Source organism: Pseudomonas sp. B3G-3 (assembly GCF_028640915.1).
Lineage (GTDB): Bacteria > Pseudomonadota > Gammaproteobacteria > Pseudomonadales > Pseudomonadaceae > Aquipseudomonas > Aquipseudomonas chlororaphis_I.
Genome location: NZ_JAQZAB010000104.1, coordinates 44,617 through 159,959, shown reverse-complemented (window position 1 = coordinate 159,959; position 115,343 = coordinate 44,617). Strand labels below are relative to the sequence as shown.

95 protein-coding genes and 1 pseudogene (1 of these 96 running past the window's edge) are annotated in these 115,343 nt (G+C 64.5%); 44 read left to right on the top strand and 52 right to left on the bottom strand.

What is annotated here, in order from left to right; genetic code table 11:
* The 6 genes from PVZ80_RS14845 to PVZ80_RS14820 all read right to left on the bottom strand — a co-directional run.
* Window positions 1-1,028: the 5' portion of a DUF2341 domain-containing protein gene (locus tag PVZ80_RS14845; protein ID WP_273864117.1), read on the bottom strand. Its footprint begins 802 nt before the window's first position; the window shows 1,028 of its 1,830 coding nt (coding positions 1-1,028); its start codon is at window positions 1,026-1,028; its stop codon lies off the left edge, out of view.
* 20 nt (window positions 1,029-1,048) lie between these two features.
* Entirely contained in the window at window positions 1,049-2,710 is a 1,662-nt protein-coding gene (locus PVZ80_RS14840; protein ID WP_273864116.1) for a ShlB/FhaC/HecB family hemolysin secretion/activation protein, read from the bottom strand.
* 74 nt (window positions 2,711-2,784) lie between these two features.
* Window positions 2,785-3,396, bottom strand: a complete 612-nt coding sequence (locus tag PVZ80_RS14835; protein WP_169897782.1) for a transposase — start codon at window positions 3,394-3,396, stop codon at window positions 2,785-2,787.
* Between the two features lie 392 nt (window positions 3,397-3,788).
* The gene (locus PVZ80_RS14830; protein WP_028682432.1) at window positions 3,789-4,391 is read right to left on the bottom strand and encodes a GNAT family N-acetyltransferase; all 603 of its coding nucleotides are present in this window, start codon (window positions 4,389-4,391) and stop codon (window positions 3,789-3,791) included.
* A gap of 80 nt (window positions 4,392-4,471) precedes the next feature.
* Window positions 4,472-4,858: a hypothetical protein gene (locus PVZ80_RS14825; protein ID WP_028682433.1), complete on the bottom strand. Its 387-nt coding sequence runs from the start codon at window positions 4,856-4,858 to the stop codon at window positions 4,472-4,474.
* Window positions 4,855-6,321, bottom strand: a complete 1,467-nt coding sequence (locus PVZ80_RS14820; protein ID WP_273864115.1) for a PAAR domain-containing protein — start codon at window positions 6,319-6,321, stop codon at window positions 4,855-4,857. The genes PVZ80_RS14825 and PVZ80_RS14820 overlap by 4 nt, the downstream gene beginning before the upstream one ends.
* Before the next feature lie 422 nt (window positions 6,322-6,743).
* Here PVZ80_RS14820 and PVZ80_RS14815 point away from each other — a divergent pair, with 422 nt between their 5' ends.
* Window positions 6,744-7,007, top strand: coding sequence for a hypothetical protein (locus tag PVZ80_RS14815; protein ID WP_016704711.1), 264 nt, complete (start codon window positions 6,744-6,746; stop codon window positions 7,005-7,007).
* 186 nt (window positions 7,008-7,193) lie between these two features.
* On the opposite strand, the gene PVZ80_RS14810 is transcribed toward PVZ80_RS14815, so the two are convergent.
* The 10 genes from PVZ80_RS14810 to gspG form a co-directional block, all read right to left on the bottom strand.
* On the bottom strand, window positions 7,194-7,829 hold the full coding sequence (locus tag PVZ80_RS14810; RefSeq protein ID WP_235184584.1) for a flagellar biosynthesis protein: 636 nt from the start codon (window positions 7,827-7,829) through the stop codon (window positions 7,194-7,196).
* Window positions 7,830-8,036: 207 nt separating this feature from the next.
* The gene (locus PVZ80_RS14805; RefSeq protein ID WP_273864114.1) at window positions 8,037-20,732 is read right to left on the bottom strand and encodes a filamentous haemagglutinin family protein; all 12,696 of its coding nucleotides are present in this window, start codon (window positions 20,730-20,732) and stop codon (window positions 8,037-8,039) included.
* 213 nt (window positions 20,733-20,945) lie between these two features.
* A complete protein-coding gene (locus PVZ80_RS14800) occupies window positions 20,946-22,112 on the bottom strand; it encodes a substrate-binding domain-containing protein (RefSeq protein ID WP_257373887.1) in 1,167 nt (388 codons plus the stop codon).
* A gap of 595 nt (window positions 22,113-22,707) precedes the next feature.
* Window positions 22,708-23,919 carry a type II secretion system inner membrane protein GspF gene (gene gspF, locus PVZ80_RS14795; RefSeq protein ID WP_038579400.1) on the bottom strand — a complete coding sequence of 404 codons (1,212 nt, stop codon included), beginning with the start codon at window positions 23,917-23,919 and terminating at the stop codon, window positions 22,708-22,710.
* On the bottom strand, window positions 23,919-25,340 hold the full coding sequence (gene gspE / locus PVZ80_RS14790; RefSeq protein ID WP_009048770.1) for a type II secretion system ATPase GspE: 1,422 nt from the start codon (window positions 25,338-25,340) through the stop codon (window positions 23,919-23,921). Before gspE ends, gspF begins: the two co-directional genes overlap by 1 nt.
* 1,153 nt (window positions 25,341-26,493) lie before the next feature.
* Window positions 26,494-28,917 (bottom strand): type II secretion system secretin GspD, encoded by a 2,424-nt coding sequence (gene gspD, locus PVZ80_RS14785; protein WP_273864113.1) that lies wholly within the window; start codon window positions 28,915-28,917, stop codon window positions 26,494-26,496.
* Window positions 28,914-29,480 (bottom strand): type II secretion system protein GspM, encoded by a 567-nt coding sequence (gene gspM, locus PVZ80_RS14780; RefSeq protein ID WP_273864112.1) that lies wholly within the window; start codon window positions 29,478-29,480, stop codon window positions 28,914-28,916. The genes gspD and gspM overlap by 4 nt, the downstream gene beginning before the upstream one ends.
* Window positions 29,473-30,666 carry a type II secretion system protein GspL gene (gene gspL / locus PVZ80_RS14775; protein ID WP_273864111.1) on the bottom strand — a complete coding sequence of 398 codons (1,194 nt, stop codon included), beginning with the start codon at window positions 30,664-30,666 and terminating at the stop codon, window positions 29,473-29,475. Before gspL ends, gspM begins: the two co-directional genes overlap by 8 nt.
* Window positions 30,663-31,646, bottom strand: coding sequence for a type II secretion system minor pseudopilin GspK (gene gspK, locus PVZ80_RS14770; protein ID WP_273864110.1), 984 nt, complete (start codon window positions 31,644-31,646; stop codon window positions 30,663-30,665). The genes gspL and gspK overlap by 4 nt, the downstream gene beginning before the upstream one ends.
* A gap of 8 nt (window positions 31,647-31,654) precedes the next feature.
* A complete protein-coding gene (gspG, locus tag PVZ80_RS14765; protein ID WP_009048764.1) occupies window positions 31,655-32,134 on the bottom strand; it encodes a type II secretion system major pseudopilin GspG in 480 nt (159 codons plus the stop codon).
* Between the two features lie 148 nt (window positions 32,135-32,282).
* Between gspG and gspI the strand changes: the two genes are divergently transcribed.
* A complete protein-coding gene (gene gspI, locus PVZ80_RS14760; RefSeq protein WP_037005849.1) occupies window positions 32,283-32,711 on the top strand; it encodes a type II secretion system minor pseudopilin GspI in 429 nt (142 codons plus the stop codon).
* 177 nt (window positions 32,712-32,888) lie between these two features.
* On the opposite strand, the gene PVZ80_RS14755 is transcribed toward gspI, so the two are convergent.
* Window positions 32,889-33,320, bottom strand: coding sequence for a type II secretion system protein N (locus PVZ80_RS14755; protein ID WP_009048762.1), 432 nt, complete (start codon window positions 33,318-33,320; stop codon window positions 32,889-32,891).
* 108 nt (window positions 33,321-33,428) lie between these two features.
* On the opposite strand from PVZ80_RS14755, the gene gspH reads away from it, so the two are divergent.
* Together gspH and PVZ80_RS14745 are read left to right on the top strand one after the other, a co-directional pair.
* A complete protein-coding gene (gene gspH, locus PVZ80_RS14750; protein WP_009048761.1) occupies window positions 33,429-33,890 on the top strand; it encodes a type II secretion system minor pseudopilin GspH in 462 nt (153 codons plus the stop codon).
* On the top strand, window positions 33,887-34,510 hold the full coding sequence (locus PVZ80_RS14745) for a PulJ/GspJ family protein (RefSeq protein ID WP_009048760.1): 624 nt from the start codon (window positions 33,887-33,889) through the stop codon (window positions 34,508-34,510). Before gspH ends, PVZ80_RS14745 begins: the two co-directional genes overlap by 4 nt.
* A gap of 317 nt (window positions 34,511-34,827) precedes the next feature.
* Here the strand turns inward: PVZ80_RS14745 and PVZ80_RS14740 are convergent, their stop codons facing one another.
* Genes PVZ80_RS14740 through PVZ80_RS14730 form a run of 3 tightly spaced genes read right to left on the bottom strand, consistent with a single transcriptional unit; the run spans window position 34,828 to window position 36,974 of the window.
* Window positions 34,828-35,778, bottom strand: coding sequence for a FecR family protein (locus PVZ80_RS14740; RefSeq protein ID WP_038632115.1), 951 nt, complete (start codon window positions 35,776-35,778; stop codon window positions 34,828-34,830).
* 39 nt (window positions 35,779-35,817) lie between these two features.
* Complete coding sequence (locus PVZ80_RS14735; protein WP_009048758.1) at window positions 35,818-36,363, bottom strand: RNA polymerase sigma factor; 546 nt, start codon at window positions 36,361-36,363, stop codon at window positions 35,818-35,820.
* The gene (locus PVZ80_RS14730) at window positions 36,360-36,974 is read right to left on the bottom strand and encodes an STN domain-containing protein (protein WP_009048757.1); all 615 of its coding nucleotides are present in this window, start codon (window positions 36,972-36,974) and stop codon (window positions 36,360-36,362) included. The genes PVZ80_RS14735 and PVZ80_RS14730 overlap by 4 nt, the downstream gene beginning before the upstream one ends.
* A 281-nt stretch (window positions 36,975-37,255) precedes the next feature.
* Here PVZ80_RS14730 and PVZ80_RS14725 point away from each other — a divergent pair, with 281 nt between their 5' ends.
* Window positions 37,256-37,603, top strand: a complete 348-nt coding sequence (locus PVZ80_RS14725) for a hypothetical protein (protein WP_016704689.1) — start codon at window positions 37,256-37,258, stop codon at window positions 37,601-37,603.
* A 119-nt stretch (window positions 37,604-37,722) separates the two neighbouring features.
* On the opposite strand, the gene PVZ80_RS14720 is transcribed toward PVZ80_RS14725, so the two are convergent.
* Window positions 37,723-38,352: an FMN-dependent NADH-azoreductase gene (locus PVZ80_RS14720; RefSeq protein ID WP_273864109.1), complete on the bottom strand. Its 630-nt coding sequence runs from the start codon at window positions 38,350-38,352 to the stop codon at window positions 37,723-37,725.
* Between the two features lie 36 nt (window positions 38,353-38,388).
* Window positions 38,389-38,829 (bottom strand): carboxymuconolactone decarboxylase family protein, encoded by a 441-nt coding sequence (locus PVZ80_RS14715; protein WP_273864108.1) that lies wholly within the window; start codon window positions 38,827-38,829, stop codon window positions 38,389-38,391.
* 329 nt (window positions 38,830-39,158) lie between these two features.
* On the opposite strand from PVZ80_RS14715, the gene pdxR reads away from it, so the two are divergent.
* The 3 genes from pdxR (at window position 39,159) to PVZ80_RS14700 (ending at window position 41,575) form a co-directional block, all read left to right on the top strand.
* Window positions 39,159-40,592, top strand: coding sequence for a MocR-like pyridoxine biosynthesis transcription factor PdxR (gene pdxR / locus PVZ80_RS14710; protein ID WP_273864107.1), 1,434 nt, complete (start codon window positions 39,159-39,161; stop codon window positions 40,590-40,592).
* Between the two features lie 181 nt (window positions 40,593-40,773).
* Entirely contained in the window at window positions 40,774-41,055 is a 282-nt protein-coding gene (locus tag PVZ80_RS14705) for a putative quinol monooxygenase (RefSeq protein WP_124299285.1), read from the top strand.
* A 97-nt stretch (window positions 41,056-41,152) separates the two neighbouring features.
* Window positions 41,153-41,575, top strand: a complete 423-nt coding sequence (locus tag PVZ80_RS14700) for a cupin domain-containing protein (RefSeq protein WP_273864106.1) — start codon at window positions 41,153-41,155, stop codon at window positions 41,573-41,575.
* 296 nt (window positions 41,576-41,871) lie between these two features.
* Here PVZ80_RS14700 and PVZ80_RS14695 read toward each other — a convergent pair whose 3' ends face one another.
* Entirely contained in the window at window positions 41,872-46,743 is a 4,872-nt protein-coding gene (locus PVZ80_RS14695) for an NAD-glutamate dehydrogenase (RefSeq protein WP_273864105.1), read from the bottom strand.
* 507 nt (window positions 46,744-47,250) lie between these two features.
* On the opposite strand from PVZ80_RS14695, the gene PVZ80_RS14690 reads away from it, so the two are divergent.
* The 12 genes from PVZ80_RS14690 (at window position 47,251) to PVZ80_RS14635 (ending at window position 60,014) form a co-directional block, all read left to right on the top strand.
* The gene (locus tag PVZ80_RS14690) at window positions 47,251-47,604 is read left to right on the top strand and encodes a hypothetical protein (protein WP_016704682.1); all 354 of its coding nucleotides are present in this window, start codon (window positions 47,251-47,253) and stop codon (window positions 47,602-47,604) included.
* Between the two features lie 119 nt (window positions 47,605-47,723).
* Window positions 47,724-48,434 carry a FadR/GntR family transcriptional regulator gene (locus PVZ80_RS14685; RefSeq protein ID WP_016704681.1) on the top strand — a complete coding sequence of 237 codons (711 nt, stop codon included), beginning with the start codon at window positions 47,724-47,726 and terminating at the stop codon, window positions 48,432-48,434.
* Window positions 48,435-48,548: 114 nt separating this feature from the next.
* Complete coding sequence (gene lhgO / locus PVZ80_RS14680; protein WP_101282353.1) at window positions 48,549-49,742, top strand: L-2-hydroxyglutarate oxidase; 1,194 nt, start codon at window positions 48,549-48,551, stop codon at window positions 49,740-49,742.
* A 63-nt stretch (window positions 49,743-49,805) separates the two neighbouring features.
* Window positions 49,806-51,146: an MFS transporter gene (locus PVZ80_RS14675; protein ID WP_028682262.1), complete on the top strand. Its 1,341-nt coding sequence runs from the start codon at window positions 49,806-49,808 to the stop codon at window positions 51,144-51,146.
* Between the two features lie 534 nt (window positions 51,147-51,680).
* Window positions 51,681-52,373, top strand: coding sequence for a formyl transferase (locus PVZ80_RS14670; RefSeq protein ID WP_273864104.1), 693 nt, complete (start codon window positions 51,681-51,683; stop codon window positions 52,371-52,373).
* A 222-nt stretch (window positions 52,374-52,595) separates the two neighbouring features.
* Window positions 52,596-53,555 (top strand): AAA family ATPase, encoded by a 960-nt coding sequence (locus PVZ80_RS14665; protein ID WP_009048745.1) that lies wholly within the window; start codon window positions 52,596-52,598, stop codon window positions 53,553-53,555.
* 5 nt (window positions 53,556-53,560) lie between these two features.
* A complete protein-coding gene (locus tag PVZ80_RS14660; protein ID WP_009048744.1) occupies window positions 53,561-54,505 on the top strand; it encodes a DUF58 domain-containing protein in 945 nt (314 codons plus the stop codon).
* Window positions 54,502-54,996: a DUF4381 domain-containing protein gene (locus tag PVZ80_RS14655; RefSeq protein WP_009048743.1), complete on the top strand. Its 495-nt coding sequence runs from the start codon at window positions 54,502-54,504 to the stop codon at window positions 54,994-54,996. The genes PVZ80_RS14660 and PVZ80_RS14655 overlap by 4 nt, the downstream gene beginning before the upstream one ends.
* Window positions 54,989-56,065, top strand: coding sequence for a vWA domain-containing protein (locus tag PVZ80_RS14650; protein WP_101282351.1), 1,077 nt, complete (start codon window positions 54,989-54,991; stop codon window positions 56,063-56,065). Before PVZ80_RS14655 ends, PVZ80_RS14650 begins: the two co-directional genes overlap by 8 nt.
* Complete coding sequence (locus PVZ80_RS14645; RefSeq protein WP_028682264.1) at window positions 56,062-57,822, top strand: vWA domain-containing protein; 1,761 nt, start codon at window positions 56,062-56,064, stop codon at window positions 57,820-57,822. The genes PVZ80_RS14650 and PVZ80_RS14645 overlap by 4 nt, the downstream gene beginning before the upstream one ends.
* Window positions 57,819-59,468 (top strand): BatD family protein, encoded by a 1,650-nt coding sequence (locus PVZ80_RS14640; protein ID WP_101282350.1) that lies wholly within the window; start codon window positions 57,819-57,821, stop codon window positions 59,466-59,468. The genes PVZ80_RS14645 and PVZ80_RS14640 overlap by 4 nt, the downstream gene beginning before the upstream one ends.
* Window positions 59,469-59,591: 123 nt before the next feature.
* The gene (locus tag PVZ80_RS14635) at window positions 59,592-60,014 is read left to right on the top strand and encodes a hypothetical protein (protein ID WP_053268915.1); all 423 of its coding nucleotides are present in this window, start codon (window positions 59,592-59,594) and stop codon (window positions 60,012-60,014) included.
* A gap of 111 nt (window positions 60,015-60,125) precedes the next feature.
* Here the strand turns inward: PVZ80_RS14635 and PVZ80_RS14630 are convergent, their stop codons facing one another.
* The gene (locus tag PVZ80_RS14630) at window positions 60,126-60,860 is read right to left on the bottom strand and encodes an SDR family oxidoreductase (protein ID WP_038632082.1); all 735 of its coding nucleotides are present in this window, start codon (window positions 60,858-60,860) and stop codon (window positions 60,126-60,128) included.
* A 182-nt stretch (window positions 60,861-61,042) separates the two neighbouring features.
* Window positions 61,043-61,987 carry an AraC family transcriptional regulator gene (locus PVZ80_RS14625; protein WP_038636564.1) on the bottom strand — a complete coding sequence of 315 codons (945 nt, stop codon included), beginning with the start codon at window positions 61,985-61,987 and terminating at the stop codon, window positions 61,043-61,045.
* Between the two features lie 297 nt (window positions 61,988-62,284).
* On the opposite strand from PVZ80_RS14625, the gene PVZ80_RS14620 reads away from it, so the two are divergent.
* The 7 genes from PVZ80_RS14620 (at window position 62,285) to PVZ80_RS14590 (ending at window position 70,595) form a co-directional block, all read left to right on the top strand.
* A complete protein-coding gene (locus tag PVZ80_RS14620; protein WP_038632080.1) occupies window positions 62,285-63,049 on the top strand; it encodes an SDR family NAD(P)-dependent oxidoreductase in 765 nt (254 codons plus the stop codon).
* 177 nt (window positions 63,050-63,226) lie between these two features.
* A complete protein-coding gene (locus PVZ80_RS14615; protein ID WP_080710531.1) occupies window positions 63,227-63,517 on the top strand; it encodes a hypothetical protein in 291 nt (96 codons plus the stop codon).
* A 23-nt stretch (window positions 63,518-63,540) separates the two neighbouring features.
* On the top strand, window positions 63,541-63,798 hold the full coding sequence (locus tag PVZ80_RS14610; RefSeq protein WP_031286649.1) for an Atu4866 domain-containing protein: 258 nt from the start codon (window positions 63,541-63,543) through the stop codon (window positions 63,796-63,798).
* Between the two features lie 82 nt (window positions 63,799-63,880).
* A complete protein-coding gene (locus PVZ80_RS14605) occupies window positions 63,881-64,798 on the top strand; it encodes an AraC family transcriptional regulator (protein WP_038636559.1) in 918 nt (305 codons plus the stop codon).
* 318 nt (window positions 64,799-65,116) lie between these two features.
* On the top strand, window positions 65,117-66,361 hold the full coding sequence (locus tag PVZ80_RS14600) for an exonuclease SbcCD subunit D C-terminal domain-containing protein (RefSeq protein WP_038632077.1): 1,245 nt from the start codon (window positions 65,117-65,119) through the stop codon (window positions 66,359-66,361).
* Window positions 66,358-69,999 (top strand): AAA family ATPase, encoded by a 3,642-nt coding sequence (locus PVZ80_RS14595; RefSeq protein ID WP_124303879.1) that lies wholly within the window; start codon window positions 66,358-66,360, stop codon window positions 69,997-69,999. Before PVZ80_RS14600 ends, PVZ80_RS14595 begins: the two co-directional genes overlap by 4 nt.
* Window positions 69,996-70,595, top strand: coding sequence for a glutathione S-transferase (locus tag PVZ80_RS14590; protein WP_038632073.1), 600 nt, complete (start codon window positions 69,996-69,998; stop codon window positions 70,593-70,595). Before PVZ80_RS14595 ends, PVZ80_RS14590 begins: the two co-directional genes overlap by 4 nt.
* A gap of 143 nt (window positions 70,596-70,738) precedes the next feature.
* On the opposite strand, the gene PVZ80_RS14585 is transcribed toward PVZ80_RS14590, so the two are convergent.
* From PVZ80_RS14585 to PVZ80_RS14550, 8 genes are all read right to left on the bottom strand, one after another.
* Entirely contained in the window at window positions 70,739-70,996 is a 258-nt protein-coding gene (locus PVZ80_RS14585) for a hypothetical protein (RefSeq protein WP_038632071.1), read from the bottom strand.
* Window positions 70,993-71,199, bottom strand: coding sequence for a hypothetical protein (locus PVZ80_RS14580; RefSeq protein ID WP_009048729.1), 207 nt, complete (start codon window positions 71,197-71,199; stop codon window positions 70,993-70,995). The genes PVZ80_RS14585 and PVZ80_RS14580 overlap by 4 nt, the downstream gene beginning before the upstream one ends.
* A 115-nt stretch (window positions 71,200-71,314) precedes the next feature.
* A complete protein-coding gene (locus tag PVZ80_RS14575; protein WP_256587583.1) occupies window positions 71,315-71,440 on the bottom strand; it encodes a hypothetical protein in 126 nt (41 codons plus the stop codon).
* 212 nt (window positions 71,441-71,652) lie between these two features.
* Window positions 71,653-71,832, bottom strand: coding sequence for a hypothetical protein (locus PVZ80_RS14570; protein WP_007923220.1), 180 nt, complete (start codon window positions 71,830-71,832; stop codon window positions 71,653-71,655).
* Window positions 71,833-71,999: 167 nt separating this feature from the next.
* Window positions 72,000-73,172, bottom strand: coding sequence for a lactonase family protein (locus PVZ80_RS14565; protein WP_009048726.1), 1,173 nt, complete (start codon window positions 73,170-73,172; stop codon window positions 72,000-72,002).
* The gene (locus tag PVZ80_RS14560; protein ID WP_016704661.1) at window positions 73,159-73,452 is read right to left on the bottom strand and encodes a DUF5629 family protein; all 294 of its coding nucleotides are present in this window, start codon (window positions 73,450-73,452) and stop codon (window positions 73,159-73,161) included. The genes PVZ80_RS14565 and PVZ80_RS14560 overlap by 14 nt, the downstream gene beginning before the upstream one ends.
* A gap of 278 nt (window positions 73,453-73,730) precedes the next feature.
* Window positions 73,731-76,106 carry an efflux RND transporter permease subunit gene (locus PVZ80_RS14555; protein WP_028682268.1) on the bottom strand — a complete coding sequence of 792 codons (2,376 nt, stop codon included), beginning with the start codon at window positions 76,104-76,106 and terminating at the stop codon, window positions 73,731-73,733.
* A gap of 47 nt (window positions 76,107-76,153) precedes the next feature.
* Complete coding sequence (locus PVZ80_RS14550; protein WP_124354953.1) at window positions 76,154-77,203, bottom strand: WD40/YVTN/BNR-like repeat-containing protein; 1,050 nt, start codon at window positions 77,201-77,203, stop codon at window positions 76,154-76,156.
* Between the two features lie 387 nt (window positions 77,204-77,590).
* Here PVZ80_RS14550 and PVZ80_RS14545 point away from each other — a divergent pair, with 387 nt between their 5' ends.
* Window positions 77,591-79,249 carry a SulP family inorganic anion transporter gene (locus PVZ80_RS14545; protein WP_273864103.1) on the top strand — a complete coding sequence of 553 codons (1,659 nt, stop codon included), beginning with the start codon at window positions 77,591-77,593 and terminating at the stop codon, window positions 79,247-79,249.
* A gap of 126 nt (window positions 79,250-79,375) precedes the next feature.
* Here PVZ80_RS14545 and pepN read toward each other — a convergent pair whose 3' ends face one another.
* Genes pepN through PVZ80_RS14515 form a run of 6 tightly spaced genes read right to left on the bottom strand, consistent with a single transcriptional unit; the run spans window position 79,376 to window position 85,880 of the window.
* Window positions 79,376-82,033, bottom strand: a complete 2,658-nt coding sequence (pepN, locus tag PVZ80_RS14540; protein WP_124311072.1) for an aminopeptidase N — start codon at window positions 82,031-82,033, stop codon at window positions 79,376-79,378.
* A gap of 13 nt (window positions 82,034-82,046) precedes the next feature.
* Window positions 82,047-82,877, bottom strand: coding sequence for a DUF2797 domain-containing protein (locus PVZ80_RS14535; RefSeq protein WP_009048721.1), 831 nt, complete (start codon window positions 82,875-82,877; stop codon window positions 82,047-82,049).
* Window positions 82,874-83,134, bottom strand: a complete 261-nt coding sequence (locus tag PVZ80_RS14530) for a YeaC family protein (RefSeq protein WP_007920905.1) — start codon at window positions 83,132-83,134, stop codon at window positions 82,874-82,876. Before PVZ80_RS14530 ends, PVZ80_RS14535 begins: the two co-directional genes overlap by 4 nt.
* Before the next feature lie 15 nt (window positions 83,135-83,149).
* Complete coding sequence (locus tag PVZ80_RS14525) at window positions 83,150-84,022, bottom strand: rhomboid family intramembrane serine protease (protein ID WP_016704656.1); 873 nt, start codon at window positions 84,020-84,022, stop codon at window positions 83,150-83,152.
* Window positions 84,019-84,993 (bottom strand): metallophosphoesterase, encoded by a 975-nt coding sequence (locus PVZ80_RS14520; RefSeq protein ID WP_371920928.1) that lies wholly within the window; start codon window positions 84,991-84,993, stop codon window positions 84,019-84,021. Before PVZ80_RS14520 ends, PVZ80_RS14525 begins: the two co-directional genes overlap by 4 nt.
* On the bottom strand, window positions 84,990-85,880 hold the full coding sequence (locus tag PVZ80_RS14515) for an NAD(+) kinase (protein ID WP_007920913.1): 891 nt from the start codon (window positions 85,878-85,880) through the stop codon (window positions 84,990-84,992). Before PVZ80_RS14515 ends, PVZ80_RS14520 begins: the two co-directional genes overlap by 4 nt.
* Before the next feature lie 105 nt (window positions 85,881-85,985).
* Here PVZ80_RS14515 and PVZ80_RS14510 point away from each other — a divergent pair, with 105 nt between their 5' ends.
* Window positions 85,986-86,936 carry a DUF1853 family protein gene (locus PVZ80_RS14510; RefSeq protein ID WP_273864102.1) on the top strand — a complete coding sequence of 317 codons (951 nt, stop codon included), beginning with the start codon at window positions 85,986-85,988 and terminating at the stop codon, window positions 86,934-86,936.
* 161 nt (window positions 86,937-87,097) lie between these two features.
* Here the strand turns inward: PVZ80_RS14510 and PVZ80_RS14505 are convergent, their stop codons facing one another.
* From PVZ80_RS14505 to PVZ80_RS14495, 3 genes are all read right to left on the bottom strand, one after another.
* Window positions 87,098-88,384, bottom strand: a complete 1,287-nt coding sequence (locus PVZ80_RS14505) for an arsenic transporter (protein WP_009048717.1) — start codon at window positions 88,382-88,384, stop codon at window positions 87,098-87,100.
* A 41-nt stretch (window positions 88,385-88,425) separates the two neighbouring features.
* Window positions 88,426-88,782: a metalloregulator ArsR/SmtB family transcription factor gene (locus PVZ80_RS14500; protein WP_041988997.1), complete on the bottom strand. Its 357-nt coding sequence runs from the start codon at window positions 88,780-88,782 to the stop codon at window positions 88,426-88,428.
* A 131-nt stretch (window positions 88,783-88,913) separates the two neighbouring features.
* On the bottom strand, window positions 88,914-89,471 hold the full coding sequence (locus PVZ80_RS14495; protein ID WP_009048715.1) for an NADPH-dependent FMN reductase: 558 nt from the start codon (window positions 89,469-89,471) through the stop codon (window positions 88,914-88,916).
* Between the two features lie 226 nt (window positions 89,472-89,697).
* Here PVZ80_RS14495 and PVZ80_RS14490 point away from each other — a divergent pair, with 226 nt between their 5' ends.
* A complete protein-coding gene (locus PVZ80_RS14490; RefSeq protein WP_009048714.1) occupies window positions 89,698-89,934 on the top strand; it encodes a hypothetical protein in 237 nt (78 codons plus the stop codon).
* An 86-nt stretch (window positions 89,935-90,020) separates the two neighbouring features.
* Entirely contained in the window at window positions 90,021-90,914 is an 894-nt protein-coding gene (locus PVZ80_RS14485) for a LysR substrate-binding domain-containing protein (RefSeq protein WP_016704653.1), read from the top strand.
* Here PVZ80_RS14485 and PVZ80_RS14480 read toward each other — a convergent pair.
* From PVZ80_RS14480 to dnaQ, 3 genes are all read right to left on the bottom strand, one after another.
* On the bottom strand, window positions 90,911-91,501 hold the full coding sequence (locus tag PVZ80_RS14480) for a GNAT family N-acetyltransferase (RefSeq protein ID WP_041988995.1): 591 nt from the start codon (window positions 91,499-91,501) through the stop codon (window positions 90,911-90,913). The two genes, PVZ80_RS14485 and PVZ80_RS14480, sit on opposite strands and share 4 nt — an antisense overlap.
* Window positions 91,502-91,515: 14 nt before the next feature.
* Window positions 91,516-93,771, bottom strand: a complete 2,256-nt coding sequence (locus PVZ80_RS14475; RefSeq protein WP_124344989.1) for an Orn/Lys/Arg decarboxylase N-terminal domain-containing protein — start codon at window positions 93,769-93,771, stop codon at window positions 91,516-91,518.
* Window positions 93,772-93,890: 119 nt separating this feature from the next.
* Window positions 93,891-94,649, bottom strand: coding sequence for a DNA polymerase III subunit epsilon (gene dnaQ, locus PVZ80_RS14470; protein WP_009048710.1), 759 nt, complete (start codon window positions 94,647-94,649; stop codon window positions 93,891-93,893).
* A 195-nt stretch (window positions 94,650-94,844) separates the two neighbouring features.
* Between dnaQ and PVZ80_RS14465 the strand changes: the two genes are divergently transcribed.
* From PVZ80_RS14465 to PVZ80_RS14460, 3 genes and pseudogenes are all read left to right on the top strand, one after another.
* Window positions 94,845-95,168: a DUF2388 domain-containing protein gene (locus PVZ80_RS14465; RefSeq protein WP_038579500.1), complete on the top strand. Its 324-nt coding sequence runs from the start codon at window positions 94,845-94,847 to the stop codon at window positions 95,166-95,168.
* Window positions 95,134-95,220, top strand: a pseudogene (locus PVZ80_RS33990) (hypothetical protein); the annotation flags it as partial. The gene PVZ80_RS14465 and the pseudogene PVZ80_RS33990, both read left to right, overlap by 35 nt.
* Before the next feature lie 91 nt (window positions 95,221-95,311).
* Complete coding sequence (locus PVZ80_RS14460; protein ID WP_124303868.1) at window positions 95,312-96,262, top strand: glycerophosphodiester phosphodiesterase family protein; 951 nt, start codon at window positions 95,312-95,314, stop codon at window positions 96,260-96,262.
* Between the two features lie 16 nt (window positions 96,263-96,278).
* Here PVZ80_RS14460 and rnhA read toward each other — a convergent pair whose 3' ends face one another.
* Both rnhA and PVZ80_RS14450 read right to left on the bottom strand, forming a co-directional pair.
* On the bottom strand, window positions 96,279-96,731 hold the full coding sequence (gene rnhA / locus PVZ80_RS14455; protein WP_009048707.1) for a ribonuclease HI: 453 nt from the start codon (window positions 96,729-96,731) through the stop codon (window positions 96,279-96,281).
* Window positions 96,732-96,814: 83 nt separating this feature from the next.
* The gene (locus tag PVZ80_RS14450) at window positions 96,815-97,579 is read right to left on the bottom strand and encodes a class I SAM-dependent methyltransferase (RefSeq protein WP_009048706.1); all 765 of its coding nucleotides are present in this window, start codon (window positions 97,577-97,579) and stop codon (window positions 96,815-96,817) included.
* A gap of 65 nt (window positions 97,580-97,644) precedes the next feature.
* On the opposite strand from PVZ80_RS14450, the gene gloB reads away from it, so the two are divergent.
* The 7 genes from gloB to PVZ80_RS14415 all read left to right on the top strand — a co-directional run bounded on the left by gloB (window position 97,645) and on the right by PVZ80_RS14415 (window position 107,729).
* On the top strand, window positions 97,645-98,412 hold the full coding sequence (gene gloB, locus PVZ80_RS14445) for a hydroxyacylglutathione hydrolase (protein ID WP_016704649.1): 768 nt from the start codon (window positions 97,645-97,647) through the stop codon (window positions 98,410-98,412).
* 99 nt (window positions 98,413-98,511) lie between these two features.
* Complete coding sequence (locus PVZ80_RS14440) at window positions 98,512-99,969, top strand: transglycosylase SLT domain-containing protein (protein WP_028682275.1); 1,458 nt, start codon at window positions 98,512-98,514, stop codon at window positions 99,967-99,969.
* A gap of 375 nt (window positions 99,970-100,344) precedes the next feature.
* On the top strand, window positions 100,345-102,174 hold the full coding sequence (locus tag PVZ80_RS14435; RefSeq protein ID WP_038632054.1) for an extracellular solute-binding protein: 1,830 nt from the start codon (window positions 100,345-100,347) through the stop codon (window positions 102,172-102,174).
* Window positions 102,171-104,024 (top strand): extracellular solute-binding protein, encoded by a 1,854-nt coding sequence (locus PVZ80_RS14430; protein ID WP_038632052.1) that lies wholly within the window; start codon window positions 102,171-102,173, stop codon window positions 104,022-104,024. Before PVZ80_RS14435 ends, PVZ80_RS14430 begins: the two co-directional genes overlap by 4 nt.
* Before the next feature lies 1 nt (window position 104,025).
* Complete coding sequence (locus tag PVZ80_RS14425; protein WP_009048701.1) at window positions 104,026-105,099, top strand: microcin C ABC transporter permease YejB; 1,074 nt, start codon at window positions 104,026-104,028, stop codon at window positions 105,097-105,099.
* A gap of 1 nt (window position 105,100) precedes the next feature.
* Window positions 105,101-106,120 carry an ABC transporter permease gene (locus PVZ80_RS14420; protein WP_009048700.1) on the top strand — a complete coding sequence of 340 codons (1,020 nt, stop codon included), beginning with the start codon at window positions 105,101-105,103 and terminating at the stop codon, window positions 106,118-106,120.
* 1 nt (window position 106,121) lies between these two features.
* Window positions 106,122-107,729, top strand: a complete 1,608-nt coding sequence (locus PVZ80_RS14415) for an ABC transporter ATP-binding protein (protein ID WP_028682278.1) — start codon at window positions 106,122-106,124, stop codon at window positions 107,727-107,729.
* Window positions 107,730-107,819: 90 nt separating this feature from the next.
* Here the strand turns inward: PVZ80_RS14415 and PVZ80_RS14410 are convergent, their stop codons facing one another.
* The 5 genes from PVZ80_RS14410 to PVZ80_RS14390 all read right to left on the bottom strand — a co-directional run bounded on the left by PVZ80_RS14410 (window position 107,820) and on the right by PVZ80_RS14390 (window position 112,759).
* A complete protein-coding gene (locus tag PVZ80_RS14410) occupies window positions 107,820-108,428 on the bottom strand; it encodes a GGDEF domain-containing protein (RefSeq protein ID WP_041988985.1) in 609 nt (202 codons plus the stop codon).
* A gap of 90 nt (window positions 108,429-108,518) precedes the next feature.
* Window positions 108,519-109,097 (bottom strand): hypothetical protein, encoded by a 579-nt coding sequence (locus PVZ80_RS14405; RefSeq protein ID WP_124303866.1) that lies wholly within the window; start codon window positions 109,095-109,097, stop codon window positions 108,519-108,521.
* Window position 109,098: 1 nt separating this feature from the next.
* Window positions 109,099-111,246: a xanthine dehydrogenase family protein molybdopterin-binding subunit gene (locus PVZ80_RS14400; RefSeq protein ID WP_124303864.1), complete on the bottom strand. Its 2,148-nt coding sequence runs from the start codon at window positions 111,244-111,246 to the stop codon at window positions 109,099-109,101.
* Between the two features lie 23 nt (window positions 111,247-111,269).
* Window positions 111,270-111,725, bottom strand: a complete 456-nt coding sequence (locus tag PVZ80_RS14395; protein ID WP_009048695.1) for a (2Fe-2S)-binding protein — start codon at window positions 111,723-111,725, stop codon at window positions 111,270-111,272.
* 188 nt (window positions 111,726-111,913) lie between these two features.
* Complete coding sequence (locus PVZ80_RS14390; protein WP_124303862.1) at window positions 111,914-112,759, bottom strand: oxidoreductase; 846 nt, start codon at window positions 112,757-112,759, stop codon at window positions 111,914-111,916.
* 110 nt (window positions 112,760-112,869) lie between these two features.
* Between PVZ80_RS14390 and PVZ80_RS14385 the strand changes: the two genes are divergently transcribed.
* From PVZ80_RS14385 to PVZ80_RS14375, 3 genes are all read left to right on the top strand, one after another.
* On the top strand, window positions 112,870-113,784 hold the full coding sequence (locus PVZ80_RS14385) for a LysR family transcriptional regulator (RefSeq protein WP_273864101.1): 915 nt from the start codon (window positions 112,870-112,872) through the stop codon (window positions 113,782-113,784).
* 124 nt (window positions 113,785-113,908) lie between these two features.
* Window positions 113,909-114,412, top strand: a complete 504-nt coding sequence (locus PVZ80_RS14380) for a VOC family protein (protein ID WP_023966168.1) — start codon at window positions 113,909-113,911, stop codon at window positions 114,410-114,412.
* Between the two features lie 39 nt (window positions 114,413-114,451).
* The gene (locus PVZ80_RS14375; RefSeq protein WP_124315004.1) at window positions 114,452-115,285 is read left to right on the top strand and encodes an AraC family transcriptional regulator; all 834 of its coding nucleotides are present in this window, start codon (window positions 114,452-114,454) and stop codon (window positions 115,283-115,285) included.
* Window positions 115,286-115,343: the final 58 nt, after the last annotated feature.

Genomic DNA, 115,343 nt, shown 5'->3' with positions numbered 1-115,343 from the left:
GCCGCGGCATCGGCCAACAGCAGGCCGGCGGGACGGGCCACCTTGGATAGGCGCAGCTCGTCGATGGCGCCGTTGAACGGCAGGAACGCACTGGCCTCGGTAGCGGCCTCGGCCCCCGCTACCGGCGGCAGGTCGGCGCCGATGGCCAGCGGCGAATTGAACGCCGGCAGCGCCACCGCCAGGCGGGCGCTTTCGCGGCCATTGACCCACAGCGCCAGCTGGCTGCCCTGAGCGGTCAGGGCCAGGTGCTGCCACTGCCCGGGATTGAGCGGCTGGGTCGACACCGCGCGCTGGCCGTCGACCTCGACAAAAGGCACCCCCTGGTTGACCCCGATCAGCAGGCTGTTGGCCCCTTCACGCCGGGCCAGCAGCAGTTGCTCGCCGCTGGCCTGGTCCAGGCGCAGCCAGGCGCTGAAGGTAAAGGCGCCCTCGGCGCTGTGTTGCAGCGACGGGCTGGCCGGCAGCAGCAGCGGCTGGCCGTTGAACTGCAAGGCCCGGCCGATGACCCCGTCGATGCTCGCACCGGTGGTGTTCTGCGCGTGGTTGCCATAGGCCGTGGTGTCCTTGGCCGGGGTGCCGTTGGCGCCGTCGAAGTGATAGAGGGCGATGTAGTTCGGATCGAAGGTCAGCTGGCCATTGGCGCTGGCCGGGGCTTTCTGGTTGCCGTAGTACATCCAGATGTCCTGGCGCTGGCCGCCCTCCACGTTCGGCACATCGACCCAGACCAGGGCCATGCCCATCAGCGGGTCGAAGCTTTCGATCTGGTGGTTGAACACGGTCTTGTCATCGGCGCTGACGAAGCGCAGGTCGGAGCCGTCTTCCTTGACCCCGTCAAAGCTGAAGTTGCCGGTGTGCAGGCGCACCAGCAGCGCGGTGCGGCCCAGGGCCTGGTTGATGGCCGCGCCCTGCGGCGTGGTGTCGATGGAGATCTGCTTGCGGTAGTGCCAGTCGTCCTGCCACCACGCCTGGGCGGTCGCCGGGAGCACGAAGCCCAGGCAGATCAACAGGGAAATCAGTAAGCGCTGCATGAAAGTTACTCCGTGAAAGATCAAAACGTCGCCTGCACACTGAAGTGCACGCGCGAGTCCTGTTTCTGGGTGTTCGGTCCATCAAGCAGCGGGTAACCCCAGTCCAGGCTGCCGGAAAGCCATTTGCTCAAGCTGGCGCGGGTGCCCAGGCCGACGCTGGCCAGGCTGTAGTCGGCCTCCTGGTCGGGAAGCTCATCGCGCAGGTACATCCGGGCCCCTTCGGCGAAGGCGTAAAAACGCCATTCGTTGACATAACCGCCCAGGTACTTGGCCAGGGACGGCGTGCGCAGCTCCTGGGAAAACAGGTAGCCGTCGTCGCTGGTGCGCTCGGCCGCCAGGTAGCCGCGCACCGAGGTGGCGCCGCCGGCGGAGAACTGCTCGTTGGACACCAGCGGCCCCGAGGCCAGCTGGAACGCGGCCTTGGATGCGCTCTGCCAGTCATTGGCGAAGGTGTAGGTGTAATTCAGATCGCCCTTGAGCACGGCGAAGCTGGGGTTGGCGCGGTAGCGCTTGTAGTCGAAGTCTTCGTCCGAACTGCTGTAGCCGAACAGGCTGCGGGTGCCGGCCACCAGGCTCAGGCCCAGGCCTAGCTGGGAGGTCTCGGTGTAGCGGAAGCCGTTGTAGGCGAAGGTGAACGGCGCGTACTTGAGCGGCACCTTGTCGCTTTCGCCGCCCAGGCTCAGCTCTTCCTCGAAGTCCTTGAAATCCACCCCGACCGAGAACGAGTTGGCCCAGGCGCCGCTGGCCGGCAGGCTGTAGATCAGCGACAGGCCGTAGGAATGGCCCTTGCCCAGCACATTGCTGCCGCCGATGGTGGCGACGTTGCTGTCAGACTTGTAGCCGGCGAACTGCAGGCTCCAGCGCTCATTGAGCGGCGCGGTGTAGGAACCGGACCAGACCTTGGCGTTGTCCTGGTCCTCGGGCGCGGTGAAATAGGTCAGGGAAATGCTGTGGCCCAGCTGCCAGAGGTTGTTGTAGCCCAGGCTAGTGACCGCCCGCAGGTGCTTGGTGTCGGCGCTGTAGTCGTTGTTCAGGCCGATGCTGGCCTGCCAGGGGTTCTGGTCCTCCACCTGCAAGTCGACGTCCATGGTGCCGGGGCGCTGGCCTTCGCGGACCAGCGGCATGACCTGACGCCCGGGAGTCTTGTTCAGGCTCGCCAGCTGGCCCTGGACCTTGGCGAAATCCGGTACCTGGCCTTCCTGCAGCGCCGGCACCTCGTCGCGGATTTCCACCGGCGAATAATGCTTGGCCCCCACCACCCGCACCCGCCCGACCTTGGTCTCGCTGACCTGCAGGTAGACGATGCCGTCCTCGACCTTCTGCTCCGGCAACTCGACGAACACCGACTGGTAACCGCGGGCCTGGTAGACCTTCTGCAACGCGTCGCGGGCGCCCTCGATATCGCCCAGGGCCTTCTGCGGGCCGAGGAAGGGATACACCGCCTCTTCGATGGCCCGGGCATCGAGCACGGTGTTGCCGCGCACGAAGTACTCATTCACATCCACCAGCCGCGCAGGCGCGGCCTCGCCTTGCGATGCGCTGCCTGGCACCGGTTCGCTTTCCACCGGGCCGCCCTCCTCGGCCAACAACGGCGGGCTCAGCGCAACCAGCGCCAGCCAGCCGCACACCGGCAGCCAGCGCCTGGTCGGCCCCGGCCGCCCCCTATCGAACAGATGCTCCACACCGCCCCCTAGATTTCCAAGAATGTCGAACCGCGTCGAAACCGCCGTCGCCGTCTGTACGGCGTTTGGCCGCCTCAATTGCTCAAGGTCGATGTCGTGGCGTGCTTGGCCAGCCAGCTGTGCAGCAGCGCGAAGTTCAACGAGAACTCGGGCATTTGCAGCAAGGCGCCACAGAACACTTCACCGATGATTTTCTGGATCAGCAGCACCGCCCGCGCATCGTTCAACAGCGTGGCGATGTCGCGGCTCAGCACGCCGAGGCTCCAGACCTTCTGGTTCAGGTCCAGGCCGACGAACCAGCGAAACAGCAGGTTGTAATTGAGTTGCTCGTACAACTGCTGCTCGCCGGGCACCGAATACAGCAGCTGCAACAGCAGGATGTGCATCACCGTGCGTGGGGCGATGAGCATGCCGGGCTCGGCATCCAGGCCCTGGAGAATGTCGCGGTGCTGGTCGAGCAAGGCGTCGATCTGCGGGCGCAGCAACACCAGCGAATGGCCCGGTGGGATATAGCTCGACACCTCCTTCAAGGCGCCCTGCCAGTCATCCTGGGAAACGATCCAGACCCACGGCGCACCGTAGCGATAGACCGATACCGGCTTCTTGCGCGCGGCTTCGACGATCTTCGACAGCCGCTGATCCAGCTCCTGCATGCCCACTTTCGCGTAGCGTTCCATAGTCCCCATAACCTCACTCCCGGCGTCCCGCCTCGGCTCAGAACAGTGGCCAGAAGGCCCCCTCAAGCGCGTCACATATCCATGACGGGACTGGCTAAGTGCTACCGAACTTTTGTCACAAAAGCTTCATTCACCAGAGGGTGGGGGTTGTTCGCGATGACAACGCTGAGAACACCAGGTACTCGAATCGGATAGGGGATATCCAAGAAAGACGGGGGCCCCGTGAGGCCGGCCCAGATAGCACCGACCCGCCAGCAGACGAGCCGAAAAAGGCTAGAGCCCCGCGTTCATCGGGGCTCAGAGAACGGGTAGGAGCGAGGCTTGCCCGCGATGGCGTCGGCACTGTCGCTGATACGCTGGATGGAGTACACGAGACTCCCAGCCCACCACCATCGCCGCCGCTATAAAAACTGCCCGTCTGGCAGGCCCAGGTCGATGACCCCGCTGGCAAAATCCGACGCCGCCGCCCTGGCCTTCGCGGAAAACAGCCGCAACAGCACGACTTTACCCAGCGTGTCGCTGCGCAACGCCCCGTCGTGCCGGTTGCCGGTCAGGACCACATCCGGCGCAATCGTCCAACCACCGGCCCGAGCATAGAAACGCGCCAAGGGTGGGTCACAGGTGAAGACGCCAATATCGAGATGGCTGTGCTCCATGCAGCGGGTGGCCGCGGCGACTGTCCTCAACCCCAGGCCTTGCCCCTGATAGTCGGGATCAGTCATGACGCAGCTGAGCCCGCCAATGTCGAAGGTGTCGCCAGCATGCTCGATGGTCTTCATGGCAACGGCGGCATAGCTGACCACCCTGTCGTGCGTGCCGATATAGAACGAGAATGCGTCGAACACAGGATCGTGCAGCGGTGCGACCTGCGCTTCTTCAGGCGCATCCGGCTCGGGATAGACGCGCTGCTGCAACAAGGTAAATGCTCGCTGCACGGCCGAAGAGGCCCGGTTGTAGGCAATAGCGTCGACAGCCCCCGGTTGCGAGGGTTTGAGGTCTGTCATGGGGTTGTCCTTGTCTGAAGTGAATGTCGCTGCTTGTTATTTTCGTGTTGACTCAAATACTTGTTCAGCGCTGGCTTTTGCTACGTAATCAACTCCATCACTGCATATTCTATGAAGAACTTTGTCAGCAGCCCTCCCAGAATATAATGCGAGGCGATCAATTTTTTCTTGAGTGGTTCAGGAAAACTATCGACCTCATCAGCATCTAGCAGCCCCCTTTTAATAAAGTAACCGGAGTGCGCCAGAAAGCCTGCTATGCCCCCAATCACCGCCATCTTTCCCCAGGTTCCGAAATACAGAAACCCCCTTTGTTGATTGACGATGGGGCTGTTCTTGAAGTGCTCAAGTGCCTCATTCAAATGGTTGCGAATCCAATAGAGGTGCACACCAATCATAATGAAGGCCCCGAGAATAGTTCCCGCCATAAAAAAGCCAAGTACGATATGTGCAGTCGTTATTTCGTTCATTTTTCTGTTCCATAAAGCAGTTCTCCAAGAAACTTCCCGCCGCCTTCCCCCGCCTTTCCGGCTGCATAGGTACCTCCGCCGATCAGTACCAGGCCACATGCAAGCCCCCCGATACCACCGGTGGACGCTGCAACCGCAGCACAGATAGTTGCCGCGCCGGAGTTTATAAAGGGAGTAGCGATTGCCCCGATAGCTACCCCGCCTGTAAAACTCCCCGTCTCGGTAAACTTCACCTTCTCACACGCCTCCTTGCTTCCCGCCAAACAAACATCCTGCACCTTCACATAAGAGGCCCCACCACCAAGAGCCGTCCCAATCCAACCACCCCACTTTAGAATCCTGGACGCCCGGGAAACACCCTCAATATGCGTGGCGTACCCCGGTATCTGCCCCACTGCGCCCGCCTGAGTCCAGCGATGCACCAAGCTGCGACTGGAAATCCCCAGGGCACTCTTAAGGCTGGAGTGGTCAGGAAAGGCAATGCTCATTTTTGTAATGGACAGCAGGCTAGCGTCCAACTGCACGAACAGCTTTTTTCTTTCACTGAAGAACTCGACGCTGCGCAAATGCCCATCCCGCAGAAAGAACTTCTGATGAAGCGCTTCGATATCCAGCAGTGTCCTTTTCAAACCATCCATGTGGTTACCCGCGGCCGCCGTGCCGACGTTTAGTGTCGTCGAACCATAGGACAGCATCGACTCAACCTGCGCCCGATACTTGAGCATAAAAGCGGCTTCCTCATCACTCATGGACGCCAATGCCGCACTGACCTTCTCCGCCGCTTCCATCAGCAAGGCTTCTTCACGGGTGCATTGATAGTTGTCGGGATGACTGAGCACAACAAGTTGCCCAGGTTTGGCAGAACTCGATAGCTGGGGATTGAGCCGGCGGAATTTCTCCAGCACAGCCTCATCGGCCTGGCCGAACAGCACCGTCTCCAGCGCGGCGCGGGTCATCGGCGTTTGCACGATATGAAACCCCGGCTCCACCAAATGCTGTGTGTCCTGCACGGACAGCGGCGGAGAAACGATATTGCCGTGAGCAACGCTCAAGCCGCGTACCTGATCCCGCGGCACCGCATCGGCAAACTCATTCTGCGGATACCCCTTATGAATCGCGTCGGCCCAGCGCTGGGTATTGATCACCGCGGGCCCGATGTAATCGCTGTCGAGCGGGATAGTCGGTTGATTCCCGGAGCAGACCGTCCGCTGAGTAGCGATCAGGCGGTTGGCCCCGGTCGGGCAGCCGCACTGCACAAGGCCACCCTCCACCGCCGTGGCTTGGTGGTTATCCGCCCAGGTGTGATGGCCTTCGGCGATATAGCCCACCGTCTGGCACACCGGGCACCACACCGGGTCGGCAATGCGGGCGACCCGTTGATCCACGACAAAGGTGGTGGCCGATCCGGCAATGACCTTGCCGCCGGTTGTGGTGGGGTCGCCTTCCCTGATGACAAAGGCCATGAGCTACGTTCTCCATGAGGAATTTGCCTCGAACGTAACGACGAAAATCAGGCGGCTGAATCAGGCGATCCTGAAAAGCTTGCCCCTCTGAAACCCGCGTAAAACAACGGGCAACGGACAGCGATTGGCCCTACACAACTTGCAGAAAGTGCTGACTTGTTTGCTGCGCAAACCACGCCCTATAGTCCTGGCTCGCCCATAAGGCGACCGGGTTTGGCGACCTGGCCATTCATCTACAAGCAGTCACGCTTGCAATCTTTGCCGTCGGGCCTTTATGTTCGCGGCGATCTTTTATGGCGGCTGTGCGCGGGAGATCTTCGGATCTGCCGATTTGTGGATGGTCGGTTCGCCAACCTGCGTGCAGCTGCCACCCTTTCGTTTGGCGACGACGGCAGCTCCTCTCATCCGCGAAGGAGTACCCCATGAACAAGCAATACATTCCCCTCACGGGCATCGACAGCCTCATCCCCTGCCTGCTGATCGACAAGAACACCCCACTGGACGTCCTTCACGCCAACAGCGCAGCGCGCCTGCTGGCCGTCACCCAAGTGCTGGAAAGCCTCGCCCGCCTCGACCTGAAAGACGCCGACAGCGCCGACCTGCAACACCTGGCCAACGCCAGCGCCATCCTGCTGCGCGACAGCTGCGACCTGCTCGACGTCATGGGCTGGCGCCTGCAGGCCTGACACCGCACACCTGTAGCCGCTGCCGCAGGCTGCGATCGGCCGAATGGCCGTGACGGTTTCAAGACCGCTGAAGGTCCTTCGGACCTTATCGCAGCCTTCGGCAGCGGCTACAGAGCAAACGTCAGGGAAGTAAGCGCTCGGGGCCCCATCAGCATGCGGGCGCCCGGCAGTTGAACAACCCTGGATTCAGAGTTGCTTGGCCATGGACTCGCTGATGGCCTGCAAGCCAGCCTCGGTGATCAGTTTCCAGTCGTCCTCGGTAATCATTTGCATGCCTTCGCGTTTCAAGGTCTTGACCTCGACAGGCGAGGACGCGCTACCGGTGTCCACCTTCAGATGCGATTTGTTGTTCACCGCAACGGAGAAGGCACCGGGCGACATCCATGACCAGAACTCGACCACATGCACGGTGATGGTCCTGGCATCCGACGCCTGCTCGGTGCTCGGCACCACTTGATAACCGGCTTTGCCGTAGGCTGCGCCGATGCTCTTGGCAATCAGCGTGCTGACCTTGACGCCCTCCGGCAACAGCACATCGCCCAGCCCCATGCCATAGCCATTGCGCTTGCGCGCAATCGCGCGCTCGGTGATCGCCTTGTCGTTGATCTCGCCATTCTTCAGCGAAGGAATGTCGGCACTGCGCGGATCGGCTTCAAAACGACGCTCGTCGAGCACGTTGATCATCACCTTCTGGCCGTTGCCGCTGGCCACTTCAGGCCCGTCGATATCTACCACCGAACGGCTGGTGGCGCAGCCGAACAAGGTCGTGGTCGCCAGCAGCAAACCAGCGAGTTTCAGGTATTTCATGACGACTTCAGTCATTGGCATCCATCCAGTTCTGATTCAGAAAATAAGGCCGCCCGACGCCCACAGGCGTATTCGGGTGGCGCAGAATAATGCGCAATGACATTAAAATGCCACCACCTAAACCATGAATCGTCGCAAAGGCGGTGACCAGCCGCTCCTACAGGTGCAGGCAAAAAAAGGGGTGATCAACGATCACCCCGAGGCTTGGTACCACGAGAGAACCTACAAGGTCAGTTGCCGCCGCTCCTCCTCGGTCAACTGCTGCCGCGCCTGATCGCTCAGCGGCCCGGCGCCCAGCACCTGCACCGGGCTGTTGGGGTTGTAACCGGGGTTGGCCCGGCTGGCGCCATCCTGGGTCGGCGCCAGGCGTTCCTGGCCGAAACTCAGCACCTGCACACTAAACACCGACGGCATATTCTGCCGCGCCGCCGCCTGCTGCTGGCGCGCCACATCCTCGGCGGCCTGGCTCGCCGACGACGCCGCCGAACTGGCCGACGTCAAGGCCCCGGTATTGACCGACGCCACCACCGGAATCCCCGAGGACTCGCCCTGGGTCTGGATATTTGCCGCGTTGACTACCTGCAAGGCGAAGATGTTGACGTTGCCCGAGACCCTGATCCCGGCCTCGCCGGCATCGATGGTGCCCAGCGGCGCCAGCAGGTCGATATCCCCGGCAGGCACTTCGGCAATCGGTGCGAGGGTGGCGATCCCCGCCCCCGAGCTTGGCACGTTCGACGACAGCGTGACGTTGCCCCAGTTGTCGTAGACCCGCTTGGGCGGCGTATAGATCACGGTGGTCTTGGAACCACGCCCGGCGTTGATGTCGCCAGCGTTCGACCAGCCGAGGATCGACCCGCCAAAGGTGGTCATGACCCGGCTCTGGCCCAACAGGATGCTGCCTTGGGAGTACAACTGGATATCGCCGGCGCCCTGGGTGATGACCCCGGCACTGGCCGGCGGCGCTTCGCCTTCGATGCCGAATACCTGTTGCCCGCCCGGGGTCAGCATCTGGATGTCACCACCAAACAGCGTGCGTACACCCGCGCCGCCGTACAGGGTTATGTCGCCGTCGTAAACGATCGGATTGCCCGCCACATCCTTGGTTGGCAGCAAGGAGGCGATCGCATTGCGACTGCGCAGGAAGCTGCCGAAACGCGGGCCGCTTGCATCGTTGTACTCGCGGCCGCCCTCACGCAGTTCCTCGAAGTAGACGCGACGGGCGAAGACCCGCTGCTGCTCCGCCGGCAAGCTGGCAAAGTAGCCCCGCGCCTCGTCGCCGGAACCCTCGAAAGCAAAGCGCTCCTTGAGCCACTTCAACAGTTCGGCTTCATAGGTCTTGGCGACTTTGTCCCGTTGCTCGGCCAGCGGCACACCAGCCTGAGCCTGATTGATCGGGTCCAGGTACGGCGTGACGAACTTCAGGTAATCCAGGCCCGCGGCCCCGACACCGGCCTGCATCACGATACTCGCGCCAGGCCGCGAGTCGCCGGCCACCACCGGCCCGAGACTGTTCACCGAGGCCTTGTCCTGCATCAGGATATTGCGTCCGGCGCTGATCTCCAGAGTGCCGGGGCCGGCGACGTTGAAGGAGCTGAACAGCAGGTCGCGTCCGGCGGAAACAATGGAGATATCGTTGGGATTGTTATGGACAAACAGGTTGCCGCTGCTGGTGCCGCCACCGAGCATATTCCCCAGGGAACTGGCAATGATGCCGGGGACCCCTGTCGGCTCGCCCAAAGCAGTTCCCGAGTTGACAATATCGCGACCCGCCTTCATCCACACCGGCCCTGCTGCTTCGTACCAGGTTTGTCCAAGCCGTGGGCCAAAGGTGAAGTTCAATATTTCACCACTGCGCAACCCGACTATGTCCCCGCCAACTGCATAAAAGCGCGCCGCCTCACTGCTAGTGAACTGACTGTTGGCGGTGTTGGCACCAAAGGTGAACAAAGAAAACTCGGCCTTGGTGTTCGGGATCGTAATGCCGTCGCTGCTCAGATTAGTCACTATGGGGGCGATGTCCGTACCCCAGCCTGCAAATGCCGGTGTGAACGGCGTGGGCATCGCGCTCAGAGAAGCTCCAGACTGGTTGATGGCATACCCGCCGGCATAAATCGAATCCCCGGCCAGAACGTCCAGACGACCATGGGGCGACGGCGCCAACAGCAACGAGTACTGCTGGTTGTTACTCGCGCCACCCAGCGCCGAGCCACCGATGAACACATCACCACTGGCGGCAATTGCGCTCAATTGCGAAGGGAAGATAAATCGGCCATCGGTCGGCGAGCTGTTGCGGTTGCCAATAGGTTGAGGTTGACCACTACTGCCTACATCACCGGCCTGCACACTCGGGGTCAGGCTGCCTCCCGCCGAAAACAGATCGATGGCAGTGCGCTCGGTCCATAACGAAAACCAGCCATAGCCCCCCGTTCCATAAGAAGTACCGTCATAGGTGAATGCCGAGGCGTTTTCAGTAGAAGTCCGCCCTGGGTCGCCCGTACCGGCCAGCACCAGGTCGCCACGGGTGGCCAGACTGGCCGTGGCATCGCCGAGCATCAACACCATACCCCCTGTCGCGGTGCCCAGGGACGCGTTGAACGGATCGTAGGCGCGGGTCTCCTTGCTGTCGTTAAGCTGCACGAGACTGCCATAGTTCAAGGCAATCCCCCCCAGGCTCGAGGCTTGCAGGTCGAGCGCGCCACGCAGGTTGCTCAAGACCCCGTTCAGACGCAGATCCTGCCGGGTATAGTCGGTGGAGACCGGATTGGCAATCGATGTAGTGGTGGCGGCCCGAGCCGATAATCCGGGGTTCAGATCACCACCCACGCGCACATCCAGATCACCACCACCGGTCAGCAGCAATTCACCTGTCGGGGTCACCCGACCGCTGCTGCCCACCGCCAGCACCAAGCCCTGACTGCGTGGCGAGGAAACCGCGTCCGGAGCGCCACGTCGGCTGAGCAAACCGGCATCACGGCCCACGTCCAGGGTCAGATTGCCGCCGCCCAAGGTGCCGATACCGGTAAAGCCCACCAGCATTGGCAGTTGCGCAATCAGGCTGCTATCGGGATTGCTGGGGTTCACTGATCCGCGACCCGTCACATAGGTGCCGAAGTTGATCCACCAACTGGCAGGAATCGGCGTAACCCCGACCGTATCGCCGGTCCCCTGACGCCAGAGCCAATTGCCCAGGTTGGAACTGGCCAATTGAGCACGGGCGTTTTCGTTACGCGGGAGGGTGGAGCTGCTGAACACATCGCCGGTCAGACTGCCACCACTACGCAACAGCAGGTTGCCACCCTGATCCGGGTACCAGGCCGCATACAGACTACTCGGTCCCTCGTTGACCAGGGTTTCGTAAGCGGCCGCCGCACTGCCCAGCACACTGTCATCGCTGCCACGACTGCGCGGCTGATCGAAAGCGCCCTGCAGATCACCGGCTCGTGCGGCCGTCGAAGCCCCGGCGGTATACACCCCATACGACGACTGCATGGCCACATTACCCGCCGCCAGCAGGTCCAGATCCCCAGTACCAGTGCGCAGTACGCTGAAGTTCTGGGTGACCGGCACCACCTTGTTCACCGGACCGACGATGACTTGCTCCGGCGTACCGGGGATGGCCTCGCCCAACGAGACACACAATCCGTCTGAACACCAGGACTCATACTCCGCCGTCACCGGCGCACCCTCGATAAAGCTAGGGTCGATCAACACCCCAAGATCGCTCCAAACGTAGTTGAAGCGATTGCACACGCCGTCGACACACCAGCTTTCATCGGCAGGAGAAACCCGCGTGCCTTCAACGAAGCTCGGGTCGATCAACACCCCCAGGTCGCTCCAGAACCACGCGCCGCCCGGACGCTCCGGAGTCCCCGGAATAATGATGGTCTCGTGCCCCTCAAAGACCGCGTAATGCGTGTCGGCCAGGGTCAGGTCACCGGCCATCACCGGTTTGATCGCCCGGGTGTCGGCGGCCTGGGTATCGGCCCCCGAAACCAGGCGCATCGACCAGGACAACGAACCCTCCGGCAACAACGAGGCGACGGCCCAGTTGCGACCCTGACGCCCGCCAGTCACCGTACGCAGCGGCACCGAAATCACCCCGGACGGCAACTTGATATCGGTTTCCGACGGGATCAAGGCACCCACCTTGAGCGCCAGCGAACCGGCCAGCTGCACGCCGTCCGGGTTGTTCGGGCCAACGCTGTCGCGACTCGGCAAGGGCACCCCGGCCGGCCAGGTCATGGCGCCCAGCGAAGCCGCCGCGGGCAGCCGTGTGCCAGCGTCCAGAGTCATGCCGCTGGCCAGGGTCACGGCTTCGCGGATCAGGGTACCGGCGGCATACACCTGATTGCCGGTACTGTCGCGCACGGCCGCTTGCAGTACCGTACCGGCCGGCAGTTCCAGCGGTGCCTGCAGGGTCGCCTCGACCGGCAGCAAGGTGCCCTGCGCCAGGCGCGCCGGTTTGATCGGCAATGCATAGTTGAGGGTCTTGCCGGCCGGGAACAGGCTACCATCGGCCAGCGTCACTCCCGGCCCCGGCACCACCACGTCGCCGCCAAAGGCCTGACGACCGGGGGTCAACACCCAGCCGGCATCGTCCGGGGTCGGCGGTGGTGGCGCAAAACCGTCGTTGATGCTGCCGTAGAGGTCCAGGTTGCCACCGGCGCGAATCACCAGGTTGCCCGGCTCGCCCGAGCCATACACCGAGGTTTTCTGCGCATGAGGATTGACACTGGTATAGCGATAACCAGAGAGATCCAGGTCGCCGCTGATCACCAGATCGCCCTGGGTGACGATCTCCAGCCCCGGGCGCAGGTGAAAGGCGTCGGCATAGGTGGCGTTGTTCAAACCGGCCAGCTTGCCGCTCATCAAGCCGGCATTGCTCAAGGCATTGTCGATAAAGCGCTGGCTGTCCTGATGCTTGGCGTCCAGGTAGGCCTGATCGATCACCTGGTACGGCCGACCGCTGGCGGCCAGCGCCGTGCCCTCGGGGGCATCGGTGTAGCGGGCGGTGCCGTTTACCGCGATGGAGCGAGCACCCAGGATGTTCAGCCGGCCACTGGCGTCGATAGCAATATCGCCCAGGGTCGGGTCGCTGGCATCCAGGCGCGGGGCATTGAGCTCCAGCGTCCCGCGGGCCTGGCCGTCGTACTGGCCAGGCGCCGTACCGGCAGCGACCGAGGTGCCGTGGCGCAGGTCGATGCGTGCGCCGTCGGCCAGGGTCAGTTGACCAAGACCGGAGTTGAGTTCGACCACCGCACGGTTAGGCGAATCGATGATCTTGCCGTAGCTGTCGACCCGCAGGGCCGTGCCATGGGTATCGAGCAAGGCACTGCCGGCCAGGGTCAGGCCCTGGCTGGCAGCCAGGCGAATGCTGCCGACCCGCTCGCCACTGGCATCGATGGTGCCCAGCACCGTCAACTGGCCGTTATCCACGGAAACGTTGACTTCGCCGGCCTTGAGTTCGTTGCCGATCGTCAGGTCGCCGCGTTTGATCTGGAAGCTGCGGGCGCCGAACACCTGGCCCTGGTTGAGACGCTGGTTGAGCGTAGCGAAATCCCCCAGGGTCTGCGCGCGGATATCGACGCTGCCAGCCTTGTAAGGCACCAGGGTGCCGCCGGCGTCGTAATGCCCCGAGCTGGCACCGAGCAGCTGGCCTTGCAGGTCCACCTGACCGCCACCCTCGCCCACGGCTACCACCTTCAGGCTCCCACCATGGTTGTTCTGCGCCGACAGATCGATCAGCGAACCAGCCGCCTGGCGGATATCGCCCTCGCGGCTTTGCAGGATCACATCGCCGCCCCAACTGTATTGGCTGACTTCGTTGAACATGACCTGGCGCCCGGCCAGGTCGAGATGGACGCGGTCGGTCAGGTTCAACCCATGCTCGGCATTGACCGTCAGCTTGCCGCTGGGCAGGACCACCGCGCTGTCCAGTTCGACGTTGTTGCCAGCCAGCAACACTTCAGCGCCAAGGCTGTCGATGGCCGGCAAGGCCGCCTGCTGGCCCGGTGCGCGACTCAACCGCAGGTCGCCCCCCGCCGTGATGCGGTTGACCGACCCCGCCTCGCCGGTCAGCAACGGCGTGCTGATATTCAGGTTGCCGCCGCTGTAGACGAAGCCCTTGCCAGCTTCATAGGCCCCCTGGGACTGATAGACCGCCAGGCTGCCCTTATGGTTGGCGGTCAGGCGCTCGCTGGCGCTGAGATTGACATTGGCAAAACCCAGGGCCAGGCGCGCGTAGTCGGCCAAAGGATCGGGCTGAGTGTTGGGGCCATAGCCGAATTCGATGCGCCGGGCCTGGATCTCCAGGGTGCCGCTGCCGGTGCCGGCACCGTTGGCGATCACCGCAGCGGGCGTACCGGCTATCCCGTTCCAGATCAGGTTACCGGTCTGGATCAACGCCACATCGCCGGCCGCGCCATCGCCGTAGATCGCCGGGGTACTGAGCATCAGATTGTCGAGCATCGACTGGCCGTTGCTGTCCAGGGTGCTCAAGGTGGTGCTGCCGTAGAAATTCAATGACTGGCCGGCGGTCAACGACAGGGTTTCCAGGGCCGGCGCCCCACTCGCGATATCGCCGCGCAGCAAACGGTTCATGACATCCTGGTTGAGGGTCAACCCCGACGGCAGGGCATTGCGCGCCTGGGCGGCGGCCAGGGCCTCCGGACTGCCGACATTGATCCCACCGACCGCCAGGGCCAGATGGCGGGTGCCATAACGCACCGCATCACCCAGCCTGAAGGTGTTGGTGGTGGCAAAGGCAATGGTGCCTTGGGAGTACAGCGTGGTTTCGCCCTGGCAGGCAGCCTGGGCACAATCGCCGATCAAGATACTGCCAGGCCCCCTCCTGCTAGTACTGCCCTCGGTTGGCGCGAGCATTTGCAACACGCCATTGGAAACGGCCAGCACGCTGCGAGTTCCGGGTTGGTAGATAAAACCATCGGTGGAATCATAGGCCGCGTTGCCACGGCCCAGGGTGTTGATCGATGCGCCCTGCTCGATTTGAATCGCGCCACTGGGCAGGCCGGAAACGAGGAACACTTCAGAGGCCGACAAGGTCACGCCCTGGCGCAACGTCACCGAGTCCGCGGCACCGTTCGCATCGAAGCCAACAAAATTGCCGCCCTGGCCATACACCACGGTCGGCGCTCCGCCAATGCTCATGCGGGCCGTGCCAATGGCGTTCAGATCATCGGCATGGAACGACACCCCACTGCCGCTGGCAGTGGCCCCGGCAGGCAGAATATCGATCGCGCTGCCGCTCGCCCCGGACATCACCTCCAGGCTCGCGCCAAAACCACCTTCGGCCACCGCCGAACGTGCCACCCCGGCGAACTCGAAGCCGCTGGGAGAACCGCTCTGGCCGGCGATCAGGCTGACCCGCAAGGTTTTGCCATCGGCCTCCAACGCTGCGCGAGGCACGCCCTGGCGCGCGGCATCGCTACGGACAAAATCGGCATACGGGGTTTCGTTGTATTGCGAGTAACTGCGCAGCACCGCGGCCGGGGTCAGGATCACCTGGCGGCTCAAGGCATCCTGAATCCCGGTCTGGGCAATGGACAGCCGGCCCGCGCTGGACCAGGAACCGTTGCTCATGACCGTGCCACGGGTCAGCGCGGTCGCGCCGAATGGCGCGGCCAAGCCATTGATCTCGACCCGGAACGCCCCCGGCAGCAAGGCATAGGTCGAAGGCAGCAAGGTGTAGGTACCCGCCGGCAAGCCGGGGACGCCCGCGTCGATGCTGATCTGCTGGCCCACCAAGGGTGTTGTCGCCCCCGCCTCGCCACCGCTGGGCGCGACATTCGCCTGGACCCCGGGCACGATGGCGTATACCGGGTTGGTGTCCAGCCCCGGCAAGGTGAAGCGACCATTGGCGCCGAACTGCACCAACGGGTTGTAGCGCGCATCGGTCGACCCCCCGCGCCCGGAAACGAATGCCGCGCCCAGCAGCTGGCCACCGCCGGAAAGGTCCAGTACCGCACCCTGTTGCACGTCGATCGACTGCCCCAGCAACTGCGCGCCCACCACCAGGTTGGCGTTGGAACTGGTGCCACCCACACCCAGCAAGTCCACTTGTTTACCGTCGAAGCGCCAGGTCACACCGTCCACCGTGCCGCCATAGGGCAAGGTCAGGCCCGCGGCGCTGACCGACGTCAGGCTGCCCGGCAGCAGGTTGAGTTGTTTGGTGTAGAGCAATATCCCCACCTGGGTGCCCAGGGAAATATTGCCCAGGGGCGCCCGCAGCACGCCGCCCTGCTCGATGACCGCCGCCCCAAGAGTCAGCTTGCCGAACACCGAATAGGGTTGTGCCGGATCGACGCTGCCGGTGCGCCCGATACTCAGGGTCCGGTCTGGATCGTAGTCCAGGCCATTGCCCCGATAACCCGCGAGCACCTGCGCCACCGCGCCGGTGGCCGGGTAGATCTGCGCAGCGGCCAGCCGCAGGTCGGCCTGGGTGCTCAGGTTGGTGTTGCGCGAATCGACGGTACTGGCCAGGAAGCGCATATCGCCCTGACTGATCAGTTGCGTGTCGTCGAAGGCACGGCGGTCGATGGCCTGGCTCAAGCCACCGGCGGTGGTGCCATGGGCACCGATACTCACACCGTCGCGGACATCCAGTACGTTACCCGCCGTGACCAACAGGCTGCCCGTTGAAGCCTGCGTCGAAACCCCACCCTGCACCGTAGGGCGCATCCATTGGTCAGGTGCAACCACCGCGCCGACACCCGCCAGGCGTACATAAGGCGCGGTCAGTTGCACCCGTGAGCCGGCCGCGGCGCCATCGCTCAATGCCAGGGCACCGGCATACAACTGCAGGCTCTGCCCCAGGGACAGCGACAGCGCGCCGTCGAAACTGATCAGGCCATTACTGAGCAGCGACAGGTTATCGAAGCCCCCGGCCTGAACCTTCTCCAGCCCCAGCCGGGCATGGCCATAGGCAAGGGTGTCTTGCACGGCTTCGGGACCGGCGCCGCTGGGTAGCAGGCTGTCGGCGCTGACCTGGCCAATCACCATTTCCCGCGCCTGGCGCACCCGCTGCGACACACTGGTACGGTAGATCGGCGCCTCCAGTGCCACATTCAGTGAGCCGCCTGCGGCGCCGCTGCCACCGGCTCGGGCGTTGAAACTGCCGTCCAGGTACAGGCCGTGGTTCGACGCCAGGGAAATACTGCCGCCGCTGCTGGCAACCGCCACAGGCCCTTGCCCCGCCACATCGACCATGGCTTGGGCGCCGGAAGCCTCCAGGCGCGCGCCTTCACGCACCACCACAAATTGATTGGCCGCGCTGGCGATGCCGGTCTGCGGGTCGATTTGCCCGCCGATGACGATGGTGCCACCTGCGTCCACCTTCCCGTAGCGACGCCGCAGGGCATCGGTCGCGGTGACCGCCCTCGCGGCGACATCGAGCACCGCCTGTTCCCCCACCCAGATCGAGCGGCCATGACCGACGCCCTCGACGGCTTCGGCCACATCCGGCGCAACCGAGATGCCGCTCAAGGTGATGGCGCCGCCCCAGGCATTCAATGCACCGTCCAGGGTCAACTGGCCAATGCTGCCCAGGGCGATCGACTGGCCGGGGTCGACGCTGATGGCGGCACCCTTGCCCACCACCAGCTGGGTACTGGCCATGTCCGCCGCGCTCGAGCGCGCGGTGCCGGCCCGCAGGCTGATACTCGCGCCCTGGCGCTGGCTGAGTACGGCCTTGATCGGGTCTTCCTGGTAAAGCCCGGGCAACCAGCGTTCCAACGCAGAGGCCGGGTCCGCTCCAGTCGCTGTGCTCCAGGCCTGATCGCCCAACAGATAGACCGGTTGGGTCACCTCGACCTGTGCACCATCGGCCACCCGCAGGCCCTGGTTGCTGGTGATGTCATACGCGGCGAAACCTTTATCGAAAAACTGCGGGGCCAGCACCAGGGTGTCGGCGGCAGTGTCGGCGGCGCGCTCACCGATCAGCACCTTGCCGCTCTGGAGGCTCAAGGTGCCGCCACCGTTCACGCCATGGCCGCGCAGCTCGCCGTCCAGGGTGAGCGTGCCGATGGCCGCCGCGCTGTTGGCATTGGCCACCAGGGTGAGATTACCGCCCTTGCCAGCGCGGGTCTTGCCGTCGCTCATAAGTGCCGCGCCCGATGACACGTCGATCAGGCTGCCGCTCTCCAGCGCGACATCGGCGCTGCTGCGCAGCGAGACGCTGCCGCCATTGAGGTAAGGCAAGCGACTGCCATCGGCAGGGTCCAACAACAGGTTGCTCCACAGGCCGCTGGTGTCCAGCCGGGCGCCACTGCCAACCGTCAGCGTCGCGCGCTTGCCTCCCGTCGCCGCCAGGGTGGTGTCGAGCTTGCCGTTGCTGGTGATCTGCTGCAGCACATTGCCCAGGGCGAGATTGCCGCCATGAGCCGTCAGGTCGGCTTCAACCTGCACCTGCGGTCCATACAGGGTGATATCGCCGCCGGAACTGACCTCCAGCGCACCGTCAACCAGGATGCTGCCGGTGGCGGCGACCTTGACGCTGCTGAGTTTGAAACCGTTGAGCTGCTCGGTGTCGAGCCACAAAGTGCCCTTGCGCTCGTCGGGCAGAACAGTGTCCAGGTCCAGCCCACTGGCTATCGCCGCGGCCTGCCCCAGCACCACTTGCTTGACGGTATTGGCATCGGCACTCAGGGCGTACTGCAGGCTGGCGCTGTCCTTGACGTAGTAAGGCACATAAGCCCCCACCACCAACTGCCCGCCCCGGGCCACGGCGTTCTGCCCCTGCTGGTAGCCGTCAAGCCCCGGACGCGGGGCCTGAGTCTGACGGTCGCCCTGGAAGGTGTCACCAACGATCTGCCCTTCGAGTACCGCATTGCGGGTGCTGACTTCCAGACGGCCGGCATCTCGACCTACGCTGTAGCCTTGCTCCAAGCGCTCGCGGGGAGCAATCAACGAGTTGTAGTGGTACTCGGTCTGGCCCCAGCGCACGCTGTGCTCTTCGAAGCCTTTGTAGAGCCCGCTGTAGAGAATGTCACCCGGGGCCCTGGACAGCTCGATCAGCCGGCCATCGGCGGCCCGCAGCCAGGTCTGCTGGATCATCCCGTCCTGCACGTCCAGGGTGCCGCCGGAGAGGTTGATCTGCGAACCCTGCTGAGTCACCACCTCATTACCACTCAGACGTACGCTGCCGCCCTGGGCCATCCATTCGCCGACGTTGTGCGGCTGGGTGCCCAGATAACCACCCACCTCCAGCAAGCCGCCAGCGGTGTACCAGCGATCCGTGGCGTAGCCGTTGGTCCCTGCCGGGACCAGCACCAGCTCGCGGGCATCGACCCAGACATCGTTGTTGTTGAGGTTCTTGCTGTCGCGGTTGACCGAGGCATCACGCTGCTCGTTGCCCTGGATATTGACCTTGACGCTGTTGGACTCCATCGCCACCTTGACGCCCACCGCCCCCGACACATCGATCACCGCACCGTCGCGCACCAGGCTGCGCTGCCCGGCATTCACCGCGACCTGGCCGCCGGTGGCCAGGGTGATCGATCCGCTCTGGAAGTCCACGGTGCCGCCACTGACGATCTCCACCAGTGACTGGTCGCGACGATAAGTATCGGCCGGCGTAGAATTTCCAGCCAGGTTCAAGGCTGGCGTCAATAGCCCATCCCGCTGGCTGTCCAGGGCGGTGCTGCTGTCGATCAGGATGGCGCTGGTACTGCCCTCGCCCAGGGTGACCTTGGCGTCGCTGCCCCGGGCATTCAGATGCAGGGTGCCGCGGGCGTCCACCGAGGTGCTGCTCAGGGCCAGGCCTTTTTGCAGCACCTCCTGGGCACTCAGGGTGATGTCGCCGGTAGCCGCCTGGATCGAGCCGTGGTTGCTGACCTTGCCGATGCCCGAAGCGACGACTTCGTTGCCGCGGGTGGTCGAGGTCGGGTTACCGTCGGTGCTGTAGCCTTTCTTGATCACAAAACTGTCGCCGGCGACCAGAGCGGTCTGGCCTCGCGGGGTGTTGATGCTACCTGCGTTATCCACTTCCTTGCCGAGCAACAGCACATAACCGCCGCTGGAGGTGGAAGATCCTGGCACATGGGTCTGCAGTTGCGCGCCCTGCTCCACCAGAACCTTGCCGGCGGCGTCGCTGAACGTCGGCGCGCTGTCGCTGGCGCTGAACAGCCCACGGTTGTTGAACTGTTCATCGCTGATGGTGGTGGCTGCCGCCACCAGGTTGCGCACATTGATCTGGCTGCTGCCGCTGAATACCACGCCGTTGCGGTTGAGGATCATCACCGTACCGTCGGCCTTGAGTGCCCCCTGGATCTGGCTCGGCGAGGTGCTGTTGTTGACGCGGTTGAGCGCGGCCCAATCGGCGTTCTGCTGGAACTCGACGGTGGTGTCACGGCCGATATTGAAGGTTTCCCAGTTGAGAATCGCCTTGTCGGCGGTCTGTTTGATCGACACCAGCGCCTTGCCGTTGGTATCGGTCTGCACTGGCCCTTCGGCATTGACGAACAGCGGCTTGCCGTCGGCCCCGACCAGCACATTCAGGCCATTGCCCCCCAAGCCGTTATGCAGGGTCTGCGGGGCGGTCAGCGCCGCCGCGCGCCCAGCCGCTTGCGCGGCCTGCTGGGCAGCGATGGCGGCAACAGTGTTGTTGAGGTTGCTCATCGAGCGTTGCAGCTGACTGTTGACCCGCTGCTGTTGCGCCAGGGGCGGCGGCGTACCGACCGGCAGCCCCCCACCGACAGATCCATGCGCCCCCCCGTTCTGGCCGCCCCCCATGGCCCCGAACCAGCCCGAACTGAAGGCCAGAGGCTGCGCGGCCTGGGCCGTGCCGGCGAGCATCAACAGGGCAATGGCCTGCGCCAGCGGCTTGAGTCGCAGCACCGGCTGTCCATTGGCAGCAGAGGCGTTGATGAGTCGGGAAACAGGCAGATTCGGCTCAGAGCGCATCACTTGCGGATCCTTTTTACTGTTCGGGCGAATGGCGGGTACGACGGTTGCCGCCAAAACATTCGCGGGATTACTGCTAAGGCGGTTATGGGCAGGCGCGACCGAACTCTTGTCATGCAAAGTTCATCTGCGCGACAACAACCGGAAACGAGAAAGCCGGCAATGGCTTGAGCCATTGCCGGCGGTTACACGAACCCTGCCGATGGCGGGGTATCAGGCCGGACGACCAATGCCGTTGCAGACGTTGGTGTTGCCGACGCGCAGGGCGCTGGTGGTGTTATAGAAAGTGTTGTGTACAGCGGCCTGCCAGGTAGGCGACAGCGGGATGAAGGAGTGGCCCGACACCGTATTGTTGTTAGCGCCGGTGTAGTGGGCATTGAGGAAGTTACGGATGCGCAGGTTATCGCCGGCATCCTTGTAGCACTGGCTGAAGACCAGGTTGGTGTAACCAACGATTGGATAGCCGGTGCTTGGGTTAGGGAAGGTCGGTACCCAGTCCAGCGGATTGGTGACGTCCTTGCCGCTGAGCGGGTCGGTCGGTGGACGTTCGGTATCCAGAGTGATCTGCACATTGACTTCGGTCGGCAGGAAACCGTTGACGGTTGCCACCTTGGCCGCATTGTTGAACTCGGCAAAGTCAGGGCTGACATAACCGATGGCGCCATTGGTGTTGGCCACGGTGGAAGCGATCGCGCCGCTACCGGAAACACCGGCGTAGGTGGAGCCGGCTGGAGCGTTGGTGGCCGGATTGAAGCCTACGGCAGTGGCGAAGCTGTTGCTGGCGGCAGGTACCGACGCAGGTTTCACAGCTTTCAGATGGGTAGTGAAGATTTCGGTGGTACCGCTGCCGTCGGTGCGATAGACGACCGTGATAGGCAGGCTTGGACCGGCAACTCCGTCGAAGTCGATTTCATTCCAGTTTTGGATCTTGCCCGAGAAGATATCAGCCAGTTGAGTGCTGGTAAGTTTCAGCGAAGTCTTGCCAGCGACGTTGTAAGGCACGGTCACCGAAGTGGCTTCGGCCGGGATCTGAATCAAAGGACCGAAAGTGGCACGGCCCTTGTCGGTGCTGGCATTGTAGGCGTTACGCTCAGCCAAACTAACAATCGAGTCGCTACCGGCATAGTCGACGTTGATGCCAGCAGCAAGGTTGAACTTGGTGGAGTCGTTGTTGAAGAAGGCCTGCTTGCCTGCACCGCTGCCCACACCAATGTAAGCATTGAAGCCTGGAACCGACGAAGCCAGGATACCGGTACCGGCAGTGGTGCCGTACAGGTTCTGTGGCAGAGTGGCACCGCCACCCACAACAGCCGCCATCGATTGGGCCGAAGCCAGAGCCGCTACGGCCAGGGAAGCTGCGATCATAGTGCGCTTAAACATGAAGAATCTCCTTTCGTCGTGTGTATACGGAGGTCAATGGTTCTTGCATGACGCCATGGCGCTCAGATCCTCTGCCCTGCTCTAAGAGCGTTGTGCGGGGTGAGGCCATGGGTAAGAAGTTCGCAGTTTCCGGTGACAGATAAAGGAAAAAACCTCGGGAGAAAGACCTTGATTTTCAAAAACTTTCTCGGGTGTTCGGGGGCCCTGGCACGGGCTTTTCAGCGCAGGTGACAGCGAGGTTTCGCGGGGCCTTTTGCCAGCTCACGGGCCGACGCGGCGTGGGTCTTGGGCTGGGGGCGATGGGGGTGGTTGTGCATGACAGAACGAGGAACCCGAGTTCGGCGGGATTGCCGCTCGGGTGGCAGGCCTCGGAGCAGAAAAAAATTGAGACAATCCCTGCTGTTGTTCCTGGCGAACCGCGTGTTCAGGTTTGGCGACGCAGCCTCGCTGCGCTCGGCAGCGGCTACAGGCATTCGCGTCGACAGCAGTTCGGCGCCATGACCGTAGGAGCGAGGCTTGCCCGCGATCCAGGCGACGCGAGTCGTCTGGACGGACGTCATCGCGAGCAAGCTTCGCTCCTACAGAAGCCCCCCTTTTATTGCACCAACTGGTTGATCTCGATGATCGGCAGCAGCACCGCCATGACGATCACCAGCACCACCCCGCCCATGACCACGATCATCAGCGGTTCGAGCAAGGCGGTCATGCCCATGGCGCGGCGTTCGATGTCGCGGGACAGGGTTTGCGCGGCGCGTTCGAGCATGGGTGGCAGGGCGCCGGTTTTTTCGCCGCTGGCGATCAGGTGGATCAGCACCGGCGGGAAGACTTTTTCCACCCGCAGCGCGGCGGCCAGGTTGACGCCTTCGCGGACCTTGGCGGTGGCGTCGCTGACGCTCTGGCTCAGGCGGTCGTTGGACAGGGTCTGGCGCGCCGCTTCCAGGGCGCGCAGCAGCGGCACCCCTGCTCCGCCGAGGATCGCCAGGGTCGAGGCGAAACGCGCGGTGTTCAGGCCCAGCACGAAACGCCCGATCAGTGGCAGGCGCAGCACTCGACTGTGCCAGTTCAAACGGGCCTGGGGGTTGCGCAGGTACAGGCGCCAGCTCCAGAAGCCGCCCGCCAGCACGCCGAAACACAACCAGCCCCAGGCGCGAATGAAATCGCTGGCGTTGAGCATCGCCAGGGTCAGCCCCGGCAGGTCCTGGCGCGCCTGGGAGAAGGCGCTGACCACCTGGGGCACCACGTAGCTGAGCAGGAAGATCACGATGCCCACCGAGACCAGCCCGACCACGCCGGGATAGATAAAGGCGGTGAGGATCTTGCCGCGCAGGGTATTGCGTTCCTCGATGTAGTCGGCCAGGCGCTCCATGACCTGGGCCAGGTCGCCCGACTCTTCGCCGGCGGCGATCAGCGCCCGGTAAATGTCGGGGAAATCCCGTGGCCGCGCCGCCAGGGCTTCGGCCAGGCGCATGCCGCTGCGCACATCGGCGCGCACCGCGCTGAGGGTGTGGGCGATGTGCTTGCGTTCGGCCTGCTCCACCGTGGCGCTCAGCGCCGCTTCCAGCGGAAGGCTGGCGCCCAGCAGGCTGGCCAGCTGGCGCGTGGCCCAGGCCAGGTCGTTGTCCGACAGCTTGGCGCTGAACAGGCCACCGCCACCGGCCTTGGGCGTGTTGCTCTCCACCTGCACCATCAGGGCCGTCAGCCCACGGCTGCGCAGCACGCCGAAAGCGGCGCTCTGGCTGTCGGCTTCCAGGTGCCCGGACTCGATCTTGCCGAGGGCGTCGGCGGCTTCGTAGCGATAACGGTTCATCAGGCGTCCCGGGTTACGCGAAGGATTTCTTCAGGGGCGGTGGCGCCGCTGCGCACCCAGCGCTCGCCGTCCTCGCGCATGCTGAACATCCCGGCGCGGCGCGCGGCGGCGCGCAACGCCTGTTCGTCGGCGCCCTGGTGAATCAGGCTGCGAATGTCGTCGTCGATGCAGAACAGCTCGTGGATGCCGGTGCGCCCGCTGTAGCCGACCTGGTTACAGGCCGGGCAGCCCACCGGGCGCCAGGTGCCGGGGGCGGTCGGGTCTTCTTCCTTGCAGTGCGGGCACAACCGGCGCACCAGGCGCTGGGCCAGCACGCCGAGCATCGACGAGGCCAGCAGGAACGGCTCGACGCCCATGTCGATCAGGCGGTTGACCGCCGACACCGCGTCGTTGGTGTGCAGGGTCGCCAGCACCAGGTGGCCGGTAAGCGAAGCCTGCACGGCGATCTGCGCGGTTTCCAGGTCGCGGATCTCGCCGATCATGATGATGTCCGGGTCCTGGCGCAGGATCGCACGCAGGGCCAGGGCGAAGGTCATGTCGATCTTGGCGTTGACCTGGATCTGGCTGATGCCCGGCAGGTCGTACTCCACCGGGTCCTCGACGGTGAGGATGTTGCTGGTGCTGGCGTCCAGCCGCGCCAGGGCGGCGTAGAGGCTGGTGGTCTTGCCGCTGCCGGTGGGGCCGGTGACCAGCACGATGCCGTGGGGCTGGCGGATCAGGTTATCGAGCTTGCCCAGCACCTGCGGGTCCATCCCTAAGGTTTCCAGTTGCAGGCGCCCGGCCTGTTTATCCAGCAGACGCATCACCACCCGTTCGCCATGCCCGGTGGGCACCGTGGACACCCGGATATCGATGGGCCGCCCGGCCACGCGCAAGGCGATGCGGCCGTCCTGGGGCAGGCGTTTTTCGGCGATGTCGAGCTGGGCCATGATCTTGATCCGCGACACCAGCGCGCCATGCAGGGCCTTGCGCGGCGAGACCACGTCGCGCAGCGTGCCGTCGACCCGGTAGCGCACCACCGAATGGCTTTCATAGGGCTCGATATGGATATCGCTGGCCTCGTCCCGCGCGGCCTGGGTCAGCAAGGCGTTGATCATGCGGATCACCGGCGCGCCGTCCTGGGTGTCCAGCAGGTCGGTGATTTCCGGGATGTCCTGCATCAGGCGGTCGAGGTCGACTTCGTTCTCGGCGGCGCCGACTACTGCGGCGGCGCTGCCGGTGTCGGAATAGGCGCTGGCCAGCAGGCCGTCGAGTTCTTCGTCGCGCACCCGCTCCAGGCGCGCCGGGCCGAACTGGCGGCGTGCTTCGCTGATCGACCAGCCGGGGGTCGAGGGGCAGACCAGGAGTACGGCGCCCTCCTCGCTGTGACGCAGGAGGATGCGTTGGGATTTGGCCCAGGCATAAGGGAGTTGTGGGTTCATGGGAGTGCCTCCGGGCCTTGGACGTGGACATATCCGTTGCTGCGGTAACGGCCACTTAGGGTTTCGCCCTTACGGCGAGTCACTTTGAAGCCCGGAATGCCGGCCAACCCAAAGTAACCAAAGGCTCTTGCCCCCAGCGTCCGGTCCTCGCTAGGGCTCGGATTCCCTCGCTCCGGTCCTGCTCCGTGGGCCGCCGCCACAGGCCATCCATGGCCTGGGGCGGCTAACTCGGCATCCCTGCCGAGTTGCCCACTGCGCAGAACCTCCACTCGGCCTCCCGACGGGGCAAGAAAATCAAAAGCAATGCGAGGCGACCTGCCGGTCGGCCTGTCTGAGAACACGTTCCCTGTAGCCGCCGTAGGCCATCCGCGGCCTGGGGTGACTAACTCGGCATCCCTGCCGAGTTGCCCACTGCGTAGAACCTCCACTCGGCCTCCCGACGGGGCAAGAAAACCAAAAGCAATGCGAGGCGGCCTACCGGCCGGCCTGGATTTGGCGCTGATCCCTGTAACTGCTGCAGGCCATCCACGGCCTGGGGTGGCTAATTCGGCATCCTTGTCGAGTTGCCCATTGCGCAGAACCTCTACTCCACCTTCCGACGGGGCAAGAAAATCAAAAGCAATGCGAGGTGGTCTACCGGCCGGCCTGAATTTGGCGCTGATCCCTGTAGCCGCTGCCGCAGGCTGCGATCGGCTGCGAAGCAGACGCAAAACCATGCGCCTCGATCTGCCTGATACACCGCGCCGTCTGGTTTGGCGTGCGCTGCGCGCCCGATCGCAGCCTTCGGCAGCGGCTACAAGAAGCGCGTAAAACGCGCTTGGCTCTTGCTTTTGCTTTTGCTGTGGCTCTTGATCTACCCGCCCCTTTCCCAGAGGCCGAACGCAGGCGTTGCGCAGGGGGTAGCGCGGCAGGGATGCCGCGCTAGCCGCCCCAGGCCATGGATGGCCTGTGGCGGCGTGCCCCCGGAGCAATGCCGGAGTGAGGGCATGCCGAGCCCTAGCGAGGCACCGAATGGAGGGGCAAGCCTTTTTGCTTACTTTTTTGGCGTTTGAAAAAAGTGAGTCGCCGTAAGGGCGAAACCCTAAGTGGCCGTTACCGCAGCAACGGATATGTACCCCGTCAAACACCCGGCGCGTAAACGCAACAAACGAACTCATTGCACCGGCACCGCCCTGATCCTCGCCCTCGGCACCTGCCCCGAGCCCGCCCCCGGCACTGGCGACGACACCGGCACAACACCCGGCCCACCCGGCACCCCCTGCTCCGCCGTCGGCAATTGCGGCGCCTGCATGTCCGGCATCGCCCAGCTGCGGTCCGGCTGCAGGCCGCCCTGGGCGCGGCGCATGAAGTCGTAGCGGTTGAGGGTAATGCTGCGCCCGGCGGCGCTGTCGCGAATGATGTAGGGCCGCAGGAACACCATCAGGTTGGTCTTGTTGGTCGAACGGCTTTCGTTGCGAAACAGCGCGCCGATCCCGGGAAGGGTCGACAGCCACGGCACCGCGTTGTTGCTCTGGCTATAGCCATCCTGCAGCAGGCCGCCGAGGACCATGATCTGGCCGTCGTCGAGCAGGATGCTGGTGTCGATCGCGCGTTTGTTGGTCACGGTGCCGGCCTGCACCGAGGCGCGCTGGTCGACGCTGCTGACCTCCTGGTAGATGTCGAGCTTGACCGTGCCACCTTCGGAAATCTGTGGCCGCACATTCAGCTTCAGGCCCACCTCTTCGCGCTGTACGGTCTGGAACGGGTTATTGCTGTTGCCGCCACCGCCGGTAACGTAGCTGCCGGTGACGAAGGGAATGGTCTGGCCGACGAAGATGCTCGCCGCTTCGTTGTCCAGGGTCAGCAGGTTCGGGGTCGACAGCACGTTGTTCCCGCCCTTGCTCCTCAGGGCCCGGGCCAGCACCTTGAGGTCGAGGATCTTGCCGATTCCGGGGATGTCCACGGTGCCGTTGACCAGGCCGACGTTGAGGCCCTGGGGCAGCACGTCGACGCTGGTCTTGCCGTTGAGGTTGAGGCCGCTGCCGCCCAGGTTGGCGCCGCCGATGACGCCGCTGCCCCCCAGGTTGCCGGTCTGCCACTGCACGCCGAATTCGGCGGCGTCGTCTTCGTTGACCTCGACGATCAGGCTTTCGATCACCACCTGGGCCCGGCGCTGGTCGAGCATGTCGATGACTTCCCGCAGGTTGCGGTACAGCGGTTCCGGCGCGGAAATCAGCAAGGTGTTGGTGGTGGCATCGGCCTGGATGGTCACGCCGCCGGCGCTGAAGGCGGTGTTCTGGTCGGACGCCTGGGTGCCGCCCTGGCTACTGCTGGAACTGCCGCCCTGGGCATAACCGCTGCCGGAGCTGCCGCCGCTGAGGCTGGAGCTGCCACTGGTGGAGCTGGTGCTGCCGCTCTGGCCGCTGCTGGAACTGCCGCCCTGGCTCATGCCGCCCATGCTGCCGAGCATGGCCCGTGCGTTGTCGCCGGTGCCGCTGTCGCTCTCGCCGGTGAGCAGGCCGCGCAGGGCCTGGGCCAGCTTGCCGGCCTGGGCGTTGCGCAGGTACACCACGTGCAGGTTGCTCGGGTTGCTCTGGGCATTGTCCAGCTTGTAGATCAGGTTGCGCGCCAGCTCGGTGCGCTCGGGGCTGCCGGTACGGATGATGATCGAGTTGGAACGCGGGTCGCCGACCACGCTGACCTTCTGGGTCGGGTCGGCGCCCTGGGTTTCCAGCAGTTCGGAGACCATGCCGGCGATGTCCACGGCGATGCCGTTCTGCACCGGCACCACGTCGGTGTCCAGGGCACTGGGGATGTCGATGCCTTCGATGATCTGCGCCACCCGGGTGAGGTTCTCGGCGTAGTCGGTGATGACGATGCTGTTGTTGCCCGGGTAGGCGTTGATCGGGTTGTTCGGCGACACGATCGGGCGCAGCACCGGGATCAGGTTCACCGCGTTTTCGTACTGCAGCCGGAAGGTGCGGGTCAGCATGCCGTTGGCCGACGGCTTGCCGGCGTTGTAGATCGGCCCGCCGAGCAGCTTGGCGTCGGCTTCCGGCACCACCTGGGCCACGCCGCCGACGTCCACCACGCTGAAGCCCTGCATGCGCAGGGCCGCCAGCAGCATGTCGTAGGCCTGGTGGGCCGGCACTTCGCCTTCGCTGACCAGGGTCAGGTTGCCCTTTACCCGCGGGTCCACCAGGAACTGCTGGCCGGTGGAACGTGCCAGGGCCCGGACCACGGCCTGGATATCGACGTCGACGAAGTTCAGGCGCACCGGCTGGTCGCCCAGGGGATTGCGCACCACCGTGCTGCTGGCCGCGGGAGCACCGGGCGCGCGTCCCGCACGGCTGATCGGATGCTGGTATTTGGGACGCTGGGTCTGTTGCGCCTGGGCCCTCTCCCGCTCGGCCACCACGTCGCCGCCACTGCGATTGGTCTCGCCCAGGGGCCGCCCCAGTTCGCTGTCCACCAGCAACGGTGGCTGTGGCTCCTTGTTGTTACTGCACGCCGCCAGCGCCAGGGCCAGCGGCCCCAGCAGGAGCAAGGGCAGCGCCTTGCGCGATTGGCGGGCGTAAAAAGAACCTGACCACTTCATGAAGCTTCCTTAGCGCCAAGCGCCTGATCCATGCGAACGGTTCCGGACAGTTTGCCTGCCGTGCCATCGATGTCGGCCGCCCCTGCGCGTTGCAGGCGGGCCTCTACCACTTCCAGGGAAAACTGCCGGGGATTGCCCAGCAGCCAACCGACCACGGCATCCGCCGGGGCCTCTTGAAAACTCAAGTGCCAGGCCTGGGACTCGCCCTCGCCCGCCAGCTGCAACTGGTACAGCCCCTGCAGGCCGGCGGCATCCAGGGTCTGGCGCAAGGACTGCTCCAGGCTCTGCCCCGCCTCGCCGCCACGGGGCCCGCCGGCCTGGTGCAGCACCAGCTCCAGGGCTTCGGACTGGGAGCGCAGCTTGGGGATCTCGGCCTGCCAGTAATCGATCTTTTTCAGCGCCGGCTCGATCAGCACCAGCCACACCAGCAGGCCGCCCAGTACCGCCGCCGCGCCGGCCAGCAGGCGTTTCTCGCGCAGGGCCAGGCCGTTCCAGTACAGCTGTGCCTGGGCGGCCTGGCGCTGCCAGCGCTGGCAGTAATGGCTGAGGTTCAGCTTATTCATCCTCGTCTTCCTCGCTGTCGTCGGCTTCCATCGGCACCGCGCCGGTCGCCATGCCTGTGGCCGCACGCAGGGTCCAGCCCTGGTCGCCGGGGCTGGCTTCGAGCCCGGCCTGGGTCAGCAGGCCCTGCCAGCCGCTGTCGGGTGCGGGGACGCGGGTGTCGCTGAGCAGGCTCAGTTGCAATTCGCCGTTCTGGTAATTCAGTTGCTCGACCCCGCCAATCACGAAAGGCATGGCGTTGCTGGCCTGCTGCACCAGGCTGTTGAAGCTTTGCGGGGCGTCGCCGCTGGCCCCGCTCTGGCGCGCCGCCAGTTGCTGACGCGCCTGTTGCAGGGGGTTGAGGATCACCGGCAATTCCGGGAACACCTGCTGCACCCGTTGGCTCATCTGCGCCTTGAGCTGCTGGCCCTGGGCCGCCTGGCGCGCGGCGTAGAGGTTCAGGCCCAGGGTCCAGACCACCAGCGCCGTCGCGCACAGCGCCGCGGCACGGCCCCAGCCCTGTTGGCGAGCGCTGTTGTTCTGCACCCCGCCGTGCAGGCCCCAGGCGGGTGCCTGGCCGGTCCAGCGACAGCTGTCCGGCAGTTGCTCCAGCGCCCCTTGCGGGGCCGCCTCGCCCACCCATTGCAACCCGGCGCCATTGGCCAGCAGGGCCTGCAAGGCGTCTTCCGGCAGCGGTTGCACGCTGCCCTGCTGCGGGCTGTGGCGCAGCAACAGGTGCTGGTCCTGCAGGCAGGCGGTCAACTGGCCCGCCGCCGGCACCGGCAAGGCATAGGGCGCCGGGTACAGGCCGCGCAGTTTCAGGCCGGCCTGCTCCAGCACCTGGCCCAGCCGCGCCAGCGCTTCGCGTGGCAACCAGCTGATGTGCACCTGGCCGTCGCTGTCGCGCGGGCTGTGGGCCACGTACAGGCTGTCGCTGTGGCCGAGAATCAGCGCCTGGGCGGCGCAGGCCACCGCCGCGCTGACCTTGGCCGGCGCCAGGGCCGGCAGCTCGATGCTCGCCAGCAGGCTGTCCTCGGGGTGCAGGAAACACTCCACGGCCGGCGCCTTGGGCACCTGCCCCAACTGCATCAGGCTGGCTTCGCCGGCTTCCTGGACCTGGCCTTCTTTAGCCTGGAGCCGGGCAAAGCTCACCCGGCTCTCGGCCGTCAGTGTGTGCAAGGGCGGCAGGCTGACGCGCAAGCGGCTCATACGCCCACCCGCGACCAGATCACCCGCGGCATGTTGTCTTCGCTGCGGTGCAGCAAGGCCAGCAGCTTGACCCGGCGCCGCTCGCCGCGGGCCTGGCCTTGCAGGCGGAACCACTCGCTGGTGATGCCGACCCGCACCGCGTCCGCCGGTACCTGCGGCATGCGCAGGCGGTTGATAAAGTCGCCCTGATTGATGAACCACTGGCCGCTGTCGCGCTCGGCGATCAGCGCCTTGGCCCGCGGCAGCGCCAGCCCTGGCACAGTCGCGGCGAGCACTTCGGCGCTGGCGGTATTGCCGTTGACCCAGGTATTGGCCGGCAGGATGGTGACAAAGGGTTCCAGGCGCGCCAGCAGCTTTTCATCGACGCCGTTCACCCCCAGCAGGTCGTCGAGGCTGCGCAGCATCGGCTGCTTGGCCAGCAGCGGCTTGCGCGCGGCCTCCGGCGAAGTGTCGCGACCGCTGTGGAAACCGCTATTGACCGGCGACGCCGTGCCTTCCGTGCTCAACAGTCGTGGGTAGGACGCGATCACCCGCTGGCTGATGCGCTGGCCCAGGGTCGCGTTGACCCCGAGCAGCTCGCACAGGCGCTGGAAATTCTCGATCTGCAAGGGGTCGAGGCGGTCGTTGGCCAGCAGGTTGCGCAGGTTGAACTTGCTCTGCTCGTCCTCCAGCCGGCCTTCGAACGGCCCGGCGCCCGGGCCCAGGGCCGCGAGCTGGATCGGCCGCGCCCAGTTCTGGTCGAGGCGGGTCAGCACATCGCGCTGACGGTCTTCCCACAGGCGCTGGCGGCTGACTTCCATGCCGCCCTGCAGCTGCCAGCTGCCCTGGACCCGCAGTTGCTCGCTTTCCAGCCCGCGGGTGAACAGGGTCTGGCGGGTCAGCATGCCGCCGGCGATCACCGCCACCACGGCGGCGATCAACAAGGCGCTGATAATGGCCATGCCACGCTGTTTCGCCGCTGTCGGCGAACGGGCTGTCATGGCGGCGCTTACAACTGCCAGGAGCCGATATCGGCATTCACGCCGTCACCGTCTGGCTGGCCGTCGGCCCCCAGGGAGAACACATCCACTTCGCCGTTGGCCCCCGGGTTCAGGTAATGGTAAGGACGGCCCCAGGGGTCGTTGGGCAGGCGTTCCAGGTAGGAGCGCCAGTTGCTGTTCTTGGCATCCGCCGGGCGCTCCACCAGCACTTTCAGGCCCTGGTTCATGCTCGGGTAGGTGCCGTGGTCGAGGCGATAGAGCTTGAGGGCCTGCATCAGCCCACCGATATCCTGCTTGGCCGCAGTGGCCCGGGCCTGGTCCGGACGGTCGAGCACCTTGGGCACCACCATCGCGGCCAGGATCCCGAGAATGACCACCACCACCATGATCTCGATCAGGGTGAAACCGCCCTGGCCGCGCGGGCGACGGGGCTGGCGGCGGGGCTGAAGATGAGGCTGGGGGTGTGACGTGAAGCGCACGACATCCATCTCGACGTTCCTTGGCTTGATTTCGATTCGTCGCGCAGTGTTGCAAGAAAATATGTCAGTGATATTGACGTTGCTCGGGAGTGACCGTAGCCAATCGGTCAAATTTGCCGGTTAGGCTGCAAGCCTTCCTTTGCGCCACGAGACGTCCATGCCGCGGCCACGCCAGCCACTCCCCCAACGACCCGCCAGACGGCCAGCCACCCGACAACGGGGTTTCACCCTGATCGAGGTGCTGGTGGCGCTGGCGATCATTGCCGTGGCCATGTCGGCGGCGATCCGCGTGGCCGGGTTGATGACCCAGAGCAACGGTTTGCTGCGGGATAGATCCATCGCCCTGCTGGCGGCCCAGTCGCGCCTGGCGGAACTGCGCCTGGAAGGCCGCCTGCCGCCCGGGACCAAGAACATCGAGTGCGACCAGGGCCGGCTCAAGCTGCGCTGCGAGCAGAACATCGCCCCCAGCCCCGATCCGCGGCTGTCCCGGGTCAGCGTGCTGGTCCTCGACCGCAGCCGCGAGGCCCCGCCCCTGGCGCGCCTGGACACCCTGGTCGCGCGGGCGCCGAAGAACCCCAATCGTTAAGGATTAACCCTGTAGGAGCAGCCGGTCGACGCTCGATTGCTCGCGATGGACCTGAGAGCGCCGCGTTCATCCAATCCACACGCGTTATCGTTAACGTCCATCGCGAGCAAGCTCGCTCCTACAAGGGCCCCGCTACTATCAGGAATCTGTTTAACCAGGCACTTTTCGACAGGGTCGTCACTGGCGGATCAGCACCGGCAACGCCGGGCTCTCCGGCAACTTGCTGACATCCAGCCGCGAGCGCTCGCCACCGCGTTCGATCACCACCCCGTCGCCCTCGATGGCCACCAGCTGCACGCCCTGGGCCAGGCGCTCGCCCACCAGGAAGCTGCGCGGCGGCGCGTCGTTGAGGCTGAGAATCGCCACCGCGCCGCGAGGGCTGGCCATCAACCCGGTGACCTTGATGTCCAGCGCCAGCGGCTGGTTGGAAAACCACTGCTGCGCCGGGCTCTGGGCCTGGGCGGCCAGGGCTTGCGGCGGCGCCTGCGGGGTGCGCGACTCGGCGGGGGTCAGCAGCAGCGACGACCAGGTCGCCACCCCGGCCACGATCGCCAGCAGGGCCACGGACTGCACCAGCTGCGGCGGGGAAAATCGATGGACGAATGCCATGGCAAGGACCTCCTGTTTGTCCGTCTTCGCAGCCTAGCGCGCAATGGTCACGTTTTTATTTCACATTCACCGGGCAGGATGAAAACCGACGCACAGGAGGCGTGCCCCATGACCCCATCCCGACAACAGGGCTTCACCCTGATCGAGCTGATGGTGGTGCTGGTGATCATCGGGATCGCCAGCGCCGCCATCAGCCTGAGCATCCGCCCCGACCCGCTGCAGGGCCTGCGCAAGGACGCCGAGCGCCTGGCCCAGTTGCTCCAGGTGGCCCAGGCCGAGGCGCGCGTGGATGGCCGCCCCATCAGCTGGCGGGCGGATGCCAAGGGCTTCGCCTTCAGCCGGCCCAGCGACGACGGCCGCGGCCTCGACCAGTTCAAGGACGACCCGCAGCTGCGCCCGCGGCCCTGGGAAAGTTCGTCGATCAAAGTGCGCATCGAGCCCGGCCCGCGGCTGGTGCTCAACGCCGAATGGATAGACACACCGCTGCAGGTGCAACTGTCCGACGGCCGGCACAGCCTGACGGTGCAACGCACCGCCACCGGCGTGGTGCGGGTGGTGGCGCTGCCATGAGGACCCGGATCAACCAGCGGCAAGGCGGCTTTACCCTGATCGAGGTGATGGTGGCGATCCTGCTGATGGCGGTGGTCAGCGTGATCGCCTGGCGCGGGCTGGACAGCGTCAGCCGGGCCGACAGCCATTTGCAGGCCAGCAGCGAGCAGACCGAGGAGCTGCTGCGCACCCTGCACCAGCTGGAACGGGACGTGGCGCTGCGGGCCAGCGTGGAATTGATGGAGCCGGTGCCGGCGGGAAGCGATGCCGAAGCCAGCGATGTGCCGGCGGCCCTGACCGTGCGCAGCGCCGACAGCGGCACCTTCCGCCTGGATGTGATCCGCACTGCGGCGACGCCCGGCGAGGGCCTGCAACGGGTGCGCTGGTGGCTCAAGGGCGACACCCTGTACCGCGCAGCGGCGCCGGCCCGCGACCGTTACCCGCTGCCCGCGCCGAAAAACGCCGTGGCGGTGCTGGAGCATGTCAGCGACTTGCAGCTGCGGGTCTGGGATCGGGACAAGGGCTGGCGCCAGCTCAGCGGCAACCGCAAGGAAAACCCACCGGGCCTGGAAATCCGCCTGGTGCGGCAAACACCCCAAGGCGAAGAACGTTATCGCCAGGTGCTGGGGCCGTTGGAGTGATTGCCGCATCAGGCTGGATGCCGTTGTAGCCGCTGCGGAGCGTAGCGAGGCTGCGATCGGCAGCGCAGCGGCCGTAAACCAGGCAACCCATTCTTCCCGATAAACCGCGTACACAGGTTTTGCGAGGACTTCGTCCTCGATCGCAGCCTCGCTACGCTCCGCAGCGGCTACAGCGGCTACAACGGCAACGCAGTTAATGCAGCGGCTACAGGTCGAAGGCGATTCTGTAGGAGCGAGGCTTGCCCGCGATCCAGGCAACGCGGTTGGCCGGAACGGACGCTATCGCGAGCCAGCGTCGCGCCTACCGGTTTTGTGCTTCAGCTCAACAACACCACGCCACCCGGCAACTCAGTGCATTTGGCGCCGTAGGCGTCGCGGATCAGCAGGGCCACGCCAGCCAGCTGGTTGAGGTTGAAACGCGCCTGCACCTTGCGCTTGCCCAGCTCGGCGTTGAGCAGCACCAGCATGCCCGGGCGGTAGCGGTTGATCTCGTCGATCACGGTGTTGAGGGTGGCGTTGTCGAACACCAGCACCTGCTCGCGCCAGGCGATCACCGCCGTCGGGTCCACGGCCGTCGGCTCGCCGACCTGGCGGCTGTCGTAGGTCAGCTGGCGGCCGCTGTCCAGACGGATCAACCGGCCCGCGACCTCGACCTGCAGCGCGCCATCGATGCAGGTCACGCAGACACTGTGATTGATATTGCGCACGTTGAAACGCGCCTGGGAAGCGCTCAGCCAGCCGTTGCCGGCCTGGACCCGCACCGGCAGCGCGCCCTGGCTCGACACCTCGACCTCGCCTTCGAGCAGTTCGATGCCCTGCCCGCCTTGCGCCAGTTCGCGTCGGCTGATGCGGGTCTGGGTGTTGAGCTCCAGGCTCAGCCCGTCTTCCAGCTCGACCCGGCGCTGCTCGCCGACTTCGGTGCGGTAGTCGGCGCTCAGGCCGGCAAAACCGCCGGGCACCGAGACCCGCACCGCCACCAGCGCCACCGAGGCCGCCAGCGCCCCGCCGAGAAAGGCCCGGCGCCCGAAGCGCCGCGGCTGGGTCTGCTGCTGGCATTGTTCGGCGGCCGGCTTGAGGCTGTGCCACAGCAACTTGGCCTGCTCGAAGGCCTCGGCATGCTGCGGGCTCTGCGCGCACCACTGCTGCAAGGCCCGGGCATCGGCGGCGGTGGCCCGCCCCGAGGTCAGCAGGAGCAACCAGTCCTGGGCCTCGTTGCGCAGCCGGTGGTCCGGTGTCGCCCGAGAAGTGGAGATGCTAAAGATGTTCAAGCGTGCGGGTACTCACGGATTAATCGGGACCTTTAGTGACTAGGACGGTTTTCCGGCGCCGGGACCGAACCGCTGAATCACTTTTCTTTCAAGGCGCGAGGCGCAATGGCCCAGGGCCGCCTTGATTTCCTTCTCGACCATCCGTGTCGAAATGCCGAAGCGCTGGGAGATTTCCAGGTGCGGCGCCTCTTCCAGGCGCGCGGCGATAAAGATCTTGCGCCGGCGCGCCGGCAGTTCGTAGAGCGCCTTGAGCAGCGACTGGATTTCCTTCTGCCCACCCACCACCCGCGACGGGTCCAGGGCCTCGTCGCTGATCTGCAGCAGCTCCTCGACCTCGCTGCCGGTGAGCAGCCGGGCATCGGCCTGGCGGCGGTCGGCGGCGATGTTCAGGGCCATGCGATAGAGGTAGGCATTGGGCTGGGCCAGGTTCGGCGGCTCTTCCATGCGGTCGACCCGCAGGTAGGTTTCGTGCAGCACATCGTTGGCCAGGTCTTCCGAGCCCAGGCGCCGGCGCAGACGCACCTTGAAGTCGTCGTAGGAGGTCAGGAACAGCCTGACCATCGCACTGTGCCCGGTATTCTTCATCCCCCGGAGGCTCCTTGGCGTTGTCTGCAATCCATGCGTTTTCCTGCGCTGTCGGGTATCAGGAGCAAGGTCACCGGCTGGCGCAGCGAACTCGGTGCGGGCCGTTCGACCCAGGTTTCGCTCAGGCTCTGCACCAGCGCCTCGTCGCGCCGCAGATCGCCGGTGGTGGTGACCAGGCGGCTGTGCTCGATATGCCCGCTGCGGTCGATCCACAGTTGCAGCACCGCGCGATAGCGACCCGGCCGGGTCAGTTCCGAACGGCACAGGCCGGCCTCCACCGCGCGTTGCAGGGCACTGGCGAAACTGTCGCTGGCCCAGGTCCCGGCGTTGCCGCCCGCGCCCTTGGGGGCAGGCGCATCGCTGAGCTGGGCGACTTGCAGGGTAAAGGCATCGGAACGGGCGTAACGGGCCATCAAACCACTTCCTGTCAGCAGGCGACTCAGGGCATCCCGGGCGCTGTAGCGCCCCTGGACCCGTACCGAGCGGCGCCCTCGGGTCAGCTCGCGATCCACCAGCACCGCCATCCCGGTCGAGCGGCTGAACAGTTCCAGCGCTTCGGCCAGGTCTTGCGCGGCGATGTTCAGGTCCAGCAGCCGGTGCGAATCCACCATCGGCGGCGCAGATGGCGCCGCCCACAACCCGCCGCAGGCAGCCAGCGCCAACAGCAGCGCAAGCCCCCTGCGCGCGAACCCCGCGTGAAAGAAAGACCGATACCCGACCTTTGCTCGGCGTCGCTGCACGGCTGACCTGTCCCTGAAAACCGTCATCCTGAGGCCAGTTTATGAATCTGGTGTTACGGCGCCCGCAAAAAAACCATCACTTTTTCGCCACCCGCCTTGCTCTACACTCAAGGACCGCAACGGCCCCTCCCGGGCCCGCCAGGAGGCTCCCGATGAAACAGCTCTGCACCCTTGTCGCCAGCCTGATGCTCGGCGCCCTGCCGCTGGCCGGCCACGCCGCCACGCCGGTCGAGGCGCCCGCCACGGCTCCTGGCAAAGCACCCACAGAGGGTTGCATCGACGTCAGCGTGGGTGGCTACAAGGCCCCGGACTACGGCTGCCTGAGCAAGCAGATGGGCAACAACCCCGACGGCGCCAGGGCCGAGCAGAAGAACCAGGAAGCCATGCAGGTGCCGATCCACAAGCGCCCGCCAAACCAGATGGGCCTGTCCACCCCGGCCGCCACCAGCACGCGGATGGGCAATACCTTCGGCACCTCGGTGAAGCCGCAGCGGCCTTGAGGTTGCGTGTTGTCTGTTCGGGCCCTATCGCGGGCAAGCCTCGCTCCTACGGGGGCACCATCAGCCTCTGTAGGAGCGAAGCTTGCTCGCGATAGACGGCGCAGCCGTCGTTGCTGCGGTTACACCCCCGCCCACTGCCGCGCCACCATCTCCAGCTCCGCTCTTGCCCGTTCGAGGGCTTGCTCGCGGGCTTCGGGGTTGGCGAATTGCAGCGGCTGGGCATCGACGAACAGCGGGTTCTGCACACCGATAAAGGCAAAGGCGGCCTTCAGCGCCGGGGTCAACGCGTCCATCCAGGCCATGGGATTGCCCGGGCGCAGGTCGGCGCCACGGCTGGTGAGGAACAGCACCTTCTGCCGGGTCAGCTGGCCGACGATGCCGTCCGGGGTATTGAGGTAGGTCAGCTCGGTGCGGGTGATGCTGTCGATAAAAGCCTTGAAGGTCGAAGGCATCGACCAGTTGTACATCGGCATGGCGAACAGGCAGGCATCGGCGTCCATCACCCGCTGGCACAAGGCATCCGAGGCCGCCAGGGTCTGGCGCATCTGCGGCGTGCGGGCCTCGGCAGCGGTGTAAGTGGCGATGGCGAAGGCCTCGCTGACGTGGGGCGGCGTATCCACCGTCAGGTCCAGGTAGTCGATCTTAAGGTCGACGCCCTGGCCTTGCAGCCGCTCGATGAAGTAGCGGCCCAGGGCCCGGGAGTTGGAGCGTTCGCCTTTGGAGCTGGCATCGACGTGCAGCAGTTTCATTGAGCATTACCTTGCTGGGATGGAAAGAGATCTGGGCTAAAAGCTGGGCTGTTGGCGGAACGCCACGGCGAGGCGGTTCCAGCAGTTGATGGCGGCCACCGCGACGGTCAGGTCGACCAGCTCGCGCTCGCTGAACTGGCCACGCACCGCCTGGAACAACTCATCCGGCACCGCGGCGTCGGCCAACAGGGTCACCGACTCGCTCCAGGCCAGGGCCGAGCGCTCCCGCGGGCTGAACAACCCCGAGTCGCGCCATACGCTCAGGGCGTACAGGCGCCGCTCGCTCTCGCCGTTCTGGCGCGCCTGCACCGCGTGCATGTCGGTGCAGAACGCGCAGTGGTTGAGTTGCGAGACGCGGATCTTGATCAGCTCCAGCAGCGGCTTCTCGATGGACAGGCCGAAGGTTTCTGCCTCGAGCATCAACAGGCCCTTGAGGGCTTCCGGCGAGGCGCTGTAGTAGTCCAGGCGGGGTTCCATCGGGGTCACCGTAAGCGTGCGTTTGTGTTCTTCCTAGCCTAAGGGCCGTGCTGGGCTGTCCCTATAGCCAATCCGCGGGTTTATCGGCAGTCCACCGGACCTGTGTCGGACTTGATCCCGCCGAAGCCCTGCGGGCTTATCGCAGCCTGCGGCAGCGGCTACACCGCCCGGTCCGAAGGCAGCGTCGCATCCTGTAGCCGCTGCCGAAGGCTGCGATCGCGTACGCAGTACGCGCCAGGATCTCAGGCCAATCCCGATACCAGGCCCGCTACACCAAACCCGGCCGGGCGGGTAATCTGGCGGGCACTGATCGTTTTGGAATCTCATCGATGGAACTGCATGTCGTCATCAACGGGCGCAAGGACCTGGCCGACCAGCTGTATCGGCAACTGCGCGCCGCCATCGAATCCGGACGGCTGGCGGCGGGCGCCCAGTTACCGCCGAGCCGCCTGCTGGCCGAGCAACTGGGGATCTCGCGCAAGACGGTGTCGGACACCTACAGCCTGCTGACCTACGAGAACTTCCTGATCGGCAGGATCGGCCGCGGCACCTTCGTCAATGCCCGCCCGGTGAAGGTCGAAGCCAAGCAGAGCGCCGCCGACCTGGCCTGCGCGCAGAGCCTGGAAAAATGGCGCGAGCTGCCCTCGCCCCTGCGCCACCCGACCCTGGAAGGCACCTCGCGCTACGAGTTCATCGGCGGCGCCATCAGCCGCAATCAGTTCCCCCAGGAAGAATGGCGGCGCTGCACCCAGGACGCTTTGCGGCGGATCGCCCAGAGCGGCGGCTTCTACAGCCAGCCGGAAGGTCTGCCGGCGCTGCGCAGCGCGATTGCCGGACATGTGTCGTTCTCCCGCGGCGTGGTCTGCAGCGACGCCGACATCGTGGTCTGCAACGGTGCGCAACAGGCCCTGGACCTGATCGCCCGGGTGGTGCTGGAACCCGGCAGCCTGGTGGCCATGGAAGACCCCGGCTACACCCCGGCGCGCCTGCTGTTCAGCGCCCAGGGCGCGACGGTGATCGGCGTGCCGGTGGATGATGAAGGCATCCAGGTCGAGCGGATTCCCGACGGCGTGCGGCTGATCTACGTCACCCCGTCCCACCAGTTCCCGCTGGGCATGCCCATGAGCCAGGCCCGCCGCGAGGCCCTGCTGGAGCGGGCGCGGCAGCTGGGGGCGATCGTCATCGAGGACGATTACGACAGCGAGTTCCGCTACGAGGGGCGGCCCACCGACTCCCTGCAAAGCCTGGATAAACGTGGCGTGGTGGCCTATGTCGGGACCTTCTCCAAGACCATGCTGCCGCAGCTGCGCCTGGGCTATGCGGTACTGCCGCCGGCGATTCTCGGCGCGGTGATCAAGGCCAAGCGCCTCACCGACTGCCACACCTCGACCCTGCCGCAATGGGCGCTGGCCAAGTTCATCGCCGAGGGTTACCTGCTCAAGCACATCCGCCGCTGCCACACCGTGTACGCCGGGCGCCGCGAGCGCATCCTGCGGCGCCTGAACGGCGACCTCTCGCCCTGGCTGCAAGCGGTGCCGTCCACCGCCGGCTTCCACATGGCGGCACTGTGCAAGGTGCCGGTGAACATCCCGCTGCTGCTGGAGCTGGCGAAGAAGGTCGAGGTCGGGCTCTACCCGCTGCACGGCTTCTATGATCAGGAGCCGGCCAGGGACGGGCTGTTCATCGGCTTTGGCGCCATCGAGACCCTGGACATCGACCCGGCCCTGGACAAGGTCCGTGACATCCTGCAACAGATCGCCTGATTGGCCCCGGGCTTTTCCCGGGGATTGGTTATTTTCGTTGCAATCTCCTGGCCTTATTCTGAGCCTCCAGCAAACGCCGTGACCGCAACTGCGATCTTGAGACCCTGCACCTGCTACGTCGCAGTGCCGCCCAAGCCGATCGCAGCCTGCGGCAGCGGCTACAGGTCGTGGAGGGTTCGAGATGTCCAGTCCAGCCATCAATATCGTGCAGATCCGAGCCGCCCAAGGCCGTTCGGATGAACTTGACCAGCATTTGACAACACTCCTCGCCGCCCTGCGCGAGGCCCCGGGTTGCCTGGAGTACACCGCTCGCCGCAGCGTCGAAGATCCCCGGCATTGGACCGTGCGCGGCCAGTGGCGCTCGGCGGCCGAAATGCAGGCGCATTTCCATCTGCCGGCGGCCCAGGGCTTCATCGACCTGCTGGCCAGCCGCCTGGCCTGCACCCTCGACTTCGAACACTGAGGCATTGGTCTGCGCTTCTTTGCCGGGATTGGTTATAGGCCGGTCGCGCCAGCGGGCTTACCTTGGGCCGGCCCCTTTCGCACCGGAGAAACCGACCATGAAGAAGCCCCTCGCTGCCCTGACCTGCGCCCTCGCCGGCCTGACCCTGCTCACCTCCCTGGGCGCCGCCGCCCATGACCCGGAGTACGGCCAGGAGAAACTCAAGATCCTCCAGGAACATGCCCTGAGCAACCTGCCGGGCAAGACCGCGCTGATGCTCACCGTCGACTACGCGCCGGGCCAGGCCACGGTGCCGCACATGCACAAGGGCGCGGCCCTGGCCTATGTGCTCGAAGGCGAGATCACCTCGCGGGTCAACGACGAGCCGGCCATCACCTACAAGGCGGGCGAATCCTGGTACGAACCGGCCGGCTCGCAGCACCCGGTGTCGGCCAACGCCAGCACCAGCAAACCAGCCAGGCTGCTGGTGTTCGTGCTCAAGGACACCAAGGATGAGGTGCTGACGCCGTTGCAGCAGTAAGCGCCTGGCCGCTGCGCGGAGTACATTTTTTCTGTAGGAGCGAGGCTTGCCCGCGATGACGTCAGTACAAACAGCACAAGGCCAAGCCGATAAAAAGGCGTCTGGCCGCTGCGCGGATCGCGAGCAAGCTTCGCTCCTACAGAAGCCGCGTTTTTTTGTAGCCGCTGCTGCAGGACCTTGAGCCCCTTGCGAGCGCTCCGCTCGATCCTAGCCTGCGGCAGCGGCTACAACATTTCGCGAGACCATAAAAAAAGCCCCGTATCTCGCGATACGGGGCTTTTTCATTTAGCACTCGATCAGGCCGCCGCTACAAGGCCCGATTGACCGCTCATGGCCAGGTCCAGCAATTCGCGGTTGGCCACTGCGTACATGGCGTAGTCGGTGCCGCTGGCGGCACGGATTTCCACCAGCATCGCGCGCCAGCGCTCGACCATGCTCTGGTTCTGCTCCAGCCACAGGGCCACGCGGGCTTCCATGTCTTCTGGCGCGTCGGCCATTTGCAGGACCGAGATGGTGATCGCCCGCTGCTGCCAGTCCACGTCGTCGCGGAAGGCTTCGCGTGCCTGGGCCTGCCAGTTGTTGGCCACCGGCAGATCGCTGATCTGCTGCAGGTACCACGGCAGGTCCAGGGCGCTGCCCACGGCGAAGTAGGCCTTGGCCACATCGGCGGCGTCGTGCCCGGTGACATCCGCGGCCTCGATGATCGGCAACAGGGTGTACAGGTGGGTGGTACCTGCCACCATGCGCGCCAACAGCTCGGGCACGCCGGCTTCGACGTAAGCGGTGTAGCGGGTCTGCCAGCCTTCGCGGGTCGGGCCTTCCAGCAGTTCGTCGAGCTTGAGGCCCAACGCTGCCAGGTGCGGACCGAAGTGCGCGACGTCACGCGCGGCATCCTGCTCGTTGCGGCGGCTGCGCAGGAACCAGCGGGTGGCGCGACGGCCAAGGCGCATCAGCTCGTCCATCAGCTCCAGCTGCACCTGGGCCGAGACCTGGTGGTCCAGGGCTTCGATCTGGCGGAACCAGTGCGGGAGATGGAAGATGTCACGCACGATCACATAGGCGCCCGCCACGTTGGCCGGGCTCATGCCAGTGGACTCCTTCAGGCGCTGCACGAAGGTGATGCCCATGTGGTTGACCAGGTCGTTGGCGATCTGGGTGCTGACGATCTCGCGCTTGAGGCGGTGACGGCGCATGGCTTCGGCGAACTTGCTGACCAGGGTCGGCGGGAACGCGGTTTCCATGTCGCGGGTCAGGTAGTCGTCGTCCGGTACCAGGGAATTGAGCAACTGCTCCTTGAGGTCGATCTTGCTGTAGGAGATCAGCACCGACAGTTCCGGACGGGTCAGCCCGTGGCCGGCGGCGACGCGTTCGTTGAGCTGATCTTCCGACGGCAGGAACTCGATGGCGCGATCCAGCTTGCCACGGCCTTCCAGGTCGCTCATCAGGCGCTTGTACTCGGCGATCCGCGCAAAGGCGCGACGGGCCGCCAGGGACAGGGCCTGGGTCTGCTTGTAGTTGTTGCCCAACACCAGGCCGCCGACTTCGTCGGTCATGCTCGCCAGCAACTGGTTGCGTTGCTTGTCGGTCATGTCGCCGGCATGCACCACTTCGTTGAGCAGGATCTTGATGTTCACTTCGTGGTCGGAGCAGTCCACGCCACCGGCGTTGTCGATGAAGTCGGTGTTGGAACCGCCGCCATTGAGGCCGAACTCCACACGACCCAGCTGGGTCATGCCGAGGTTGCCGCCCTCGCCCACCACCTTGCAGCGCAGCTCGTTGCCGTTGACCCGCAGTGCATCGTTGGCCTTGTCGCCGACATCGGCGTGGCTTTCGCTGCTGGCTTTCACATAAGTACCGATACCGCCGTTCCACAACAGGTCCACCGGCGCCTTGAGCAAGGCGTTGAGCAGCTCGGTCGGGGTCAGCTTGTCGGCCTGGATGTCGAAGCGTTCTTTCATCTGCGGCGAGATGGCGATGCTCTTCGCGCTGCGCGAGAAGATGCCGCCGCCTTCGGACATGATGCTGGTGTCGTAGTCGCTCCAGGCCGAGCGCGGCAGGTCGAACAGGCGCTGGCGTTCAGCGAAGCTGGTGGCCGGATCCGGGTTCGGGTCGATGAAGATGTGCAGGTGGTTGAAGGCCGCGACCAGTTGCAGCTTGTCGGACATCAGCAAGCCGTTGCCGAACACGTCGCCGGCCATGTCGCCGACGCCCACCACGGTGATGCTGTCTTGCTGGACATTGATGCCGCGCTCGCGGAAGTGGCGCTGCACGCCGACCCACGCGCCCTTGGCGGTGATACCCATCTTCTTGTGGTCGTAGCCGGCGGAACCGCCGGAAGCGAACGCATCACCCAGCCAGAAGCCGTAGTCGATGGCGATGCCGTTGGCGATGTCGGAGAAGGTCGCGGTGCCCTTGTCCGCCGCCACCACCAGGTACGGGTCATCGTCGTCGTGACGCACCACGTTGGCCGGTGGCACCAGGGCGCCGTCCTTGAGGTTGTCGGTGATGTCCAGCAGGCCGGAGATGAAGATGCGGTAGCAGGCGATGCCCTCGGCCGCGATCTCGTCCCGGCTGCCGCCCAGCGGCAGGCGACGCGGCAGGAAGCCGCCCTTGGCGCCCACCGGCACGATCACCGAGTTCTTCACTTGCTGGGCTTTTACCAGGCCCAGGACTTCGGTACGGAAGTCTTCTTCACGGTCGGACCAGCGCAGGCCGCCGCGAGCGACGTTGCCGAAACGCAGGTGCACGCCTTCGACGCGCGGCGAGTAGACGAAGATCTCGAACTTCGGCACCGGCTTGGGCAGCTCGGGAATCAGGTGCGGGTTGAACTTGAAGCTGAAGTACGACTTGTTATGGCCGTTGGCGTCGGTCTGGTAGAAGTTGGTCCGCAGGGTGGCCTTGATCAGGTCCAGGTAGCGACGCAGGATGCGGTCTTCGTTGAGCACCTGGACATCGTCCAGGGCGGTGAGGATCGCGTGCTCCAGGCGTTGCTGCTTGTCTTCCAGGTCATCACCGGTGAGCTTGCGCGCCAGGTAGAAGCGGGTCTTGAACAACCGGGTCAGCTCGCGGGCGATATCGGTGTGGTTGTTCAGGGTGCTGGCGATGTAACCCAGGTCGAAGCCCAGGCGGATCTGCTTCAGGTAACGGGCGTAGGCACGCAGCAGCGCGACGTCGCGCCATGGCAGGCCGGCGGTCAGCACCAGACGGTTGAACGCATCGTTCTCGGCATCGCCACGGACGATGTGGACGAAGGCGTCCTGCAGCGTGTCGTTGAGCTGCTGGATATCCAGGTTCAGGCCTTCGGCCGCGGTGAAGGCGAAGTCGTGGATCCAGAACTCACGGCCGCTGGCGTGACGCAGGCGATACGGGAACTCGCCGAGCACGCGCAGGCCGAGGTTTTCCAGGATCGGCAGCACGTCGGACAGCGCCAGAGGGGTGTCGGCGTGGTACAGCTTGCAGTGCAGCAGCGGCTGGCTGGTGGACTGGGTCAGCGGCTGGTAGAAGCTCATCACCAGCGGGTTGGCCTCGGACAGGCTCAACAGGTGCTGCATGTCGACCACCGCCGAATGCGCGGCGAAGCGCTCGCGGTAGCCGGCCGGGAAACCCTTCGGGAAGTCGGCCAGGACGTTGGTGCCGTGGGCTTCGCCGAAGCTTTCGACGGTCAGGGCAGCGTAATCGTCCTGCCAGCTGCGGCAGGCCTGCACCACTTCTTTTTCCAGCAGCAGCGGGTCGATGTCGATGCGGTTCTTCGGGTCGACCCGCAGGATCAGTTGCACGCGCGCCAGCACGGACTCGGAGAAGAAGGTCCAGAACTCGCAGTCGGTGGCCTTCAGGCGATCCATCAGCACCTGCTGGATCTTCTGCCGCACTTCGGTGGAATAGATGTCGCGCGGCACATAGGCCAGGCAGTAGCAGAAACGACCGTACGGGTCCTTGCGCAGGAACACGCGGATCTTGTTGCGTTCCTGGATCTGCACGATCGACATCACGGTGTTGAACAGCTCGTCGACCGGGGTCTGGAACAGGTCGTCGCGGGGCAGCACTTCGAGGACCTGGGCCAGTTCCTTGCCCAGGTGCGCCTTGGCCTGGAAGCCGGAACGCTGTTCGATGATTTCCACCTTGCGGCGGATATAAGGAATCACCCGCACGCTTTCGCCGTACACCGACGAGGTGTACAGGCCCATGAAGCGGCATTCCTTGATCACATTGCCGTCGGCATCAATCTGGCGGATCGACACGTAGTCCGGGTAGGCCGGACGGTGCACGCGGCTTGGGTGCGCGGCCTTGGCGAACGACAGCGGCGTCGGTTCGCGCAGGTAGTTCACGGCGTAGTCTTCGATGCGCAGGTCGTCGACGGTGAGGCCGGCGCGCAGCAGCTTGGTCAGGCCGAGGAAGGAGTCCTGGTCGTACTCGATATGGCCGCCGTGCTGGTCTTCGCGCACCACGAACTCTTCGTAGCCGAGGAAGGTGAAGTGGTTGCCCACCAGCCATTCCAGGAAGCTCTTGATCTCGCCCTTCTCATCGGCGTCGATCTCGAACTGGCTGTTGCCGATGCCATCGATCAGTTCCTGGACCTTGGCTTTCATCGGCTCGAAATCGGCGACAGCGACGCGGACTTCGCCGAGCACCTGCTCCAGTTCCTTGCTCAGCACATTGAGCTCGGCGGTGTTGGCGCAGCGGTCGATCTCCAGGTACATCAGCGATTCTTGCAGGATGCCTTCGCCCTGGGTGCCTTTGGGCAGGATTTCCAGCAGCTCGTTCTTGCTCCCGCGACGCACGCTCAGCACGGTGGTCTGCAGGGTGTGGATGCTGTAGCCGCGACGGTTCAGCTCGGTGCGGACCGAGTCCACCAGGAACGGCAGGTCATGGTGCAGCACCTCGACCGCGGTGTGGGTCGACTGCCAGCCATGACGTTCGTAATCGGGGTTGTAGACGCGCACTTGCGGTTGCGCGTGGTCGAAGCGCTCAAGCAGGCGCCAGGCAGAAAGGGTGCAGCCCGCCAGGTCGGACAGCCGACGCTGGGTGAGTTCGTCCAGAGAAATGATGCCGAAGAATTGTTCAGCGAACAGCGCCACTTGTGGCAGTGCCTGTTCACTGATGTGCTGCGCCAGTGCCGCTTGCAGTTGGTGCTGGAAGTCGGCCTTGCTGGCTGCGGTGAAGAACGCCATCTGTGGTACTCCGCTTGGGCTTGTTATTGATGAAAGCGTCGCATGCAATCCCCTTTGGGGGTGTCGGTCATCCTGCTCCTGGATCTCGGGCAGAGGTTGCAGGATGACAGGGTGGTGAAGCTGTACGAGACGCTCAGGTCACATTCACCGTTCCCGGAGGGGCATCTGCAAAAACGACTGCCCAGGTGCGCCGGGCAATGCCTTTACAGGTGCTCATCCGTTGCGCAGCTTAACGAGTGCGGCAAGCCCGCTGCTTGCGGTGCTGCGACATATTCGGTCATTGGCAGGCAACTGGCGGGCCAGGCCTTGAACAACACTAGCAGCCACTGGACAAAACAGCGGCCGCAGCGCGGTTTTACGGGACTGTCGTACCAGAAGCGGGCAGTTGCAGCGACGCCAGCGTGACCTGTTCTCTGACACACAAAGCAGCAGAAATTCCCCCGGGCTGGCAGAATTGCACTTTGTTCGCCCCGCTCCCCCGTCGGAGCCAGACCCAGGACTCGCCCCATGCAAATGACCACCGCCCACCTGATCGCCAACCCGTGCGACGACGAAGAAGACAACATGGCCATGCTCTGCTGCCACAGCAACCAGGGCGAGATGTTCCTGATGACCCGCTACCCGGACGAGGACGAACTGGAGATCACCCTGGACGGCGAACCCTCGACCCTGGACGGGGTAAAAGTCACCCTGGGCCCGACCCGCCTGCTGATCGAAATCGCCGCGGCCGACGCCGATGCGCTCAATGGCAGCGATCACCTGGAGATCAAGCACAACACCGCGGCGGCGGACCTGGCGGAAGTCGAGCAAACCCTGCAGAACATCCTCAAGGGCACCGGCACCTATATCAGCGAGCTTTGATCTACGAGCTTTGATCTACCAGCCCTGATTCAACCCGCTGTGAGCAAGCGACTGGTTTCTTGACAAGAAACCGGCGCCCCGGCATTGTCTGACAACCTGACTTAAGAGCCGCCTCCTCCATGCTTCAGCTCCAGCGCCCCGACACCCTGGTCGAACGAGTGGTCAACGCCATCCGCAAGGAAATCGACGCCGGTCGCCTGACCGCCGAATCGCGCCTGCCGACCGAACAGCAATTGACCGAGCAACTGAACGTCAGCCGCTCGGTGGTGCGCGAGGCCGTGGCGCAGCTCAAGGCCGACGGCATCCTGGTCAGCCGCCGCGGGCTGGGCTCGTTCATTTCGCAGAACCCCAGCGGCAGCGTGTTCCGTTTCCCCAGCCAGAAGGGCCGCAAGCCCGACCTGGTGCAGATGTTCGAAATGCGCCTGTGGATCGAGACCCAGGCCGCGTCCATCGCCGCCCAGCGTCGCGACGACGCCGACCTGAAGCGTATGCGCACGGCCCTGCAAGAGATGCACGACCAGCGCAGCGATCTGGCCGCGGCCGCCCTGGCCGACGTGGAGTTCCACCGGGCCATCGCCGACGCCAGCAAGAACCACTACTTCGTCGCCTTCCATGATTTTCTCCGTGGCCAGTTGGCCGAAGCGCGGCGCACCGCCTGGGAAAACTCGGCGGCCCATTCGGTCGGCGGTTCCGCCGATGCCGGCCGCGAACACCAGGCATTGTACGAAGCCATCGCCGCCGGTGACCGGCAGCAGGCCGCCGCCTGCGCCGAAGCGCACCTGCGGGCCGCGGCCAAACGCTTGAAAATCGACCTGCCAAGTATCGATTGAATCCCTGAAACCCACTGTCTGGCGGACGCTGCCGTGCGGCGTCTTTTGTTTGCTTATCTTTGTCTGACAACCTGATGATCAGACTCAAACAAGAATAACCAAGGTGACATCTGCATGATCTACGACTACTGCATCATCGGCGGCGGCATCGTTGGCCTCGCCACCGCCATGGCGCTGCTCGAACGCCAGCCCGGCGCCTCGCTGCTGATCCTGGAAAAGGAAAACGTCCTGGCCCGGCACCAGACCGGCCACAACAGCGGGGTGATCCACGCCGGCATCTACTATGCCCCGGGCAGCCTCAAGGCCGACCTGTGCAAGCGCGGCGCCCAGGCGACCAAGGATTTCTGCACCCAGCACCAGATCAAGTTCGAGGTCTGCGGCAAGCTGCTGGTGGCCTCCACGCCGCTGGAAGTCGAGCGCATGCACGCCTTGTACGAGCGCTCGCAGCAGAACGGCCTGAAGGTCGAACAGCTGGATGCGAAAGAGCTGCAGCGGCGCGAACCGAACATCGTCGGCCTCGGCGGCCTGTTCCTCGATGCCACCGGCATCGTCGACTACAAGCAGGTGTGCGAAGCCATGGCCCGGGTCATCCAGAAGGCCGGCGGCGAAGTGCAGCTGCAGACCAGGGTGCGCGCCGTCGTCGAAACCGCCGACAAAGTCACCATCAGCAGCGACGACAAGGTCTGGAGCGCCCGCCAGCTGGTGGCCTGCGCCGGCCTGCAATCGGATCGCCTGGCGGCCCTGGCCGGGGTCAAAATCGACCACCAGATAGTCCCGTTCCGTGGCGAGTACTTCCGCCTGCCGGCGGCGAAGAACAACATCGTCAATCATCTGATCTACCCGATCCCCGATCCGGAGCTGCCGTTTCTCGGCGTGCACCTGACCCGGATGATCGACGGCAGCGTCACCGTCGGCCCCAACGCCGTGCTCGGCCTGGGCCGCGAGAACTATCGCAAGTTCTCCATCAACTGGCGCGACGTGGCCGAGTACGCGACCTTCCCCGGCTTCTGGAAAACCATCTGGAACAATCTCGGTTCCGGCACCACGGAGATGAAGAACTCGCTGTTCAAGCGCGGCTACCTGGAGCAGTGCCGCAAATACTGCCCGTCCCTGGAAGTCGACGACCTGCTGCCTTATGAGGCCGGGATTCGCGCCCAGGCGGTGATGCGCGACGGCACCCTGGTGCACGACTTCCTGTTCGCCGAAACCCCGCGCATGGTCCACGTCTGCAACGCCCCCTCGCCGGCCGCGACCTCGGCCATCCCCATTGGCCAGATGATTGCCGAGAGAATCCGCAAAGCCCGTTGATCCCCGCTGCACGGGTGCCTGGCGCCCGCTTGAAAATAACTACAAACAACAAGGAATCCTCAGATGTCAGTACATGAGGCGGCCCCGGCCGCATGCGAAACGCCGCAACAGAAACAGAAACGCCTGCGCAAGGTGGCGGCGGCGACCATCTTCGGCTCGATGCTGGAGTGGTACGACTTCTATCTGTACGCCACCATGGCGGCCATCGTCTTCTCGAAAATCTTCTTCGACCCCAGCAACCCGAAAGTCGCCTCGCTGCTGGCCTTCTCCACCTTTGCCATCGGTTTTATCGCCCGGCCCTTCGGCGGCATCCTGTTCGGCTACCTGGGCGACAGGTTCGGGCGCAAACAGGTATTGGTGATCACCTTCTGCATGATGGGCGTGTGCACCACCCTGATCGGCCTGATTCCCAGCTATGCCTCGATCGGCATCTGGGCGCCGATCATCCTGGTGCTGGTACGGATCATCCAGGGCCTCGGTGCTGGCGCCGAGCTGTCCGGGGCGGCGGTGACCTCCTACGAGCACGCCAGCGAAGGCAAGCGCGGCAGCCAGGGTGCCTGGCCAGCGCTGGGCCTGAACCTGGGCCTGCTGCTGTCGTCGCTGACCGTCTACCTGCTGACCATGAACGGCAACGAGTTCCTGCTCTCCGGCGGCTGGCGCATTCCGTTCGTCTGCAGCATCGCCCTGGTCGGCGTCGGCCTGTGGGTACGCCGCAGCATTCCGGAAACCCCGCAGTTCGAGAAGCTCGATAAAGCACTCGACAAGGACAGCGCCAAAGTCCAGGCCTCGCCCCTCAAGCTGCTGTTCAAGAACGACCTCAAAGGCCTGGCCGTGGTGCTGTTCGTGGCCATCGGCTACAACGCCCTGAGCTACATCTTCAAGACCTTTTCCCTGGCCTACCTGACCCAGTACAAAGGCGTCGAAGCCCATGTCACTTCACTGTCGGTGACCATCGCCAGCCTGGTGGCGATCGTTGCCGTGCCCTGCTTCGGCTGGCTCTGCGACAAGTGGAGCAGCAAGAAGGTGCTGATGCTCGGCGGCCTGTGCTCGGTGCTGTTCGCCTATCCCTTCCTGAGCCTGCTCAATACCGGCGAGCCGCTGATGATCTACCTGGCCATCGCCATCGGCACCGGGGTATTGGCGCCGATGATGTTCGCCCCCCAGGGCTCGTTCCTCAGCCGCCAGTTCCCGACCCAGACCCGCTCCTCCGGCTTCGGTACCGGCCGGGAAATCGGCACTGCCATCGCCGGCGGCCTGGCCCCCCTCGGCGGGCTGGCCCTGGTCGCCAACTCGGCCACTCACTCGACCGACGGCGTGGCGCTGATCCTGGCGGTCTCGGCGGTGATGGTGGTGGTCTTCGCCCTGTGCGACCAGGGCCGCAAGCACTCCAGCTTCAAGAACTGAGCACAACCCACTGACGCGCCGTGCTGGCGGCGCGTCAGGCACCCGCTGCCATCCCCTTCCCCCGATCCTCACAACAGGTCCCGGCGTTGCGGACCCTTACCGGTTATTTGCGCAATTGCACGCCACTTGACCACCATTTGCATCCGACCTGACCGGTCATTTGCATCGGATTTCACCAGCACGCGTTGTAACCATGATCGGCAGAGAACGGCCAGGAGCCGCTGGGGGACGTAGCAATGACGAAAGAGCAACTATGCTAGGCCTGATGCCGGAATTGATCGAGCAGATCGGGCCTTGCGTCCATACGCCGTGGCAAAACAATGGGAATGGGATCGATCCGCTTGTGTTGGATCGGCCGTTGCTGCCTCTCAAGGCAGGTCTGACAGAGGAGGTCTGAAGTTGCGAATCGCTTTTCTGGTGAACCGGGACGTGGAGAGCAATCTCACGCTCAATTTCCTGTTGCCCGAGATTCATGAGAGCACAGTGGGAATATTCCTCTCGGAGAGAGTGGGATCGGGCAGGAAGGTGCCATCCATGCTCGGACAACTGGCATTGATCGAGCAGGACCTCTTCAATGCCTTGGCCCCTGGGTTAAGCGGATCGAGCGACCCGGTCAGCAGCGGGCATCGATTCGGTTTTGCAGAACTGCAGCAACGCTTTGGGGTTCCTGTGCGGGTATTGCCCAGCTTGAGGGATCCTGCGGGCCTGCAAATGCTGCAGGATGCGGGAGCGGATCTGTTCATCTCCATCCGCTTTGGTCAAATCCTGAAGAATGAAGCCTTGGCCATTGCGCCACGCGGCGTCCTCAATCTTCACTCTGGCCTCTTGCCTCAATATCGAGGTGTCCTCGCGACCTTCCGGGCGCTGCTGAACGGGGACCCGGAGATCGGTTGCACTCTCCACTGGATCGACAGTCCCGGTATCGATGTGGGTCGCATCATTGACACTGCGCGTGTGGCCGTCGAAAAGGAGCGCTCCTTGCTGTGGCACATCCTTTCACTTTATCAACCAGGCGCGCGTCTCATCATGAACGCAATCAGGCGCCTGGAGCGCGGTGAGCCCATGACGGGGACGCCCCAGGATCCATCTGCCGGGGCCTACTACTCCTTTCCCGGCGAGGATGACCTGATGCGGTTCACGACACTGGGGTGGCGGCTCTTCGATCGCGAGGACGTCTGGGATCTTTTCGAATCGTACGGATTTCCGTTGCGCATAAGCGCTCCTTGAGCGCTGGACGGCGGCAAGGCTTGCCGAGGCTTTGTTGCTGGAGCATTGAAAATGCTCAAAACTACGCCGCAAAAGGTTGGCGTCGCTCAACGCAATTACCCATTATTTACAGAAATTTGCCAGGTGCCGTTAGTCGCCAGGGGCCCGGATAGATTAAAGTAACGCCCCCAGCCCTGGCGTTATTCGAACGCCTTCGGTCACCCTCTGCAGGAACAGTCATCGATGGAACATCGTGAAGCGCTACTCGCGCTGCGAACCTTTCTTTCAACGCAGATTCTCGGCCAGGAAAAACTCATCGAGCGCTTGCTCATCGCCCTGCTCGCCGACGGCCACATGTTGGTCGAGGGCGCCCCGGGCCTGGCCAAGACCAAGGCCATCAAAGAGTTGGCGGAAGGCATCGAAGCGCAGTTCCATCGCATCCAGTTCACCCCCGACCTGCTGCCGGCCGACATCACCGGCACCGAAATCTATCGCCCGGAAACCGGCAGCTTCGTGTTCCAGCAAGGGCCGATCTTCCACAACCTGGTGCTGGCCGACGAAATCAACCGCGCCCCGGCCAAGGTCCAGTCGGCCTTGCTCGAAGCCATGGGCGAGCGCCAGGTCAGTGTCGGCCGCAGCACTTATGAGTTGTCGCCGCTGTTCCTGGTGATGGCCACGCAGAACCCGATCGAACAGGAAGGCACCTACCCGCTGCCCGAAGCCCAGCTCGACCGTTTCCTGATGCACGTGAAGATCGGCTTCCCCGACGCCACCGTCGAACGGCGCATCCTGCAACAGGCCCGTGGCGAAGCGCTGAACGGCGAAACCAAGCCCGAGCGCCGCATCAGCCAGCAGGCGATCTTCGCCGCGCGCAAGGAAATCCTCGGCCTGTACATGGCCGACGCCGTGGAGGAATACCTGGTGCAGCTGGTGATGGCCACCCGCACCCCGGCCAAGTTCGACCCGGAGATGGCCGAATGGATCGCCTATGGGGCCAGCCCGCGGGGTTCCATCGCCCTCGACCGCTGCGCCCGGGCCCACGCCTGGCTGGCCGGGCGCGACTTCGTCAGCCCCGAGGACATCCAGGCGGTGCTGTTCGACGTGTTGCGCCACCGCATCATTCTGTCCTTCGAAGCAGAAGCCGCCGGCATCGATCAGGACCGGGTGGTCCAGCGGATTCTCGACGTCGTAGCCGTCGCTTGACCCCGATGAACGCCAGCTCAGTCGATGCCCCGGGCATCCGCGTCAGCCTCGCCGAGCTGATCGAGATGCGCCATCGCGTGCGCGAGGTGCAGCTGTTTTCCACGCCGAGCCAGCGCAGCCCGCTGGTCGGCCTGCACCACTCCAAGCTGCGCGGCCGCGGCGTCGACTTCGACCAGGTGCGGGTCTATCAGGCCGGCGACGACGTGCGCACCATCGACTGGCGCGTCACCGCGCGCACCCAGGAGCCGCACACCAAGCTGTTCCACGAAGAACGCGAACGGCCGATCTTCATCATGGTCGAGCAGAGCCGGCGGCTGTTCTTCGGTTCCGGGCTGATGTTCAAGTCGGTGCTCGCCGCCCAGGCCGCGAGCCTGATCGGCTGGGCCGCCCTGGGCCACAACGACCGGGTCGGCGGCCTGGTGTTCGGCGACGACGACCACTACGAGATCAAGCCACGGCGCAGCAAACAGAGCCTGCTGCAACTGCTCAACCGCCTGGTGCGGGTCAACCAGTCGCTGCACAGCGAAACCGAACCCGAGCGCGACGCCCTCGGCACCGCCCTGCGCCGTGGCCGCGAAGTGCTGCGCCCGGGCAGCCTGGTGATCGTGATCTGCGACGAGCGCGCCCTGAGCGACGCCGCCGAGCAGCAACTGAGCCTGCTGTCGCGGCATTGCGACCTGCTGTTGATGCCGCTGTCCGACCCGCTGGACCACGCCCTGCCCGCCGCCGGCTTGCTGCGCTTTGCCGAGCGTGGCGCGCAGCTGGAGCTGGACACCCTCAACTACGAACTGCGCCAGGCCTATCGGGCGCAGGGCGAAGCGCGCATCGCCCGCTGGGAACTGCTGGCGCAGAAGCTGCGGGTGCTGCTGATGCCCCTGAGCACCCAGAGCGAAATGGTCGAGCAACTGCGCGAGTACCTGAACCCGCAACGCCCGGGGAAAACCCGATGAGCAGCCTCGACCAGTTGCAACCCTTGATCGCCCCGCCCGCCATCGGCCTGTGGCCGCCGGCGCCGGGCTGGTGGCTGTTGCTGGTGTTGCTGCCGTTGCTCGGTTTCGGACTGTGGCGGCTCAAGCGCTTCTGGCCACGCCAGCCCGCCCTGCCCCGCACCGAACAACCGCTGGACCCGGTGCGCCTGGCCGCCCTCGCCGAACTGGCGCTGCTGCCCAAGCCCTACGACGGCGCGCCCGCCGGTGCCTGGCTGCAACAGCTCAACGGTTTGCTCAAGCGCCTGTGCCGCAACCATTACCCCTACAGCCAGAGCCACACCCTCAACGGCCGCAAGTGGCTGGCGTTCCTCGACAACCGCTGCCCGGCGGCCGGCCTCACGCGCTGGATGGTCCTGGTGGAAGGCGCCTACAAGCCCGAGTGCAAGCTCGACGACAAGGCCATCGCCGGCCTGACCCAGGCGGTGGAAATCTGGATTCGCAAACATGTTTGAGTTCGCCTGGCCGTGGATCTTCGCCCTGCTGCCGCTGCCCTGGCTGCTGCGGGTGCTGCTGCCGGTGGCCGATAGCGGCGAACCGGCGCTCAAGGTCAGCTTCCTCAGCGACCTGGAAGGCCTGGCCAAGCGCCGCGCCCGGGCCAACCTGCCGACCTGGCGCCAGCAGGCCCCCTTCATCCTGTTGTGGCTGTTGCTGCTGGTGGCCGCCGCTCGCCCGCAGTGGCTGGGCGAGCCGCTGCCCGTGGCCGCCAGCGGCCGCGACCTGCTGGTGGCGGTGGATGTCTCCGGCTCCATGGACTTCCCCGACATGCAGTGGCAGGACGAAGACGTCAGCCGCCTGAACCTGGTCCAGCACCTGCTCGGCGACTTCCTGGAAAGCCGCGAAGGCGACCGCGTCGGGCTGATCCTGTTCGGCAGCAAGGCCTACCTGCAAGCGCCGCTGACCTTCGACCGACACACCGTGCGCGTGTGGCTGGACGAAGCGAAGATCGGCATCGCCGGCAAGAACACCGCCATCGGCGACGCCATCGGCCTGGCGCTCAAGCGCCTGCGCCAGCGGCCGGCGCAGAGCCGGGTGCTGATCCTGGTCACCGACGGCGCCAACAACGGCGGCGAAATCGACCCGCTGACCGCCGCCCGCCTGGCCGCCGAAGAAGGCGTGAAGATCTACCCGATCGGCATCGGCGCCGACCCGGAGCAAAGCGCTACCCTGGGTTTCCTCGGCCTCAACCCGAGCCTGGACCTGGACGAACCGGCGCTCAAGGCCATCGCTGCTGCCACCGGCGGGCGCTACTTCCGCGCCCGTGACGGCCAGGAACTGCAAGCGATCAAGGACACCCTCGACCAACTGGAACCGGTGACCCAGCAACCGACCCAGGCCCGTTCGGCGCAAGCGCTGTACAGCTGGCCACTGGCCGGGGCGCTGTTGCTGAGCATCCTGCTGGTGGTGCGCGAGCGCTGGCCGGACCATCCGCTGCACCGTTTCTTCACTCGCGAGCGTTTTCTGCAACCTTTGCCAGACTGGCGCGAACGGCTCAAACGCCTGCGCCTGCGGAGGCGTCGATGAGCGCGCCGTTCTGGGCCGAACTCTGGCCCCACTGGTTCCGTCCCTGGTGGCTGCTGCTGTTGCCGCTGCTCGGCTGGCTGCTGTGGCAACTCTGGCACCGGCAGAAACGCGCCGGGCGCTGGCAGATGATCCTGCCGCCGGCCTTTCACGCCGCCCTGCTCAGCGGTGGCAACGGCCGCGAAAGCAAGCTGCCGTGGGTCGCCCTCGGCCTGGCCTGGATCCTCGCCGTGCTGGCCCTGCTCGGCCCCGGCTGGCAACGGGTGGAACAGACCAGCCAGAAGCCGGCCGACCCGCTGGTGGTGTTGCTGGAACTGACCCCGGAAATGCTCGCCGGCGACGTCCCGCCCAATCGCCTGGAGCAGGCCCGGCGCAAGCTGCTGGACCTGTTGCAGGTGCGCAGCGATGCGCAGACGGCAATCGTGGTCTATGCCGGCAGCGCCCACACCCTGGTGCCGCTGTCGGATGACCTGGCCACCAGCCGCAACCTGCTGGAAGCCCTCAAGCCATCGATCATGCCCCAACCCGGGCACCGCGCCGACCTGGCGCTGCTCAAGGCCTTGAAGCTGCTGGACCAGGGCGCGCTAGGCCAGGGCCGGATCCTGCTGATCGGCTCGTCCCTGAGCGAACAGGAACGCCAAGGCATCCGCCAGGCCCTCGGCGGCCAGGCGCCGCAACTGTTGATGCTGGGTGTCGGCAGCCGCCAGGGCTCGCCGGTGGCCCAGGAAGACGGCAGCTTTCTCAAGGACGAACAGGGGGCGATTCTCATGTCGCGCCTCGACAGCCCGAGCCTGAAGCGCTTTATCGGCGAGGTCGGCGGCCGTTATCGCCCGGCACGCCTGGACGATAACGACCTGCGCGGCCTGGGCCTGCTCAGCGGCCCGCAGAACCTGCGCAGCGACGGCCAGACCCTGCGCCTGGACACCTGGGCCGACCAGGGTTACTGGCTGCTGCTGCCCTTGTTGCTGCTGGCCGCCTGCGCCGGACGCCGCGGCTGGCTGTTCTGCCTGCCGCTGCTGCTGTTCGCCGTGCCGCAGCCCAGCTACGCCTTCGAGTTCAACGACCTGTGGCTGCGCCCCGACCAGCAGGGCCAGCGCCTGCTGGAGCAGAAGCGGCCCGGCGAGGCGGCGCAGCATTTCGAGGACCCGCAGTGGCAAGGGGTGGCGCTGTACGAGGCCGGCAACTACGCCGCTGCCGCTCAGCGCTTTGCCGAAGGCAACGACGCCCGCGCCCACTACAATCGTGGCAACGCCCTGGCCAAGAGCGGCGAGCTGGAAGCCGCGCTGGATGCCTACGAGCAGGCCCTGGAGCTGCAACCGGAGCTTTCGGCCGCGCAAAAGAACAAGGCCCTGGTCGAACGCCTGTTGCAGGAAACCGAGCCCGCACCCGCGGAAGAACCGGCCAAGGGCGAAAGCCAGGACAACGACGAAACCCATCAGCCGCCACAAGCCGGCGCGGCGACCCAGGCACCGGTCACCCCGGGCCAGCAGCCACCGGAGAACAGCCACCCGACCACCGCCGACGAGTCGACGGACGACGAGGTCGCCACCCCGGGCAACGATGCGATTCCCGGCAGCGAGCTGGGCGACGAACAGACCACCACGCCGCCGCTGCGCGATGCCCAGGACAATTTCGACGGTGAACACCGTCAGGCATTGGAACAATGGCTGCGGCAGATTCCGGACGATCCGGGCGAGCTGCTGCGCCGCAAGTTCTGGTACGAACAGCAACAACATCAGGATCAGGGAAAAATTCGATGACCCGCTTCACCACCCTCCTACTCACGCTGGTATTGACGCTCGGCGCCTTCGCGGTCCGGGCCGAGGGGCTGGTCGCCAGTGTCGACCGCAGCCGCGTGAACTCCGGGGAAACCGTCGAGCTGACCCTGGAATCCAACAATGTCACGCTGTTCGGCAAACCCGACCTGACGCCGCTGCAAGCGCAGTTCGAGGTCCAGGGCACGCGCCAGGTCAACCAGTTGACCAGCCTCAACGGCGAAAACCGCGCCATCACCCGCTGGATCATCACCCTGCTGCCCAAGACCACCGGCACCGTGGTGATCCCGGCCCTGCAACTGGGCGAAGTACAGAGCCAGCCGATCACCCTGCAGGTGCTGCAAAGCGCAAGCCGCAGCGACAGCGCGCCGCTGGAGCCGGTGTTCATCGACGCCAGCCTCGATCAGGACAGCGTCTACGTGCAGGCCCAGGCGGTGCTGACCCTGCACATCTATCACTCGGTGTCGCTGTACGACGACAGCAGCCTGACGCCGTTGCAGATCGACGATGCCCGGGTCGAACAGCTCGGCGAGTCGCGCACCTATGAAAAAGTCATCAACGGCGTGCGCCACGGCGTGATCGAGATCCGCTACGCGATCTTTCCCCAGCACAGCGGCGTGCTGAATATTCCCGAGCTGATCTTCAGCGCCACCCTGGCCGATGCCGCGAACACCCAGGCCCCGGCGCCCCAGGGCCTGAAACCGGGCAAGCTGGTGCACGTGAGCTCGGCGCAGATGCCGTTGACGGTCAAGGCCAAGCCGGTCGAATACCCGGCCGACGCGCCCTGGCTGCCGGCCCGCAGCCTGAGCCTGAGCGAAAGCTGGAACCCCGAGCCGGATCACAGCCAGGTCGGCGACTCGCTGACCCGCAGCCTGACCCTCAAGGCCGAAGGCCTGTCCAGCTCGCAGCTGCCACCCTTGCCGGTGACCGAGGCCAATGGCCTGCGCAGCTATCCGGACCAGCCGCAACTGAGCAATCAGGTCAGCGACCGCGGGCTGATCGGCAGCCGCGAAGACAGCCAGGCCCTGGTGCCGAACCGCAGCGGCAGCATCGACCTGCCGGCGCTGGAAGTGGTCTGGTGGAACACCCATGAGGACCACCTGGAACGCAGCAGCCTGCCGGCGCGTACCCTGCAAGTGGCGAACAACCCAAGCCTGGTGGTGGACACCCCGGCCGGCGCGACGCCAGCCGGCGTCAGTGACGACAGCACCACGCTCTGGGCCTGGAAACTCAGCACCCTGCTCCTCGCCTGCACCACTCTGCTGGGCTTCGGCCTCTGGTGGCGGGCGCGCTGGCAGCCGGCGATCCTGCGTGCCGCGCAGACCGGCCCCAGCCCGCGCACCCTGCTCGACGACCTCAAGCGCGCCAGCCTGGCCAACGACCCGCAGGCCACCCGCCAGGCCCTGGACGCCTGGGCCCGCCAGCAACCGGAAACCCTGGCCGACATGGCCGCGCGCTTCGTACCCCTGTCCGATGCCCTGGACGGCCTCAACGGCGCGCTCTACAGCGAAACCGGCCACTACTGGCAAGGCGAAGAACTGTGGCGCGCAATCCGCACCATCCCGATCGCCGAACACGTACAGACCCCGCTGGCCGACACCAGCAGCCTGCCGCCGCTGTACCCGAAATAACCGAGGAAACCGCACAGCCTTGCGCTGCGGTTTCTGCACCCCATTTCAGAATTCTCCCATTCCTCAGCACGGGCCGAGAGTGAGCTAATCCCCACTCTCCCCCGCCGAGGCAGGCCACGAATTTTGATCATCACCTCCAGCGCCCGATTTCTGCTCGTCACCCACTTGAGTGGCGGCACCCTCCAGCCAACCACTCACCTGCGAGAGCAGCTGAACTCGATTCTCGATCATGAACTGAAGGCTGATTGCCAGTTGTTGTTCTGCAATGCCGAGCAGACTGAGTTGGGATGGCTTATTCAGTCGGGTCAGCCCTATCGAGAGCTCGATGCCAGGCTGTCCCGCCTGGCCCTGCCCGACTCCCCAGCGCTGCGCACTACTGGGTTGCGTCTGGAGCGCTTTGAACTGTTCGAACAGTATGAACAACGCGGATTGGGTGCCGCCTGGCTGTGGTGCGGGAGCCTGGTTGAAAAGATGTACCTGAGATGGCTGGCGCGGGCTTACCCGATATCGGGTAAGCCTGACGATGGGAAATCGACACTTCGCTGACGTATCTGCTTTCGGCATTAGCTGCCATCCGCGACTTGCAGCATTCGGACAAAAGCAGCCGTTCATGAACAACTGCCTCGGAACCAAAGCACGCCTTCCACTCAAGACTGCTCAGTGTGGGCTGGCAGTCGGACGAACCACAATCTCACTTACATCAACATCGTCGGGCTGTTCGATGGCATAGGCGAGCGCTCGTGCAATAGCGTCTGCGTTGAGCGCCACACGACGGAAGGCTTTCATTTCCTCTCGCGCCACCTCATCGGAAATCGTATCGGCCAGTTCAGATTCGACGACACCCGGGCACACCACGGTGACCCGGATCTTGTCCGTTTCCTGCCGCAGGCCATCTGAGATTGCCCTGACTGCGAATTTTGTCGCGCAGTACACCGCGGCTGTCGGAGAGACCGCAAGGCCGCCGATCGACGAAATATTGATGACTTGACCGGACCCTTGCGCCTCCATGCCCGGCAAGACGGCGGCAATACCGTGCAGCACCCCGCGAACGTTGACATCGAGCATCTGGTTCCACTCGTTGACCTTTAACGAGGCCAAGGGAGACAGGGGCATCACGCCCGCGTTGTTGATGATCACATCAACTTTGCCATGTTGCGCCTTGGCGAACGCCACGAACGCATGCATGGACTCCAGATCCGTAACGTCCAGTGCGCAGGCACTTGCCGAGCCACCTTCGGCCTGGATCTCGCTCACAAGTTTTTCCAGACGCTCGGTACGGCGGGCACCGAGTACCACACGGGCACCTTTGGCGGCGATCAGCCTGGCCGCCGCTTCGCCAATACCACTGCTTGCCCCGGTAATCAGTACGACTTTGTTTTTGATGTTCGACATATCCGTAGCTCCTGCTGTATGCATTGAAGTTTCAGCTCCAACCGCTGATAACGCGGATGTTGCTGCGGGGTACGTCGGAAAGGTTAAGGGCACTGGCCTGGTCGACGCGTGCCAAAACCTGCGCACCTTTTGCCTATTCGTGTCTGTGTGCATCACCCGCAAAACCTGTCACGGAAAGACACTCATGCACCTCGGAACTTACTGGGCGTTACGCCCACCTCGCGACGAAACACCTGGGAGAAGTGACTGGGGCTTGAGTAGCCGACCTCCAGCCCGACGTCGATGACGCTACGCCGGGTCTCGAGCAACAGCTGCCGCGCGCGAACTATGCGCAAGCGGATAAAGTACTGGGAGGGCGACAGTCCCGTCGCACGCTTGAACATGCGGCTGAAGTGGTACTCACTCAGCTCGGCAAGCCTGGCCAGCCTCGCCAAGCTGAACTCAGCGCCTAGATGCTCACTCATGGCGTCAGTCACTTTGCGCAGCTTGTACGCTTGCAAGGCGTTGACCCGACGCCCAGGCTGGATATCGGCGAGATAGCTGCGCACCAGATGTACGGCCAGCGCCTGTGCCAGAGAACGGACGAAAAGGGAGCTGGGCGAGCGCTCTACAACCAGTTCGGTGCGCAACTGCTCCATGACAGACGCGACGCGCCCGTCCCGTGCCCCTGAAACATCGCGCAAACGCACTGGCCCGGCGTGCTCACCCAACAGCTCCCGTGACGCTTGCTCGATCAGCGGTAACCCCAGATAAAGGTGCATGACTTCGAAGGTGTCACCCCCGTGAGTCTGCCACCGCATTTCATACGGCTCATCAGAACTGGTGAGAAAAAAATCGCCGGCGCTGACCTCTGCCGCTTCCCACTCCCCACCCAGTACGCGCTCCTCCACCCTCGCCGCCCCCGCCAGAACCAGGACGACCAGCGGTTCCACCACCGCAGGCACGAGAATGGGCTCAATGACGCTGCGATGGGTAAACAGCTGAATCACAATGTCCTTGATTTCCGGGCACTGCGGTAAAGCCTGCGGCTCGCCTGGCAGGTATTCACGCATCGACTCCCCGGTGATGCGCAAGCCTGGCGAGAATGTCGACATCTGTTCGAGGGACGTTAACCCGGTATTCGCCATGAACATGTCCTTTTCATACTCGACTGTGCAAAGTCAGACAGGCTTCAACCACTCTCCAGGCGCTTGCCCGACCTCTGCGCGATGAGACCGGATCGATGATATCGAGCTTTTCCCGCTCGTTGAACCGAGCGCCGAACCTTCCTCACTTAACATTCGGCGCAAAATCCCGACAGCCTGGGCAAGCCCACGAAAGCCGACTTCGCCTCGCTGCGAGACAGTAGGCCCGTCGCCGATGACAGCGCCTTGCAGGTGCCGACACGGCTCACCCCCTACTCGATCACAACGCTGGAGAAAATCATGACCGATATCAAGAACAGCATGCCAAACGAAGTGGCAGGTAAAGTCGCCTTGGTCACTGGCGCGGCCAGTGGCATCGGCAAGGCAATCGCACTGTTGCTGCACGCCCGCGGCGCCAAGGTCATCGCCGAAGATATAAACCCTGAGGTGGAGGCGCTGGCCTGCCCCGGCCTGGTACCACTGGTGGCCGACATCACTCAGGACGGTGCCGCCGAGCGTGCGGTCGCATTGGCCGTCGAGCAATTCGGTCGGCTGGACATCCTGGTCAATAACGCCGGCATCATCATCAACAAACTGGTCATCGACATGACCCGCGAAGATTGGGAGCGCATTCAGGCGGTCAATGCTACAGCGGCATTTCTGCATAGCCGGGAAGCGGTCAAAGCGATGATGCCAAATAAATCCGGCTCGATCGTCAACATCGCGTCCTATGCCTCCTACTTCGCCTTCCCCACTATTTCCGCCTACACCGCCTCCAAAGGTGCGCTTGCCCAACTGACGCGAACCCTTGCGCTTGAGGTCATCGCCCACGGCATCCGCGTCAATGCTGTCGGTGTTGGGGATGTGGTGACCAACATCCTCAACAATGTGGTCGACGATGGCCCTGCTTTTCTCGCCAAACATGGCGAAGCCGCGCCGATCGGCCGCGCCGCACGGCCGGAAGAAATTGCTGAAGTGGTCGCGTTCATCGCCTCGGATCGTGCCAGCTTCCTGGTCGGTTCGGTGGTCATGGCAGACGGAGGCATGACCGTCACGGCCGGGTGAGCCTCCGCTGGAAGGCGCCGCCGGGCATTCTCGGCAAGCCCGAGAGGATCAGGCAAATCTGCGACAGTTTCGACCTAACCCCCCTCCGCTCGGCTACGTAATCTGAAAACACGCAACAGATGCAGAAACAGGCCATGGCAGGCCATTCAGCTGAACAACATCGATGAGGACTGAACAATGAAAAACGCAAACCGGCTTTCCATTTCACTGGCTATGAGCGCGATCGTTGCTTGCGCGGTCAATCTCTCCTCCACCAGCCTTTACCTGGCCGCAGACGGGGCCGACCGAACTCCCGGCATGCGGGTGACTGAAGGTGGCAGTGACCGCACACCCGGGTTCAGGGTTGCCGAGGGTGGCTCGGACCACACTCCCGGCATGCGCGTAAGTGAGGGCGGCAGTGACCGCACACCGGGTTTTCGCGTTGCCGAAGACGGCTCAAGCCAAACTGCCCTGGGTCGTATCGGCTAAGCATGCAATCGAGGAGAAGCCCTATGAAAAATGCTAAACGAGCCACTCCCGATCATCGTTACGCAGGTATGTGGGTAACCGCTGATGGATTCATCCGTCACGAGCTTCTGGCAACTGGGCGTTACGACGAGGCCCGTGGTAAAAATAAGAGCGCCTATCAAGGCCGCTACGAAATAGTGGGTGACTACATCCAGTACTGGGACGATAGCGGCTTCACCGCCGATGGGCACTTTCATGACGATGTGCTGTATCACGCCGGCATGATCCTCTATCGGCAATGAGCAATTTGATGATGTCGGGTGAATATGGTCTGCCTGGACAGCCACCAGGCAGATGCTCATGAATACGTGTGAGAGCCTTGAAATGGAACAGAGCGATGCTTTCATCCTTCAGAACACAGCCATATACCGTGACGAACTGGTTCGCTTACTGACGCAACGGTTTACGACACCCGGGATCTATGAGACCGCCATAGCGCCCCTGCATGTCATTCGTTTTGACGCCCCCTCGGAGCTTATCCATACCGTCCACAAGCCGGCACTTTGCCTGATCGTGCAAGGACAAAAAGAAATCGGCGTGGGTGACGACCATTATCTGTACGACCCGCTCAGTTACCTGGTGGTATCGGTGACACTTCCAGTTTCCGGTCGCGTGCTGATGGCCAGCCCGGAGGCGCCTTACCTGTGTATCCGTCTTGATTTCGAGGCCACGGAAATTGCCCAGGTCATTGCCGATGCTCCCCCGACGGGCGTCCCGGACGAACCGGAGCGTGGCCTTTTCCTTGAGAAAGTCGATGTTCCCCTGCTGGAAACAATGCTTAGGCTGGTACGTCTGCTGGAGACGCCGAAGGACATCGGCATGCTGGCTCCGCTCGCCCTGCGGGAGTTGTATTACCGCCTCCTGCGAGGCGTGCACGGTAGCCGCCTGTATGAGCTTGCCCTCGGTGATTCACAAATGCGGCGGGTGACGCGGGCAATCGATTGGTTGAACAACCATTACACCCACCCCTTGCGCATCGAAGAACTTGCACGGGTAGCCAATTTGGGCAGTTCTACTTTGCATCACCACTTCAAGGCAGTGACCGCGATGAGTCCGCTGCAGTATCAGAAACAACTTCGTCTGCAGGAAGCCCGCCGACTGATACTCGGCGAAGGGCTGGATGTGGCGAGTGCATGTTATCGAGTGGGCTACGAAAGCCCATCGCAATTCAGCCGAGAGTACAGTCGCCAGTTCGGGTGTCCGCCATCCAGAGATACCAGTCGAGTTCGTCGCCCTGCATGAAAGGCTACTGGACGGTCTACGGCTGATGCGGTTCTACTCGTATCCTCAGGGCTGAGTAGCTGTTGCCCTGGAACCCAATTCACCGAATAGCCCACTTTCACTAATGGCAGTATTTGGCCGATTGCTGCCGGTCCCGAATGGCAGTAAATGGCCGATAGCAGCCCGCGACGAATGACTACATCGAGTCAAAAGCAGCCTCTTCTACAGCTTCCATCTACACATCCAACCAAGCCCCACACCCGATTTACCATTAAACTCTCCCCCCTCACGCCGCTCTCCTCTTCCCTGCGGCTCACCTGATTGTTTGCGGAGTTTGCCTTGCGTCTGTTTCACACCTCCGACTGGCACCTGGGGCAGAACCTCCATGGCCAGGAACGCGATTTCGAGCATGCTTGCTTTCTTGAATGGCTGTTGCGCCAGCTGGCGCTGCACAGCCCTGACGTACTGCTGATCGCTGGCGATATCTTTGACACGGTCAATCCGCCGGTCAAAGCCCAGGAGCGGCTGTACGACTTTATTGTCAGTGCCCATGAACAGCAGCCCGGCCTGACCATTGTGATGATCGCCGGCAACCATGACTCCGGTTCGCGCATCGAGTTGCCGGCGCCCTTGATGCGGCGTCTGCGCACCCATGCCCTGGGCCGGGTGCTGTGGCTGGACGACGGGCAGCTGGACAGCGAGCGTCTGCTGCTGCCGTTGCCCGATGCCAGCGGCGCGATTGCCGGCTGGTGCCTGGCGCTGCCGTTCCTGCGGCCGGCGGAAGTCACCGGCCCGCACCTGGGCGACGATTACCTGCGCGGTATCGGCCAGGTGCATGAGTGGCTGATCGCCGCGGCCAACGCCAAACGTCAGCCAGGCCAGGCGCTGGTCGCCATCAGTCACGCGCACATGGCCGGCGGTTCGGTGTCGGAAGACTCCGAGCGCAGCCTGATCATCGGCAATGCCGAGGCCCTGCCCGCCAGTCTGTTCGGCCCGAGCATCAGCTACGTGGCCCTGGGGCATCTGCACAAGCCGCAGAAGGTCAACGGCGAGGAACGCATCCGCTACAGCGGCTCGCCGATTCCGCTGTCGTTCTCGGAGATCGACTACCAGCACCAGATCCTCGATATCCAGCTCGACGGCGAAACCCTGGTCAGCGTCGAGCCGCGGCTGATCCCGCGGGCGGTCAACCTGCAACGCCTGGGCCCGGCGCCACTGGCGGAGATCCTGCTGCAACTGGAAGAACTGCCGGACATCGACCTGTTGGCCGAAGAGCAGCGCCAGCCCTGGCTGGAAGTACGGGTGCGCCTGGACGAGCCGCAACCAGACCTGCGCCAGCAAGTGGAAAGCGCCCTGCAGGGCAAGGCCGTGCGCCTGGTGCGGATTGCCGCCGAATACGCCGGCAATGGTGGACGCGAGGGCGACGACGGCGCCGCGCAACTGGTGGAGCTGGACCAGCTCAGCCCGCAGGACCTGTTCAGCCGCGCCTGGCTGGACAGCTACGGCAGCGAGGTGGACGAACAGACCCTCAAGGACTTCGCGCAACTGCTCCAGGAAGTGCAGCACGAGGAGGAGCAGCCATGAAGATTCTTGCCATCCGCCTGAAGAACCTGGCCTCCCTGGCCGGCCCCTTTGAAATCGACTTCAGCGCCGAACCCCTGGCCAGCGCCGGGCTGTTCGCCATCACCGGGCCCACTGGCGCCGGCAAGAGCACCCTGCTCGATGCGCTGTGCCTGGCGCTGTTCGGCGCGGTGCCGCGGCTGAACAATATCGGCCGCGAAACCAAGGTGCCGGAGGTGGACAGCGAAATGCTCACCAGCGACCCGCGCACCCTGCTGCGCCGTGGCACCGGCAGCGGTTACGCCGAGGTCGACTTCGTCGGCATCGACGGCCATCGCTACCGCGCCCGCTGGGAAACCAACCGCGCCCGGGACAAGGCCAACGGCAAGCTGCAGGCCAGCAAGCAGAGCCTGCACGACCTGGACAGCAATCAACTGCTGGCCAGCCAGAAGCGCGACTACGAGCAGTTGATCGAAGCCAAGCTGGGGCTCAACTTCGAGCAGTTCACCCGCGCGGTGATGCTGGCCCAGAGCGAGTTCAGCGCCTTCCTCAAGGCCGACGACAAGGAACGCAGCGAGCTGCTGGAAAAGCTCACCAACACCTCGATCTACAGCCAGCTCGGGCGGCGCGCCTACAGCAAGAGCAAGGAAGCCGAGGAACAGCACAAGACCCTCAAGGCCCAGGCCAGCGGCATCACCCCGCTGGAGCCCGAGGCCCGCGCCGAGCTGGACCAGCGCTTCGACGCCGCCCAGCAGCAGCTCAAGGCCCAGCAGGCGCAGCTCAAGCAACTGGAGCTGCAACACGCCTGGCTCAAGGAACTGCAGCAGCTGCAGGACCAGCAGCGGAGCGCCGCCGAGCAACTGCAACAGGCGCAAACGACCTGGGAAGGCCTGGGCAGCGAGCGGACCAGGCTGACCCGCCTGGAACAGCTGGCGCCGCAACGCCATCAGTTCGCCCGGCAGGTGGAACTGAACCAGCAACTGACGCCGCTGCGCGAACAGATCCGGCAACAGCGCCAGCAACAAGGCGCAGAGCAACAACGCCAGGGCGAACTGGAGCAGCAACTGGCCACGGCCCAGGCCGCGTTGCTCGCCGCCCAGGAACAGCAAAGCGCCGGCGCCCCGCTGCTGCGCGAGGCCTTTGCCGAGCAAAGCACCCTCGCCCACCTGGGCAAGACCTGCGGCGAAGCCGGCGAGTTCAAGGACAAACTGCAACAGGCCAGCGAACAAGGCCAGCAGGCGATCCAGGCCATGCTCGAACAGCAGCGCCTGGTGGGCGAACGCCTGCAGCGGATTGCCGAACAGCTGGAACACAGCAGCCATCTGGCGCCGCTGAGCGATGCCTGGAATGCCTACCGCGATCGCCTGCAACAGCTGATGCTGGCCGGCAACCGGCTGAACAAGGGCCAGGAAGAGCTGCCCGGCCTGCAACAACGGGCCGCCAGCGCGGCGCAGCAACTGGCCGCGCAACGCGATGAGCTGCAAGTGCTGTACAGCGAGGCCGGCGCCGAGCCCCATGCGGTGGCCGAACAGTTGCAGATCCTCAGCGACCTGCTGCAGGACAACCGCAAGCAACAGCGCGCGTTCGAAGAACTGGCGCGGCTGTGGGCCAGCCAGCAGGAACTGGACAAGCGCGGCGCGGAGCTGGCGGACAAGTTGCAGACCGCGGCGCGCCAGCGCGAAGAGCTGAACCGGATCGGCTTGCAGAGCAAGGCCGAACTGACGGTCGCCGAACAGACCCTGACGGTGACCCAGCAACTGCTGGAACGCCAGCGCCTGGCACGCAGCGCCAGTGTCGAAGAGCTGCGCGAGCAGTTGCAGGACGATCAGCCCTGCCCGGTCTGCGGCAGCCACGAGCATCCCTACCATCAGCCCGAAGCACTGTTGCAGAGCCTGGGTCGCCATGACGAAAGCGAAGAAGCCAACGCCCGCAAGGCGGTGGACGAACTCAAGGAAAAGCTCGCCGAACTGCGCAGCCAGGTCGGCGGCCTGATCGCCCAGCAGAAGGAATTCCTCCAGCAACAGGAGCAGCTGGCAAGCCAGCAGCAGGCCCTGGCGCCGAGTATCGAAGCCCATCCGCTGGCGGCGGCGCTGCTCGACCAGGACGCCGGCAAGCGCGACGCCTGGCTGAACCAGCAACTGAGCCAGCTGAACCAAAGCATCCAGCAGGACGAACAGCGCCAAGGCGCCCTGCTGAAACTGCAAAAGGATGCCGGGCGCCTGCAACAGCAACTGCAAGCGGCGGTCGAGGCCAGCCAGGAAGCCACGCAACAGCTGACCCAGCAGCAACAGCAGCTGGGCGCGGATCGCCAGCGCCTGGAGGAAGAGCTGTCGGCCTTCGCCACCCTGCTGCCGGCCGATACCCTCGAAGCCCTGCGCAGCGACCCGGCCGCGACCTTTATGCAGATCGACCAGCAGGTCATGCAGCGCCTGGAACAGCTCGACCAGCAGAAGGAAGAACAGCAGGAACAACAACAGCGCCAGCTGGCCCTGGACAAGGAACAGGACCGCCAGCAGACCCGCGTGCAGCAACTGCAAGCCGCCCAGGAGCAGTTCAATACCCTGGCCGAGCAACAGCAGGCCGCCCGCAACAAGCTCGCGCAACTGCTGGGCGAACACGCCAGTGCCGAGCAGTGGCAGCAGCATCTGGAACAGGCCGTGGAACAGGCGCGCGCCGCCGATGTGCAGGCCAACCAGCAGTTGCAGGAGGTCCGCAGCCTGCTGGTGCAACTGGGCGCGGAACTGCAAGGCAAGGAGGAACGCCTGCTGGCCCTGGAAGCCGAACAGCAGGCGCTGGGCAGCAAGATCGCCGACTGGCGCCAGCAGCACCCGGAGCTGGACGACGGCGGCCTGGAACAGTTGCTCAGCCTCGACGACCAGCAGGTCGCCGCGTTGCGCCAACAACTGCAAGAGCGCGAAAAGGCGGTGGAACAGGCCAAGGTCCTGGTCACCGAACGCGAGCAACGCCTGCACAGCCATCAGGCCCAGCACGACGGCCAGCTCGACGCCGAACAACTGGCCAGCGCCCTGAGTGAACTGCACAGCCAGCTGGCCGCCAGCGAACAGCTGAGCGCCGAACTGCGCGCCCAGCAGACCGAGGACCAGCGCCGGCAAGACGCCAACCAGGCGCTGGGCGAGCAGATCGCCCAGGCCTACGCCGAATGGCAACGCTGGGCGCGGCTCAATGCCTTGATCGGCTCGGCCAGCGGCGACACCTTCCGCAAGATCGCCCAGGCCTACAACCTCGATCTGCTGGTGCATCACGCCAACGCGCAACTGCGCCAGCTGGTGCGGCGCTATCGCCTCAAGCGCGGCGGCAGCATGCTCGGCCTGCTGGTGATGGACACGGAAATGGGCGATGAGCTGCGCTCGGTGCACTCCCTGTCCGGCGGCGAGACCTTCCTGGTGTCCCTGGCGCTGGCCCTGGGCCTGGCGTCCATGGCCTCCAGCACGCTGAAGATCGAGTCGCTGTTTATCGACGAAGGCTTCGGCAGCCTCGATCCGGAATCCCTGCAACTGGCGATGGACGCCCTCGACGGCTTGCAGGCCCAGGGCCGCAAGGTGGCGGTGATTTCCCATGTGCAGGAAATGCACGAGCGGATTCCGGTGCAGATCCAGGTACGGCGCCAAGGCAATGGCCTGAGCACCCTGGAGGTGAAATGAATACTTTGTATTCGTTCCGCCGCTGCCCCTACGCCATGCGCGCCCGCCTCGCGCTGCGCTACAGCGGAGTGCCGCTGGAGATAGTCGAGGTCAACCTCAAGGCCAAGCCGGCCGAGATGCTGGCGCTGTCGCCCAAGGGCACGGTGCCGGTGCTCAACGCTGACGGACGGGTGATCGACGAAAGCCTGGACATCATGCGCTGGGCCCTGGCCCAGCACGATCCGCAGGATTGGCTGCTGAAGGACGATGGGCCGGCGCAGCAACGGATCGAGGCGCTGATCGCGGAAAACGACCAAGTGTTCAAGCTGCACCTCAATCGCTACAAATACGCCGAGCGTTACCCCGAACAGCCGATGGAGCATTACCGCAGTCAGGGGGAAGTATTTCTACGGCAGCTGGATGAACTGTTGAGCCAGCACGATTACCTGCTGGCAGATCACCCGAGCCTGGCGGACATGGCCCTGGCGCCTTTCGTGCGGCAGTTCGCCCATGTCGATCGCGAGTGGTTTGCGCAGACGCCTTACCGGCATTTGCAGCGCTGGTTGCAGCGGTTCCTGGAGTCGGAGCTGTTTGTCGCGGTCATGGCCAAGGCCTGAGCCTGACACCTGTTATGTAGGAGCGAAGCTTGCTCGCGATAAATCCGCAACGATAACGCGATGCGATGGATAGAGCGCTGCTGCGCAGCGATCGCGAGCAATCGAGCGTCGACCGGCAGCTCCTACAGAAGACTGTGTTGCGTTCAACTCAGCACACTGCACATCTGCAACGCCGAGCAATCGACGCTGAACGGGCCGAAGAACGCGGCCCTGGGTTTGGCTGGCGGGTTGCCGGCCAGCAGGCCCTGGGCCTTGGCGGTTTCAATGTTGTGGGCGATGTTGTGATTGCATTCGATGGCCCGGGCCAGCGAGCCCGCCGAGCCCTGCCCGATCCCCAGCAAGGAAGCGCCATTGGTCATGAACGCCAGGACGGCAATGACCCAGAACCTGCGTCCTTTCATAGCAGCGCCACTCCCGCATCAGGAACCTGTTCGGCGGCTTGCGCGCGGTGTTCGAACTGGATGGCCGGGTAAGCGACCTGGATCGGCGGTTGCACCGTCGACGGGGTCTGGGCCGAGAGGCTGACCAGGAGGACCATGGCCAGGTACAGGCCAATGGCGACATAGGCGCCGCGCTTGGCAGAGGTGAGGATCGAGTGGGCCATGGTGGTCTCCGTGGGCATGTTTCAGTGCCCACAGAATCCGTTAAAAACGCCCGCCGCAGAAACAACCTCGGTGCATAGTCACCATCAGTTGGATTGATCGTTGGTCCGCGGCCAATCAATCCTCAAGCAGGGTCAGCATTCGCTCGCGGGAGGTTTCCGGCTCGCCTTCAATGGGCTGGGCAGCCGAGAGAATCGGGGTGGAATAGAGGAACAGAAGAACCACTGCCAGACGCATCGCCATGCTGTCGATCCTTGGAAAGGAGGAGTCAATTAATTAGCGTCAAATTTAAACATATGGCGATATGACATTACCAAGCTAATTTGCCTGGCATGGGGGAAAACGTCGCATACAGGTAATGCAGGAGCGACATCACTGCTGATCCACCGGATGAACGAGTCCATTCAGGGAAGCCAGTGACTTCGCTCCTGCATACCTGGGCGGTGCGGGGAATTTCAGTGTTGGATCTTGTGATCCAGCGCGGCGTAGAAGTTGGCGCTCTGTTGCAGGTATTTCTGGGTGTAGGTGTTGGTCGCGGATTTTTTCTCGCTGATTTCCACGTTGGCGCTGGCTGGCAGGGCCACGGTAGCGGAGATGGCGGAAGCGGCGATCACGGAGAAGAGATTGAAGTTCATTGGGTAACCCTCGTATGCAGTCGGCTTGTTTGCCCGGAAGCCTTGATGCGCCGGGCCGTGAAGCAAAACTACGCCCGAGGGTTGGCGGGTTGAAATTTTTTCCAGCAGTAGCAGATATCAGCGTCATTAATAGAAAGGCGCAGGCCCCGTCAACCGGGGCCTGCGGCCTATTGACGCACCAGGAATTTGATATCGCTGGGTGAATCGAACGGCAGTTTCTGCACGGTCTTGCCGAGGAAACCGGTCTTGGCGTCGCGCTCGATCACCACGATTTCGTTGCTCTTCTGGTTGCCGATCAGCACGTACTTGTTGCTCGGATCGAGGCTGAACTCACGCGGGTGATCGCCCTCCACCGAACGCCGCTGGATCTCCTTGAGCTGGCCGGTGGCTTCGTCGATGGCGAACACCAGCAACTGATTGGCCGTGCCGCGGTTGCTCACGTACAGGTACTTGCCGTCCTTGGAAGCATGCAGCGCACCCGCCGCCTTCTTGTCCTTGCCGCCGCTGGTCAAGTCGAGGATCTGCTTCTGGGTCAGCTTGCCGTCCTGGTAGTCGAACACCGCCACCTGGGCGCTCATTTCCAGGGTCAGGTAGGCGTGCTTGCCATCGGCGCTGAACAGCAGGTGGCGCGGGCCGCTGCCCGGCGGCAGCTCGACGAACGCCGGCTCGGCCGCGGTCAGTGGGCGTTCGGCGTTGGCCTTGGGGTCGTAGCGGTAGACGAAGACCTTGTCCGCGCCCAGGTCGCTGGCGAACACGAACTGGCCGTCCGGCGACGACACCACCGAATGCACGTGGGCCGCCACCTGGCGCTCGGGGTTGACCCGGCTGCCTGGGTGGCTGCTGAGCTGGACCACCGGCGACAGCTTGCCATCGGTACCGACCGGCAACACCGCGAGGCTGCCGCCCGGATCCGCAACCACCGAGTAGTTGCTGACGAACAGGTAGCGACCATCGCCGCTCAGGCTCGAGTGCGTCGGCTCGTTGCCCAGGCTCTGCACCTGGTTGATCGGGTTCAGCTTGCGGCTCTTGGCTTCGATGCTGAAGCTGCTGACCCGGCCGATCGGGTCGGCTTGCCCAGGCCCGTTCTCATTGACCACGAACAGCTGCTTCTGGTCCTTGGACAGGGTCAGCCAGGACGGGTTGGCGCTCTTGACCACCTGCAGCGGCTTGGCCTCGATCTTGCCGGTGCGACCGTCGAACTTGAGGCGGTAGATGCCTTCGCTCTGGCCCTGGGTGTAGGAACCGACCAGCAGTTCCTGGGTCTCGACCGGCGCGGCCTGCACGGCCATGGCGCCGATACTGCCAGCCATCAGCAGTGGCCAGAAGTTACGCATCCTCATGTTCATCCTCCTCATCGTTACGGGCACTGAAAGCACTCATGCACACCAGGCGGTGCTCACCGGAGTCGCCGACGATGGTCCAGCTTTGCAGGGTGTCGTCGAAGGTCGCGGCGTTGACCTGGGCCAGGCTGAAACTCCAGCGCTTGGCCGCACGGCCGTCCATGCATTCGATCAGCAGCTGTTGGTCGTCAAGGGTGAAGTCGAAGGCATGCAGCCCGTCGATTTCCAGCATGTCGCAGGCTTGGAGGGCAGTCAGCAAAGTGTCTGTAGCGGCAGTCATAGTCGTCAGTCAGCAATGGAAAGCGGCCATGATAGCGGGTCCGGCGCGGCGCGGCTGTAGTGGCATTGCAAAGTTCGCACGAACCATTGCTACAAATTCTGTAGCCGCTGGCGCAGCTGCGCCAGGGCCGAAGGCCCTCCTGCACCAGGAACACCGCTGCGAGCGTGCCGGTCGATCGCAGCCTCGCGGGCTCGGCAGCGGCTACAGGGGCCGGTGGTGTCTGGCCGGGCAATAAAAAACCGCGACCTGGGTCGCGGTTTTGCTTGGAGCTTAGGGGATTAGTGGGCGAACAGCGAGTGGCCCTTCTGCCCCGCCAGTTTTTCCGGCTTGATCAGGAATCGCGCCAGCGCCGGCAGCAGCCACAACGCGCCGAACATGTTCCACAGGAGCATGAAGGTCAGCATCAGGCCCATGTCGGCCTGGAACTTGATGGCCGAGAAGATCCAGGTGGCGACGCCGATGGCCAGGCACAGGCCAGTGAACAGCACCGCCTTGCCGGTGGATTTCAGGGTCTGGTAGTAGGCCTCCTGCAACGGCAGGCCGGCACGCAGGAAACTTTCCAGGCGGCTGTAGATGTAGATCCCGTAGTCCACGCCGATCCCCACCCCGAGCGCCACCACCGGCAAGGTCGCGACCTTGACGCCGATGCCCATGAACGCCATCAGCGCGTTGCCCAGCACCGAGGTCAGCACCAGCGGCAACACGATGCACAGGGTCGCCGCCCAGGAGCGGAAGGTGATCATGCACATCACCGCCACGCAGATGTACACCAGTACCAGGATGGTCAGTTCCGAGCGCTTGATCACTTCGTTGGTGGCCGCCTCGATCCCGGCGTTACCCGCCGCCAGCAGGAACTCCAGGCCGTCCTTGTTGTGTTCCTTGGCGAACTCCTGCACCGCATGCACCGCGCGGTCGAGGGTCTCGGCCTTGTGGTCGTTGAGGAAGATCAGCACCGGCGCCAGCGAGCAATTGTTGTTGTACAGGCCATCGGCACGGGCGATGGAGTTGTTCAGCACATCCGGGTTGCGCGACAGGGTTTCCCATTTCAGGTTGCCCTCGTTCATGCCCTTGATCATCTGCTTGGACACGGTCACCAGGGAAATCGCCGATTGCACGCCCTCGGTGTTCTGCATCTTCCACATCAGCTCATCGATCGGCGCCATGGCTTCGTAGCGCGAGCAGCCTTCGGAGGCGGTCTTGACCATCACCACCAGCACGTCGGAACTGGTGGAATAGTTGTTGATGATGAAGTTGTTGTCCTTGTTGTAGCGCGAGTCCGGACGCAGCTCCGGCGCGCCCTGGTCGAGGTCGCCGATCTTCAGGTTCTGGCTGTACCAGAGGCCGCCACCGAAGGCCAGCAGGGCCAGGAAGATCGACACCGGGGCGACTTTCGGGCTGGCGAAGTTCGACAGCAGGCGCCAGAACGGATGCTCGCGGGTAGCGTCCCTCTTGCTGCGCTCGATTGCGCGCTTGCTGATGCCGACATAGGAAATCGCCACCGGCAGCAGGATCAGGTTGGTGAATACGATCACCGCCACGCCGATGGACGCGCCGATGGCCAGCTCGCGAATCACCCCGATGTCGATGATCAGCAGGGTGATGAAGCCCACGGCGTCGGCGAGGATCGCGATCATCCCCGGCAGGAACAGCTGGCGGAAGGTACGCCGGGCCGCGGTCAGGGCGTTGTCGGCACCGCTGGATTGCAGGGCGATACCGTTGATTTTCTGCACGCCGTGGGAAATGCCGATGGCGAAGATCAGGAACGGCACCAGCATCGAATAGGGGTCGAGGCCGAAGCCCACGGCGTGCATCAGGCCCAGCTGCCAGACCACCGCCACCAGGGTGGTGATGAGCACGGCGATGGTGCTGCGGATGCACCAGGTGAACCAGTACAGCAGCACCAGGGTGATCAGGAAGGCGACGCCGAAGAACATCACCACCATGATCAGGCCGTCGATCAGGTCGCCGACCTTCTTGGCGAAACCGACGATGTGGATCTTCACATTGGGGTTCTGCGCCTCGAACTTGTCGCGGATCTTTTCTTCCAGCTCGTGGGAGAACTTCTGGTAGTCCAGGGCCAGCAGCTTGCCCTGGTCCTGCGGGTCCGGGTAGGACTCCAGCAGCGGAATGTCGACGATGCTCGACTTGAAGTCGTTGGCCACCAGGCGCCCAACCTGGCCCGACTTGAGCACGTTGTTGCGCAGCAGATCGAGGCTGTCGGCCGAGCCGTTGTAGCTCTGCGGGATCACTTCGCCGCCGGCGAAGCCTTCCTCCGTCACCTCGGTCCAGCGCACGCTGGGGCTCCACAGCGACTTGAGGCCCGAGCGGTCGACGCCGGAGATGTAGAACACCTCGTCGTGGATCTGCCGCAGCGTCTCCATGTAGTCCTTGGTGAAGATGTCACCGTCCTTGGCTTCCACCGAGATGCGCACGGTGTTGCCCAGGTTCGCCAGGTCGTTGCGATGCTCCATCATCTTCTCGATGAAGGGATGCTCGAGCGGGATCATTTTTTCGAAGCTGGTGGACGGCTTGATCAGCGTGGCCTGCCAGAACAGGAAAACGCTGACCAGCAGGCAGATGACGATCACTGCCGGGCGGTTGTTGAAAATCAGACGCTCGAGAAACGTCGCCTTGTCGGTTTGATGACTGCTCATGGAAGTGTTCCCGCCTTCTTATTATTGGCCCGGCTTGCTTGCCCTGATTATTTTCCGAGATCGGCGCCATTCGACGAGGTCGAGCGCACACCGCCCTGCCCCGCCAGAATCAGGTTGCCATTGCCGGCTGCCGTCACCGCTGCCAGGGAGATCCGGTCCGGACGGTTGTAGACGCTGAAGGTCACGCCGTTGTCGGTGCTGCGCACCACGCTGCCGCCGTTGCCGACGATCACCAGCGAACCGTCGTCCAGCAGCGTGGCGCCGGACAGGCCGAACTCCAGGCTGCCGCGGGCGGCCTTGAGTTCGACCTGCTCCCAGGTGCTGCCGAAGTCGGTGGAGCGATAGAGGTTGCCGCGCAGGCCGTAGGCCAGCAGCGTGGCGGGCTGGGCGGTGCCGATCACGCCGAAGAACGAACCTTCATAAGGGCCTTCGAGGCGTTCCCAGGTTTGTCCCCAGTCGGCGGAGCGGAACATGCTGCCCTGCTCGCCGACGATGAACAGGCCGGAGTCCTTCACTGCGGCGATGGCGTTGAGGTGGTACTGGTCTTCGTTGTCCAGGCGGTCGCTGGCGTCTTCCCAGGTTTTGCCGCCGTCGGTGGTGGCCAGCAGCGCGCCGTAGGCACCCACGGCAAAACCGTTGCTGATGTCCTGGAACCACACGTCCAGCAGCGGCGCTTCGCGCTTGAGGTCTTCGAATTGCTTGGTCCAGGTCAGGCCACCGTCTTCGCTGGCGAGCACCTGGGCATCGTGGCCGACGGCCCAGCCGTGCTGGGCATCGACGAAATACACCGCGGTCAGCAGCTGCCGGGTCGGCACCTTGGCCTGGGTCCAGGTCTGGCCCTGGTCGTCGGAATAGAGAATGTGCCCGCGATCGCCGACGGCGACCAGGCGCGGACCGGCATGCACGACATCGAGCATCAGGCCCTTGCTGGCCTTGGCCGATTCGGTGGAATAGACAGTGTCCGCCGCGGACGCGGCGGCCTGGACCGGGGCCGACAACAGGGCGACCCCCAACAGCGAGAGCGCTGTAGCCAGCAACGCAAATCTGCGCAAGGCCGGCGGGCGGCAGGAACTCACACCCATGACAGGCTCACTCATAGACCTCTCCCCCATTTATTATTGTTAGGTCGTTCAACCTTTACAGGGCGCCGTTCGGGGCAGTTAGGACAATGTCCTGAAACCTGCAATCTAGAGCCCCTTCGGAAGCTGACCTATCCTATCGGGCTTTCGAAACGTCTGACAATCGACACCACGTTATCTTTTGTTAACCATCGCCCCAGCCTGGAACCTGACTGCTCAGTCGATACTGGGGGTGGTGTACGAAGCGTAGCTGAGGCAAGAACACCAACGCCGCGGACTGCACTCCTCGATCCCAGTGGCTGCAGCCGATAGCCGCGCAAAGACTGACTCAGGCCATGGGCCGCGCCTCCTGGCTTTGGCTATGATGAGCAGCGTGATCTGCGAGTCGGATGTCGGGAGTGAGCCATGATTGCCATACGCGAGGCGTGGAAAGCCGGATTGCTGGGACGCGCGCACTGGGCCCGCAACCTGGTGTCCGGGGTGATTGTCGGCGTGGTGGCGCTGCCCCTGGCCATGGCCTTCGCCATCGCCATCGCCTCCGGGGTCAAGCCCGAACAGGGGATCTACACCGCCATCGTCGGCGGCCTGCTGGTGTCGCTGTTCGGCGGCAGCCGCTTGCAGATCGCCGGTCCCACCGGGGCCTTTATCGTGATTCTGGCCGGGGTCACCGCCAAGTACGGGGTCGACGGCCTGCAACTGGCGACCATGATGGCCGGGATCATCCTGTTCCTGCTGGGCATCAGTCGCCTCGGGGCGCTGATCAAGTTCATCCCGGACCCGGTGATACTCGGCTTTACCGCCGGGATCGGGGTGATCATCTGGGTCAGCCAGTGGAAGGACTTCTTCGGCCTGCCCGCCGTCGGCGGCGAGTACTTCCACCAGAAGCTCTGGCACCTGCTGCAAGCCCTGCCCGACCTGCACCTGGCCACCACCTTGCTGGCCCTGCTCAGCCTGGCGCTGCTGTGGGGCGTGCCGAGGATCGCGCAGCTCAAACGCCTGCCGGCGCCCCTGGTCGCCATGACCCTGGCCACGGCCCTGCAGTCCCTGTTCCAGTTCGACGGCGTGGCCACCATCGGCAGCGCCTTCGGCGGTATTCCCCAGGGGTTGCCGGCGTTGCAGCTGCCTGAAATCAGCCTGCCGCGAGTGCTGGACCTGATCGGTCCGGCCTTCGCCATCGCCATGCTCGGCGCCATCGAGTCGCTGTTGTCGGCGGTGGTGGCCGACGGCATGGCCGGCACCCGCCACGACTCCAACCAGGAACTGATCGGCCAGGGCATCGCCAACCTGGCCACCCCGCTGTTCGGCGGATTCGCCGCCACCGGCGCGATTGCCCGCACCGCAACCAATATCCGCAACGGCGGCAGCAGCCCGCTGGCGGGCATCATCCACGCGCTGGTCCTGGTGCTGATCATCCTGTTTCTCGCGCCACTGGCGGCCAATATACCGCTGTGCGCCCTGGCGGCGATCCTGTTCGTGGTGGCCTACAACATGAGCGAACTGCACCACTTCAAGCGCATGGTGCAACGGGCGCCCCGGGCGGACGTGGCGATTCTACTGGCCACCTTTGTCCTCACGGTGTTCAGCGATCTGGTGATCGCGGTGAATATCGGGGTGATCCTGGCGATGCTGCACTTCCTGCGGCGCATGGCCTCCTCGGTGGAGGTGCAACAGGTGGTGGAGCAGGACCTGCAACACGAGCTGCACGGCAACGGCCAATTGCATCTGCCACCGGGCGTGCTGATCTACACCATCGAGGGGCCGCTGTTCTTTGGTGCCGCGGAGACTTTCGAGCGCGCGCTGGCGCAGACCCACAGCGACCCGCAGGTGCTGATCATTCGCCTGAGACACGTGCCTTTCATGGACATCACGGGCTTGCAGATGCTGGAGGAAGTGATAGGCCAACTGCACAAGCGCGGGATTGTGGTGAAGCTGTGCGAAGCCAACCTCAAGGTCCACACCAAGCTTGAACGGGTCGGCATCCTGCACGCCATCGGCGCGCAGAACTATCACCGGGATCTGCCTGAAGCCTTGCAGAGCGAGCCGGACAGCTCCACTCCCCTGTAGGAGCGGCCGGTCGACGCTCGATTGCTCGCGATAAGACCTGAACGACAACGCGCGGCATCTGGGGCCGCGCGTTGGCTTGAGTTTTTTCCCGAGCAATCGAGCGTCGACCGGCCGCTCCTACAAGGGTCAGGCCAGGCTTTTGCTGACCACTTCGAACACATCGCTGGACAGCTCACCGGAGGCGCGGATGCGTTCCAGCTCGCCTTTCATCAGCGCCTGGCGGGCGCTGTCGTATTTGCGCCAGCGGGTCAGCGGCGCCAGTTGCCGCGAGGCGATCTGCGGGTTGAAGCCATTGAGCTGGATCACCAGGTCGGCCAGGAAGCGGTAGCCGGAGCCGTCCGCCGCATGGAAGTTGATCAGGTTCTGGCCGGCGAAGGCGCCGATCAGGGCGCGCACCTTGTTCGGGTTCTTGAGGTTGAACGCCGGGTGCTGCATCAGCGCCTTGACCCGCTCCAGCCCGCCCGGCAGCGTGCTGCCGGCCTGGACGCTGAACCACTGGTCCATGACCAGGGCGTTGTCCTTGAAGTGCTCGGCGAACACCGCCAGGGCCTTGGCCTTCTCGGCCTCGAACGGCGAGTTGACCAGCACCGCCAGCGCTGTCAGGCGCTCGGTCATGTTGTCGGCGGCGTCGAACTGTTCGATGGCCGCCGCCAGCACTTGCGGCTTCTCGGTGAGCATCAGGTACGACAGCGCGATGTTTTGCAGGGCGCGACGGGCGAAGTGCGCGGACTCGGCGACATAGTCGGTGCTCCTGGAGACCTCGCGATTGGCCTGGTAACGCTTCCACAGCGCGTCGAACAGGCTATCGGCCAATTGCTGGCGAGCGAACTCGCGCGCCGCATGAATGGCCTCGACATCCGCCACTTCGCTGATCTCGGTCAGGTAGGCCTCGCCCGGCAGCGAGAGCATTTCCGCGACCATGGCCTGGTCCAGGCTGTCGTCGGCCAGCAGCGTCGCCAGCGCGGTGACCAGACGCTGGTCCAGCACCAGTGCCTGGCCCTGCTGGTGCTGGGCAATCAGGTCTTGCAGCACCTGCACCGCCAGTTGCTGGCCGGCGTCCCAACGGTTGAAGCCGTCGCTGTCGTGCTGCATGAGGAACATCAGCTGGTCGCGGTTGTACGGGAAGCTCAGCTTCACCGGCGCCGAGAAGCCGCGCAGCAAGGACGGCAGCGGTTGTTCGGCGATGTCGACGAAGGTGAAGGTCTGCTCGGCTTCGGTCACCGAGATCACCCGCGAAGTGCCTTGCGCGGCGGCTTCGCCGGCCAGGCGCAGGGCAATGGCCGCGCCCTTGGCGTCCAGCAGGCCCAGCTCGACCGGAATCACGAACGGCAGTTTTTCCACCTTGTCCGGGGTTTGCGGGCAGCTCTGGCGGAAGGTCAGGCTGTAGGTCTTCGCCGCCGCGTCATAGGCTTCGCTGACCGCCAGGCGCGGGGTACCGGCCTGGCTGTACCAGCGCTTGAACTGGGCGAGGTCGATGCCGTTGGCGTCTTCCATGGCCTTGACGAAATCGTCGCAGGTCACGGCCTGGCCGTCGTGGCGCTCGAAGTACAGGTCGCTGCCCTTGCGGAAGCCTTCGGCGCCCACCAGGGTGCGGATCATGCCGACCACTTCCGAGCCCTTCTCGTACACGGTCAGGGTGTAGAAGTTGGATATCTCGATAAAACTTTCCGGGCGCACGGCGTGAGCCATGGGGCCGGCGTCTTCGGCGAACTGGTGGGTGCGCAGGTAGGCCACGTCCTGGATGCGCTTGACCGTGCGCGAGTTCATGTCCGAGGAGAAACCGGCATCGCGGAATACCGTGAAGCCTTCCTTGAGCGACAGCTGGAACCAGTCGCGGCAGGTCACGCGGTTGCCCGACCAGTTGTGGAAGTATTCGTGGGCGACGATCGCCTCGACCCGCTGGTGCGCGGCGTCGGTGGCGGTCTCGGCGCGGGCCAGCACGGCGCTGGAGTTGAAGATGTTGAGGCCCTTGTTTTCCATGGCGCCCATGTTGAAGTCGTTGACCGCGACGATCATGAAGATGTCCAGGTCGTACTCACGGCCATAGGTCTGTTCATCCCAGCGCATGGACTTCTTCAGGCTGGTCATGGCGTGCTGGCACTTGTCGATGTTTTCCGGCTCGACGTAGATGCGCAGCGCGACCTCGCGCTGGTTCATGGTGGTGAAGCTGTCCTCGACACACCACAGATCGCCCGCTACCAGGGCGAACAGGTAGGCCGGTTTCATGAACGGGTCTTCCCAGGTCGCCCAGTGCCGGCCGTCTTCGCCCGGCCCGCTGGCGATCGGGTTGCCGTTGGACAACAGCACCGGATAGCTGTGCTGCTCGGCCACCACTGTGGTGGTGAACTTGCTCATCACGTCCGGGCGGTCGAGGTAGTACGTGATCTTGCGAAAGCCCTCGGCCTCGCACTGGGTGCAGAACATGCCGCTGGACTTGTACAGGCCTTCCAGGGCGGTGTTGCTTTCCGGGTGGATCTTGACGCTGGTGTCGACAGTGAAGGATTCGCTGGTCGGCTGCAGGGTCAGGTGGTTGGCGCTCAGCTGGTAATCCGCGGCCGTCAGCTCGCGGTCGCCCAGGGACACCGACAGCAGCTCCAGCTGCTGGCCGTCGAGCACCAGCGGCGGCAGGCCACCGCCATGCACTGGGTTGCGGCGCATCACCAGTTGCGCATGGACCAGGCTGTGGTCCTCGAACAACTCGAAGGTCAGGTGTGTTTCGTCGATCAGGTACTCGGGCGCCTGATAGTCCTTCAGGTAAATCATCTTCGGTTGTTCGGTGCGCATGCGTCGAATCCTTCTACTGATGCACGGCGAGCTGGTAGGCCGTGTATTTACGAATGTTGATCACGCCGGTATCGAAGATCAGGTATTGGCCCTTGATCCCCAGCAGCGTGCCTTCGGCAATCGGGTTCTTGTCCAGGTTGAAGCTGACGATCTTGGCCGGGTACTGCTCGACCGGGTAGCGGATCTCGATCGGCTCGACATCGCTGACCGGTTGGATCGCCTGCAGGCCGAAGCGTTCCTGCAAGGCGCGCAGGCCCTCGGCGCAGGAGGCGAACAGCTGGTCGCGCACCTGCGCCAGGTCCACCGCCTCGGCGTCGCCCTTGAGCAAGGCGCGCCAGTTGGTCTTGTCGGCCACCTGGGTGCGGAACAGGTCCTCGACGAAACCGGACTGCTGGCGGGTCGCCACGCGCATGATCGGCAACGCCTGGCTGGCGCCCTGGTCGAGCCAGCGGGTCGGCAGCTGGGTGGCGCGGGTAATGCCGACCTTGATCCCCGACGAATTGGCCAGGTACACCACGTGGTCGGTCATGCAGAACTGCTCGCCCCAGGACGGCTCGCGGCAGGTGCCGGCGTCGTAGTGGCAGCGTTCCGGGCTCATGATGCAGACATCGCACTGGGCCAGCTTGGTCATGCACGGGTAGCAGTAACCCTGACTGAAGCTGGTCTTGGTCTTGCGCCCGCAATGGGTGCAGTGGATCGCCCCCAGGTATTCCAGGCGCACGGTGCTGCCGATCAACGGATTGACCGGCACCTCGGTGTCGCCAAGACGAAAGGCGTACTGGACATCCGCCCCGTCCAGGCGCGCCGACATTTTACTGATGGAGCCACGGCCAATTTCGATCAATGGATGGCATCCGACTTGAACAGGATATTCGGCACTTCGATCGACTTCGACGCACACTCCTGCGGGCCCATGTAGCCGGTGCGCTGCTCTTCGGGCAGGTTCTGCATTTCCCAGGCGATCATCGCCTGCAGGGACAGCTCGCGCTGCTCGGCGGTGAGCTTGCGGCCATCGGACCATTTGCCGATCTCTACCGCCAGTTTCAGGCTCTGGTAGATGTCCGGGGTGATGTTTTCAATCATTTCAACAAACGACGACATAAGCGGTCTCCAGCATTAGACGGCCAGTTTACGGCGACTGTACAAGCCGCCCAACAAACCTGTGAGGCATCCGACGAGCAACCCGCCGACGTGGGCGGCGTTGGCGATTTCACCGAAGCCGATCACCGAGATCAGCCCCGACATACAGATCAGCAACCACACCAGCATCATCGCCAGGACTCCGCGAGGCAGGCGATAGGCCGGGTTGGGCGACAGCAACTGATAGATCCAGCAATGCCCGAGCAGGCCGTAGAGCACGCCGGACAGGCCGCCGAACAGGCTCGGCCCGCTGAACAGGTATTGCGCGTAGTTCGACACCAGGCTGAACAGCAACGTCAGGCCCAGCAGGTTGATGCTGCCCTGGCGCTGTTCGATGCGCCGCCCCAGCTCCCAGTACCACATGCCGTTCATGGCGATGTGCAGGAAGCCGAAGTGGATCAGCATCGGCGTGACCAGGCGCCACCACTGCCCCGCCGCCAGGCTGTCGGCCAGGGGCGTGAACTGGATGTAGTCGCCGACCACGCGGAATTCGAGGAAGGTCAGCCAGCGCAGGGTGCCAAGGTTTTCGCCGAGCAAAGTCAAGGCGGCAACAATCAGGCTCAGCAGCAGGATCAGCGCAGTAGCCGGGCTACGCCGCAGTTGCTCGACGAACCCCGGACGCCGCAGGGCGGCGCCGGCCTCGGGGATGTCCAGTTGCTGCTCGGGATCGCCCGCCGGAAAACGCTCGTACAACGAACGCACGTCCTCGCTGATGGCGTCCGGCACCCAGAGCACCTGCTCCCCCGCTTCCTCGCTGACCCGGTGCGGCACCTGCATGCGCTGCAACAGTTTGACGAAGCCACTCAGGTCCACATTCAACGGCAGACGCAATACCGCAACCGCACTCATTGCTGCTCCTCCGGTCGCTCGACATAGACCCAGACGAATTTGTCCGGGTCCAGGCGGGTTTCCTGGTCCAGGCGATAAGCCACCAGCTTGCCGTAGAGCACCGCGCTGTAATCCAGGCAGGCCAGGTTCGAGCGAATCGGCGCCGGTTTGCCGCTGCGCCAGTAATGGCCGACGAACAGCAACGGCTCATCGACGCCGTAGCGCAGCAGGTTGTTTTTCTCCGCCGAGGACAGCGGCGTGCGAGCTACCGGCTCGGGCAGCGCATCGGGCTGGAACACGATGTCGCCGTAGGTCTGCGGGTCGTCTTCCCAGAACTTGGTGCGGAAGAACGAACGGGTCAGGCCATCGCCGCTGGTCATGGTCAGGCCATGGGGCAGGCGCATGTCGGTGCCGCGCAGCAGGCGGTCGAACACGTTATTGGCGAAGCTGCCGGGTACCGCCGAGGCCTGGAGGAAGTGCTCGTCGATGCAGCCGTCGGGGTATTGCGCCCGCAGCGGTTCGATCAGGCCGGCGTCCCAGCAGGCATGCACCACGCGAAAACGCCCGGCGTCGATGAACAGCGGCATCTGGTAGAACCAGTCGAGGAAATCGTGCCAGTCCTTGGGGTACTGCTCGAATTGCGCCAGGGTCTCATTGATCAGCCGGGCATGGCGCGGCGTGTGTTCGCGCACGAAATGCCTGCCGCCGCCGGGCGCTGCCGGGGTGACCCAGCCCAGGGCGTTGAACTCATGGTTACCCATGACGCACAGCGCCTGGCCGGCCTCGACCATGTCGTGGACGATGTGCAAGGCTTCGCGGATCCGTGGGCCGCGGTCGATGATGTCGCCGAGGAACACCGCCATGCGCGACGGATGCCGCCAGACGCCGCCCTGCTTGCGATAACCGAGCTTGTCCAGCAGGTGTTCGAGGGTCAGGGCGCAACCGTGCACATCACCGATCAGGTCATAACTTCGCGCGGGATCGAGCATCAGTCGCCTCCACCACCCAGTCGGCTGCCCCAGCCGAGCTTGGTCCGGCAGACCTCGTAATAGTTGTGGTCCAGCGGATGGATCAGGCGCAGTTTCTGCGCCTTCTTGCTGACAGTGATGGTGTCACCGGGGGCACAGGTGAAATGGTTCTGCCCGTCGCAGGAAACCTGCGGGTAGATCTGCATATCCTTGGACACGACGATTTTCAGCTCGCTGTTGCCATCGACCACGATCGGCCTTCCCGACAAGGTATGGGGGTACATCGGCACAATCACAATGGCGTCGAGCTTGGGATGCATGATCGGCCCGCCGGCGGACAAGGCGTAGGCGGTGGAGCCGGTCGGCGTGGCGACGATCAGGCCGTCGGCCTTCTGGCTGCAGACGAACTGGCCGTCGATGTAGATCTCGAACTCGATCATCCGCGTCGACTTGCCCGGGTGCAGCACCACATCGTTCAGTGCGTCGCCCTGGCCGATGGCTTCGGCGTGGCGCCGCACTTCGGCCTGCAGCAGGAAACGGTTTTCCACCAGGTAATGGCCGTCGAGGACCTCGGCGACCTTGACTTCCAGCTCGTCCGGACGAATGTCGGTGAGGAAGCCCAGGCTGCCGCGGTTGATCCCCAGCACCGGAATGTTGTGGCGCGCCAGGGCGCGGGCCGCGCCCAGCAGGCTACCGTCGCCGCCGACCACGATCACCATGTCGCAGACTTCGCCGAGCAGCTTGCGCGAGGAGGTCTGCAGGCCGTGGCCGGGCAGCACTTCGGCGATGGTGTCTTCGAGGATCACATGCAGGTGGCGGGCGAGCAGAAACTTTTTCAGTCGGCGAACTGTGTCCAGCACCTGGGAACTGCCCAAGCGACCGATAATGCCGATATTGCGAAATTGCTCCATGGGGCTCCTGCAGGGGTTCTGGGACGGGCAAAGCAGAGATTATGGGCGAAAGCCGGCCATAGACAAAATCCTTTCAGCCTCGACGTTAGGCGCTATGCTCGCAGAATGATCCTGTTTCCCGGCTTGCTCGACCTCCCCCGCCAGTTGCGCCACCCCGAAGTGCGCGACCTGGCCTGGGTCATCCTCGCGCCGCCGATGCTCGACCAGACGCCCTGGCCGCAGCGCCATCCACTGGCCGGCAGCGACTGGGTGCAGGCGCCGCAGCTGCTGGCGCACTGGCTGCATCAGTTGGACCAGGACGGCCGCGCCCTGCGCCGCTGGCTGGCCCTCGGGCCGACCAAACGCCTGGGGCTGTACTACGAACGCCTGTGGCAATTTGCCGTACAGCACGCGCCCGGCGTCGAGCTGCTGGCGGCCAACCTGCCGATCCGTCGCGCCGGCCACACCCTGGGTGAACTGGACATGTTGCTGCGTGATCGCGACGGCATTCACCATCTGGAACTGGCGATCAAGCTCTACCTCGGCCCGCAACATGGCAACGGCACGAACACCGCGTTGTGGCTGGGCCCCGGCTGCCACGATCGCCTGGACCGCAAGCTGGCGCACCTGAACGAACACCAGTTGCCGATCTCCGCCCGCGCCGACAGCCTGGAAGTGCTGGCGGCCATGGATATCCAGGACTTCAGCGCCCACCTGTGGCTCGGCGGCTACCTGCTCTACCCCTGGCCCGGCACCACGCAACCGCCCCGCGGCGCCCACCCGCAGCACCTGCGCGGGCGTTGGCTGCACCAGCGCGACTGGCCAGCCTTTATCGCGCAAAGCCCGCCCGGGCGCTGGCAACCCTTGCCACGCCAGGCCTGGCTGGCGCCCGCGTCCTACCCGGCGGAACAAACCTGGAGCGCCGCACAGCTGCAAGCCTGGCTGGAGGAACTCGACCCGCACGCCCCGGCGCAACTGCTGGTGCGCCTCACGGAAAACCGCGCCGGCGACTGGGAGGAAGCCGAACGCCTGTTCCTGGTGGCGGACCTCTGGCCGAATGTGCCAGGGGCGAGTTGAGCTTCTATAACTCCTTCAACTGCGCCAAACACCGAACCTGTAGGAGCGAGCTTGCTCGCGATAGGGGCAACGCGGGGTGCCAGATACGACACTTCGCGAGCAAGCTCGCTCCTACAGGTTACGTGGTGGATGCGGGTTTTCGACGAATACGAACCTGCCCCTCACATCACCGACAAGCGCAGGGCCAGCGCCGCCAGGGTCACCAGCAGCACCGGCAGGGTCAGCACGATGCCGACCTTGAAGTAGCGGCCCCAGCCGATATGGATGTCCTTGCGATCCAGCACGTGCAGCCAGAGCAAGGTGGCCAGGCTGCCGATCGGAGTGATCTTCGGCCCCAGGTCGCTGCCGATCACGTTGGCGTAGATCATCGCGTCCTTGATCACGCCGCTGGCCTGGCTGGCGTCGATGGACAGCGCGCCGATCAGCACCGTCGGCAGGTTGTTCATGATCGATGACAGGACGGCGGTCAGCAGCCCGGTGCCCATGGCCGCGCCCCAGATGCCGTAGTCGGCGAAGCGGTCGAGCCAGCCGGCCAGGTGGGTGGTCAGCCCGGCATTACGCAGGCCGTACACCACCAGGTACATGCCGAGGGAGAAAATCACGATCTGCCACGGCGCTTCCTTGAGCACCTTGCGCGTCGAAATCTTGTGGCCCTTGGCCGCGATGCCCAGCAGCAAGGCCGCGCACACCGCTGAAATCGCGCTGATGGGAATGCCCAGCGGCTCCAGGGCAAAACAGCCCAGCAGCAGGATGACCAGCACCCACCAGCCGGCGACAAAGGTGGCCTTGTCGTGGATCGCGCTGGCGGGCGGCTCCAGTTCCTCGGGGTTGTAGGCCTGCGGAATGTCGCGGCGGAAGAACCACAGCAGCACCGCCAGGGTCGCGGCCACGCTGACCAGGTTCACCGGCAGCATCACTGCGGCGTACTGGTTGAAGCCGATATTGAAGAAGTCCGCGGAAACGATGTTCACCAGGTTCGACACCACCAGCGGCAGGCTCGCGGTATCGGCGATGAACCCGGCGCCCATGACGAACGCCAGGGTCGCGGCCCGGGAGAAGCGCAACGCCAGCAGCATGGAGATTACGATCGGCGTGAGAATCAGCGCCGCCCCGTCGTTGGCGAACAGCGCCGACACCAGCGCCCCCAGCAGCACCATGAAGGCAAACAGCTTGCGCCCGCTGCCCTGCCCCCAGCGCGCCACATGCAAGGCCGCCCAGGCGAAAAACCCGGCCTCGTCGAGCAGCAGGCTGATGATGATCAAGGCCACGAAGGTGCCAGTGGCGTTCCAGATGATCTGCCAGACCACCGGAATGTCCGTCAGTTGTACCACCCCGAACAGCAACGCCAGCACCGCGCCGAACACCGCGCTCCAGCCCACGCCGAGGCCCTTGGGCTGCCAGATCACCAGGGTAATGGTCAGCAGGAAAATCAATGAAGCAGTCAGCATGCCGGGCAGCCTTGAACAGGAAAAGTGAGGTGGATGGGAATTCAGCAGCAGCGCACGGGGCGATCGGGGCGATCGGCCATGGTCTGCAGGCGTTGCAGGTCAGCCTGCAGCCAGGGGCTGTTGGCCTCCAGCGTGTCCTGCAGCAATGTGGTCACCCAGGGTGACAATTGCGGGTGCAGCCGGTAGTAGATCCATTGCCCTTGGCGGCGGTCGGCCAGCAGGCCGCAACTGCGCAACAGCGCCAGGTGCCGGGAGATCTTCGGCTGGCTCTGGCCCAGGGCGGCGGTCAACTCACAGACACACAACTCGCCTTCGCGGGTCACGAGCAAGGCGATGCGACTGCGGGTTTCGTCGGCAAGCGCCTTGAACAGTTCGGCGGGGTTGAGAGCGTCGGACACCAGGGCCACTCCAGGCAGTTGGAGCGGCGAATATATGAATATTCAGATATGCGGTAAAGCGCTTTTCTCACGGCGAGAGGAATATCCCATCACCCGCGGAAGCCGGCTGGCCGACTCCCGCGGTGCCAGGATCAGAGCTTTTTGTGCTGCTCGACCCACTGCGCGTAGGCGTTGATGAACTTCTCCAGGAACGGCTTGAGCGACTCGGACAGCTTGCCCGCCTCGTCGAAGGCCGAACCGGCGCCGCTCAGGTAGGCTTCCGGCTGCTGCATGCACGGTACATTGAGGAACACCAGGGACTGGCGCAGGTGATGGTTGGCGCCAAAACCGCCGATAGCGCCCGGGGATGCGCTGATCACCGCCCCCGGCTTGCCGTTCCAGGCGCTCTTGCCGTAGGGGCGCGACCCCACGTCGATGGCGTTTTTCATGGGTGCGGGAACCGAGCGGTTGTATTCCGGAGTGACGAACAGCACGGCATCGGCGGCGCTGACCTGCTCGCGGAACACCTTGTAGGCGGCCGGCGGATCCACATCGATGTCTTCGTTGTAGAGCGGCAGGTCGCCGATCTCGACAATCTGCAACCGCAGGTTGGCCGGCGCCAGTTCGGCCAGGGCCAGCGCCACTTTCCGGTTGATCGAGGCCTTTCTCAGGCTGCCAACCAGCACTGCAATCGTGTAGACGTTGCTCATAGTGAATCCCCGACTTCTGGTTAAGGAGGCTGATAGTTATAGATGATCCACCCTGCCCACAACCACCTGCCGCAGGAAATTTCGTGGGCTTTTCCAGGCTCCACGCCGCTGCACGCCAGTTGCAATCAGGACCGCGGACTATTTTTTTTCCGCCGCTAAACTTACTTCGCCCAGGCAGGGTCTACAGGACCGCAAATTGAGTGTTTTATCTCCAGAGGCTCTAAAGATGGCAGCAGTACTCGTCGGACAATTTCATGCCAGGGACGCGGAAGGCCGGGTCTATTCGGTGCATGAGTTCCAGGAATCCACCCCGTCGCCAGACGGCATCGCCGGCTCGGAGCCCGTTACCACCTATCGCCTGGCCATTGGCGACCGCGTCAACAAAATGGACGACAACCAGTTTCTCCTCGTGCAATCGGGCGTCACCCTCATTCGCGAACCCGAGACCATCCTTCCTTCATAACGTGCCGTTATGAGCAGAAGTCATATGCGCGGACATGAGTTAGGATTCAGTGTGAATCCCTCACCGGCTGGACATGGACTTCAAGCATGCGTTTACGTCATATCGAAGTGATTCAGGCGCTCCTGCAAACCGGACACCTGGGCACGGCCGCCGAGCTGCTGCAACTGCCGGTGGCCGAGGTGGAAACGATCCTGCGCGACGCCGAAAGCCAATCGGGTTTCATGCTCTTCGCCAGTGTCCGCGGACGCCTGCAAGCCACCCGGGAGGCCCGCGAGCTACAGCCGGCGATCGCCACCCTGTATGACGCCTTCGAACCCGTGCAACGCCTGGCCGACAGCCTGAAGCAATACCAGGCGCCGCCCTTGCGCATCATCGGCACCCCGCCCCTGGCCCAGCAACTGTTGCCACAGAGCATCGCCGCCCTGCGCCGGCGTTTTCCCGACACCCCGTGCAACCTCGCCAGCCAGGGCACCCGCGACATGGTCAAGAGCCTGTTGCTGCGCGAAGGCGACCTGGGCCTGAGCCTGCACAACCCCGATCACCCCGATATCCAGTGCGTCGCCCTGGCCCAGGGCAAGCTGCAACTGCTGGCCCCGCACGGCTGGCTGCAACCGAAGCAGAAGTACATTTCCCTGCAGGACCTGGCGGGCCAGGCCATGGTCGGTCTGGAAGGCCAGGACCCGCTGAGCGTGGCCCTGGACAGCAAGCTGCAGAACCTGCGCCCCAGCCCGACTATCCACACCCGGGTACAGACCCACCAGATGATGCGCAGCATGGTCGAGGCCGGCGAAGGCCTGGCGATTGTTGACCCCTTCACCGCACTGGGCGCGCGCGAGGGCGGCCTGGACGTCTGCCCGCTGTCGCCACCGATCCCGGTCACCCTCTATGCCCTGACCCGCAGCGGCACCCCCTCCTCGCCCACCCTGGAGGCGCTGCTGGAAACCCTGACGGAAAAGGCTGAAGGCATGCTGGCCGGCTAGACCCCGGTTTCCCGCGCCAGCTCGTCGTTGAACAGCCGATACCAGAAAATCGCCACCTCGGCGGTGGTCGGATCGATCCCGCGGTAACGCAGATGATCGATGCCGCCGACCACATAACCGCAGCGCTCGTACAAGCGGCAGGCCCCCAGGTTGTTGTTCTGGGTCTCGAGCATGATGCCCGGCAGTTTTTTCTTGCGACTCCAGAACTGCGCCACATCCAGCAAAGCCTTGGCCACCCCGTGGCGCCGCGCCGGCGCGTGCACCGCCAGCTCGTCGATATGGGCGTAACCGTTCCAGTTGGTGCTGACCACCACATGGCCGACCGGCTCGTCGTCCAGGTAGGCCATGAACACCGCGCTGTCGGCGGCGTCGCGATAGCTGCTGAATTCTTCGGGGTCGATGCCGTAGCACTTGCGGTACGGGGTGATGTGATGCAGCGGCCACTTGGCCACCACCTGCTCGCTCTGTGCCTGGGCATAGGCGCTGACCTCGAAGCTGAAGTCGCTGCCCCAGACATACGCGGCGAAACCGTCGTCGGCGACACGTACCGACAGGCCGGGGTACTTGGGGTTGATCATTGGCTGCATAGCGGGAAACGTCCTCAAACCTTGATGCAATCGACGGTGTACTGCCGCCCATTGCCTTCGTCTTCATGCTGCAATCCATGCACATCCGCGACAAAGCCGGGAAAGCTGCTATCGAACGTACGGGCGAAAGCCAGGTAATCGATGATCGAGCGGGTCGACTCGGTGAAGCGCTCGCCCGGCATGATCAGCGGAATACCCGGCGGGTATGGCACCAGCATCACCGCCGCCACCCGCCCGGCGAGGGCATCGATGGAGACCGCCTCGACCTCGCCCCGCACCAACTGATCGTAGGCGTCGGCGGGCTTCATCGCCACCTCCGGCAGCACGGTGTACATGCGCTTGAGGTGCTTGGCCGTGGCATTGCTGCGGTAGCAGGCATGCAACTGATCGCAGAGGTCGCGCAGGCCCATGCCCTGGTAGCGCGCCATGTCTTGCTGGGCGATGCTCGGCAGGCAGGCGGCGAGGCTGACATTGGCGTCGTAGTTGCGCTTGAACTCCAGCAGTTCGGTCAGCAGCGTGCTCCACTTGCCTTTGGTGATGCCCATGGAAAACAGCACCAGGAACGAATACAGGCCGGTCTTTTCCACCACCAGGCCGCGCTCCCAGAGAAACTTGCTGACCACCGCCGCCGGTATCCCGCGCTCGCTCAGGGCACCGCCAGCGGTGAGCCCGGGCATCACCAGGGTGACCTTGATCGGGTCCAGCAGCACATAGTCGTCGGTCACCCCGGCGAACCCGTGCCACTCGCCTTCCGGCTCCAGCAGCCAGTCCGCGGTGCTGACCTGGTCGATGCCTTCTACCCGCTCCGGCTGCCAGATGGAAAACCACCAGTCGTCCGCGGCGATGTGCTGGCGCAGGTTGGCCAGGGCCCGGCGGAAGCTCAGGGCCTCGTCGAACATTTCCTGCAGCAGCGAACGCCCCGCCGGCCCTTCCATCATCGCCGAGGCCACGTCCAGCGAGGCGATGATGCTGTACTGCGGCGAGGTGGAGATGTGCATCATGAAGGCTTCGTTGAAGCGGTCGCGATCCAGCTGCCGGGCGCCGCCGTCCTGCACATGGATCATCGAGGCCTGGCTGAAGGCCGCCAGCAGCTTGTGGGTGGAATGGGTGGTGAACACCAGCGGGCTGTCGGCGCTGCGCGAGGTGCCCATGCCGTAGCGCTCCTCGAAGAACTCATGGAAGGCCGCGTAGGCGTACCAGGCCTCGTCGAAATGCAGCACCTCGACGCTGTTGCCCAGGCTCTGCTTGATCAGCTCGGCGTTGTAGCAGAGGCCGTCGTAGGTCGAGTTGGTGACCACCGCCAGCTTGACCTTGGCCGGCCGGCCCCGGGTCAGCGGGTTGGCGTCGATCTTGGCCTGGATCGACTCGCGGCTGAATTCGCTCAGCGGGATCGGGCCGATGATCCCCAGCTCATTGCGCTCCGGACAGAGGAACAGCGGGATCGCGCCGGTCATGATGATCGAGTGCAGCACCGACTTGTGGCAGTTGCGATCCACCAGCACCAGGTCATCGCGACCGACCATGGAATGCCAGACGATCTTGTTGGCGGTCGAGGTGCCGTTGATCACGAAAAAGGTGTGGTCGGCGCCGAAATTGCGCGCCGCCCGCGCCTCGGCTTCCGCCAGGGGCCCGGTGTGATCGAGCAGCGAGCCCAGCTCCGGGACCGACACCGACAGGTCCGAACGCAAGGTGTTCTCGCCGAAGAACTGATGGAACGCCTGGCCTACCGGGCTCTTGCGATAGGCCACGCCACCGCCGTGCCCCGGGGTGTGCCAGGAATAATTGGAGTCGGCCGTGTGCTGCACCAGCGCCTTGAAGAAAGGCGGCAACAGGCCATCGAGGTAATTGCGCGCCGCCCGCGCCACCTGCCGCGCCAGAAACGGCACGGTGTCTTCGAACAGGTAAAGAATGCCGCGCAGCTGATTGAGCTCGCTCATGGCGTCGGCCGGGGCGTTTTCCAGGGTCACCTGCTCGCCCAGGGCAAAGATCGGCAGGTTCGGCGCGCGCACCCGGGCCAGGCGGATCAGTTCCACCATGTTCTGCAGCAGGTGGGTGTTTTCCCCGGCGCCTTCGGCGGCGATCAGCATGCAGGCCAGGCCGTGATGGGTCGAGGCCACCAGGCGCCCTTCGGCATAGTCCACCGCGGAAAAGATACTGAAGCCTTCCTGCTCCAGCTCCCTGGCGATCCCCCGTACCCGGTCGCCGGCGACGGTGTCGGCCTTGATGTCGCGATGCACGATAAGGACGGGGAATTTCAGGTCTTTGTACATGGCACCAGGCATCCTGAGGCGGCGGACAAGGGCCCGCCAATCATCTCAGGGTAGAAGCTCGGGGGCCGGCGCGTAACCCCGTCAACGACCTCCTGTAACAAAAGGTCGCCCACGAACAACTACTGTTGCTGGGCCTTGGCTTCGGCCAGCTGGGTCCAGAGCGCCGGGGCCCCGGCAGATTTGGCGATGATCTCGAGACGCACCTGGTGCTCGGCCAGTTCGGCTTCGCTGGCGCGAATGACCCGCCCACGCTGGCGATCCGCCGACAGACGCCGGATTTCGCTGGCGCGGTTGCCCGAACCTTCGCTGCCGTTACCGTCCGAGGCGTTGCCGGCCAGGGACAGGCTGGTCTGGCCGCCGGTCATGGTCAGGTAGACGTCGGCGAGAATCTCCGAGTCGAGCAAGGCGCCGTGCAGTTCACGGCCGGAGTTGTCGACGTCATAGCGCTTGCACAAGGCATCGAGGCTGTTGCGCTGGCCGGGGTGACGTTCCCGGGCCATCAACAGGGTGTCGAGGATGGTGCAGTGCTGGGTGATGTCGGCGCGGTCGTGCTGGCCCATCAGGGCGAATTCGTTGTTGATGAAGCCAACGTCGAACGCCGCGTTGTGGATGATCAGCTGCGCGCCCTGGATGAACTCGAAGAACTCGTCGGCGACTTCGGCGAAGCGCGGCTTGCCCACCAGGAACTCGTTGGTGATGCCGTGGACGCCGATCGCGCCCTCGTCGCTCTCGCGATCCGGTTGCAGGTAGACGTGGAAATGCCGACCGGTCAGGCGCCGTCCGATCAACTCGACGCAACCGATTTCAATGATCCGGTGGCCGTCGGTCACCGGCATGCCGGTGGTTTCGGTATCGAGTACAACAGATCTGTTGGCCATCAGGGGTCAGTTCTCAACGGTGGAAGTCTTTCAAGGCGCGGGATTTTAGCACGCTCTCGCGGCATGGCACGCATGGCGGATTCGCCTGGTCCCGCCGTGCGCAGTTTTTAACAATCATTCGCAAAGCTCATGCAGTTTGCCGCACAGGGGCTTGTTAGGGTGCGCGACGATATTTTTAGCGGACTCCACCCTGCCATGACTACCTGTAAAACCCGCCTGGCCTTTTTGTTTTGCACCTGCCTGTTCGCCGACATCGGCCAGGCCACCAGCCTGGTGATCAGCACCGATATCACCATGAGCCTGGCCTTGAGCACGACCGAAGGCAGTTCGAAAGCCACCAGTTCCTTCAAGGACGACAAACTGGTGCTCGCCGCCAGGACCGATGCCGCGGCCTTTGTCGCCAGCGCCGGCGAGATCCGCGGCGCCCAGCTGGAAGCAGCGATGCGGCATATTCGCCAGACGCTCGGCAACCCACAGTACTCCGACCTGCAACTGGCCAGCGCCATCCTCACCCTTTGATCGCCCCGGAACAGGGCCACTCATTCACCCCGAGCACCACGCGTTTGTTTAAATGAGCGCGGCCATTGCGCTACTGTACGGCCCACTCAGGCGGGCAGGGCTGGCACCCGGCCTTGCACTCATTTCCAGGAAACCGCCCTCCCATGCTCAAGACTCGACAGATGCTCCCACTGCTGTTGGCCGCGGCCTTCATCAGTGGCTGCTCTTCCCTGCCAGCAACGGAGCCCGACGCCGGGCAAGCCCCCTTGATCGTCGCCCATCGCGGCGGCGCCGCAGACTTTCCCGAGAACACCCTGCTGGCCATCGACAACGCCCTGCGCAACCGTGCAGACATGCTCTGGCTGACGGTGCAACTGAGCCGCGACGGCGTGCCGGTGCTGTACCGACCGGCGGACCTGAGCGCCAATACCCCGGCCTCCGGCGCGGTCAGCGAGAAACCCCTGGCGCAGTTGCAAACACTGAATGCCGGCTGGAACTTCAAGCAGACCGCGGCCGATGGCCAGGTGACATTTCCCTTTCGCTCCCAGGCGGTGAGCATCCCCTCGCTACAGCAGGCGCTGGCGGCGATCCCCGACGCCGTGCCGGTCATTCTCGACATGAAGGCCCTGCCCGCCGCGCCCCAGGCCCAGGCGGTCGCGCAGTTGCTGGAACAGCTGCACGCCTGGAACCGGGTGCTGATCTACTCCACCGATGCCAGCTACCAGCAGGCGTTCGCGCACTATCCGCAGGCGCGGCTGTTCGAGTCCCGGGACAACACCCGGGATCGCCTGGCGAGTGTCGCCCTGGCCCACAGCTGTACCACACCGCCGGCGCCAGCCAGCTGGGTGGCTTTCGAGTACCGGCGCCCGGTGCAGCTGGTCGAGACTTTCACCCTGGGTGAGGCCCGTTCGAAGGTGGATGCCCGGCTGTGGACGCCCGCGGCGGTGGATTGCTTCCAGTCCCGGGGCAAGGTGCGGATGCTGGCGATCGGGGTCAATACAGCCGAGGATTACCGAGCAGCCGCCTGCCTGAAGATGGACGCGGTGCTGGTGGATTCGCCCCGCGCGATGCGGGACATGAAGCAGCGGCTCGAACGGCCGCTGCGCTGCGACTGACTACCCGTTCAGGGCATCAGGCCTGTTTGTAACCGCGCACCTCGTCGACGCCGCGGTTGGCCAGTTGGTCGGCCCGTTCGTTGCCGTGGTGGCCGGTATGGCCGCGCACCCATTTCCAGGTGACCTGGTGGCGGTTGACCTGCTCATCGAGCTGCTGCCACAGGTCGGCATTTTTCACCGGCTCCTTGGCCGCGGTTTTCCAGCCGCGCTTTTTCCAGTTGGCCATCCACTCGTTGATGCCCTTCATCACGTACTGCGAGTCGGTGACCAGGATCACCTGGCACTCGCGCTTGAGCTCTTCCAGGCCGCGGATCGCCGCCATCAGCTCCATGCGGTTGTTGGTGGTGTTGGCTTCGCCGCCCCAGAGTTCCTTCTCCACGCCCTTGAACACCAGCAGTGCGCCCCAGCCCCCCGGGCCAGGATTGCCCTTGCAGGCGCCGTCGGTGAAGATTTCTACGCTATCGCTCATGCCAGACTTCCAATCGAAAATACCTGTGGCTTGCCGATCGTCGATCGACAACGCCCAAGCCGGGCAGGTTCGGCCCGGCTGAATTAAAGAGGGGGTTCGCTGTGCCGGCGGTTGACCTTGGCCATCGGCAGCGGCACCAGCTTGCCCATCGGCTCGCGGCGTACCTGGCGCACCGGGCGCAGGCCGACCACTATCTTGCGTGCCACCAGCAGGTAGAAGCCGCCGCCGGACAGTTGCCAGTCACCGGCCTTGCGCTCCCAGCCGGCCAACCGAGCCTGCCAGGCCGCCGAGGCAAGCGGCGGACGATAGCACCCGAAGCGGCGTTTCTCCAGCGCGAAGCCCAGCAGGTTCAACCAGTCGGCGACCCGCGACGGGGAAATGCAGCGCGCCTTGCGCAAGGCGTCATGGGCGAACACATGGCGCAGGCCCCAACTGCTCCAGGGATTGATACCGACGATCAACAGGTGCCCACCCGGTCGCACGGCGCTGGCGGCTTCGCGCAGCAGGCCGTGGGGCGACAGGCAGAAATCCAGGCCGTGCTGCAGCACCACCACATCGGCGGCGTGCTCGCTGAGCGGCCAGGCCTGCTCCTCGCAGACGATCTCGACGCCGGGCAGCGGCGCGCCCAGGCGTACATTGCGCTGCACCTGGGGCGCCGTCGGCGGGGTTTGCGCCGACGGGCCGTAATGCACCAGGTAGCCGCCGAAGAAACGCCCCAGCTCGTCGTCGAGCATGCGCCGTTCTTCATCCAGCAGAAATTGCCCCAGTGGCCCGGACAGCCACTCACGGGCGGCACTGATCAGGGCCAGCCAGTCAGGATCGGCCTGAGCGAACGCTTTATCGGTCATTGCATTCTCCAACCCGCCAAGAAGTTCTAAGATGCGCCAATGTTTTCCGCTTGGCGACTCCAACGATGATACAGATCAGTGCCCTGCCCGCGTTCACCGATAACTACATCTGGTTGTTACAGGACCATCGCCATCAGCGTTGCGCAGTGGTCGACCCGGGTGACGCCGCACCGGTACAGGCCTGGCTTGCCGAACATCCGGGCTGGGTGCTGAGCGATATCCTGGTGACCCATCACCACCACGACCATGTCGGCGGTGTCGAACAGCTGAAAAAAGCCAGCGGCGCCAAGGTCTGGGGCCCGGCCAACGAAAACATCCCGGGGCGCGACGTGGCCCTGCACGACAACGACCGCGCCAGCATCCTTGGCTGGGACTTCGACATCTACGCGGTGCCCGGGCATACCCTGGGGCATATTGCCTACTACCATCACGGCCTGCTGTTTTGCGGCGACACCCTGTTCGCCGCCGGGTGCGGGCGTCTGTTCGAGGGCACGCCGGAGCAGATGCACCATTCCCTGAGCCGCCTGGCCGCGCTGCCCGAAGACACCCTGGTGTACTGCACCCACGAATACACCCTGAGCAACCTGCGTTTTGCCCAGGCGGTGGAACCGGACAACCCGGACATCGCCGAGCGCCTGCGCAAAGTCAGCGAACTGCGGGAAAACGGCCGCATGACCCTGCCTTCCACCCTGGCCCTGGAAAAGCTCACCAATCCCTTCCTGCGTACCGGTGAAACATCCGTTAAACAAAAAGCGGACGAACGGAATGGCCTCGATAACCGGGCCCAGAGTGCGGTTTTTGCTGCCTTGCGGGCTTGGAAAGATAAGTTCTAAGCAGGCTGCGAGTTGGTACGAAAATTCTGAATGGTTGACCGCACCGGGTGCGCTTTCTAGAATCGCCCGACATTTTTGCCCGGAACTTACTTCCAGCCAATGTCGTCATCTATTCGTAAATCCATCAATTCAGACGCATTGACGCGGTTGGCTCAAGCCATCGCGGTGGCTGTGTCCGCCACCCTGGCGGGCTGCCAAAGCACGAGCCACGTCCCGCAAACCGACGCTTCGCACACCCAGAATTTCAACGCCCGCATCAAGCAGAAACCCATCTGGCTGAATGAAAAACCCAGCCCGCAATTGCCCCAGGACGTCTGGGAGCGCATGCGCGAAGGTTTCCAGTTGCAGGAAGGCATCGGCGTCAACCCGCGCATCGAACAGCAGCGCCTGTGGTTCGCCAGCAATCCATCGTTTCTCGAGAATGCCAGCGAACGCGGCAGCCTCTATATCCATTACATCGTCGAGCGCCTTGAAGAACGCAACATGCCGCTGGAGCTGGCCCTGCTGCCAGTGATCGAGAGCGCCTACAACCCGATGGCCTATTCCCGGGCCGACGCGGTGGGTCTGTGGCAGTTCATTCCGTCCACCGGTCGTTCCTTCAACCTGCGCCAGACCCGCTTCTATGATGGCCGTCGCGATATCACCGCCTCGACCACCGCGGCCATGGATTACCTGACCCGCCTGCACGACATGTTCAACGGCGACTGGCTGCTGGCCCTGGCGGCCTACAACGCCGGCGAAGGCACGGTCAGCCGGGCCATCGAGCGCAACGAGAAGCTCGGCCTGCCCACCGACTACTGGAACCTGCCGCTGCCGTCGGAAACCCAGGCCTACGTGCCCAAGCTGCTGGCCCTGTCCCAGGTGGTGCTGGCGCCCGAAGCCTATGGCGTCAACCTGAACCCGATCGCCAACGAACCCTACTTCCAGGTCGTCGAGATCAACCAGCGCATGGACCTGTCAAAGGTCGCCGCGGTGGCCAACATCGACGAGGACGAGCTGTTCCAGCTCAACCCGGCCTTCAAGCAGCGCACCACCATCGACGGTCCCCAGCATCTGCTGGTGCCGACGTCCAAGGCGCAACTGCTGAGCGCCAGCCTGTCGACCATGAAACCCGAAGAGCTGATCAGCCAGCGTTCGTTCAAGCCGGTGTTCGAGGGTGCCGACAGTCGCGAAATGGCCCAGGCCAAGCGCAACTACCGGGTCAAGCGTGGCGACAACCTGTCGCAGATCGCCAAGGCCAACAAGGTCGACGTCAAGGACCTGCAACGCTGGAACAAGCTGAGCGGCAAGCAGCTCAAGGTCGGCCAGACCCTGGTCATGCAGGACACCAGCAAAGCCAAGGGCAGCAGCAAGACCAGCGCCAAGGCTTCCGGCAAGAAGACCCTGGTCGCCAGCGCCGACAAGAAGTCGACCCAGTACAAGGTCAAGCAAGGCGATTCGCTGTACATGGTGGCCAAGCGCTTCAACGTCGAGATGCAACACCTCAAGCGCTGGAATCCCCGCGCCGGCCAGGCCCTCAAGCCAGGCCAGATGCTGACCGTCTACCTGCCTCACTGATCCTGTAGCCGCTGCCGCAGGCTGCGATAGGGCCGCAGGCCCTCCAGCGCCCGGAAGATCCCCGCGACCGTTCCGGTCGATCGCAGCCTTCGGCAGCGGCTACAGGGCTGTGCCAAGCCTTTAGAAATGGATACTCCACCGACGCTGTAGCCGCTGCCGCTAGGCTGCGATAGGGCCGCAGGCCCTCCTGCGCTCGGAAGATCCCTGCGACCGTACCGGTCGATCGCAGCCTTCGGCAGCGGCTACAGATTGCGGCGTATCCAGCGGCGGCAAGCAAATGTCGTGACCAGCCCGGGGCGGCCTTTTTCCTGTCGATACAAGCTGTTACTGTACGGAGCACAAAGCCCAAGCCGCCTGGATCGGATCTCTGACTTGATGCGTCCCCTCCTCCTGTCCCTAATCAGTCTGGCCTTGAGCTTTCCCGCAAGCGCAACGATCACTGAAAGTCATGGTTACGCGCAGTTCGGCACGCTCAAGTACCCCGCCAAGTTCACCCATTACGACTGGGTCAACCCCGCCGCGCCCAAAGGCGGGACCTTGCGGGTCATGGCGTTTGGCACCTTCGACACCCTCAACCCCTACACCTTCAAGGGCAGCAGCCCGGTTTCCACGCCCAACTTCCTGCAATACGGGGTCAACGAGCTGAACGAGCCGCTGATGGTCGGCACCGGCCAGTACGCGCCGTCCGGCGACGAGCCGACTTCCAGCTACGGCCTGATCGCCCGCTCCGTCGAATACAGCGAAGACCGCAGCTGGGTAGTGTTCAACCTGCGCCCCGAGGCGCGTTTCCACGACGGCCACCCGATCACCGCCTACGATGTGGCGTTTTCCTACCGGCTGCTGCTCAAGGAAGGCCACCCACAATACCGCACCAACCTGCAGGAAGTGCAGCGCGTGGACATCCTCGGCCCGCAGCGCATCCGCTTCGTGTTCAAGCGCTCCGGCAACCCGCTGCTGATCCTGCGCCTGGGCGAGTTGCCGGTGCTGCCGCAGCACTACTGGAAAGACCGCGACTTCAAGGCCACCACCTTCGAGCCGCCGCTGGGCAGCGGCCCCTACCGCATCACCCGGGTGCAACCGGGGCGCTCGCTGCTGTTCGAGCGGGTCAAGGACTATTGGGGCAAGGACCTGCCGGTCAATCGCGGCTTCAACAATTTCAACAAGGTCGCGGTGGAGTTCTACCGCGACAGCGACGTCGCCTTCGAAGCCTTCAAGGCCGGCGAGTTCGACATCTACATCGAGCACCAGGCAAAGAACTGGGCCAATGGCTACAACTTCCCCGCGGTCAATCGCGGCGACATCATCAAGGCCCAGGTGGCGCACCAGATCCCGACCCAGACCCAGGGCCTGTTCATGAACAGCCGCCGGGCGATCTTCGCCGACCGTAAGGTGCGCGAAGCCCTGGGCCTGATGTTCGACTTCGAGTGGACCAACCGCACCCTGTTCAGCGGCGCCTACAAGCGCGCGACCAGCTACTACCCCAACAGCGAGTTCTCCGCCACGGGCCTGCCGGTCGGCCATGAATGGCTGCTGCTCTCGCCCTACCGCGAGCAGTTGCCCGCCAGCCTGTTCACCCAGCCCTTCAGCCTGCCGCAGACCGATGGCCGCGGCATCCCGCGGGCGACTCTGCGCCAGGCCCTGGGCCTGCTCGCCGAAGCCGGCTGGAAGCTCAACGGCCAGCGCCTGCTCGACAGCAACGGGCAACCGCTGCGCTTCGAGCTGTTGCTGGTCAACCCGAACCTGGAACGGATCCTCCAGCCCTACGTCGAGAACCTGGCCAGCATCGGCATCGACGCACGCCTGCGCACCGTGGACCGGGCGCAGTACAAACAACGCCTGGACCAGTTCGATTTCGACATGATCCTCATGACCCTGAACCAGACCCTGAGCCCGGGCCTGGAGCAATGGCAGTACTTCCACTCCAGCCAGGTCGGGGTCAAGGGCAGCAAGAACTATGCAGGCATCGACAACCCCATCGTCGATCACCTGCTGGAACAATTGCTCGCCGCGCAGAGCCGCGACGAGCAACTGGCCGCCGGTCGGGCCCTGGATCGGGTGCTGCTGTGGCAGCACTACATCATCCCCAACTGGTACCTCAACTATCATCGCCTGGCGTACCGCAACCGGTTCGCCTTCGTCACCACGCCGCCCTACCAGCTGGGCCTGAGCGCCTGGTGGCTGAAGTCTCTGGAGAAAGCCCAATGATGCCCCTGCGTGCCCTGCTCCCGTGGGCCGGCGGCGTGCTGCTGACGGGAATCGCCTGCCTCGCCCAGGCCGCCCCGCAACACGCCCTGACCCTGTACAACGAACCGCCGAAGTACCCGGCGACCTTCAAGCACTTCGACTACGTCAACCCGGACGCACCCAAGGGCGGTACCTTCCGCGAGTCCGGTTTCGGCGGCTTCGACAGCCTCAACCCGTTCATCAACAAAGGCGTGCCGGCGGACAATATCGGCCTGATCTACGACACCCTGATGCGCCAGAGCCTGGACGAACCCTTCACCGAGTACGGCCTGATCGCCGGGCAGATCGAGAAGGCCCCGGACAACAGCTGGGTGCGCTTCTACCTGCGCCCCGAGGCGCGTTTCCACGACGGCCAGCCGATCCGCGCCGAAGATGTGGTGTTCAGCTTCCAGACCCTGATGAAGGCCGGCGCGCCGATGTACCGCGGCTACTACGCCGACGTCGACGACGTGATCGCCGAAGACCCGCTCAAGGTGCTGTTCAAGTTCAAGCACAAGAACAACCGCGAGCTGCCGCTGATTCTCGGGCAGCTGTCGATACTGCCCAAGCACTGGTGGGAGCACCGCGACTTTTCCAAGGGCAACCTGGAAATCCCCCTCGGCAGCGGCCCGTACAAGGTGGCCGAGGTCAAGGCCGGACGCTCGGTGCGCTATGAGCGGGTCAAGGACTACTGGGGCAAGGACCTGCCGATCAACCGCGGCCAGTTCAACTTCGACGTCATGGCCACCGACTATTTCCGCGACAACACCGTGGCCCTGGAAGCCCTCAAGGCCGGCCAGTTCGACTACTGGCTGGAAACCAGCGCGAAGAACTGGGCCAACGCCTACAACATCCCGGCCGTGAGCGAAGGCCGGCTGATCAAGGAACAGATCCCCAACGGCAACCCCACCGGCATGCAGGGCTTCGTCTACAACCTCCGCCGCCCGCTGTTCCAGGATGTGCGGGTGCGCAAGGCCCTGAGCCTGCTGCTGGACTTCGAGTGGACCAACAAACAACTGTTCAACGGTGCCTACACCCGCACCCGCAGCTACTTCGAGAACTCGGAAATGGCCGCCACCGGCCTGCCCGATGCCGACGAACTGCAGATCCTCGAACCGCTGCGCGGGAAGATTCCCGACCAGGTCTTCAGCGAAGCCTTCCAGCCCTCGGTGTGCGATGGCAGCGGCATGATCCGCGCCCAGCAGCGCCAGGCCTACCAGCTGTTGCAGGAAGCCGGCTGGCGCATCGTCGACGACAAGATGGTCGACGCCCAGGGCAAGCCGGTGGTGATCGAGTTCCTGCTGGCCCAGACCGAGTTCGAGCGCATATTGCTGCCGTTCAAGCGCAATCTCGCGGACCTCGGGATCGACCTGGTGATCCGCCGGGTCGACGTTTCCCAGTACATCAACCGCCTGCGCTCGCGGGACTTCGACATGGTGGTCGGCGGCTTCCCGCAATCGAGTTCGCCCGGCAACGAGCAGCGCGAATACTGGAAGTCCTCCAGCGCCGACAACCCCGGCAGCCGCAACTTCATCGGCCTCAAGGACCCGACCATCGATGCGCTGGTGGAAGACCTGATCAACGCCGACTCGCGCAAGAGCCTGGTGGCCCATGCCCGCGCCCTCGACCGGGTGCTGCAATGGGGCTACTACGTGATTCCCAACTGGCACATCAAGACCTGGCGCGTGGCCTACTGGGACCATATCGGCCACCCGAAGGTCTCGCCCAAATATGACATCGGCACCCAGACCTGGTGGATCAAGCCCGACGCCAAGCCGGCCGTGACCCCGGACACCCACTCGCAGGCCGCCCCCGCCGGCGTGGAGCAATAAGATGCTGGCCTACATTCTGCGGCGACTGCTGCTGATCATCCCTACCCTGTTCGGCATCCTGCTGATCAACTTCGTGATCATCCAGGCCGCGCCCGGCGGCCCGGTGGAACAGATGATCGCCAAGCTCGAGGGTTTCGAGGGCGCCACCAGCCGCATCGCCGGCGGCGGCGCCGAAGTCTCGGTGGCCGGCTCCAGCTACCGTGGCGCCCAGGGCCTGGACCCGGCCCTGGTCAAGGAAATCGAGAAGATGTACGGCTTCGACAAATCGGCGCCGGAACGCCTGTGGATCATGATCAAGAACTACGCCACCCTGGATTTCGGCGACAGCTTCTTCCGCGACGCCAAGGTGGTCGACCTGATCCGCGAGAAACTCCCGGTGTCCATTTCCCTGGGGCTGTGGAGCACCCTGATCATGTACCTGGTGTCGATCCCCCTGGGGATCGCCAAGGCCACCCGCCACGGCAGCCACTTCGACGTCTGGACCAGCTCGGCGATCATCGTCGGCTACGCGATCCCGGCGTTCCTGTTCGCCATCCTGCTGATCGTGATGTTCGCCGGCGGCAGTTATTTCGACTGGTTCCCGCTGCGCGGCCTGACCTCGAACAACTTCGACCAGTTGAGCTGGGGCGGCAAGATCCTCGACTACTTCTGGCACCTGACCCTGCCGGTGACCGCCCTGGTGATCGGCAACTTCGCCACCATGACCCTGCTGACCAAGAACAGCTTCCTCGACGAGATCAACAAGCAGTACGTGATCACTGCCAGGGCCAAGGGCCTGACCAAGCGCCGTGTGCTCTACGGCCATGTGTTCCGCAACGCCATGCTGCTGGTGATCGCCGGTTTCCCCTCGGCCTTCATCGGCATCTTCTTTACCGGATCCTTGCTGGTGGAGGTGATCTTCTCCCTCGACGGCCTGGGCCTGATGAGCTTCGAGGCGGCGATCAACCGCGACTATCCGGTGGTGTTCGGCACCCTGTTCATCTTCACCCTGCTGGGGCTGGTGGTGAAACTGATCGGCGATTTGACCTACACCCTGGTCGACCCACGCATCGACTTCGAAAGCCGGGAGCATTGAGATGAACCTGTCCCCCCTCAATCGTCGGCGCTTCGAACTGTTCAAGGCCAACAAGCGCGGCTGGTGGTCGCTGTGGCTGTTCCTGGTCCTGTTCGGCCTGAGCCTTGGCGCCGAGCTGATCGCCAACGACAAGCCGCTGGTGGTGCACTACGACGACGGCTGGTACTTCCCGGCGCTCAAGCGTTACCCGGAAACCACCTTCGGCGGCGAGTTCCCCCTGGAGGCCAACTACAAGAGCCCGTACATCCGCGAGCTGCTGGCGGCCAAGGACGCCTGGGTGCTGTGGGCGCCGATCCCGTTCAGCTACCAGAGCATCAACTACGACCTGAAGGTCCCCGCCCCCGCGCCGCCCTCGGCGGACAACCTGCTGGGCACCGACGACCAGGGCCGCGACGTGCTGGCGCGGGTGATCTATGGCTTCCGGGTCTCGGTGCTGTTCGCCCTGACCCTGACCATCCTCAGCTCGATCATCGGTGTCATCGCCGGAGCGCTGCAGGGCTTCTATGGCGGCTGGGTCGACCTGGCCGGGCAGCGCTTCCTAGAGATCTGGTCCGGGCTGCCGGTGCTGTACCTGCTGATCATCCTTGCCAGTTTCGTGCAGCCGAACTTCTGGTGGCTGCTGGGGATCATGCTGCTGTTCTCCTGGATGAGCCTGGTGGACGTGGTGCGCGCCGAGTTCCTGCGCGGGCGCAACCTGGAATACGTGCGCGCCGCCCGCGCCCTGGGCATGCAGAACGGCGCCATCATGTTCCGCCACATCCTGCCCAACGCCATGGTCTCGACCATGACCTTCATGCCCTTCATCCTCACCGGCGCCATCGGCACCCTGACCGCCCTCGACTTCCTCGGTTTCGGCCTGCCACCCGGCGCGCCGTCCCTGGGCGAACTGGTGGCCCAGGGCAAATCCAACCTGCAGGCGCCGTGGCTGGGCATCAGTGCCTTTGCCGTGCTGGCGATCATGTTGAGCCTGCTGGTATTCATCGGCGAGTCCGCTCGCGATGCCTTCGACCCGAGGAAATGAGATGAATCAGGACAATCTGATCGAAGTCCGCGACCTCGCCGTCGAATTTGTCGTCGGCGAGCACAAGCAACGGGTGGTCGAGGGCATCAGCTTCGACATCAAGCGCGGCGAAACCCTGGCCCTGGTGGGCGAAAGCGGCTCCGGCAAATCGGTGACCGCGCACTCGATCCTGCGCCTGCTGCCCTACCCGCTGGCCCGCCATCCGTCCGGCACTATCCACTACGCCGGCCAGGATCTGCTGACCCAGAAAGAGAAGACCATCCGCCATATCCGCGGTAACCGCATCGCCATGATCTTCCAGGAGCCCATGACCTCGCTCAACCCGCTGCACAGCATCGAGAAGCAGATCAACGAGGTGCTGGGCCTGCACAAGGGCCTGACCGGCAAGGTCGCGACCCAGCGCACCCTGGAGCTGCTGGATCTGGTGGGCATCCCCGAGCCGCACAAGCGCCTCAAGGCCCTGCCCCATGAGCTGTCCGGCGGCCAGCGGCAACGGGTGATGATCGCCATGGCCCTGGCCAACGAGCCGGAGCTGCTGATCGCCGACGAGCCGACCACCGCCCTCGACGTCACCGTGCAGTTGAAGATCCTCGAACTGCTCAAGGAGTTGCAGGCGCGCCTGGGGATGGCCTTGCTGCTGATCAGCCACGACCTCAACCTGGTCCGGCGCATCGCCCACCGCGTCTGCGTGATGCAGCGCGGCTGCATTGTCGAGCAGGCGCCCTGCGAAGAGCTGTTCCGCGCGCCGCAGCATCCCTACACCCGCGAACTGCTGGCGGCCGAGCCCAGCGGCAAGCCGGCGACCAATGTGGTCGGCCCGCCGCTGTTGCAGGTCGAGGACCTGAAGGTCTGGTTCCCGATCAAGAAAGGCCTGCTGCGCCACACCGTCGACCATGTGAAGGCGGTGGATGGCATCAACTTCAGCCTGCCCCAGGGCCAGACCCTGGGCATCGTCGGCGAAAGCGGCTCGGGCAAGTCCACCCTGGGCCTGGCGATCCTGCGGCTGATCGCCAGCAAGGGCGCCATCCGCTTCGAAGGCAAGCAGCTGGACGGCCTTTCGCAGCAGCAGGTGCGGCCGTTGCGCCGGGAGATGCAGGTGGTGTTCCAGGACCCTTTCGGCAGCCTCAGCCCGCGCATGTGCGTGAGCCAGATCGTCGGCGAAGGCCTGCGCATCCACAAGATCGGCACCGCCGCCGAGCAGGAACAGGCAATCATCGAGGCGCTCAAGGAAGTCGGCCTGGACCCGGAAACCCGGCATCGCTACCCGCACGAGTTCTCCGGTGGCCAGCGCCAGCGCATCGCCATCGCCCGCGCCCTGGTACTCAAGCCGGCGCTGATCCTGCTGGACGAGCCGACCTCGGCCCTCGACCGCACCGTACAGCGCCAGGTGGTGGAACTGCTGCGCAAGCTGCAGGCCAAGTACAACCTGACCTACCTGTTCATCAGCCACGACCTGGCGGTGGTCAAGGCCCTGAGCCACCAGTTGATGGTGGTCAAGCATGGCCAGGTGGTGGAACAGGGCGACGCGCAAGATATCTTCGCCGCGCCGCAGCATCCCTACACCCGGCAGTTGCTCGAAGCCGCGTTCCTGGTGCCGGCCGCCGAGTGACAACCGGCCAATAAAAAACCGCCTGAGGGCGGTTTTTTTATTGGCTGGACTTTCTCTCCGTCCAGCCCACACAGCGGGTTGGATCAGCGGCTAGTCCTTTATCTGCGGCCCGAGGCCCGGCCTGCTCATGGTCTTGTCGGCTTCCGCCAGCAAGGTTTCCACATCGGCCGGCTGGGCCGGATCGAACTCGATCTGGCCGATGCTGAAACAGATGTCGTAAATGCACTGCTGGGTGGCGGTGCGCTCGTCGAGGATGGCCTGCAGGCGAGCGATGATCGCCAGTTTTTCCACCCGTTCCGAGCCGGTCAGCAGTACCGCGAAACGCTGGTACTCCAGATGCCCGACCACGTCGCTTTCGCGAAAGGCGATACGCAGGCCGTCGGCGAAGGTCTTGAGCGCCGCCTCGCCTTCTTCCGCCCCGTAAGCGCGGGCGATGCGGTAGATATCGTCGAGGTCGAACAGCAGCAAGGTCGCCGGGCAGTTGAGGTCCTTGCAGGCCTGCAACGCATCGCCGGCCAGCACCGCAAAGCCGTGGGGGTTGGGCAGCAGGGTCAGTTTATCGAGGTTGGCTACCTGCACCGCGGCCAGCTCCTGCTCGGCCCGGCGGTTCTGATCGCGCAACAGTTGCCGGGACGGGTCGTCCGCCTCCGGGGATGGCACCTGGTCCGGTGCCTGGACAGGCTTGTCTGGGGAAAACATCGCACACTCCATTGGCGGGTAACTCCTATAGAGCTTAGTTGCCAGGGCCTGCGACTGCCCGCAACCAGCCCTCCCAGGGTGCCCCTGGCGTCAACTTCCGACCGCCGGACAGGGTCCGCCCGCCTCGGCCCAGAGTTTGAACTGGCTGACGAAGATGTCGTGGGGCACCGGGACCGGCGCGCGGTTGCCACCGGGGTTCCAGCCCCAGAGCACCAGCTTGTCTTCGCTGACATGCTTGATCAGCGCGGCAAAGTCGCGGTCGCCGTTGCTGGCCTTGTCCTTGATCATCTGGCACAGGCGGTCGGCCGGCAGGCCGATCCAGGCCATCTTGTGCGCCGCCGGCGGCAGGCTCCAGTGCGGCGCCCCCGGCGGCATGTGCGGGCCATAGCTGGCCGGCGGGTTGCTTTCGCCATGGCAGGTAGAGCACGGCAGCCCCGCCGCGCCCTTGCCGTCCAGGCCACGGACCACGGCCATGGCGTGGGGCGTGCCGGCGTCGAACTGCAAGGGCGCATCCCCGGGAATATGGCAATTCTGGCAGCGCGGGCTCTGGAACACCTTCTGCACCGTCGCGAACGCCGCCAGCGCCGGTTCATCGGCGGCGAACAGGTCCGAGGCATAACCGCCCAGGCCGACCAGGATCAGCGAACCGAGGAACAGGTGGCGTTTCATCTCACACCCCCGCCAGTTGCAACGGCAGCTCGCGCAGCCGCTGGCCGGTCAGGGCGAACACCGCGTTGGCCACCGCCGGCGCCGTGGGCGGCACGCCCGTCTCGCCGATACCGCCGGGCTTGTCGGTACTGGCGACTATATGCACCTCGACCTGGGGCATCTCGTTCAGGCGCAACACCTGGAAGTCGTGATAGTTGGACTGCACCACCCGGCCGTCCTTGAAGGAAATGCGGCTGTGCAGGGCCATGCCCAGGCCGAAGGTGATGCCCGACTCCATCTGCGCGACGATGCTTTGCGGGTTCACCGCGATGCCGCAATCCACCGCGCAGACCACCCGGTGCACGCGAATCTGCTCGGCCTCCAGGGACACCTCGACCACCTGCGCCACGTAACTGCCGAAGGACTCGTGCACCGCCACGCCCAAGGCATGGCCGTTGGGCATGGGCTTGCCCCAGCCGGCCTTCTCCACCGCCAGGTTGAGCACGCCCAGGTGCCGCGGGTGATCCTTGAGCAGGATGCGGCGGTATTCCACCGGGTCCTTGCCTATCGCGTCGGCCATCTCGTCGATCAGCGACTCGACGACGAACGCGGTGTGGGTATGGCCCACGGAGCGCATCCACAGCACGGTGATGCCGGTCATCGGCGAATGCAGGTCGACCCGGTGGTTCGGCGTGCCCTTCAGGTAAGGCCCGTCCGCCAGGCCCTCGACCGAAGTGTTGTCGATGCCGTTCTTGACGAAGCTGGCCTCGAACGAGGTGCCGGCCATGATCGACTGCCCCACCAGCACATGCTGCCAGGCCAGCGGCAGGCCCTGGGCGTCCAGGCCGACCTGTGCCTGGTGCAGGAACGCTGAACGGAAGTAGCCGCCGCGCACATCGTCTTCCCGCGACCAGACGGTTTTCACCGGGGCTGCGGCGGCCTTGGCCACCTCCACCGCTTCGCTGACGAAGTCCGAGGTCGGGTTGGCCCGGCGGCCGAAACCGCCACCCAGAAATTGCGTATGGATCTGTACCTGCTCCGGCTTGAGCCCGGTGATCTTCGACGCGACCATCTGGTCCAGGGTCTGGAACTGGGTGCCGGTCCAGATCTCGCACTTGTCGGCGCCGATGCGCACCGTGCAGTTGAGCGGCTCCATCGGCGCATGGGCCAGGTACGGCACGCTGTATTCGGCCTTGATCACCTGCGCCGCCTTGGCCATGCTCCCGGCCGCATCGCCGGCCTCGGCGACCTTGGTCCCGGGGGTCAGCGCCAGCTTGCGAAAGCTCTGCATCAGGCTTTCGCTGCTCATGTTGGCGTTCGGCCCCAGGTCCCATTCGGCCTTGAGCGCATCGCGCCCCTGCTTGGCCGCCCAGTAATGCTCGGCGACCACCGCCACGCCCGTGGGCACCTGGAGCACCTTGATCACCCCAGGCACCGCCAGCGCCGCCTGGGGATCGAACGACTTGAGCGTGCCGCCGAACACTGGCGAACGCAGGACCACGGCGGTCAGCAGGCCGTCGAAATACATGTCCATGCCGAATTGCGCGCGGCCGGTGATTTTCTCCGGCGTATCCAGGCGCTTGGTCGGCTTGCCGATCAGCCGCCAGTCCTTGGCCTCCTTCAAGTGCAGCGAGGCCGGGTCCGGCACCGGCAGTTGCCCGGCGTCGTTGGCCAGGTCGCCGTAGCTCAGGCGCTGGTCACCGGCCACCACCCAGCCCTGCTCGGTGTGCAGGGTCGAGGGTGCTACTTGCAGGCGCTTGGCCGCGGCTTCGATCAGCATCTGGCGCGCTGCGGCGCCGGCCTGGCGATAGCGGTCGAACTCCATCCAGGTCGAGGTCGAACCGCCGGTGATCTGCATCCCGCCGAACGCCGGCAAGCCATACACCGCGGCGGCCGGCGCGTGCTCGACGCGGATCTTCGACCAGTCGGCATCCAGCTCCTCGGCGATCAGCATCGACAGCCCGGTCCAGATGCCCTGGCCCATTTCCGAATGGCCGAGCACCACGGTGACCATGCCGTCCGGAGCGATGCGCAAGAACGCATTGGGCACGAATTCTTCGCTCGCCGCCCGGGCAAAACGATTGGCCCCTGGGATGACGAACGCCACCACCAGGCCACCGCCGAGCAGCGCACCCCCTTTGAGAAATCCACGACGCGACGCAGTGATCATGCCTTGTCCCTCTTAATGCCGACTCAGCCGATTTCGGCGGCGCGTTTGACCGCCGCGCGGATCCGTGGGTAGGTGCCACAGCGGCAGATATTGCCGGACAGCGCCTGGTCGATATCGCTGTCGGTGGGCGACGGGATCTTCGCCAGCAAGGCCGCGGCCGACATAATCTGCCCCGACTGGCAGTAACCGCACTGCACCACGTCCAGCTCGGCCCAGGCGCGCTGCACCGGGTGCGAGCCGTCCGTCGACAGGCCTTCGATGGTGAGGATTTTCTGCCCGTTGGCCACCGCCGCGGCCGGGGTCACGCAGGAACGCAGCGGCGCGCCGTCGACATGCACGGTGCAGGCGCCGCATTGCGCCATGCCGCAGCCGAACTTGGTGCCGGTCAGGTGCGCCACATCGCGCAGCACCCAGAGCAGCGGCATGTCCGCGGGCACCTCGAGCTGCTGGTCCTTGCCATTGATATTGAGTGTCAACATGCACAATTCCTCAGGCCGAGGGGGACAGGATTCACGGGATCCTGGAGCGGCGTCGCTGTGGCCGAAGGCCTACGCGCGCCGCGAGGTTTTCCATACAGCTAAGCGCAGTTTGCCGAACAGGCCGGATTCTGCGACCGCCGGTCACGCCCAACCGGCCTGGACGGGGCGGCCGGGCGATGAGTGCAACATCAGAAATCGGTGGAGGCCGACAGCGCCCGCCAGGTCGCGGTTTCCTGCTCGACGTAGGCGTTCTTCGCCGCGATGGCGCCCAGGGTGTCGGTGCCCAGGGGCAGGCGCAGCGGCGGTTGCTCGGCTTCGACCAGGGCGATCAGCGCCTGCGCCAGCTTGTCCGGATCGCCCGGCTGCTGCTGGTTATAGGCCTTGGCCTGCTGGCGTACCTGGCCAACGGTGGTCGTGTAGTCGGCGATCGAGGCCGGCGACTCCAGCAACGAATTGCCATCGAGGAAGTCGGTGCGGAAGTAGCCCGGCTCGACCACCGTGACCTTCACGCCCAAAGGCGCCAGCTCGCTGTGCAGGGCCTCGCTCAAACCTTCGACGGCGAACTTGGTCGAGCAGTAGACCCCGTAGCCCGGCCCCGACTGATAGCCGCCGATCGACGAGATATTGATCACATGACCGCTGCGGGCGGCGCGCATGTGCGGCAGCACCCCGCGGGTGACATTGAGCAGGCCGAACACGTTGGTTTCATAGACCCGGCGGATCTCGTCGCCGCTGGCCTCCTCCACCGCGCCGAGCAGGCCGAAACCGGCGTTGTTGACCAGCACGTCGATGCGGCCGAAATGCTCGACGGCCATCTGCGCCACGTCGCGGGCCTGGGCCTCGTCGGTGACATCCAGTTGCGCCGCCAGCAGGCCCGGCTGCGCGCCGAAACGCTCGCTGAGCGACTGGGCATTGCGCGCGGTGGCCACCACCGCATCGCCGTGGGCCAGGGCTGCGGCGGTGATTTTCGCGCCGATGCCACGGGAAGCCCCGGTGATCAGCCAGACACGTTTGAAAGGGGTTTGAGCAGTCATGATCAGTACCTTGTAAGGAGTGGGTGAGCACAAGGTACGCAGGAACATTGGTGAGAAAAATGGCTCCGTGCTACAAGCACTATGAACGTGTCTTTCATAATGGCCTTGCAATGAACCAGGACCCTTTCGACGGCCTGACCGAGTTTCTCGCCGTCGCCGAACACAAGAGCTTCACCCTCGCCGCCAGCCAGCTGGGGGTGACCCCGACCGCCGTGAGCCATGCGGTAAAGACCCTGGAGCGGCGTACCGGGGTGCTGCTGTTCCAGCGCACCACCCGCCGCGTGGCCCTGACGGAAGCCGGCAGCAGCCTGTTCATCCGCCTGCGCCCGGCCGCCAGTGAAATCGGCGACGCCCTGGCGGTGCTGGGCAGCTATCGCGACCGGCCGATGGGCACCCTGCGCCTGACCGCGCCACGGCTGTCCGGCAAGCTGCTGATCGAACCCCTGATCTCGCGCTATCGCGCGGCCTATCCCGACGTCCGGCTGGAGATTTCCCTGGACGATGCCGCGGTCGACCTGGTCAGCGAGGGCTTCGATGCCGGTATCCGCCTGGGCGAGTCGATCGAAAAGGACATGGTCGCCGTGCGCCTGACCCCGGACCTGCAATGGTCGGTGGTGGGCTCCCCGGACTATTTCGCCCGGGCCGGCAGGCCGCAGACCCCGGAAGAACTGACCCGGCACCAGGGCATCGGCTTTCGCTTCCTCACCTCGGGCACGACCCATCGCTGGGAGTTCCGGCGCAACGGGCGGGATTTCACCGTCGGCGTCGAGGGTCCGCTGGTGGTCAACGATCGGCACTTGCTGGTCGCCATGGCGCGGGGCGGACAGGGGCTGGCCTACGCCTGCGACTTCGAGGTGGCCGACGACCTGGCCAGCGGGCGCCTGGAGTCTGTGCTGCAACCGTTCGTCCCGCTGAGTTCGGGCCTGTACCTGTACTTTCCCAGCCGCACCCAGAGCCAGCCGAAACTGCGCGCCTTCATCGACATGGCCAACGCCTGGGTCGCCGAGCAAGGGCGGCGATCCTGAGCCGGATGCGCCGGCTCGATACCGCTCCTCGCCCGGCTGCGCTTTGTCGATCTACGGCAGTCCCGGCCGCCCCCGGGCTGGCTACGCTTGCTCAAGCGTGGACCATCCGCCGAGGAGAACCGTCATGTCGCTCATTCATCGCATCACCCCCTGCCTGTGGTTCGACCATCAGGCCGAAGCCGCCGCCCAGTTCTACTGTTCGGTCTTCGAGCACTCGCGCATCACCGCCCTCACCCACTACGGCAAGGCCGGCTTCGAGTTCCACGGTCGCCCGGAAGGCTCGGTGATGACCGTGTCCTTCGAACTCGATGGCCAGACCTTCACCGGCCTCAACGGCGGCCCGGTGTTCCAGTTCAACGAAGCGGTTTCGCTGCAGGTCAACTGCCAGAACCAGGGCGAAATCGATCATTTCTGGAGCGCCCTGTCCTACGGCGGCGATCCCCAGGCCCAGCAGTGCGGCTGGCTCAAGGACAAGTTCGGATTGTCCTGGCAGATCGTGCCCTGCGCGCTGAACCACTGGATGACCGACCCCGACACGGCCAAGTCGCAGCGGGTGATGCAGGCCCTGCTGCAGATGAAAAAACTCGATATCGCCGCGCTGGAGCGAGCCTTCGCCGGCGAGACCTAATACACTCGCAGGCCGACGCTTGCCGATGGGATGCCTTTGATGAAGCCGAGCTTGAGCCCCAGCCTCGATACCGCCCCGCAGTTCTGGCGCGATGCGGCGCTGCCCTTTATCGAGGCCCGCTCGATCGCCGACGGGCGCAAGGTCTGTTACGCCCGGCATGCCCACGAACATTTCTCCATCGGCGCCATCACCGCCGGGCACAGCACCTACCTGCACGAGCAAGCGCGGTTTCGCATCAGCGCCGGCACCGTGGTGCTGATGAACCCCGGCGAAGTGCACGCCTGCAACCCGATCGACGACCAGCCCTGGTCGTATCTCATGCTCTATGTCGACACCCCCTGGCTGACCGACCTGCAGCATCAGCTGGGGTTCAGCCAGGACCAGGGCTTTCGCGCCTTTTCCACGCCCCACAGCGATGACCCCGAGCTCTATGCCGGGCTCAACCGCCTGTATGAAGTACTGGTGGACGAACAGGCCGAAGTCCTGCAAAAACACAGCGCCGCGGTGGCGTTTTTCAGCGACCTGCAACAACGCCTGAACCCGGCCAGCCGGCCACCGCGCGAAAGCAACCAGAAGCTGCAACGGGCCGCCGACTACATTCGCCAACACTGCACCCGCTCGCTGAAGCTGGAGGAAATCTGCCAGGCCGCCGAGCTGTCGCCGTCCTACCTGATCCGCGCCTTCAAGCAGCATTACGGCATGACGCCCCACGCCTTCGTGGTCAACCAGCGGGTGCAGTTCGCCCAAAGCCGGCTGCGTGACGGCGAGCCGATCGCCGACGTGGCCCTGGAAGCCGGCTTCGCCGACCAGGCGCATTTCCAGCGCGCCTTCAAGCAGCACCTGGCGGCGACGCCGGGGCAATATCGCGGGTGATGCGTCGCCCCCGGTGGCCCTCATCGCGAGCAAGCTCGCTCCTACAGAACATGAATCC

Coding starts and splice junctions, on each gene's coding strand:
- PVZ80_RS14745 (WP_009048760.1), top strand. CDS start 33,887: ATGAGGACCCGGATCAACCAGCGGCAAGGCGGCTTTACCCTGATCGAG.
- gspH (WP_009048761.1), top strand. CDS start 33,429: ATGACCCCATCCCGACAACAGGGCTTCACCCTGATCGAGCTGATGGTG.
- PVZ80_RS14725 (WP_016704689.1), top strand. CDS start 37,256: ATGAAACAGCTCTGCACCCTTGTCGCCAGCCTGATGCTCGGCGCCCTG.
- PVZ80_RS14495 (WP_009048715.1), bottom strand. CDS start 89,471: ATGAGCAACGTCTACACGATTGCAGTGCTGGTTGGCAGCCTGAGAAAG.
- PVZ80_RS14555 (WP_028682268.1), bottom strand. CDS start 76,106: ATGAGCAGTCATCAAACCGACAAGGCGACGTTTCTCGAGCGTCTGATT.
- PVZ80_RS14695 (WP_273864105.1), bottom strand. CDS start 46,743: ATGGCGTTCTTCACCGCAGCCAGCAAGGCCGACTTCCAGCACCAACTG.
- PVZ80_RS14720 (WP_273864109.1), bottom strand. CDS start 38,352: ATGAAACTGCTGCACGTCGATGCCAGCTCCAAAGGCGAACGCTCCAAC.
- PVZ80_RS14560 (WP_016704661.1), bottom strand. CDS start 73,452: ATGACTGCCGCTACAGACACTTTGCTGACTGCCCTCCAAGCCTGCGAC.
- PVZ80_RS14580 (WP_009048729.1), bottom strand. CDS start 71,199: ATGGCCCACTCGATCCTCACCTCTGCCAAGCGCGGCGCCTATGTCGCC.
- pepN (WP_124311072.1), bottom strand. CDS start 82,033: ATGCGCACCGAACAACCGAAGATGATTTACCTGAAGGACTATCAGGCG.
- PVZ80_RS14805 (WP_273864114.1), bottom strand. CDS start 20,732: ATGCGCTCTGAGCCGAATCTGCCTGTTTCCCGACTCATCAACGCCTCT.
- gloB (WP_016704649.1), top strand. CDS start 97,645: ATGATACAGATCAGTGCCCTGCCCGCGTTCACCGATAACTACATCTGG.
- PVZ80_RS14735 (WP_009048758.1), bottom strand. CDS start 36,363: ATGAAGAATACCGGGCACAGTGCGATGGTCAGGCTGTTCCTGACCTCC.
- PVZ80_RS14430 (WP_038632052.1), top strand. CDS start 102,171: ATGATGCCCCTGCGTGCCCTGCTCCCGTGGGCCGGCGGCGTGCTGCTG.
- gspE (WP_009048770.1), bottom strand. CDS start 25,340: ATGAACCCACAACTCCCTTATGCCTGGGCCAAATCCCAACGCATCCTC.
- PVZ80_RS14590 (WP_038632073.1), top strand. CDS start 69,996: ATGAATACTTTGTATTCGTTCCGCCGCTGCCCCTACGCCATGCGCGCC.
- PVZ80_RS14425 (WP_009048701.1), top strand. CDS start 104,026: ATGCTGGCCTACATTCTGCGGCGACTGCTGCTGATCATCCCTACCCTG.
- PVZ80_RS14700 (WP_273864106.1), top strand. CDS start 41,153: ATGAAGAAGCCCCTCGCTGCCCTGACCTGCGCCCTCGCCGGCCTGACC.
- PVZ80_RS14675 (WP_028682262.1), top strand. CDS start 49,806: ATGTCAGTACATGAGGCGGCCCCGGCCGCATGCGAAACGCCGCAACAG.
- PVZ80_RS14605 (WP_038636559.1), top strand. CDS start 63,881: ATGGAACAGAGCGATGCTTTCATCCTTCAGAACACAGCCATATACCGT.
- PVZ80_RS14755 (WP_009048762.1), bottom strand. CDS start 33,320: ATGGCATTCGTCCATCGATTTTCCCCGCCGCAGCTGGTGCAGTCCGTG.
- gspK (WP_273864110.1), bottom strand. CDS start 31,646: ATGACAGCCCGTTCGCCGACAGCGGCGAAACAGCGTGGCATGGCCATT.
- PVZ80_RS14395 (WP_009048695.1), bottom strand. CDS start 111,725: ATGTTGACACTCAATATCAATGGCAAGGACCAGCAGCTCGAGGTGCCC.
- PVZ80_RS14625 (WP_038636564.1), bottom strand. CDS start 61,987: ATGGCGAATACCGGGTTAACGTCCCTCGAACAGATGTCGACATTCTCG.
- PVZ80_RS14465 (WP_038579500.1), top strand. CDS start 94,845: ATGACTACCTGTAAAACCCGCCTGGCCTTTTTGTTTTGCACCTGCCTG.
- PVZ80_RS14565 (WP_009048726.1), bottom strand. CDS start 73,172: ATGAGGATGCGTAACTTCTGGCCACTGCTGATGGCTGGCAGTATCGGC.
- PVZ80_RS14515 (WP_007920913.1), bottom strand. CDS start 85,880: ATGGAGCAATTTCGCAATATCGGCATTATCGGTCGCTTGGGCAGTTCC.
- PVZ80_RS14575 (WP_256587583.1), bottom strand. CDS start 71,440: ATGGCGATGCGTCTGGCAGTGGTTCTTCTGTTCCTCTATTCCACCCCG.
- PVZ80_RS14505 (WP_009048717.1), bottom strand. CDS start 88,384: ATGCTGACTGCTTCATTGATTTTCCTGCTGACCATTACCCTGGTGATC.
- PVZ80_RS14660 (WP_009048744.1), top strand. CDS start 53,561: ATGAACGCCAGCTCAGTCGATGCCCCGGGCATCCGCGTCAGCCTCGCC.
- PVZ80_RS14620 (WP_038632080.1), top strand. CDS start 62,285: ATGACCGATATCAAGAACAGCATGCCAAACGAAGTGGCAGGTAAAGTC.
- PVZ80_RS14640 (WP_101282350.1), top strand. CDS start 57,819: ATGACCCGCTTCACCACCCTCCTACTCACGCTGGTATTGACGCTCGGC.
- PVZ80_RS14835 (WP_169897782.1), bottom strand. CDS start 3,396: ATGGGGACTATGGAACGCTACGCGAAAGTGGGCATGCAGGAGCTGGAT.
- PVZ80_RS14800 (WP_257373887.1), bottom strand. CDS start 22,112: ATGTTTAAGCGCACTATGATCGCAGCTTCCCTGGCCGTAGCGGCTCTG.
- pdxR (WP_273864107.1), top strand. CDS start 39,159: ATGGAACTGCATGTCGTCATCAACGGGCGCAAGGACCTGGCCGACCAG.
- PVZ80_RS14380 (WP_023966168.1), top strand. CDS start 113,909: ATGTCGCTCATTCATCGCATCACCCCCTGCCTGTGGTTCGACCATCAG.
- PVZ80_RS14400 (WP_124303864.1), bottom strand. CDS start 111,246: ATGATCACTGCGTCGCGTCGTGGATTTCTCAAAGGGGGTGCGCTGCTC.
- PVZ80_RS14830 (WP_028682432.1), bottom strand. CDS start 4,391: ATGACAGACCTCAAACCCTCGCAACCGGGGGCTGTCGACGCTATTGCC.
- PVZ80_RS14645 (WP_028682264.1), top strand. CDS start 56,062: ATGAGCGCGCCGTTCTGGGCCGAACTCTGGCCCCACTGGTTCCGTCCC.
- gspM (WP_273864112.1), bottom strand. CDS start 29,480: ATGAATAAGCTGAACCTCAGCCATTACTGCCAGCGCTGGCAGCGCCAG.
- PVZ80_RS14545 (WP_273864103.1), top strand. CDS start 77,591: ATGATTGCCATACGCGAGGCGTGGAAAGCCGGATTGCTGGGACGCGCG.
- PVZ80_RS14650 (WP_101282351.1), top strand. CDS start 54,989: ATGTTTGAGTTCGCCTGGCCGTGGATCTTCGCCCTGCTGCCGCTGCCC.
- gspI (WP_037005849.1), top strand. CDS start 32,283: ATGCCGCGGCCACGCCAGCCACTCCCCCAACGACCCGCCAGACGGCCA.
- PVZ80_RS14820 (WP_273864115.1), bottom strand. CDS start 6,321: ATGGCCTTTGTCATCAGGGAAGGCGACCCCACCACAACCGGCGGCAAG.
- PVZ80_RS14440 (WP_028682275.1), top strand. CDS start 98,512: ATGTCGTCATCTATTCGTAAATCCATCAATTCAGACGCATTGACGCGG.
- gspF (WP_038579400.1), bottom strand. CDS start 23,919: ATGAACCGTTATCGCTACGAAGCCGCCGACGCCCTCGGCAAGATCGAG.
- PVZ80_RS14615 (WP_080710531.1), top strand. CDS start 63,227: ATGAAAAACGCAAACCGGCTTTCCATTTCACTGGCTATGAGCGCGATC.
- PVZ80_RS14570 (WP_007923220.1), bottom strand. CDS start 71,832: ATGAACTTCAATCTCTTCTCCGTGATCGCCGCTTCCGCCATCTCCGCT.
- PVZ80_RS14525 (WP_016704656.1), bottom strand. CDS start 84,022: ATGAGTGCGGTTGCGGTATTGCGTCTGCCGTTGAATGTGGACCTGAGT.
- rnhA (WP_009048707.1), bottom strand. CDS start 96,731: ATGAGCGATAGCGTAGAAATCTTCACCGACGGCGCCTGCAAGGGCAAT.
- PVZ80_RS14530 (WP_007920905.1), bottom strand. CDS start 83,134: ATGTCGTCGTTTGTTGAAATGATTGAAAACATCACCCCGGACATCTAC.
- PVZ80_RS14410 (WP_041988985.1), bottom strand. CDS start 108,428: ATGTTTTCCCCAGACAAGCCTGTCCAGGCACCGGACCAGGTGCCATCC.
- PVZ80_RS14610 (WP_031286649.1), top strand. CDS start 63,541: ATGAAAAATGCTAAACGAGCCACTCCCGATCATCGTTACGCAGGTATG.
- PVZ80_RS14450 (WP_009048706.1), bottom strand. CDS start 97,579: ATGACCGATAAAGCGTTCGCTCAGGCCGATCCTGACTGGCTGGCCCTG.
- PVZ80_RS14460 (WP_124303868.1), top strand. CDS start 95,312: ATGCTCAAGACTCGACAGATGCTCCCACTGCTGTTGGCCGCGGCCTTC.
- PVZ80_RS14475 (WP_124344989.1), bottom strand. CDS start 93,771: ATGTACAAAGACCTGAAATTCCCCGTCCTTATCGTGCATCGCGACATC.
- PVZ80_RS14585 (WP_038632071.1), bottom strand. CDS start 70,996: ATGAAAGGACGCAGGTTCTGGGTCATTGCCGTCCTGGCGTTCATGACC.
- PVZ80_RS14595 (WP_124303879.1), top strand. CDS start 66,358: ATGAAGATTCTTGCCATCCGCCTGAAGAACCTGGCCTCCCTGGCCGGC.
- PVZ80_RS14480 (WP_041988995.1), bottom strand. CDS start 91,501: ATGCAGCCAATGATCAACCCCAAGTACCCCGGCCTGTCGGTACGTGTC.
- PVZ80_RS14670 (WP_273864104.1), top strand. CDS start 51,681: ATGCTCGGACAACTGGCATTGATCGAGCAGGACCTCTTCAATGCCTTG.
- PVZ80_RS14655 (WP_009048743.1), top strand. CDS start 54,502: ATGAGCAGCCTCGACCAGTTGCAACCCTTGATCGCCCCGCCCGCCATC.
- dnaQ (WP_009048710.1), bottom strand. CDS start 94,649: ATGGCCAACAGATCTGTTGTACTCGATACCGAAACCACCGGCATGCCG.
- PVZ80_RS14420 (WP_009048700.1), top strand. CDS start 105,101: ATGAACCTGTCCCCCCTCAATCGTCGGCGCTTCGAACTGTTCAAGGCC.
- PVZ80_RS14510 (WP_273864102.1), top strand. CDS start 85,986: ATGATCCTGTTTCCCGGCTTGCTCGACCTCCCCCGCCAGTTGCGCCAC.
- gspG (WP_009048764.1), bottom strand. CDS start 32,134: ATGGATGTCGTGCGCTTCACGTCACACCCCCAGCCTCATCTTCAGCCC.
- PVZ80_RS14405 (WP_124303866.1), bottom strand. CDS start 109,097: ATGAAACGCCACCTGTTCCTCGGTTCGCTGATCCTGGTCGGCCTGGGC.
- gspD (WP_273864113.1), bottom strand. CDS start 28,917: ATGAAGTGGTCAGGTTCTTTTTACGCCCGCCAATCGCGCAAGGCGCTG.
- PVZ80_RS14490 (WP_009048714.1), top strand. CDS start 89,698: ATGGCAGCAGTACTCGTCGGACAATTTCATGCCAGGGACGCGGAAGGC.
- PVZ80_RS14730 (WP_009048757.1), bottom strand. CDS start 36,974: ATGGTGGATTCGCACCGGCTGCTGGACCTGAACATCGCCGCGCAAGAC.
- gspL (WP_273864111.1), bottom strand. CDS start 30,666: ATGAGCCGCTTGCGCGTCAGCCTGCCGCCCTTGCACACACTGACGGCC.
- lhgO (WP_101282353.1), top strand. CDS start 48,549: ATGATCTACGACTACTGCATCATCGGCGGCGGCATCGTTGGCCTCGCC.
- PVZ80_RS14685 (WP_016704681.1), top strand. CDS start 47,724: ATGCTTCAGCTCCAGCGCCCCGACACCCTGGTCGAACGAGTGGTCAAC.
- PVZ80_RS14550 (WP_124354953.1), bottom strand. CDS start 77,203: ATGAGTGAGCCTGTCATGGGTGTGAGTTCCTGCCGCCCGCCGGCCTTG.
- PVZ80_RS14485 (WP_016704653.1), top strand. CDS start 90,021: ATGCGTTTACGTCATATCGAAGTGATTCAGGCGCTCCTGCAAACCGGA.
- PVZ80_RS14815 (WP_016704711.1), top strand. CDS start 6,744: ATGAACAAGCAATACATTCCCCTCACGGGCATCGACAGCCTCATCCCC.
- PVZ80_RS14810 (WP_235184584.1), bottom strand. CDS start 7,829: ATGACTGAAGTCGTCATGAAATACCTGAAACTCGCTGGTTTGCTGCTG.
- PVZ80_RS14630 (WP_038632082.1), bottom strand. CDS start 60,860: ATGTCGAACATCAAAAACAAAGTCGTACTGATTACCGGGGCAAGCAGT.
- PVZ80_RS14390 (WP_124303862.1), bottom strand. CDS start 112,759: ATGACTGCTCAAACCCCTTTCAAACGTGTCTGGCTGATCACCGGGGCT.
- PVZ80_RS14705 (WP_124299285.1), top strand. CDS start 40,774: ATGTCCAGTCCAGCCATCAATATCGTGCAGATCCGAGCCGCCCAAGGC.
- PVZ80_RS14665 (WP_009048745.1), top strand. CDS start 52,596: ATGGAACATCGTGAAGCGCTACTCGCGCTGCGAACCTTTCTTTCAACG.
- PVZ80_RS14385 (WP_273864101.1), top strand. CDS start 112,870: ATGAACCAGGACCCTTTCGACGGCCTGACCGAGTTTCTCGCCGTCGCC.
- PVZ80_RS14690 (WP_016704682.1), top strand. CDS start 47,251: ATGCAAATGACCACCGCCCACCTGATCGCCAACCCGTGCGACGACGAA.
- PVZ80_RS14715 (WP_273864108.1), bottom strand. CDS start 38,829: ATGGAACCCCGCCTGGACTACTACAGCGCCTCGCCGGAAGCCCTCAAG.
- PVZ80_RS14435 (WP_038632054.1), top strand. CDS start 100,345: ATGCGTCCCCTCCTCCTGTCCCTAATCAGTCTGGCCTTGAGCTTTCCC.
- PVZ80_RS14415 (WP_028682278.1), top strand. CDS start 106,122: ATGAATCAGGACAATCTGATCGAAGTCCGCGACCTCGCCGTCGAATTT.
- PVZ80_RS14375 (WP_124315004.1), top strand. CDS start 114,452: ATGAAGCCGAGCTTGAGCCCCAGCCTCGATACCGCCCCGCAGTTCTGG.
- PVZ80_RS14825 (WP_028682433.1), bottom strand. CDS start 4,858: ATGAACGAAATAACGACTGCACATATCGTACTTGGCTTTTTTATGGCG.